The organism is Paenibacillus sp. JJ-223 (assembly GCF_927798175.1).
Classification (GTDB): Bacteria; Bacillota; Bacilli; order Paenibacillales; family Paenibacillaceae; genus Paenibacillus; species Paenibacillus hubeiensis.
Genome location: NZ_CAKMMP010000007.1, coordinates 173014 through 288356, shown reverse-complemented (window position 1 = coordinate 288356; position 115343 = coordinate 173014). Strand labels below are relative to the sequence as shown.

General features: G+C 49.3%; 128 protein-coding genes (2 of these 128 only partly in view). 110 read left to right on the top strand and 18 right to left on the bottom strand.

Features of this window, described 5'->3' with window-relative positions; all coding sequences use genetic code 11:
* Positions 1-179, bottom strand: the 5' portion of a protein-coding gene (locus L6H98_RS15150; protein ID WP_236416302.1) for a serine hydrolase domain-containing protein. 1279 nt of this gene lie to the left of the window's left edge; the window shows 179 of its 1458 coding nt (coding positions 1-179); its start codon is at positions 177-179; its stop codon lies off the left edge, out of view.
* A 371-nt stretch (positions 180-550) separates the two neighbouring features.
* Between L6H98_RS15150 and L6H98_RS15145 the strand changes: the two genes are divergently transcribed.
* Together L6H98_RS15145 and L6H98_RS15140 are read left to right on the top strand one after the other, a co-directional pair.
* Positions 551-961: a GNAT family N-acetyltransferase gene (locus L6H98_RS15145; protein ID WP_236416299.1), complete on the top strand. Its 411-nt coding sequence runs from the start codon at positions 551-553 to the stop codon at positions 959-961.
* A gap of 45 nt (positions 962-1006) precedes the next feature.
* Positions 1007-1480: an HIT family protein gene (locus L6H98_RS15140; protein WP_236416297.1), complete on the top strand. Its 474-nt coding sequence runs from the start codon at positions 1007-1009 to the stop codon at positions 1478-1480.
* Here L6H98_RS15140 and L6H98_RS15135 read toward each other — a convergent pair.
* A complete protein-coding gene (locus tag L6H98_RS15135) occupies positions 1477-2376 on the bottom strand; it encodes a helix-turn-helix transcriptional regulator (protein ID WP_236416294.1) in 900 nt (299 codons plus the stop codon). The two genes, L6H98_RS15140 and L6H98_RS15135, sit on opposite strands and share 4 nt — an antisense overlap.
* A gap of 220 nt (positions 2377-2596) precedes the next feature.
* Between L6H98_RS15135 and L6H98_RS15130 the strand changes: the two genes are divergently transcribed.
* Together L6H98_RS15130 and L6H98_RS15125 are read left to right on the top strand one after the other, a co-directional pair.
* Complete coding sequence (locus L6H98_RS15130) at positions 2597-4306, top strand: family 43 glycosylhydrolase (RefSeq protein ID WP_236416292.1); 1710 nt, start codon at positions 2597-2599, stop codon at positions 4304-4306.
* 22 nt (positions 4307-4328) lie between these two features.
* On the top strand, positions 4329-5567 hold the full coding sequence (locus L6H98_RS15125; protein WP_236416289.1) for an MFS transporter: 1239 nt from the start codon (positions 4329-4331) through the stop codon (positions 5565-5567).
* An 808-nt stretch (positions 5568-6375) separates the two neighbouring features.
* Here the strand turns inward: L6H98_RS15125 and L6H98_RS15115 are convergent.
* Positions 6376-8145: a methyl-accepting chemotaxis protein gene (locus tag L6H98_RS15115; RefSeq protein WP_236416285.1), complete on the bottom strand. Its 1770-nt coding sequence runs from the start codon at positions 8143-8145 to the stop codon at positions 6376-6378.
* 668 nt (positions 8146-8813) lie between these two features.
* On the opposite strand from L6H98_RS15115, the gene L6H98_RS15110 reads away from it, so the two are divergent.
* The 5 genes from L6H98_RS15110 (at position 8814) to L6H98_RS15090 (ending at position 12333) form a co-directional block, all read left to right on the top strand.
* A complete protein-coding gene (locus L6H98_RS15110) occupies positions 8814-9161 on the top strand; it encodes a LytTR family DNA-binding domain-containing protein (protein ID WP_236416282.1) in 348 nt (115 codons plus the stop codon).
* Between the two features lie 13 nt (positions 9162-9174).
* Positions 9175-9603, top strand: a complete 429-nt coding sequence (locus L6H98_RS15105) for a DUF3021 family protein (protein ID WP_236416281.1) — start codon at positions 9175-9177, stop codon at positions 9601-9603.
* Between the two features lie 241 nt (positions 9604-9844).
* Positions 9845-11089 (top strand): dienelactone hydrolase family protein, encoded by a 1245-nt coding sequence (locus tag L6H98_RS15100; protein WP_236416280.1) that lies wholly within the window; start codon positions 9845-9847, stop codon positions 11087-11089.
* A 40-nt stretch (positions 11090-11129) separates the two neighbouring features.
* Positions 11130-11483 (top strand): hypothetical protein, encoded by a 354-nt coding sequence (locus tag L6H98_RS15095; protein WP_236416279.1) that lies wholly within the window; start codon positions 11130-11132, stop codon positions 11481-11483.
* Positions 11484-11499: 16 nt separating this feature from the next.
* A complete protein-coding gene (locus tag L6H98_RS15090) occupies positions 11500-12333 on the top strand; it encodes a DUF2785 domain-containing protein (RefSeq protein WP_236416277.1) in 834 nt (277 codons plus the stop codon).
* 151 nt (positions 12334-12484) lie between these two features.
* Here the strand turns inward: L6H98_RS15090 and L6H98_RS15085 are convergent, their stop codons facing one another.
* The gene (locus L6H98_RS15085; protein ID WP_236416275.1) at positions 12485-14245 is read right to left on the bottom strand and encodes a methyl-accepting chemotaxis protein; all 1761 of its coding nucleotides are present in this window, start codon (positions 14243-14245) and stop codon (positions 12485-12487) included.
* A 533-nt stretch (positions 14246-14778) separates the two neighbouring features.
* Between L6H98_RS15085 and L6H98_RS15080 the strand changes: the two genes are divergently transcribed.
* The gene (locus tag L6H98_RS15080; protein ID WP_236416272.1) at positions 14779-16902 is read left to right on the top strand and encodes a 5'-nucleotidase C-terminal domain-containing protein; all 2124 of its coding nucleotides are present in this window, start codon (positions 14779-14781) and stop codon (positions 16900-16902) included.
* Between the two features lie 335 nt (positions 16903-17237).
* Here L6H98_RS15080 and L6H98_RS15075 read toward each other — a convergent pair whose 3' ends face one another.
* Both L6H98_RS15075 and L6H98_RS15070 read right to left on the bottom strand, forming a co-directional pair.
* On the bottom strand, positions 17238-17474 hold the full coding sequence (locus tag L6H98_RS15075) for a hypothetical protein (protein ID WP_236416270.1): 237 nt from the start codon (positions 17472-17474) through the stop codon (positions 17238-17240).
* Between the two features lie 105 nt (positions 17475-17579).
* Positions 17580-17984 carry a VOC family protein gene (locus L6H98_RS15070; protein WP_236416350.1) on the bottom strand — a complete coding sequence of 135 codons (405 nt, stop codon included), beginning with the start codon at positions 17982-17984 and terminating at the stop codon, positions 17580-17582.
* 321 nt (positions 17985-18305) lie between these two features.
* Here L6H98_RS15070 and rarD point away from each other — a divergent pair, with 321 nt between their 5' ends.
* A complete protein-coding gene (gene rarD, locus L6H98_RS15065; protein ID WP_236416267.1) occupies positions 18306-19184 on the top strand; it encodes an EamA family transporter RarD in 879 nt (292 codons plus the stop codon).
* Between the two features lie 91 nt (positions 19185-19275).
* Here rarD and L6H98_RS15060 read toward each other — a convergent pair whose 3' ends face one another.
* A complete protein-coding gene (locus tag L6H98_RS15060) occupies positions 19276-19860 on the bottom strand; it encodes an NAD(P)H oxidoreductase (protein ID WP_236416264.1) in 585 nt (194 codons plus the stop codon).
* Between the two features lie 247 nt (positions 19861-20107).
* Here L6H98_RS15060 and L6H98_RS15055 point away from each other — a divergent pair, with 247 nt between their 5' ends.
* From L6H98_RS15055 to L6H98_RS15030, 6 genes are all read left to right on the top strand, one after another.
* Entirely contained in the window at positions 20108-20494 is a 387-nt protein-coding gene (locus L6H98_RS15055) for a helix-turn-helix domain-containing protein (RefSeq protein WP_236416262.1), read from the top strand.
* 57 nt (positions 20495-20551) lie between these two features.
* A complete protein-coding gene (locus L6H98_RS15050) occupies positions 20552-20824 on the top strand; it encodes a hypothetical protein (protein WP_236416259.1) in 273 nt (90 codons plus the stop codon).
* A gap of 54 nt (positions 20825-20878) precedes the next feature.
* The gene (locus L6H98_RS15045) at positions 20879-21220 is read left to right on the top strand and encodes a hypothetical protein (RefSeq protein ID WP_236416257.1); all 342 of its coding nucleotides are present in this window, start codon (positions 20879-20881) and stop codon (positions 21218-21220) included.
* Positions 21221-21246: 26 nt separating this feature from the next.
* On the top strand, positions 21247-22146 hold the full coding sequence (locus tag L6H98_RS15040; protein WP_236416254.1) for an alpha/beta fold hydrolase: 900 nt from the start codon (positions 21247-21249) through the stop codon (positions 22144-22146).
* Positions 22147-22218: 72 nt separating this feature from the next.
* Positions 22219-22743, top strand: a complete 525-nt coding sequence (locus L6H98_RS15035) for a GrpB family protein (protein WP_236416251.1) — start codon at positions 22219-22221, stop codon at positions 22741-22743.
* Positions 22744-23133: 390 nt separating this feature from the next.
* Positions 23134-24033 carry an effector binding domain-containing protein gene (locus L6H98_RS15030; protein WP_236416249.1) on the top strand — a complete coding sequence of 300 codons (900 nt, stop codon included), beginning with the start codon at positions 23134-23136 and terminating at the stop codon, positions 24031-24033.
* A 604-nt stretch (positions 24034-24637) separates the two neighbouring features.
* Here L6H98_RS15030 and L6H98_RS15025 read toward each other — a convergent pair.
* A complete protein-coding gene (locus tag L6H98_RS15025; protein ID WP_236416247.1) occupies positions 24638-25189 on the bottom strand; it encodes a VanZ family protein in 552 nt (183 codons plus the stop codon).
* Between the two features lie 228 nt (positions 25190-25417).
* Here L6H98_RS15025 and L6H98_RS15020 point away from each other — a divergent pair, with 228 nt between their 5' ends.
* Both L6H98_RS15020 and L6H98_RS15015 read left to right on the top strand, forming a co-directional pair.
* The gene (locus tag L6H98_RS15020) at positions 25418-26533 is read left to right on the top strand and encodes a HAMP domain-containing sensor histidine kinase (protein ID WP_236416245.1); all 1116 of its coding nucleotides are present in this window, start codon (positions 25418-25420) and stop codon (positions 26531-26533) included.
* Positions 26523-27215, top strand: coding sequence for a response regulator transcription factor (locus L6H98_RS15015; protein WP_236416244.1), 693 nt, complete (start codon positions 26523-26525; stop codon positions 27213-27215). The genes L6H98_RS15020 and L6H98_RS15015 overlap by 11 nt, the downstream gene beginning before the upstream one ends.
* A gap of 526 nt (positions 27216-27741) precedes the next feature.
* On the opposite strand, the gene L6H98_RS15010 is transcribed toward L6H98_RS15015, so the two are convergent.
* Genes L6H98_RS15010 through L6H98_RS15000 form a run of 3 tightly spaced genes read right to left on the bottom strand, consistent with a single transcriptional unit; the run spans position 27742 to position 29055 of the window.
* Entirely contained in the window at positions 27742-28080 is a 339-nt protein-coding gene (locus L6H98_RS15010) for a multidrug efflux SMR transporter (RefSeq protein WP_236416241.1), read from the bottom strand.
* Positions 28077-28646: a TetR/AcrR family transcriptional regulator gene (locus L6H98_RS15005; RefSeq protein ID WP_236416239.1), complete on the bottom strand. Its 570-nt coding sequence runs from the start codon at positions 28644-28646 to the stop codon at positions 28077-28079. The genes L6H98_RS15010 and L6H98_RS15005 overlap by 4 nt, the downstream gene beginning before the upstream one ends.
* 19 nt (positions 28647-28665) lie before the next feature.
* Positions 28666-29055 (bottom strand): DUF5360 family protein, encoded by a 390-nt coding sequence (locus L6H98_RS15000; RefSeq protein ID WP_236416236.1) that lies wholly within the window; start codon positions 29053-29055, stop codon positions 28666-28668.
* A gap of 293 nt (positions 29056-29348) precedes the next feature.
* On the opposite strand from L6H98_RS15000, the gene L6H98_RS14995 reads away from it, so the two are divergent.
* The 14 genes from L6H98_RS14995 (at position 29349) to L6H98_RS14930 (ending at position 39464) form a co-directional block, all read left to right on the top strand.
* Positions 29349-29828 carry a hypothetical protein gene (locus L6H98_RS14995; RefSeq protein ID WP_236416233.1) on the top strand — a complete coding sequence of 160 codons (480 nt, stop codon included), beginning with the start codon at positions 29349-29351 and terminating at the stop codon, positions 29826-29828.
* Positions 29829-29953: 125 nt separating this feature from the next.
* The gene (locus tag L6H98_RS14990; protein ID WP_236416231.1) at positions 29954-30250 is read left to right on the top strand and encodes a hypothetical protein; all 297 of its coding nucleotides are present in this window, start codon (positions 29954-29956) and stop codon (positions 30248-30250) included.
* Between the two features lie 257 nt (positions 30251-30507).
* Positions 30508-31149, top strand: coding sequence for a FusB/FusC family EF-G-binding protein (locus L6H98_RS14985; protein ID WP_236416228.1), 642 nt, complete (start codon positions 30508-30510; stop codon positions 31147-31149).
* A 173-nt stretch (positions 31150-31322) separates the two neighbouring features.
* The gene (locus L6H98_RS14980; RefSeq protein WP_236416226.1) at positions 31323-32291 is read left to right on the top strand and encodes a phosphotransferase; all 969 of its coding nucleotides are present in this window, start codon (positions 31323-31325) and stop codon (positions 32289-32291) included.
* Positions 32292-32331: 40 nt separating this feature from the next.
* Positions 32332-32805 (top strand): hypothetical protein, encoded by a 474-nt coding sequence (locus L6H98_RS14975; protein ID WP_236416224.1) that lies wholly within the window; start codon positions 32332-32334, stop codon positions 32803-32805.
* Between the two features lie 128 nt (positions 32806-32933).
* Positions 32934-33326, top strand: coding sequence for a helix-turn-helix domain-containing protein (locus L6H98_RS14970; protein ID WP_236416221.1), 393 nt, complete (start codon positions 32934-32936; stop codon positions 33324-33326).
* A gap of 52 nt (positions 33327-33378) precedes the next feature.
* Complete coding sequence (locus L6H98_RS14965; protein ID WP_236416219.1) at positions 33379-34188, top strand: aminoglycoside phosphotransferase family protein; 810 nt, start codon at positions 33379-33381, stop codon at positions 34186-34188.
* Positions 34189-34210: 22 nt separating this feature from the next.
* Positions 34211-34693, top strand: coding sequence for a GNAT family N-acetyltransferase (locus L6H98_RS14960; RefSeq protein ID WP_236416216.1), 483 nt, complete (start codon positions 34211-34213; stop codon positions 34691-34693).
* A gap of 77 nt (positions 34694-34770) precedes the next feature.
* Positions 34771-35511 (top strand): ATP-grasp domain-containing protein, encoded by a 741-nt coding sequence (locus L6H98_RS14955; RefSeq protein ID WP_236416213.1) that lies wholly within the window; start codon positions 34771-34773, stop codon positions 35509-35511.
* 245 nt (positions 35512-35756) lie between these two features.
* On the top strand, positions 35757-36140 hold the full coding sequence (locus tag L6H98_RS14950) for a GntR family transcriptional regulator (protein ID WP_236416347.1): 384 nt from the start codon (positions 35757-35759) through the stop codon (positions 36138-36140).
* Positions 36137-37003 (top strand): ABC transporter ATP-binding protein, encoded by an 867-nt coding sequence (locus tag L6H98_RS14945; RefSeq protein WP_236416212.1) that lies wholly within the window; start codon positions 36137-36139, stop codon positions 37001-37003. Before L6H98_RS14950 ends, L6H98_RS14945 begins: the two co-directional genes overlap by 4 nt.
* Positions 36996-37628: an ABC-2 transporter permease gene (locus L6H98_RS14940; RefSeq protein WP_236416211.1), complete on the top strand. Its 633-nt coding sequence runs from the start codon at positions 36996-36998 to the stop codon at positions 37626-37628. Before L6H98_RS14945 ends, L6H98_RS14940 begins: the two co-directional genes overlap by 8 nt.
* A 154-nt stretch (positions 37629-37782) precedes the next feature.
* A complete protein-coding gene (locus tag L6H98_RS14935) occupies positions 37783-38940 on the top strand; it encodes a hypothetical protein (RefSeq protein ID WP_236416209.1) in 1158 nt (385 codons plus the stop codon).
* A gap of 50 nt (positions 38941-38990) precedes the next feature.
* Entirely contained in the window at positions 38991-39464 is a 474-nt protein-coding gene (locus L6H98_RS14930; RefSeq protein WP_236416208.1) for an NUDIX domain-containing protein, read from the top strand.
* A gap of 115 nt (positions 39465-39579) precedes the next feature.
* Here L6H98_RS14930 and L6H98_RS14925 read toward each other — a convergent pair whose 3' ends face one another.
* The gene (locus L6H98_RS14925; protein ID WP_236416207.1) at positions 39580-40557 is read right to left on the bottom strand and encodes a cation diffusion facilitator family transporter; all 978 of its coding nucleotides are present in this window, start codon (positions 40555-40557) and stop codon (positions 39580-39582) included.
* Positions 40558-40755: 198 nt separating this feature from the next.
* Between L6H98_RS14925 and L6H98_RS14920 the strand changes: the two genes are divergently transcribed.
* From L6H98_RS14920 to L6H98_RS14880, 9 genes are all read left to right on the top strand, one after another.
* Positions 40756-41331, top strand: coding sequence for a phosphoglycerate mutase family protein (locus L6H98_RS14920; RefSeq protein ID WP_236416205.1), 576 nt, complete (start codon positions 40756-40758; stop codon positions 41329-41331).
* A 65-nt stretch (positions 41332-41396) separates the two neighbouring features.
* Positions 41397-41846, top strand: a complete 450-nt coding sequence (locus L6H98_RS14915; protein ID WP_236416204.1) for a hypothetical protein — start codon at positions 41397-41399, stop codon at positions 41844-41846.
* Between the two features lie 106 nt (positions 41847-41952).
* Positions 41953-42630 carry a response regulator transcription factor gene (locus tag L6H98_RS14910; RefSeq protein ID WP_236416345.1) on the top strand — a complete coding sequence of 226 codons (678 nt, stop codon included), beginning with the start codon at positions 41953-41955 and terminating at the stop codon, positions 42628-42630.
* Positions 42627-44021 (top strand): HAMP domain-containing sensor histidine kinase, encoded by a 1395-nt coding sequence (locus L6H98_RS14905; RefSeq protein WP_236416203.1) that lies wholly within the window; start codon positions 42627-42629, stop codon positions 44019-44021. Before L6H98_RS14910 ends, L6H98_RS14905 begins: the two co-directional genes overlap by 4 nt.
* Positions 44022-44165: 144 nt before the next feature.
* Positions 44166-45290, top strand: a complete 1125-nt coding sequence (locus L6H98_RS14900) for an ABC transporter permease (protein ID WP_236416202.1) — start codon at positions 44166-44168, stop codon at positions 45288-45290.
* On the top strand, positions 45287-45964 hold the full coding sequence (locus L6H98_RS14895) for an ABC transporter ATP-binding protein (protein WP_236416201.1): 678 nt from the start codon (positions 45287-45289) through the stop codon (positions 45962-45964). Before L6H98_RS14900 ends, L6H98_RS14895 begins: the two co-directional genes overlap by 4 nt.
* 275 nt (positions 45965-46239) lie before the next feature.
* Entirely contained in the window at positions 46240-46926 is a 687-nt protein-coding gene (locus tag L6H98_RS14890) for an SUMF1/EgtB/PvdO family nonheme iron enzyme (protein WP_236416200.1), read from the top strand.
* A 39-nt stretch (positions 46927-46965) separates the two neighbouring features.
* Positions 46966-47577 carry a histidine phosphatase family protein gene (locus tag L6H98_RS14885; RefSeq protein WP_236416199.1) on the top strand — a complete coding sequence of 204 codons (612 nt, stop codon included), beginning with the start codon at positions 46966-46968 and terminating at the stop codon, positions 47575-47577.
* A 53-nt stretch (positions 47578-47630) separates the two neighbouring features.
* On the top strand, positions 47631-47933 hold the full coding sequence (locus tag L6H98_RS14880) for an RNA polymerase alpha subunit C-terminal domain-containing protein (protein WP_236416198.1): 303 nt from the start codon (positions 47631-47633) through the stop codon (positions 47931-47933).
* On the opposite strand, the gene L6H98_RS14875 is transcribed toward L6H98_RS14880, so the two are convergent.
* Positions 47930-48868 (bottom strand): hypothetical protein, encoded by a 939-nt coding sequence (locus L6H98_RS14875; RefSeq protein ID WP_236416196.1) that lies wholly within the window; start codon positions 48866-48868, stop codon positions 47930-47932. The genes L6H98_RS14880 and L6H98_RS14875 overlap by 4 nt on opposite strands.
* A gap of 235 nt (positions 48869-49103) precedes the next feature.
* Between L6H98_RS14875 and L6H98_RS14870 the strand changes: the two genes are divergently transcribed.
* The 33 genes from L6H98_RS14870 to L6H98_RS14710 all read left to right on the top strand — a co-directional run bounded on the left by L6H98_RS14870 (position 49104) and on the right by L6H98_RS14710 (position 74134).
* Positions 49104-49685 (top strand): GNAT family protein, encoded by a 582-nt coding sequence (locus tag L6H98_RS14870; protein WP_236416193.1) that lies wholly within the window; start codon positions 49104-49106, stop codon positions 49683-49685.
* A gap of 129 nt (positions 49686-49814) precedes the next feature.
* Positions 49815-50291, top strand: a complete 477-nt coding sequence (locus L6H98_RS14865; RefSeq protein WP_236416192.1) for a YfbM family protein — start codon at positions 49815-49817, stop codon at positions 50289-50291.
* A 178-nt stretch (positions 50292-50469) separates the two neighbouring features.
* Positions 50470-51429 (top strand): radical SAM protein, encoded by a 960-nt coding sequence (locus L6H98_RS14860; protein ID WP_236416189.1) that lies wholly within the window; start codon positions 50470-50472, stop codon positions 51427-51429.
* A 182-nt stretch (positions 51430-51611) separates the two neighbouring features.
* Positions 51612-52598 (top strand): phosphodiester glycosidase family protein, encoded by a 987-nt coding sequence (locus tag L6H98_RS14855; protein WP_236416186.1) that lies wholly within the window; start codon positions 51612-51614, stop codon positions 52596-52598.
* A gap of 2 nt (positions 52599-52600) precedes the next feature.
* Complete coding sequence (locus L6H98_RS14850) at positions 52601-53620, top strand: bifunctional glycosyltransferase family 2/GtrA family protein (protein ID WP_236416184.1); 1020 nt, start codon at positions 52601-52603, stop codon at positions 53618-53620.
* Positions 53621-53780: 160 nt separating this feature from the next.
* Positions 53781-54521 (top strand): metallophosphoesterase family protein, encoded by a 741-nt coding sequence (locus tag L6H98_RS14845; RefSeq protein ID WP_236416182.1) that lies wholly within the window; start codon positions 53781-53783, stop codon positions 54519-54521.
* 47 nt (positions 54522-54568) lie between these two features.
* The gene (locus L6H98_RS14840) at positions 54569-55276 is read left to right on the top strand and encodes an AAA family ATPase (RefSeq protein ID WP_236416179.1); all 708 of its coding nucleotides are present in this window, start codon (positions 54569-54571) and stop codon (positions 55274-55276) included.
* Positions 55277-55288: 12 nt separating this feature from the next.
* Complete coding sequence (locus L6H98_RS14835) at positions 55289-56299, top strand: hypothetical protein (RefSeq protein WP_236416177.1); 1011 nt, start codon at positions 55289-55291, stop codon at positions 56297-56299.
* A gap of 14 nt (positions 56300-56313) precedes the next feature.
* Entirely contained in the window at positions 56314-57360 is a 1047-nt protein-coding gene (locus tag L6H98_RS14830) for a hypothetical protein (protein WP_236416175.1), read from the top strand.
* 21 nt (positions 57361-57381) lie between these two features.
* Positions 57382-57873: an isochorismatase family cysteine hydrolase gene (locus tag L6H98_RS14825; protein ID WP_236416172.1), complete on the top strand. Its 492-nt coding sequence runs from the start codon at positions 57382-57384 to the stop codon at positions 57871-57873.
* 11 nt (positions 57874-57884) lie between these two features.
* On the top strand, positions 57885-58412 hold the full coding sequence (locus L6H98_RS14820; protein ID WP_236416170.1) for a hypothetical protein: 528 nt from the start codon (positions 57885-57887) through the stop codon (positions 58410-58412).
* Positions 58413-58497: 85 nt separating this feature from the next.
* Positions 58498-59142, top strand: a complete 645-nt coding sequence (locus L6H98_RS14815; protein ID WP_236416168.1) for a zinc dependent phospholipase C family protein — start codon at positions 58498-58500, stop codon at positions 59140-59142.
* Positions 59143-59209: 67 nt separating this feature from the next.
* Positions 59210-59590, top strand: coding sequence for a hypothetical protein (locus L6H98_RS14810; protein WP_236416165.1), 381 nt, complete (start codon positions 59210-59212; stop codon positions 59588-59590).
* Between the two features lie 59 nt (positions 59591-59649).
* A complete protein-coding gene (locus tag L6H98_RS14805; protein WP_236416163.1) occupies positions 59650-59934 on the top strand; it encodes a hypothetical protein in 285 nt (94 codons plus the stop codon).
* Between the two features lie 51 nt (positions 59935-59985).
* Positions 59986-60387, top strand: a complete 402-nt coding sequence (locus L6H98_RS14800; RefSeq protein WP_236416162.1) for a hypothetical protein — start codon at positions 59986-59988, stop codon at positions 60385-60387.
* Positions 60388-60441: 54 nt separating this feature from the next.
* Positions 60442-60924: a hypothetical protein gene (locus tag L6H98_RS14795; protein WP_236416161.1), complete on the top strand. Its 483-nt coding sequence runs from the start codon at positions 60442-60444 to the stop codon at positions 60922-60924.
* Positions 60925-61280: 356 nt separating this feature from the next.
* Positions 61281-61946: an HAD family hydrolase gene (locus L6H98_RS14790; protein WP_236416160.1), complete on the top strand. Its 666-nt coding sequence runs from the start codon at positions 61281-61283 to the stop codon at positions 61944-61946.
* A gap of 177 nt (positions 61947-62123) precedes the next feature.
* Entirely contained in the window at positions 62124-62630 is a 507-nt protein-coding gene (locus L6H98_RS14785; protein WP_236416159.1) for a YcxB family protein, read from the top strand.
* Between the two features lie 22 nt (positions 62631-62652).
* Positions 62653-63540: a PhzF family phenazine biosynthesis isomerase gene (locus L6H98_RS14780; protein WP_236416158.1), complete on the top strand. Its 888-nt coding sequence runs from the start codon at positions 62653-62655 to the stop codon at positions 63538-63540.
* A 64-nt stretch (positions 63541-63604) separates the two neighbouring features.
* Positions 63605-64060: a GNAT family N-acetyltransferase gene (locus L6H98_RS14775; RefSeq protein ID WP_236416156.1), complete on the top strand. Its 456-nt coding sequence runs from the start codon at positions 63605-63607 to the stop codon at positions 64058-64060.
* Positions 64044-64892, top strand: coding sequence for an inositol monophosphatase family protein (locus tag L6H98_RS14770; protein ID WP_236416155.1), 849 nt, complete (start codon positions 64044-64046; stop codon positions 64890-64892). Before L6H98_RS14775 ends, L6H98_RS14770 begins: the two co-directional genes overlap by 17 nt.
* The gene (locus L6H98_RS14765) at positions 64876-65724 is read left to right on the top strand and encodes a GNAT family N-acetyltransferase (protein ID WP_236416154.1); all 849 of its coding nucleotides are present in this window, start codon (positions 64876-64878) and stop codon (positions 65722-65724) included. The genes L6H98_RS14770 and L6H98_RS14765 overlap by 17 nt, the downstream gene beginning before the upstream one ends.
* Before the next feature lie 22 nt (positions 65725-65746).
* Complete coding sequence (locus L6H98_RS14760) at positions 65747-66355, top strand: HD domain-containing protein (protein WP_236416152.1); 609 nt, start codon at positions 65747-65749, stop codon at positions 66353-66355.
* Between the two features lie 10 nt (positions 66356-66365).
* Entirely contained in the window at positions 66366-66842 is a 477-nt protein-coding gene (locus L6H98_RS14755) for an NUDIX hydrolase (protein ID WP_236416150.1), read from the top strand.
* Positions 66843-66970: 128 nt separating this feature from the next.
* Positions 66971-67759, top strand: a complete 789-nt coding sequence (locus L6H98_RS14750; RefSeq protein ID WP_236416148.1) for a hypothetical protein — start codon at positions 66971-66973, stop codon at positions 67757-67759.
* Positions 67760-67805: 46 nt separating this feature from the next.
* Entirely contained in the window at positions 67806-68501 is a 696-nt protein-coding gene (locus L6H98_RS14745; RefSeq protein WP_236416146.1) for a zinc dependent phospholipase C family protein, read from the top strand.
* A gap of 28 nt (positions 68502-68529) precedes the next feature.
* Entirely contained in the window at positions 68530-69090 is a 561-nt protein-coding gene (locus L6H98_RS14740) for a GNAT family N-acetyltransferase (protein WP_236416143.1), read from the top strand.
* Positions 69091-69135: 45 nt separating this feature from the next.
* Positions 69136-69663 (top strand): PH domain-containing protein, encoded by a 528-nt coding sequence (locus L6H98_RS14735; RefSeq protein ID WP_356723060.1) that lies wholly within the window; start codon positions 69136-69138, stop codon positions 69661-69663.
* Positions 69663-71216, top strand: coding sequence for a PH domain-containing protein (locus tag L6H98_RS14730; protein WP_236416140.1), 1554 nt, complete (start codon positions 69663-69665; stop codon positions 71214-71216). Before L6H98_RS14735 ends, L6H98_RS14730 begins: the two co-directional genes overlap by 1 nt.
* 136 nt (positions 71217-71352) lie before the next feature.
* Complete coding sequence (locus tag L6H98_RS14725) at positions 71353-71724, top strand: DUF3139 domain-containing protein (RefSeq protein ID WP_236416138.1); 372 nt, start codon at positions 71353-71355, stop codon at positions 71722-71724.
* A 184-nt stretch (positions 71725-71908) separates the two neighbouring features.
* Entirely contained in the window at positions 71909-72571 is a 663-nt protein-coding gene (locus tag L6H98_RS14720; protein WP_236416136.1) for an HAD family hydrolase, read from the top strand.
* 37 nt (positions 72572-72608) lie between these two features.
* Positions 72609-73583 (top strand): S66 peptidase family protein, encoded by a 975-nt coding sequence (locus L6H98_RS14715; RefSeq protein WP_236416135.1) that lies wholly within the window; start codon positions 72609-72611, stop codon positions 73581-73583.
* A 41-nt stretch (positions 73584-73624) separates the two neighbouring features.
* Positions 73625-74134 (top strand): NUDIX domain-containing protein, encoded by a 510-nt coding sequence (locus tag L6H98_RS14710; protein ID WP_236416134.1) that lies wholly within the window; start codon positions 73625-73627, stop codon positions 74132-74134.
* A gap of 277 nt (positions 74135-74411) precedes the next feature.
* Here L6H98_RS14710 and L6H98_RS14705 read toward each other — a convergent pair whose 3' ends face one another.
* Positions 74412-75572 (bottom strand): glycosyltransferase family 1 protein, encoded by a 1161-nt coding sequence (locus tag L6H98_RS14705; RefSeq protein ID WP_236416132.1) that lies wholly within the window; start codon positions 75570-75572, stop codon positions 74412-74414.
* Between the two features lie 262 nt (positions 75573-75834).
* On the opposite strand from L6H98_RS14705, the gene L6H98_RS14700 reads away from it, so the two are divergent.
* From L6H98_RS14700 to L6H98_RS14685, 4 genes are all read left to right on the top strand, one after another.
* Positions 75835-76407, top strand: a complete 573-nt coding sequence (locus tag L6H98_RS14700; protein WP_236416130.1) for a Clp protease N-terminal domain-containing protein — start codon at positions 75835-75837, stop codon at positions 76405-76407.
* Between the two features lie 12 nt (positions 76408-76419).
* Positions 76420-76980, top strand: a complete 561-nt coding sequence (locus tag L6H98_RS14695) for a hypothetical protein (protein WP_236416129.1) — start codon at positions 76420-76422, stop codon at positions 76978-76980.
* A gap of 215 nt (positions 76981-77195) precedes the next feature.
* Positions 77196-77489, top strand: a complete 294-nt coding sequence (locus L6H98_RS14690) for a hypothetical protein (RefSeq protein WP_236416125.1) — start codon at positions 77196-77198, stop codon at positions 77487-77489.
* Between the two features lie 18 nt (positions 77490-77507).
* Entirely contained in the window at positions 77508-77819 is a 312-nt protein-coding gene (locus tag L6H98_RS14685) for a hypothetical protein (protein ID WP_236416124.1), read from the top strand.
* Between the two features lie 145 nt (positions 77820-77964).
* Here the strand turns inward: L6H98_RS14685 and L6H98_RS14680 are convergent, their stop codons facing one another.
* A complete protein-coding gene (locus tag L6H98_RS14680; protein ID WP_236416123.1) occupies positions 77965-78738 on the bottom strand; it encodes a sporulation protein in 774 nt (257 codons plus the stop codon).
* Positions 78739-78920: 182 nt separating this feature from the next.
* Between L6H98_RS14680 and L6H98_RS14675 the strand changes: the two genes are divergently transcribed.
* From L6H98_RS14675 to L6H98_RS14665, 3 genes are read left to right on the top strand one after another with little or no spacing between them, the layout of a single operon-like run.
* A complete protein-coding gene (locus L6H98_RS14675; protein ID WP_236416122.1) occupies positions 78921-79598 on the top strand; it encodes a class I SAM-dependent methyltransferase in 678 nt (225 codons plus the stop codon).
* Between the two features lie 30 nt (positions 79599-79628).
* Positions 79629-80102, top strand: a complete 474-nt coding sequence (locus L6H98_RS14670) for a hypothetical protein (protein WP_236416120.1) — start codon at positions 79629-79631, stop codon at positions 80100-80102.
* On the top strand, positions 80080-80631 hold the full coding sequence (locus tag L6H98_RS14665; RefSeq protein ID WP_236416119.1) for a GNAT family N-acetyltransferase: 552 nt from the start codon (positions 80080-80082) through the stop codon (positions 80629-80631). The genes L6H98_RS14670 and L6H98_RS14665 overlap by 23 nt, the downstream gene beginning before the upstream one ends.
* Here L6H98_RS14665 and L6H98_RS14660 read toward each other — a convergent pair.
* Positions 80613-81266 carry a hypothetical protein gene (locus tag L6H98_RS14660; RefSeq protein WP_236416118.1) on the bottom strand — a complete coding sequence of 218 codons (654 nt, stop codon included), beginning with the start codon at positions 81264-81266 and terminating at the stop codon, positions 80613-80615. The genes L6H98_RS14665 and L6H98_RS14660 overlap by 19 nt on opposite strands.
* 240 nt (positions 81267-81506) lie before the next feature.
* On the opposite strand from L6H98_RS14660, the gene L6H98_RS14655 reads away from it, so the two are divergent.
* The 12 genes from L6H98_RS14655 to L6H98_RS14600 all read left to right on the top strand — a co-directional run bounded on the left by L6H98_RS14655 (position 81507) and on the right by L6H98_RS14600 (position 91154).
* Positions 81507-82037 carry a YfiT family bacillithiol transferase gene (locus tag L6H98_RS14655; protein ID WP_236416116.1) on the top strand — a complete coding sequence of 177 codons (531 nt, stop codon included), beginning with the start codon at positions 81507-81509 and terminating at the stop codon, positions 82035-82037.
* Between the two features lie 4 nt (positions 82038-82041).
* Positions 82042-82551, top strand: coding sequence for a GNAT family N-acetyltransferase (locus L6H98_RS14650; protein ID WP_236416115.1), 510 nt, complete (start codon positions 82042-82044; stop codon positions 82549-82551).
* A 32-nt stretch (positions 82552-82583) separates the two neighbouring features.
* A complete protein-coding gene (locus L6H98_RS14645) occupies positions 82584-82841 on the top strand; it encodes a hypothetical protein (protein ID WP_236416114.1) in 258 nt (85 codons plus the stop codon).
* Positions 82842-82924: 83 nt separating this feature from the next.
* Positions 82925-83326, top strand: coding sequence for a hypothetical protein (locus L6H98_RS14640; RefSeq protein ID WP_236416113.1), 402 nt, complete (start codon positions 82925-82927; stop codon positions 83324-83326).
* A 22-nt stretch (positions 83327-83348) separates the two neighbouring features.
* Entirely contained in the window at positions 83349-84122 is a 774-nt protein-coding gene (locus tag L6H98_RS14635; RefSeq protein ID WP_356723047.1) for a class I SAM-dependent methyltransferase, read from the top strand.
* A 73-nt stretch (positions 84123-84195) separates the two neighbouring features.
* Complete coding sequence (locus L6H98_RS14630; RefSeq protein ID WP_236416111.1) at positions 84196-84885, top strand: response regulator transcription factor; 690 nt, start codon at positions 84196-84198, stop codon at positions 84883-84885.
* On the top strand, positions 84882-85886 hold the full coding sequence (locus tag L6H98_RS14625) for a sensor histidine kinase (protein ID WP_236416109.1): 1005 nt from the start codon (positions 84882-84884) through the stop codon (positions 85884-85886). Before L6H98_RS14630 ends, L6H98_RS14625 begins: the two co-directional genes overlap by 4 nt.
* A 100-nt stretch (positions 85887-85986) precedes the next feature.
* A complete protein-coding gene (locus tag L6H98_RS14620; protein ID WP_236416107.1) occupies positions 85987-86742 on the top strand; it encodes an ABC transporter ATP-binding protein in 756 nt (251 codons plus the stop codon).
* The gene (locus L6H98_RS14615) at positions 86739-88664 is read left to right on the top strand and encodes an ABC transporter permease (RefSeq protein ID WP_236416105.1); all 1926 of its coding nucleotides are present in this window, start codon (positions 86739-86741) and stop codon (positions 88662-88664) included. Before L6H98_RS14620 ends, L6H98_RS14615 begins: the two co-directional genes overlap by 4 nt.
* A gap of 493 nt (positions 88665-89157) precedes the next feature.
* Entirely contained in the window at positions 89158-90090 is a 933-nt protein-coding gene (locus tag L6H98_RS14610) for a hypothetical protein (protein WP_236416103.1), read from the top strand.
* Between the two features lie 86 nt (positions 90091-90176).
* The gene (locus L6H98_RS14605) at positions 90177-90677 is read left to right on the top strand and encodes a GNAT family N-acetyltransferase (RefSeq protein ID WP_236416100.1); all 501 of its coding nucleotides are present in this window, start codon (positions 90177-90179) and stop codon (positions 90675-90677) included.
* A gap of 42 nt (positions 90678-90719) precedes the next feature.
* Positions 90720-91154 carry a GNAT family N-acetyltransferase gene (locus L6H98_RS14600; protein WP_236416098.1) on the top strand — a complete coding sequence of 145 codons (435 nt, stop codon included), beginning with the start codon at positions 90720-90722 and terminating at the stop codon, positions 91152-91154.
* Positions 91155-91239: 85 nt separating this feature from the next.
* Here L6H98_RS14600 and L6H98_RS14595 read toward each other — a convergent pair whose 3' ends face one another.
* A complete protein-coding gene (locus L6H98_RS14595; protein ID WP_236416096.1) occupies positions 91240-91416 on the bottom strand; it encodes a hypothetical protein in 177 nt (58 codons plus the stop codon).
* 451 nt (positions 91417-91867) lie between these two features.
* On the opposite strand from L6H98_RS14595, the gene L6H98_RS14590 reads away from it, so the two are divergent.
* Positions 91868-93094, top strand: a complete 1227-nt coding sequence (locus L6H98_RS14590) for an RtcB family protein (RefSeq protein ID WP_236416337.1) — start codon at positions 91868-91870, stop codon at positions 93092-93094.
* 24 nt (positions 93095-93118) lie between these two features.
* A complete protein-coding gene (locus tag L6H98_RS14585) occupies positions 93119-94318 on the top strand; it encodes a DUF4272 domain-containing protein (protein ID WP_236416095.1) in 1200 nt (399 codons plus the stop codon).
* 191 nt (positions 94319-94509) lie between these two features.
* Here the strand turns inward: L6H98_RS14585 and L6H98_RS14580 are convergent, their stop codons facing one another.
* Positions 94510-95547, bottom strand: a complete 1038-nt coding sequence (locus L6H98_RS14580) for a LacI family DNA-binding transcriptional regulator (protein ID WP_236416094.1) — start codon at positions 95545-95547, stop codon at positions 94510-94512.
* Positions 95548-96096: 549 nt separating this feature from the next.
* Between L6H98_RS14580 and L6H98_RS14575 the strand changes: the two genes are divergently transcribed.
* The 14 genes from L6H98_RS14575 to L6H98_RS14510 all read left to right on the top strand — a co-directional run.
* Positions 96097-97479, top strand: a complete 1383-nt coding sequence (locus tag L6H98_RS14575; protein ID WP_236416092.1) for an extracellular solute-binding protein — start codon at positions 96097-96099, stop codon at positions 97477-97479.
* 116 nt (positions 97480-97595) lie between these two features.
* Positions 97596-100526, top strand: coding sequence for an extracellular solute-binding protein (locus tag L6H98_RS14570; RefSeq protein ID WP_236416090.1), 2931 nt, complete (start codon positions 97596-97598; stop codon positions 100524-100526).
* An 81-nt stretch (positions 100527-100607) separates the two neighbouring features.
* Positions 100608-101513 (top strand): sugar ABC transporter permease, encoded by a 906-nt coding sequence (locus L6H98_RS14565; RefSeq protein ID WP_236416334.1) that lies wholly within the window; start codon positions 100608-100610, stop codon positions 101511-101513.
* A gap of 1 nt (position 101514) precedes the next feature.
* Positions 101515-102378, top strand: coding sequence for a carbohydrate ABC transporter permease (locus L6H98_RS14560; protein WP_236416089.1), 864 nt, complete (start codon positions 101515-101517; stop codon positions 102376-102378).
* A 10-nt stretch (positions 102379-102388) separates the two neighbouring features.
* On the top strand, positions 102389-103888 hold the full coding sequence (locus L6H98_RS14555; protein WP_236416088.1) for a gluconolactonase: 1500 nt from the start codon (positions 102389-102391) through the stop codon (positions 103886-103888).
* A complete protein-coding gene (locus L6H98_RS14550; RefSeq protein WP_236416085.1) occupies positions 103869-104489 on the top strand; it encodes a Yip1 family protein in 621 nt (206 codons plus the stop codon). The genes L6H98_RS14555 and L6H98_RS14550 overlap by 20 nt, the downstream gene beginning before the upstream one ends.
* Positions 104490-104503: 14 nt before the next feature.
* A complete protein-coding gene (locus tag L6H98_RS14545) occupies positions 104504-107101 on the top strand; it encodes a DUF5696 domain-containing protein (RefSeq protein WP_236416084.1) in 2598 nt (865 codons plus the stop codon).
* Positions 107098-107997, top strand: coding sequence for a sugar ABC transporter permease (locus L6H98_RS14540; protein WP_236416082.1), 900 nt, complete (start codon positions 107098-107100; stop codon positions 107995-107997). The genes L6H98_RS14545 and L6H98_RS14540 overlap by 4 nt, the downstream gene beginning before the upstream one ends.
* Positions 107998-108025: 28 nt before the next feature.
* Positions 108026-109036, top strand: coding sequence for a carbohydrate ABC transporter permease (locus L6H98_RS14535; RefSeq protein WP_236416080.1), 1011 nt, complete (start codon positions 108026-108028; stop codon positions 109034-109036).
* A gap of 297 nt (positions 109037-109333) precedes the next feature.
* On the top strand, positions 109334-109876 hold the full coding sequence (locus tag L6H98_RS14530; protein WP_236416078.1) for a hypothetical protein: 543 nt from the start codon (positions 109334-109336) through the stop codon (positions 109874-109876).
* A gap of 191 nt (positions 109877-110067) precedes the next feature.
* A complete protein-coding gene (locus tag L6H98_RS14525; RefSeq protein WP_236416077.1) occupies positions 110068-111702 on the top strand; it encodes an extracellular solute-binding protein in 1635 nt (544 codons plus the stop codon).
* A 30-nt stretch (positions 111703-111732) separates the two neighbouring features.
* The gene (locus tag L6H98_RS14520; protein WP_236416076.1) at positions 111733-112707 is read left to right on the top strand and encodes an ABC transporter permease subunit; all 975 of its coding nucleotides are present in this window, start codon (positions 111733-111735) and stop codon (positions 112705-112707) included.
* A 148-nt stretch (positions 112708-112855) separates the two neighbouring features.
* On the top strand, positions 112856-113725 hold the full coding sequence (locus L6H98_RS14515) for a carbohydrate ABC transporter permease (RefSeq protein ID WP_236416330.1): 870 nt from the start codon (positions 112856-112858) through the stop codon (positions 113723-113725).
* 60 nt (positions 113726-113785) lie between these two features.
* Positions 113786-115343 carry the 5' portion of a helix-turn-helix domain-containing protein gene (locus L6H98_RS14510; protein WP_236416075.1) on the top strand. The gene runs 863 nt beyond the window's last position, so only the first 1558 of its 2421 coding nucleotides appear in the window; the start codon lies at positions 113786-113788; the stop codon falls past the right edge of the window.

Here is a 115343-nt window from a genome sequence, read left to right as displayed (position 1 = left end):
GTATCGGCATAACCATAGTTGAGAAGATAAGCGACACGACCTTCGTGAACCATGCCGACGGCCAATCCGGGTACATCATATTTATCCTGCCATACCGGAACCTGTTCATCTAATAGGTGCTTGAATTCCTCTATTTTTCGTGGCGCCTGAGAGAGGGGGGCTGCTTCAACCGTCTTCATATACTCCCCAACTGAAACCAAGATCACGACAAGACATACCAAACATCGAAATAGATTTTGTACCTTTCTTTTGCACACCCGTTTCACTCCTGCCATGTTAATGAACTCGCATATTTACAATAGCACTGATTCATTGCTTCGATCGATCGATTTACCTTACATTTGCCGTTTTCACCTTACATATTTGTCATATGAGAGAAACCGCGGGCACCCATTGAAAGGGTATTTGTCTATATTCAGGAACTTAACGGATTGTTCCAAAAGAGACTTCAGAATGTAAAGAAAAGTTACGATATGAATGGCTAACGGGAAGGAAAGTTTATGGGATATAATGGTATGAAATCTTAATTGTGATATTAGGGGGAGTTACAATGAACATCGCTTTTGCAGATGATTCGGATTACGAATACATCAAAGGCAGGGACCGTCATATTTCAGAGAACCTCATATCCGCCAAAATAAAGGGGAAAGAAATCTATATCATAAGAAACCTGGATGGAAGTAACATCGGATGGATGAGGTATGGTTATTTTTGGGACAACATCCCGTTTATGAACATCATTTGGATCGATGAACCATTTCGGGGCAAGGGTGTAGGGAATAAAGTTGTTCTCTTCTGGGAGGAGCAAATGAAACAAAAGGGCTTCAACATGGTCATGACATCTACTCAGGCTGATGAAGGCGCACAACATTTCTATAGAAAGCTGGGCTATCAAGATGCTGGATGCCTATTACTTGATACACAACCATTGGAAATTATCCTGACCAAGCCATTAAACTAGCGGAAACGACGGCAATACAAACATAAAAGGAGTTGAATGAGAACGATGACAGCATCATTTTCACATCAGCCTGAAGGGTACGAATGTCCATTTTGTTGTATTTGGGGGATCGAGCGACCTGATCAGGGAACAAAACAAAGGGATATCATCTATCAAAATGAAAAGGTAACGGCGTTTATAGCAAGCAAATGGTGGCCCAACAATAAAGGACATGTTCTGGTTATTCCTAATCAACATTTCGAGAATATCTATGAACTCCCTGCGGATTACGCTGTTGAAATTCACCGTGCGGCACAGCTTACAGCATTTGCAATGAAAAATACATATGGATGCGACGGGATTTCTACGCGGCAACATAATGAGCCTGCCGGCAATCAAGACGTGTGGCACTATCATCTCCATGTGTACCCTAGGTATGCGGACGATCAACTTTACCTGTCAAAGGGTTCACCGTCCGACCCGGATGAACGCGCTTTCTATGCGGACAAGCTGCGTTCCTGGATAAAGAAAAATGATTAAATACTTGTCTTTTTACGAAATGCGGACGGGTTTATGCCAGTCCATCTCTTAAATTGTCTGCTGAAGTGAGAAAGATTTTTATACCCTAAACGATTGGCGATTTCATTCAAAGATAACTCTGGTTGCTGCAATAAGATTTTAGCTTCTTGTAATTTTAGCTCGGATAAATATTTTCGAGGTGACATTTGGTAAATCTTTTGAAAGACTTCTAAACCATAATTGGGGCTGATCCCAAGAGATGCAATAATCGGCTGTATGTGAACGGTAAAGTCTACTTTACCGTTTGTTTCTATGCATTTTTTTTTGAAGGTCCACTTTATGGCTTCTGCAATTTCCTTGGCGTATTTTGCAGTGGTCATGGATTGATTCGTTCTTACATTCGAGTTTGTTGGTTGCAGATCTACAAGTATTTCTAATAATTCAAAGAGGATAACCTGTGCTCTTAATTTTGCAGTTGAAAATGAAATCTCTTGATCTTCTAAAATGTCAATCCATTTTTGAAGACAGCTCCTTAACCTGCTGTAATACGGATTATCGGGCGTATAGACCCAATCGCAGTTTTTCATGATCTTCATTCGCAAAGAAGGTTCATCAATATCGAAATGAGCACAAAAATAAGTCATTGAACCAGGAGAGATGCAATGATTGGTATGTTCAAAACCAGGAGGAATAAGAAGAATTTCGTTCTTTTGGATGACATAACGGTCTTTTTCAAGACATGTCTCCTGAGTGCCATCTAATACAATTAATATCTCAAAAGCATGATGGAATTCTTTCGTCATGGACCAGTGTGAAGGAACGGTCTGCTTATGGGCACCGAAAAAACGTATGTTCCAATCAATACGCGGAAGCAGCTGTGTTGTATCTCCAATAAATCGTTGTATATCGTTTTCCATTTTGAGATCCCACCTTGATTTGGGTAAATTAAACCTTCATTGTGCAATCGAATTTCAAGTTTAATCGTTATTATAATATAAGTGAGCAGCAGGAAACGCTTTCGAGAATGACCATGATTTATGTTCTATTATCGATATTTAGCAGACGCATGTTTATTATAGTCAAAAAAGAAAACGGTATCAACATGTTGCTTGGTAATGAAAAAAAAGGGTAAGCTGCATGCCGGGAAATAGAAAGCGCTTAAAAATGCGATTGAAAGGGAAAGAAGAAATGACAATGATTAATAATCCGATAATACCTGGAATGGCACCAGACCCATCGATTATTCGAGTTGATGATGAATATTATATCGCAACGTCTACGTTTCATTGGAATCCAGGGATCCAGATCTTTAAATCATCAGATTTAGCCAACTGGGAACTTATTAACTTTGCGTTAAAAAAAGGGGAGGTCGATTTAAGGGGTACACATACACCCGCTGGAATCTGGGCACCGCATTTATCCTATGATGCTTTCACAAAGAAATACTGGTTAGCCTACTCCCATATGATCAATATGGCTGGTCGTGAATTTAATGCGGATTCATACGCGATGTGGGCAGAAGATATACACGGGCCATGGTCAGCGCCGATTTATCTAACATCCATCGGTTTTGATCCAGCCATTTTCCATGATGACGACGGAAAACACTACATTTCCATCCTTGAATGGGAAACGAGAGAGGGCTATCAAGCGCCCGGGCATATTGTCATCGCCGAGTATGACTTGGAAAAAGGTGAGGTCATTGGTGCTTGGCACAGAGTAACACAAGGGTTTACCAGTCGTGGGTGCGCAGAAGCACCGCAAATTTATAAACATAAAGACTATTATTATCTTATTATTGCTGCCGGTGGAACAGGCTACGCACATGGTGTGGAGATTGGGCGCTCCACATCTATCTTTGGCCCCTATGAACCGCATCCATCGAAAGAACCGATCATCACGTCTTCACCGCGGCATCTTTTTTCACTTGGCGATCCGGATGCGGGACATTTTGAAATGTACAATCCACATTCATTGATGCAAAAAGCAGGTCATGGTTCATTAGTTCAAACCCATACGGGCGAGTGGTATATTGCACATCTGATGTCACGCCCTCTGGAAGGAACTCTCTTAAATCCGTTAGGTCGGGAAACATCGATTCAAAAAATGAAATGGTCACAGGATGGGTGGCTCGAAATGGAGGATGGATCAAACCTGGCCAAAATGGAAGTAAAGGGGATGGAGGGGGTCCAGTTATCGCCTGTAGGATCACATGACATCCATGATCATTTTGATGATAGAAACTATGATATCCGCTTTATGACTCCCTATCGAAAGCAGGAAGCAAGTTGGGTAAATACAATCGAACGTTCCGGATATCTGCGCATTTACGGAGAAAACTCTCTTTTTTCACAAATGAATCCTGCAATCATGGCAACTCGCGCGACATCATTCCATTATGAGTTTCAAACCAGAATTGAATTTCTCCCTGACCATTACTCCGAAACTGCCGGTATGGGACTCTACTATGATTCAAATAATTGGATCTATGCACACTTAACGTATTCAGAATCATCAAATGGAACGGTTTTGAGCTTATTGCAGGCTAATCTAGGTAAACGTAAAGAATTGGTTCAACAGACGATCCCGGTTCCTGACAATGTAGTTGATTTAAAGGTTATCTATAAGTCGGGTATGGTGGATATATTTTATCGGTTGGAAATAAACCAGGAGTGGCAATTATTAAAAAACGATATCAATGCTATGTATTTATCGGATGAAGGCGTAAACGGTGAACCAGGTGAAATCGGTGGATTCACAGGACTGTTTAACTTCATAGGTTCGGTTGACGCACATCAACATGACTCATACGCAGACTTTGACTTCTACTCCGTAAAGAATTTTTAGACGTCCAGAGAGGAAATTATACATGAAAACGATACCGCTTAAACGATTAGTACCCGGATTAATCATTGGACCTGCTTCCTGGCTGGGACCATATATTGCAACAGCAAGTTTATTTTTGCCTGCGATGATACAACATTTGGATGCTGAAAATAAAATTAATATCGTAGCCTTGTTCTCCGCATTAGGGATGGTCGTGGCAGCCGTTTCTAATATGATCGCCGGATATGTCTCTGACCGTACCCAATCGCGTTTTGGCAAGCGGACGCCTTGGCTTGTCTCTGGAGCTTTTGTATTTATGTTGGCAATGATCTTCGCCTCAATGGCTACTTCCATACCTGTTTTGTTGATCAGTTGGATGCTTGGGCAGGTTGCATTGAATTTTATTGTGGCTCCAATGGTCGCTTGGTTAGATTTAGCACCCGATCATGGCAAAGGGACGGCTTCGTCCGCTTATGGCGGGCTAGGTATGGCGCTTGGAAACAATGGTTTTACAATTCTAGCCGTCGTTTTCTTGGGGCAATATCGTTTAGGGTTTGTCATCTTTGGCATCATTACATTCATTGGTACACTGATCGCGGCATGTATTGTACGTGAACCATCCAATTTGGATGAGAAGATGGATCAATCATCATCATCAACGAAGAACGCGTTTTCATTCAAAGAATTGGTTACAGTGTTCCCTAAATGGTCTATCGGTCGTGACTACTATTTGGCTCTCATTGGAAAACTCTCTCAAGGCATTGGGAACTTTGCAATAACAGGGTATCTGCTGTTTATCATGACGGACTTCTTGCATAAAGATACAACAGCAACACAACAATCGATACAGTTAATTAATATCATCATGTTAATATTTGGAATTGCCATGGGGTTTATTGCTGGCCCGATCTCCGATAAGTTTAATATCTTAAAATTACCTGTTGGTTTATCTACCATTTCATTAGGAATTGGAGCACTGAGTCTGTTCTTCCTGCAAAATGATGTGGGGATCATAATTTATGGATTTTTGGCTGGTCTGGGAATGGGGATATGGAACTCCTTGGATAATTTATTGAATTTAAGAGTTATTCCTGATAAGGAACGAGTGGGATTGTTTTTAGGGATATACAACTTGGGAAATACGGTAACACAAGCAATAGCCCCCGTAATTGCAGCATTTATGATTTCACAAATAGGGTTTTCATCCATTTTTGTAATGTCATTTATTCTTGCAATCATCGGTGGTATATCCATCCTCTCTATAAAATCTGTAACTAGATAGCACCGTAAAGTCTTACATCCATTTGGATATGTTGAGTAAACACAATCAATATAAAACCATGATACGAAGGGAGCCCGTATTGCTGCGGAGCTCCCTTATTGTGAGTTCATGCGTCCAATACCACTAATATGGAGCTTCTTTTGTCTTTTCCATTAAAGGGCATCCTCTGTAAGTTGCAGTAAAGTCGCACGTCGATCATCGGGATCTGCTATCCGCTGAATGAGCCCATCACGCTCAGGGTGCTTCTTTTTAGGGGCCAATCCATTCATCTCGTATTCTTATTGGATATGATGAGCAAACTACCCTTAAAAATGCTGGGGATGAGAAATGAAGAGATGTATCGGATTATTGCTAACGGTCATCATTTTCTGGATAACAATACAGCCTGTTTGTGCAGAGCCAAACGATGAACCATTGAAACGGCTTGTGCTGACTTTGTTAGCTCCAAAAATACAGGAACAGATTAACCAATACTATACTAATAAATTTACTGTATCACCTACGTTTACGCCTTTTTTGGATGGAACTGATGTAGACGTTGAATATTTTTCTTCACATATTGAGGTTCAGGTTAAAACACCCATTAAACCCCTCCATATGAACTAGTTTTCTCACTCAAATACGGAGGTATTGAGGTGCGCGCTCGAAGCTCATGCAGGTCCGCCATTTATGATAATCATCGCTGGCTTGTTGCTCTTATTAGTAGGTGGGATCGTTCTAATAAAGCGAAGAGGAGTATGGCTGTTTATCGGAATGGATCTATAGCAAGAACCCCGTCATCTGATTCAACAGGTAACGGGGTTTTTCATTATTCTGAACGATCTGATCTGCGCACTTCGATCTGAAACTGATTGGAATACGATTTGAGGCTGCCTGCAAGGCTGGCAAGCTGTCCGGAGATGTTCGACAGTTCGTTGGCCGAACGTTGCTGCTCTTCAGCACTTGCCGCGACTTCTTCAGTCATGGCCGATGTTTCCTCGGTTGCGGAAGCAATATAACTCAAGTGCTGTTCCACCTCCTGACGAATGGAGTGCATATCCGCCGTCCGGCTTTCCAAACGTTTAGCCAGCTCCTGGACTTCGTTCGATAAGCGGCTAACCTGCCTAAACGTCTGGAGGCACTCAGCGATCTGTTCTTCCTGTTCCTTGGCCGCAGCCATATTCGTATCAAAATGACTACTCATACGTTGTATCTCTTGAACGAATGAACTCAGAATTTCATCAATCTCCTGAATCGAACGTTCGGATTGCTGAGCGAGGTGTCCCATTTCACCAGCAACGACAGCAAAGCCTTTCCCCGCTTCGCCAGCCCGGGCTGCCTCGATGGAAGCATTCAGCGATAGAATTTGAGTTTGTTTTAAAATGCCGTGAATTTGTCCGCTAATGGTAGAGGCGAGTTCCGACTGAGTCGTCAGGGACTTAGAGATTTCCTGCTGATGCTCGACACGCTTGGCATTCTCCCGGCCCTTCTCAAGCAGAGCCTCATGTTCTCGCGTAACTTGTGCTTGTACGGCAGATAGCTGTTCTGAAGTATCGGTGAACTGCTGCACATATGAACCTACTTCATCCATGATTTTGCCCAGATTCTCGGAGTGCTGGACGGAGTGTTCCGTCTCTTCAGCTTGTTTCATGGAGCCTGTGGCTATTTCCTCGATCGCTCTGGAAAGTTCTTCGGTCTGACGCAGGTTTGTCTGAGCCGTTTCGGCGATATGGTTTGAGGACTGCTGGAGAGTGTTGGATCCTTGCTGTATTCCCATCAAAATATTCGTCAATTGGGCAACCATGACATTAATCAAATGACTGATATCACCGAGCTGGTCGTTTGTCATAGGTGTGGATACGACTTTGAGATTCCCATCGGCGACCTGTTCGAGGCTTAACTTAATATCGCGTACTTGTCTGAGAATGCCTCTTACCACAAATAACATCATGACCAAAGATAGAATCAGCACAACCGCAAAAATCGGGATGATGGTCCGATACGCATCATTTACGGATGCCTTGGACATTTGATTCACGGCTGCAGCGGAAATATCGATGCCCAGGTAGCCGATTACAGTACCTTGCGAATCCTTGATTGGCGTAAAGGAGGACAATAGCTGCCCCCAGGTCGGATCTTCAACGATGCCTGTTGTGACGACTTCACCGTTTAACAAGCGCTCCTGAATCTGGGGATTGAATTCCATGGCAGTCCCGTAAGGGCTATATTCCGAATCGTCCCAATCCGCTCCATCCACGGTGTAGATCCATCCGTCCGAAGTTTTGTTATACATATAAACATATAGGGCTCCGGATTGAAGCCTGACTTTAACGAGTTCGTCTCTAAGACTTTTGTATTCGTTGCTCTCCTCCGAAGCAGTAGCATATAATGTTTTGATAATTTCCGATTCCTGGCCTAATTGAGAGGCCGTGTTCATTGCCAGCTGCTGGTTGTTATGCTGCATGGTCATTAATGATGCATTTTCACTGGAATCCATCGTGGCCCATATGATTAGACCACCCATGGCCAATAGCGGAACCAGAATGATCAAATACAGTTTAAACCTCAAATCCGTCTTTTTATTGCGAGCCTGTCTCATGATCTGTTCCCCCTTAGAAGTAGTTAAAACCTAAAACAACATCGTCGTTTTTTAATATAGCTCCATACTATTTATCGTAAAATAGGAGGGGGAAGTGAAGAATAAACCTGGAATTATACTTGAATATACATAAGAAAATCGGAGTCCCAGAGGACTACGAAGTGAATTGAATGTGGGATATAATGGTACGAGGCTGTCAATATGCTGGATCGGCGGTATAGTTTGAATATCCATCGCTGCGTAATACGGGTGAAGGGAAACAGGGGGAATAATCAAAAGTGGATTTCTCTTAACAACCTTTTGTTACTGATGATGCTTACGCGTTGTCTTTCTATGATTCGTTATAAACGCTATGTAGGTTGAACTAGATATTTACACGAAAACGAGAGGGGGCAGAAAGAATCTGGAGAAGCGAAGCGGTCGGGTTTATGACCGGATTTTCCCTTTGAAAAGGGAATCAAAAAATCTGGGGATAATAGCGATCGGAAGATGGTTCTGACCACGTAGTGACTCTGTGTAAAAATCATTGGTTCAACTTATATAACAAGTTTTGATTTGAATTTCCGAGGGTGATTGTTATCAACATTTCCATCGAAGTAATAGACCATACAGAAGAAGAGGAGATCCGCATCAGGTGTCACCAGGTAGACGAAGAAATACATGAGCTCGTGAATAAACTAAAAACCGAAACGCTCATTATACTTGGTTATCATGAGGATCAGATCAGCCGCATCAAAGTTAGTGATATTTATTATTTTGAAGCTGTTGACGGAAAAGTGTTTGCATACTGTAAGAACAACGTTCATGAAGTCAAACAAAAGCTATATGAACTGGAGGAACTTTGCAAAGAGAAACATTGTTTTCGCGCATCCAAATCCACCATTCTAAATATAGCTAAAATTTCCAGTATTCATCCGTCCATCAGCGGACGATTTCAAGCCTTATTGGATAACGGGGAGAAGGTTGTCATATCACGACAGTATGTACCCATGCTTAAACACATACTTGGATTATAAAAGGGGGACCTATATGAAATATTCCGAGCTCATTAAAGGAATGATCAGAGATTTCTTAATTATATTCGCCTCCATCATTATAATCATCACTATTTTGCGGCAAATCTTTGCTCCTGATGCAAATTTCGAATTAAAGACGATTTTTATAATTATGGTTTTCTCTTTTTTGGGTGCTTTGACTGGAATCATTTTATATACGCCGCATGCCATTAGCGAGAATAGAATGCGCCTCCGTGTCATTTTCCATTTCTTTTTTCTGGAAGCCCTTTTAATTTCTCTTGCTGTCCTATTGAATCTCGTATACACCACTTCCGGTATACTATTACTGGCGTTGCAAATTGCTGCAGTATACGTAATCGTTCGCCTACTGACGTATAAGAATGACAAAAAGGAAGCTCAAAAGATCAATGAAAGACTAAAAACATTTAAAAACGAGGTTTAGAAGATCTACACAAACCGCTCCCCAATAAAGTCGTATTCGCAGCGCGTAAGTACACAGCTTTACGTTGTTTTTTTACAACTTATTGGCTCTCAGCGACAGCTTATCGTTTATGCGTATACACCTGCTCTGCCATTTCTTATGATGAACTCATAAAAAGCTGGAGGAGGAGCAGAGGAGTCTTATGGAGATGTTAATCCTTGTTGTTACGTTGGTCTTCGAACTGGCCATTGCCGTTTATTCCATGGTAACGAAGCAAAGCCATCACAAGATAAAGAGTTGGACGAGAATCGCAATGTTTATCGGATTCATCATGCTGAGCTTGGGGAACGTTGTCGTATGGGAGTACACTTGGGGACTGTTTGCAGGTTTGCTTTTTCTATTAGCGTTCAAGGAAATGGTTGCACTCCTGCGCAAACAAACACACTCTCCGCGTTACAAAACGTTCTCTACAGTATGGAAATTTCTTTTGTTAGCACTGACCGTCGTCGTTACCCTTGTTCCTGTTTTACTTTTTCCACAGCATAGGCTGCCGCAAGTGACAGGTCCGTATGCAGTGGCGACCGCCACTTACAGCTATGTGGACAAGAATCGTATCGAAGAATTTTCGGATCAGGGAGAGCATCGAGCTGTTAACGTGGAATTTTGGTATCCTGAACAGGCAGACGGAACGTATCCTTTGCTTGTATTCTCCCATGGAGCATTCGGTATTAAAACCAGCAACACGTCTACCTTTACAGAGCTTGCGAGCCACGGTTACGTCGTCGTTTCGATCGACCATCCCTATCATTCATTTTATACGGTTTCCGAGGATGGGAAGGTCGTGACCATTAATCCCGAGTACATGCAAGAATTCAACAATGCAAATAAAGGGGTTTATTCGCTTGGGGAGTATTTCGAGCTAAATCAAAAATGGATGAAATTACGAACGGATGATATGGATTTTGTCATAGATACGATCCTGGAACAAGCCGTGCAAAAAAAGGACTCTCTATATGAACGCATCGACACACAGAAAATAGGCGTGTTCGGTCATTCTATGGGGGGAGCGGCAAGCGTAGCACTGAGCAGGGAGCGCGATGATATTGACGCCGTAGTAAATATAGATGGTCCGTTCTATAGCGAGCTTGTATACGATAAAGTTACGAACGGATTAACTGCAAAATCCGAAGCTTTCACCATCCCGCTTCTTAACGTTTATTCGGATGATGTGTGGATACAGCTCGACAGCAGTCCTCCGTATATTTCGAATCGCATTTCGAATCCATATTTTAAAGATGCATACAACGTTCATTTTAAAGGCGCAAAACATTTGAGTTTAACCGATCTACCTTTATTCTCGCCTATATTGGCAAACCTGTTGCATGAAGGCAGAAAAGCAAATATCGATAAATATTACGCGATTGAAACTCAAAATGAACTTATCCTTCGTTTTTTTGACGACGCTCTCAAGGATCAAGGTCAGTTTGCTCCAAAAGCGACGTATTGAGCATCTGTTCCGCATGCAGGAAGAGCAAGAGGTGTACCTAATGAAGCTAACAAAGCTTAACTTAATATTCTCAGTCGCATTCTTAATTATAGTTCTGTCGATTCTAACTTTTTATTTGGTCACCTACATGAAATTGTTCATTGATGGGGCTCAGATTGATTCTGACCCCCAAGCTGCAATTGAAGAATATTTAAACTACGAAACTCATGAATATAAGATCATCAATGTCACTTTAAAAGAAGAAAAGTTTAGAACGCGTACATATACCATGGAGTGCGAATGTGACTTTAAAAATGAAGAGTACAAAGGCGCTCAAAAGTATAATGTTCAATTGATCGATGATCTGGCTTGGATGGTTACTGATATAGAGATGATTAAAAATGAATCGGAATAGAGTAGGAGCGTGTAACATGAATTTAAAAGAAAAGTTGATATCAATCAAAGAAAATGGTTACCAGGCGCCACCCGAACCATTCCAGTTGGTACAAGAAATGATGGATAACATCGGTTTCTTGGATGCCCAGCTGCGGGATGAGTTAATTTACACAACCTTATCCCATTGGATTGCTGGCAACACTCTAACGGCAAACGAACTGGAACAACTTGTACCTGTCGTTTTGGACGAAAAGCATTTGTTATATCAGCTGGGTGAAACCAATACAGACTCCGTCTTCACTCGATCGTTCTCGATGCTGGTTATACCACTTCTGCTCATTAGGCACAGGCAAACCCCTTTTCTTTCAAAAGAGCAGATCCATCAGATCAAAGAGAAGGTGTTTTACACTATACATAAAGAGCGAGATTATCGCGGTTATGATGAAGAGAAGGGCTGGGCCCACGCCATAGCTCATGCAGCAGATGCTTTGGACGATTTGGCTCAATGTTCCGAATTGGATCAAAACGACCTCATAACCATTCTTAATTTGGTTTACGAAAAGATGACCATAACAGAGCGAGTTTACTCCGATGGAGAAGACGAGAGACTGGTAACGCCCGTAGTTAGTGTTCTCAATCGAAAAATACTTCGTCCAACTTATGTGGAGCAATGGATTCAACGTTTTGGTGATGTGGAGAAAGAACCAGAATTTCTGCCTGCCTTTAAGCAAAAGAACAATATAAAGAACTTTTTAAAGAGTTTATACTTCCGAATAAAGTTTCACAACGTAGATACCGATCTCTGTCCAACGATTGAGCATACTTTATACAAAGTAGATAAAGTATATTATTCCAATGTAGAGAATTAGGATTTCCAATGGGGCTGCAAGTTGATGTTCAACACCCTTATCGGACAGATCCTGTGCATATTAGACTAAAAAGACCTTCTTATGGAGAGTTATCCTCTCCCGTTAAGAAGGTCTTGGCTTAAAAAAGAGTCCATATCGTAAAAGTTGAAACTTAATATTTAAACTTGACCGTAAGGTTTTCCAGCTTCTGCGACATATCCGACAAGGTTGCAGCCAGGGTCGTGATTTGCTCCATGGAAGCCAGCTGCTCCTCGGATGAAGCTGCAATATTCTGCGAGTTATCTGCGGCTCGAAGCGCCAAATCCGATACTTGCTCTTGGCCTGCTGTGATTTCCTGGACACTTGCGGTGATTTGTTGCGTAACGCTGGCGAGTTCTTCTGTTTGCTGCGCAATCAGGTTGGTAGAGCCTACGATTTTGTTAAACTGCTCCTCTGTTTCATTAGCAATCTGTATACCTGAGTCGACCTCCAGTTTGACTTGTTCCAATGTTTTAAGCGATTGTTCAATATCTGTCCGCATCTCCTGAATCAATGTGGAAATCTGGCCGGATGACTGGTTAGACTGCTCGGCAAGCTTCCTTACTTCAGCAGCAACTACGGAGAAACCGCGTCCTTCTTCGCCTGCACGGGCAGCTTCAATTGAAGCGTTCAATGCAAGGAGGTTAGTCTGTTTTGCGATATTTGTAATCGCATATACCATCGCATCAATTTGCTGGCTGCGTTCATCCAGCATTCTCATCATGGCATCCGTTTGGTTCACGGAACGGTTAATCAGGTTCATTTGCTTCGCCGTATGCTCGACAGCCGTACCACCGATGTTAGCCAATTCCATCGCGTCCACAGAAGAGTCCGCAATCGTTGAAGAGCTTTCCGCTATTCGCTGAATACCCACTGAAATTTCCTGGAGCGCATTGGTTGTCCTCTGAAGCATGGTTTGTTGATCCTGTGCACCGGCTGCTGATTCCTGAATCGACATGGTGATGTTTTCGGTGGCCTGGCTTGTGTGCTCTGCTCCAAGAGTCAATTCTTTGGAGGATGAAGCTACCTGCTTGGTGGAGAGATCGACTTGACGAATAAGATGTCTCATGTTTTGGATCATATGGTTAAAGTCCTTCGAAAGCTCTCCGATCTCATCGCTGGACTTATTTTTAACTTCTTCTACGGTCAGGTCGCCGTCCGCAACCGCTTTAAGCCGCTTCGCGACCTGCAGGATAGGGTTCGTTAAACGGCCCGAGATCATGCTGACGATCACTGTTCCGAGAACAACCGCAACGGCCGCAACAATGAGAACAAGATAAAGGACTTTTGTAGCACCGCTGTTGAACTCGCTTAGATATGCACCCGAACCGATGATCCACCCCCAATGTGGATCCATTTGAACATAGGACACTTTCGTTTCCACTTCACCTGTACCGGGGAGAGCCCATTTATAGGAGACGAATCCGCCGCCGCTTGTACCTACTTTAACGAGCTCTTTTCCCAAATAGACACCATCTTCTGTGACGACATCCGTCAAATCCTGGCCTTCGTTGGAAGGGTTCATTACTGAACGGGCATCTTTGGTAACCGCCCACGGATATCCCGTTTCTCCTACCGTATATTCGCTTTTGATCGTGCGCTTATTATCGGCATTTTTCTCGCCGAGCAGTTCGACGCGAAGTTTTTCCTGTGCTTGCTCCAATGTTAAATCTCCGCTTTCAACTTGCTCATTAAGAAGGTTAATCATGCCAATAACCATACTCACATTATTTTCGAGCGCTGCTTTACCGGATTCATTCATTTCATTTTTCGAAACGGTATAAGAGCTAAACCCGATGACGATTGTCGGCACAATAAGGATGGCCAGGCACAAAGAGACTAGTTTTGCTCTTAAAGATTTTATTTTTAGTAAAGATGCTAACTTTGTTTTCACTGCATTTCCCCCTTGGATATAGCCATTTACAGATTGAATTCTACCTTGTCTACATTGAACCAATGATTTTTACACGAAGTCGCTTTCGCAGTCAGAACCAGCTTCCGATCGCTGTTATCGTGTAAATGTCTAGTTCAACCTATATAATAGATAAAATTTTAAATGAATCTGTACATTATATATCGTAAAAATATCCCGAAAAATGAAGCATTTTCGTCATTCCATTACGAAGTTCGTTAGCCGATCCACGTGACTGCTTTGTTTAATGAACTTTCAGTTTTTATCGTTAACGTGTACATGTTTTTTTCAGTTTATATAGAAGGAGAATTAACAAGTCTATGGAAATAAGAAAGGGAGGGCTTTCTACCAGTACCTCAAGCGCCAACTTTGACGTGGGCCAGATATATAGGTAGGCTTCTTCTCTATTCATTTGTCAACTTTTTTACATAGATTTCATACAACCTACGATTTATATGAATTTAACCATGCTAATCTGTTTCAGGATCAGAAATTGGAGAGGGGTTTTTTAACTTATGTTATGGAAAAAAATGTTGGGTAAAAGCACAATCCGTGTGGCTGCCACTGCACTATTGCTTTCTCAATTATTGGGCGCGGTCGGTCCAGTCTCTGCTGCAAGCAATGACGTCGAAGTACACTTGATCGGAATCAATGACCTGCACGGTCAGTTGGATACGACATCGTTGGTTAATGATAAAAAAGTAGGAACAGCTCCTATTCTGGCTACATATCTAAAAGAAGCTCAAGCCAAATATGAACATTCCCTGCTCTTCCATAATGGAGACTCTGTGGGCGCATCCGCTCCTGTCTCGTCTCTGGATCGGGATGAGCCTACGATGGAATGGATGAATATGATGGGCTTTGATGTAGGTTCTTTGGGCAATCATGAATTCGACCAGGGCATCGCTGCATTAAAAGCACAAATCTTCGGCGGCCTTGATCCCAAAGAAGGCAAGGTCACTCATGCTGGCGCCAAATTTGATTATGTAAACGCAAACGTCATTGAAACCTCCACGGGCAAACCATTGATTAAGCCCTATGTGATTAAAGAAGTGGGCGGAGTCAAAATCGGATTCATCGGGTTGGTGACGAAGGCTACACCGGCTAAAGTATCTCCATCCGGCACAGCAGGCGTGCGTTTCTTAAGTGCAGAAGAAGAAGTGGAAGCCGTTAATAAATATGCAAAAGAATTGCAAGATCAAGGCGTAGAAACGATCATCGTCCTGGCGCATGATCCAGCATCAACCAAAGAAGGCGTAACCACTGGCGAAGCGGCCGATTTAGCCAAGGCTTTACCCGCAGATTCCCCTGTTGACGTGATCGTTGCAGGCGACAATCATGCTTTGGCGAACGGTGAAGTGAATGGAAAATTGATCGTGCAAGCTTATTCATATGGTACGGCATTTGAAGACATCAAGTTGATGATTGACCCTGCGACCGGGGATGTCACCGAAAAATCAGCTACAGTGACAACGACGTTCCAAGAGGGTGTAAAGGAAGACCCTGAATCTTTGGCAATCATTAAAAAATCATTGGACAAGCATCCTGAGCTTACGAAGCCGGTAGGCACAACGGATGGTTCGGTCACTCGCACCGATGCCTATAATAACGAAGCACCTCTGGGCAACCTTATTGCAGATGCCATGCGTCAAGCAGACTTTGGTGATAACGCAAGCGATGCTGACTTTGCATTCATGAATCCAGGCGGTATTCGTGCCGATCTGCCAGAAGGCGATGTAACCTTTGCGGATCTTGCCAAAATCCAACCTTTCGGCAATACTCTGGTGAAATTAGAGCTGACGGGTGAACAAATTCAAACCTTGCTGGAGCAGCAATGGGGTACGAATGCGGACGGCACACCAAACACCAAAACATTACAAATTTCCGGCCTGAAATATACGGCAGATTTCAATAAGCCAGTAGCAGAACGGGTGACTAGTCTAAGCCTTGAAGATGGCACACCTATTGATCCTGCAAAAACATATACGGCTGTCGTTAACAACTTTATGGCAGCAGGCGGAGATAACTATAAAGTGCTGGTGGATGCCAAATCATCCTTGGCAGGTCCGATCGATCTGGATGTATTTTACCAGTACATCGTAGATACGTATAAAGGTGGCGCGATTCAAGCTAAAACGGAAGGACGGATCACGAACGTCGCTGCATCTACGGACCAACCGGAAACTCCTGTAACAACAGAAGTCATTTCCCGCGCTGAATTCGTAAGTGCGCTGGTAGACATGTTGAAACTGAACGAAGTAACTGCAGCGCCTGCATTCAAGGATGTGGCTGCCGATGCTGCATATGCTGATGCGATCGCTGAAGCCGCTCATGCCGGATTCATTCAAGGGTACGGCGGTAACTTCAGCCCGGATCGTGATATCACTCGTGAAGAAGCGGCTACGATTCTTGCTAAACTGCTGAACAATCAAGATTCTGATAAAAATGCGGCTGCGATCATCGCAGGTTTCGAAGATGGGAAGACCGTTTCCAAATATGCGGTTGAATCCATGGCAGCATTGATTGACCAAGGTATTCTTGGCGCCGCAGAGAAAAACCTGCTTCAACCTAAACAAACGTTGTCTGCTGACGATGCAAAAGCTTTAATTCAAAAAGCGGTTGCGGCAAAAGCTTCATAATGTAGAATATTCAAACCTAATAGTAAGACAGGAAAACACATCCTTTTGGGTAAAGGGTTTATCCATATAAACCGCAATAATCGATCACACTAGCCACTGCGAGTGCAGTACCATCTTCCGATCGCTGTTATCCCCAGATTTTTTGAATCCCCTTTTCTAAGGGGAAAATCCGGTGATAAACGCGACCGCTTCGCTTCTTCGGATTGGTTCTGCCTCTCCGTTAACGTGTGGATGTTTTTTGCGGTTAATCTAGGAGAATGCGATGTCCTCATTTAGGATGTGTTTTCCCATGCTTACATTTATTCCAATTATTACATAGAATACGCGACGGTCGATCAGGTCCAGGCCCACAGGAACCGGTCGCGGTCCCAGGCAATTCTGCCGCCGTGGAGCTTGCGGAAAGCCTTTTTCACCTCTTTGGATAACGATGCATTTCCATTCTCATTGATGAATACGAATTGTTCGCCGAAATGGGTCTTCGCATATTCGACCGCATCGCTCTGGGTCAGCGTCCCCGTGAACCTGATTTCCTTGACCATCCATTCCGCGACTTCCTGTGCGGTTGCTTCCATGAAATCATGCTCCTTCCTGCTCGTTGATTGCTCCATTATATCATGACCCGCAGCGAGCACTTGAAGAGAATCAGGCGGCACAATCGCCCATTGCCTCAACAACCGTCAACGCCTGCCGTCGAACCGTTGGATGGCTTCCTCGGTCACCGGCGCGAAGAGGTTAACAAGGTTGCCGTCGGGATCGCGAAACAGCATGGCACGGTTCCCCCACGGCATCGTGGTCGGTTCCTTTACCCACTCGCTCACAAGCGGCTTCAAACGCTCGTATTCGGCATCGACATCATGGACGCGGAACTCGATGATGACCGTGTGATTGTCGGCCGCCACTGCGGAACCCGCACCGAACAGCTGCACCGTCTGGGAGTGGCCGATGGCCAAGGTGCACGATGGCATCACGAATTCGGCAAAGACGGGCGCGGGGCGTTCCGCCGAAACACCCAAGATTTTCTCATAGAACTCGACGAGACGATCTACGTCGTCGGTAATGATGCGTACAGAAGCAAAATTCATGATATACCATCCTTCCCATAATAGGTAATACAATACCTTGAACATATTATTTTGGGCCAAAGATACTTCGCATTGATTTCCTATGCCCTTACGATCCAATGATACAAAAGCGCTGCTGACAACAGTATGTCAGTAGCGTTTTATATAAACTGTAGGGAAAGAGTGATGGGCTTTAGCTGACGGAAAACGATGGCTCCAAACACAGAAGCAGCCTGACAACAGCGCGGCGTTCCGAGAGAGGAATGATTCATCCCTTTACTTAAACGAGGATCGAGGCGTATAATCCGTAAAGACATCGGAGTGAGAAGAGGGAAGTAGATTATGAATAACGGATTGGTCAATGCGATTATCGCGTATATCATGTGGGGGGTTCTCCCGCTTTATTGGAAGTTGTTTAACGATGTGCCGGCAGGCGAAATTCTGTCCCATCGGGTTGTCTGGTCGTTCGTCTTCATGGGTATTCTCGTCGCCGTCCAGCGCCGCTGGGGTGACATGAAACGGATTGCGGCCAGCCGTTCGCTCCTGCTGTCGCTCGCCGCCAGCGGGCTGCTGATCGCTGCGAATTGGCTCATCTTCATCTGGGCGGTCAACAACGACCACGTCGTTGAGACAAGCCTTGGCTATTATTTGAACCCGCTGCTGAACGTGCTGCTGGCAGTTGTCTTCCTTCGTGAGAAGCCAAACCGCGGCCAATGGCTCGCGATTGCCATCGCTAGCGCCGCGGTGCTCATCATCGCCGTCGACTACGGGCGGTTCCCGTGGATCTCGATCTCCCTGGCCGCAACGTTTGGCTTGTACGGCCTCGCGAAGAAAAAGATCGGACAAGACGCTTCGGTAGGCTTGCTGTCAGAGACGGCTGTAGTCCTGCCTGTCGCGCTCGGCTACTGGATCTATTTGGCTGCCGTAGGAAAAACGACGGCATGGACGCTGCCTGCGTCCACGTTCGTCGAGCTGCTTCTTTCCGGCGTGGTCACCGCGCTGCCGCTGCTCTTCTTTGCGCGGGCGGCCGCCCGGATGGCGCTGTCCACCCTCGGCTTCGTACAATACATCGGGCCGACGATCATGCTGTTACTGAGCGTATTCGTGTTCAAAGAATCGGTCTCGCCGGTTCTTCTCATCGGCTTTGCGCTCATCTGGACAGCGCTTGTCGTATATGCTGCCGCATCCGTTCGCGGTGCGAAACTCGCAAAGGTCAACTGACTACAAAAGCATGGCCCTGTACCGTCAAAACAGCCATTTCCGTCCACTGGGGAGGAGATGGCTGTTTTCCGTTTGGACTTATAAGCGGTCTTCAGAGCGTGCTGTCCTTGGCGTAATTCACTCCTAAATGATGAGCCCGATCAAGCAGCATTTCATAATGTTCTGGCTTGGAATCCAAAGTCTCATATAAAAATTCAACCTTGGAATAAGGTACGCCGCAATAATCTGCGATGCCTACATTAAGCAGATGCGTGATCGATTCATCGTAGTTGCGCTTCTGCATCTGTTGTTTCGAAACGCCCGCAAGCCCAATCCACAGCATATGCTGATGATGAAGCTTGTTCGAACCGTAGGCAAACCCGTTGTTCAATACACGATCAACATACCCTTTCAACATGGCCGGCAGATGCCACCACCAGATTGGAAAAATAAAGGCCACGGCATCATGCCTCTTCAACCGTTGCATTTCCGTTTCGATCTCAGGGGAGAAGAGCTGATGCTCCAGAGACCAATCAGGTTCATCGACACCTTGAAGAACTGGGTCAAAGCCAATCTCGTGCAAATCCAATATTTCATAATCGTGGCCAGCCTCGGCAAGACCTTGCACGAAACGATCGGCAACCTGAAAGGTCAAGGAATCTTTTCTCGGGTGCGAAACGATAACCAATACGTTCATATTTGTATTTCACTACCTTTCTCCAGCGCTGACTTGTAGCCATGCTCCATGGCTGATGCTATTATAAACGAGGAATGAAATATTCTGGAAGAACGCACTTTCAAGTTCTATAGGAAGAATGAAGTGCCATAGGAACATGAAAGTACCTATATAAATGCCATAGAAATGGGCGCGGGTCCTGGACTGAAGATAAGAATGGAGGTAATGGTTGTAGCCGGAATACAGCCTGATCACGGAGGGATAACAGATGACTGAGCATCGCAAAACGAACGCTCCCAAGAAATATAAAGTAGGCGTAGAGGCGGCCTTGGAGGTGATGGGCGGAAAATGGAAGCCGTTGATCATCTATCACTTGATGACAGGACGGAAACGCACGTCGGAGCTCAGGCGGTTGATCCCTGACATTACGCAGAAGATGCTGACGACTCAACTAAGAGGCCTGGAAAAGGATGAGATTGTGAAACGGAAGGTCTATTCGGAGGTTCCCCCTAAAGTGGAATATGAGTTAACGGACTACGGCTGGGGACTAAAGCCCGCCCTCGATTTTTTATGTTATTGGGGAGAGGATCATCTGGACAAAGTGTATGGCGACAAATCCAAGGTTTTGGAGGACTTTTCGGGCTGTAACGAGTAAACGGGATGATTCCAGATCACTCCTGAGCTAAATCAGCTGATTGACAGGGGGATGAGTATGAAATGGCAAGAGGTTCAACAGATTTTTCCGAATCAATTTGTGAAGTTTGAAGTTCTTCACTCTGAAGAGACGGAGGATCAAGAAGTTATAGATGAGGTTGCTGTAATCGGACCTGTACGCGACGAAGAGGCAACCCGAGAATTATTAAATAGCCGGGATAAAACCTTGGTCTATCATACTTCCAAGGAACAAGTTATCGTTAAGGTGCGGAAGAACGTGGGTCTAAAGAGAGATTTGCATTCAAATATCATAATATTAACGGATTATTAGGACTAGACATACTGGTAGATGTAGAATGAATACCAAAGAAGTTATCAAACAAAAGTGGGGGTGATTCATCTGACCATTGCTGCAATTATCATAGAGCCAAAAGATCAGGATCATTTTTATGTCCCGGTGTCAACGGAAGCCTTTTTCCAAAGATGCTGGGTGCCTGGAATCATCGCATTGGAATTGGATTTGATTTCTCGATTTGCTGATCCTGGCATAGATATCAATATTCATGATCTTCCCAAATTAACGGGTGAATTCCATGTGTTAAGGGAATGGGCTCGGAGAAACTTGGATGAAAATGATTCTGCTCAATTAATAAATCGAATCAATTTCCTTCTAGAGAAGATCGGAGAAGCATTTAGTGATGAGAAAATCATCATCTATATTGGATAACTGTAGTATGAAGATTGGAGGACAGTATGAGTTCATCCTTATTTTCAATCAGAGGCACTCGATTATTTGTTGAACAGTACAATGAACCATGTGAAGAAGTGCTCCTTTATTTGCATGGGGGACCCGGAGCAAGCTGTGTGGATTTTTGTTATTTTCAAGCCGAAGCTTTATCTGACTCGTTAAGAGTGATTGCGATCGACCAAAGAGGCGTATTACGCTCTGACCCCATCCAAGCGAATGAACATTTTGGATTAAACGATATTATTGAAGATCTCGAGGAACTACGAAAACAAATGGGAATACGCAGGTGGAGTGTATTAGGGCATTCATTCGGTGGATACTTGGCGGTTAAATATGCATTAAGTTATCCAGAATCGATCCATAAAGTGATTTTTGAAACGCCTTGCTTTGATGTGAAAAGGGCAACCAGATCCATCATTTCGAAAGCCAAAGAACATTTTATTCATGTTCAGAATCAACCTGGTATTGAAGCGTCGAATGAGTATCTCCATGGAAATTACAAGCCAAATGAATTATGGAATGCTTTAGGGGATGTTTTTCAATTATTAGGCGAGGATAAGAATCTTTTATATTTTCGGCAATTAACTACCCATCAATATGATGAAATCATGCAAAGCCAGGCATCCTCAAATGATATGTGGAGTAAGAATCAAGTACATAGTCAAAAGCTGCAAGAAGAAGGATTGTTTTTTGAAAATCTGCTGCCCAAGCTATCCGGCTTAACACAACCCACCCTATTATTAGCAGGGGCCTATGATCCTGTTTGTTGTGGTGAGCAGCAACGGGTTTATTTGGAGAAAGTGCAGGACGGTAGGCTCGTCATGTTTGATCGAAGTGCTCATTTTCCGAGGCTTGAGGAGCCAGAGAAATACACGATAGAGGTATTGAACTTTATTTTTTCTTAGAGAAAAGGACCTCAGTGATTGTTTCTGCAGGTGAATATCCAAATACATATAAAATCCAAAGAGGTGATTCAGATGCTCGGCTTGCCCAAAGGTCAGGTGTTTCTTGTTCCATGGACTGAACAATGGGAAGTTGAATTCACTGAGGAAGCGATGAAGATTCGTAATGAACTGAAGGGCGATATTCAATCGATTCATCACATCGGAAGCACTGCCATCAAAGGACTACGTGCCAAGCCGATCATTGACATTGCCATTGAAGTAGAGTCTTTTGAAAAAGGAGAGCGCTGCATCCCTGGGCTGGAGAGGGTGGGTTACTCCTATAAAGGCACCAATATATTACCGGATCGGCACTATTTCAGTAAAGGCGAACCTAGAACTCACCAAATTCATATGTACCCGTCCGGGAGTGAATATCTACATAAGCAGTTGTTGTTCAGGGACTATTTAATATCCAATGTCGAAGCAAGAACAGCGTATCAACAGCTTAAAGAGGCATTGGCAAAGGCGAATTCGACCGATAAGTTGGCGTACGCAGATGCGAAAACGGAGTTTATCCGTCGCGTTGTATCGGAAGCTGAATCCACTGATACTATATAAACCGCAAAAAACATACACACGTTAACGGAGAGGCAGAACCAATCTGGAGAAGCAAAGCGGGCGCGTTTATCACCGGATTTTCCCCTTAGACAAGGAGATTCAAAAAAAATCTGGGGATAACAGCGATCGGAAGATGGTACTGCACTCGCAGTGGCCTTGTGTGGTTGATTAATGCGGTTTCTATAGTTTCCTCTGAATCCATTGATAAGACTTAACCCTTAGGTGTGGCGATTTTGGTCATAGTAAGGTGTGTTTCGCTTTCTTCAACGTAACTGGAAGCATAAGTTTGTGTCACAGATCGAGACTGGCGGACAGGAAACTTATTTATGCACAAAAAGTTGCGATACGAAGCCATGGCATCACTATACTTCTATGAAGAGGAGGGGTTAGATGGATTGGCTTATGAGAATGAATCGGGCATTGGACCATATCGAAATGAATTTAACCGGAGAAATCGAATTAAGCGAAGTGGCTCGTTGTGCTTGCTGTTCGTCACATCAGTTCCAGAAGATGTTCTCGTTTATTACTAACGTATCGCTTGCGGAATATATAAGGCGAAGACGGCTTACCCTGGCGGCCATTGAATTGCAGAATAGCGATATAAAAGTTGTTGATGTTGCGATAAAGTATGGTTATGAATCACCGGTTTCATTTGCAAGGGCTTTTCAAGCGCTGCATGGTGTTAATCCGGCAATGGCCCGTCAAGAAGGGACTGCTCTCAAAGCCTATCCTCGACTATCCTTCTTCATTTCCATTAAAGGAGAAGAGGCCATGAACTATCGGATCGAGACGAAAGAATCCTTTCAAGTATTCGGGATCGAAAAAATGTTTCCATTAAACGGCGTAGACACCCCGGCAGAATTTTGGAAGCAAAGCCATGCGAACGGCGAGGTTGAAAGGCTTGCTGCCAATGCAGGCGACCTCCCCGCCTTTTTAAATCAGAACTATCATAAGGTACATGCCGTTTGCAGCTACAAAAAAACCGATGAGGATACTTTTCCGTACATGTTGTGCGCATTTAAAGGTAATTCAAGTAAAACGGATGGGTACACAAGTATAACCATACCAGCTCAAACGTGGGCGATATTTTCTTCGGATCCGTTCACATGGGACCAATTTGATGAAACGATTGAGACATTGTATAAACGATTTTTCTCCGAATGGCTGCCTACTGCTGGATACGAACAGGTCGATGGAATGGAATTTGAAATTACAGGAGGTAAAGATGGGCTTCATTTCGTTGAGCTATGGTTTGCAGTAAGGAAAATATCCGAGCATAGACCATTTTAATATTCTACAAGAGGTAGAAAAAGATATGTATTACGTTGAAATCCTGACAACGATGTTGTCAGGATTATTAGTTTAGAATAGCAGCAGATACCCACACATCACTGACCGAGAGGAGGAATGCCTATGAGAGGCGCAGCCGACCTTGCGGCGGGCATCGGGGACTGCCTGCTGTTAATCGTCCTCTTTGTTCCGCTTACAATATACGTGTACTTAAAGAGGCAACTTCAGTAGGAGTGTAAACGATGTCATTGCATAAAACATGCGAACTACCTCGACTTCCGTTTCTAGAGGTGAGTGAGGAAAATTCATGAATGAGATCAGGCAGACTAAAGGGACCAGGGAGAAAGCGGGCTGCGCGGCTTGTTCCCTGGTTCATGCCTGCATGGGACCGAAAGCAGCCGAAATGGAATCGGCTGCTTTTGTTCAATTAACGAAGCAGGTTAGTCTAACAGTTCCCAATAATACTTATTTGAATGTTTCTTAAGTTATTGGCAGTTATCTGGATAAGGTGAGCAAACTGAGCCTCAGATTAATACAAGGCATGAACTGTTTAAGGAGATCCCTCGGTTCGATGCCTTGTCTTTTTTGTTTTTATCTATATTCTCTAAGATAGTCGTTGATTGTTAGGGGAAATCCAACGTAAAAGGTTCTTGATCGGTCCTATTTTGATAACTTGTTGGATTATGAGGTAACCTACAACACACCCTATCGTGTTAGCTATAAGGTCATTGATGTCAATACTTCTTGAACTGCCTAGAATTAATTTAAGGATCAGCTGCATAAACTCAATGCCGAATGATACGGTCAGTCCTATTCGTATTGCTTGTTTTAAGGAAAAGATGCCGCGAGGCGCAAGCCATACGAAAACACCCAATGGCATAAATAGAATGATATTTAATATAAAACTTGTCATATCAATTGTTAAAATGGGGATAAAATTAATTGAACTGTACCAAGGAGCTTGATTACGGTGAATGCCGAAGGTTAGCTCTATAGGTAAAAATACAAAATAAATGACACCTAACGCATAGCAAAAAAATAAAACTTCAAGTAATGTTATCTTATTTTTTTTATGAGTGACCACTCTAAAAATGATATATAGCAGTGCTAATGGGATTAACACGGCTATTGGTGGAATAGTGTATAACAAATCCATAAAACTCTCTCCTTTGTTGTATCAGCTGATTTGTAACCAGTTTACAAGGAGAACATTTAGAAAGCTTAAATTGAAAATAAAGAATTCTAAAGTTTTTATTTTTAGGGTGAGCTGAAGCAGTGGAAAATGCCGGGCATGTCGTATATAAGTTATATGGTATGTTTATAAAATGGTTATTTGCGTACAATAATATATTCATAAATTGAAGTACGGGGTGGAGTGGATTGGATGGAAACGAAATACAAGAGAATGCGTTTGGAACTGGCGAGATTTGTTAGTCTCAACGCAGTATTTGCGTTAATAATTTGTTTTTTACTTATGGCTGTTATCTTGATTGTAAGAGCTATTTCAGAGGGATTATATAACTTCATAATGAGTTTAATTTATGAACTTAACGGATTGCTGCCCAAGGTGTTTTCTATTATGTTCCTTGTTTTTTTCTTTACCTTCATATTCAATCTATTCATAGTGTCTCGGCGGTCTTTTCGTTACTATGCGGAGTTATCCCAAACCCTTCAATCCATGGTAGAAGGAAATCGAAACTTAAAATTGCCTGTTAGCGAACAGGATTCGGTTTTTGGAGGTCTGGCACAGAACATCAATAAACTCGTTGAGCAGCTAGAGCTTTCCCTTCAGCAGGAGAGAGCAGCAGAAGAATCTAAGAATGAGCTTATTACTTCGGTATCCCATGATCTACGTACGCCTCTAACATCAATTCTTGGTTATCTCTATATTATTGAACAAGATCGTTACCAAGATGAAGTGGAGATGCGATACTATACGTCTATAATCTATGAGAAAAGCAAAAATTTAGATCGTCTTGTTAATGAACTTTTTGAGTATGTTCGTACTAAAAGTCCAAAACTTTCGCTTCATAAAGAACAGGTAAATTTGACCAGAATGCTTCAACAGCTTGCTGCACAGTTTATTCCTGAGTTTAAAGCAAGGCGTATGGAGTATCGTTTATTCTTACCAGATAGTGAAGTTTGGCTACATGCAGATGCTGAGAAATTAGTACGAGTTTACGAAAATCTTATAAATAACGCTCTACAATACGGTGCGGATGGAAAATGGATTGACATACAGCTTCAGGAGGATACACGTGGGATCCGTATCGAAGTAAGAAATTATGGGAAACCAATTCCTCCGTATGCAATTCCTTATGTTTTCGAGCGGTTTTATCGAGCGGATCAAGCACGTACCGAGGCAGGTTCAGGGCTTGGTCTAGCTATTGCAAAAAATATTGTTGAACTTCATCAAGGGGAAATTTGGGTGGAAAGTGATGTGAGCGGGACAGCTTTCTTTACGTTGTTTTTGAAAAAGGAGAATAAGGATGAATGCTAATATATTGGTGGTAGACGATGATCTTGAAATTGTAAGACTTGTGGCGCTTGCACTTCGACAAGAGGGTTATACTGTATTGACTGCATCTAATGGACGGGAAGCTTTGCAATTCATTGAGGAACAGGAAATAAATCTGATGATTGTAGATGTGATGATGCCCGAGATGGACGGACTCACCTTCTCTAAGGAAGTAAGGAAGAGGAGTGAGGATATTCCGATTCTCATGCTCAGCGCCAAGTCAGAGGATATGGATAGAATAGAAGGTTTATTGATCGGTGCGGATGATTACATGACCAAGCCGTTTCATCTACTGGAGTTAGTAATTAGAGTAAAAGGATTATTGAGACGGGCTTACCCAGCAAATAAAAGTACGTATGAAGATCCTTCCGTTTTGAAGTACGGACCACTCACCATTGATCATAGACGTTACGAAGTAAGGTACAATGAAGAAAAAATCGTTCTCACCGCAAAAGAGTTTGATATTCTATATTTACTTGCAAGTCATCCGGGTCAGGTATTTGCTGCCGAAGACATTTTTCAAAAGGTATGGAAGGAAAAGTCTTATGAGGGCAATAATACGGTGATGGTGCACATCAGTAATCTAAGAGAAAAAGTAGACAAGATATTAGGCTATAAGCTCATTCAAACTGTATGGGGTGTGGGGTATAAGATTGAAGCTTAACTTAGATGAAATCCGTGTACTGAAATGATTAATCAACCTGAATTAAGGTGATGTTAAGAATGGATTTAACAGGTGTTTAACCGGTTGCTTTAATATAAGAATCAGTGAATTTACTTATAGGGGACTACTACACGTTATACAGTTTTTTACATCCGTTACTTGGGAGAGTATAACGAATTTTGGCTGGTTTTAGCTGCGTCTGTACTTGTTGCGATAAGAACAGGATTGAATCAACTGAAAAGGGGATAGATTTAAAATGCTCACTGATAAAAATAGCAAAGACGAAATTGATGATAAAATTAATAATGCTGAAAAAGTAATAACAATCGGCGAAATCTTTTATTGGATTGCAAGGTCAGTAGGCATCATACTAAAATAAAATGGGTATTGTGCTGATGTTTTGAAATAACGATGACTCGGCAGCCGGCCCCAAAAGATCGGCTGCTTTAGTTTAACCAACGGGTGGGCTTTAAAGCGCTCCGTTTTGGAAGATGTCTTCAAATCGCGGCGACGATGCTCTCTTTTGTTAAGCTTCCTGTTCCATAGGAGAAGAGCCAAGATTGATCAATACAACGCCTGCAATAACGAGCGCAATACCAAGAACCGTTATTAAACCCACCTTTTCCTTCCATATCAGAATCCCGATGATCACCGTAGCCAGCGTTCCTACCCCCGACCATATCGCGTAAGCGATGCCTAGGGAAATGTGTTGCAAACTCAAGGAAAGCATATAGAAAGCCAGCCCAAAACAGATGACCACCGCAATACTTGGATATAATTTCGTAAATCCGTTCGATAATTTCAGCATCGATGTACCCAGCAGTTCGCCAACAATAGCCACAAGCAAAAAAAGGTACGGCTTCATTCCGATCCATTCCCCTCATTTAAAATCCCCTGCATCAAGAACTCGACCATTTGCGCCAATACCTTATCCAGGGACAATCCGATTTTGTTCGCGACATGTATGTCCATAAGCTGGTTTAAAGCCCCGATGTAAGTCTGAATGAATAGCTCGACATGAAATGGCCGGAGGCTTCCTGCCGCGACTCCTTCCCGGATCAAGATCCGAATGTTATCCCATTCATGGTTTAAGTATGTATCCACCTCATGCCACAATTGCGGATAGCGTTGTTTTAATTCATGAAGAACACGAACGTCTTTAATTACGAATCCTTGAGGCAAAATGACTAATGCCCTTCTCAGTTTCTCTACGTCAGTCAATGAAGCATCGTTCATCACTTCCTGCTCGGCTTCCCGCATATCCGCAATGGATTGATCGATCAGATAGCTAATCATTTGCTCTTTTGACTCATAGAATTGGTATATTGTCTTCGTGCTCATCCCCAGACTGGCAGCGATATCCCGAAGCGAAAACTTCAGCCCCCGCTTCATGATTTCTTCCCTGACAGCTTCCATAATTCTCTGTTTCATAAAAGGCTCACATCCCATCCTAGCTTATTTTCCGAATTAATCGAGGCAGGAAGAACAGCGGGTAAATCATCAAGAACAAATTCGGTATCCACCATGACACATCAAAATCATGCCGCAGTCCCCAGAACGCGATGGCTTGCAAGCCAGAACAAAACGTGAGCGTTAACGATATGATCCCCAAGGAAATTCCAAATTGCCGCCGCTTCTGATAAACATAAATGCTCGTTAACCCGGTAAAAGAGATCAACAAGTCCAGCGGAATAAACGATAAATTCCATGCCACCATCATTTCATTATCGTAATCCTTGTAGAGAAACTCCTTCGGCAGCAGCTGAAGAAATACGATAAGCCAGTACACGACGAATCCCAGATCGGTGACCAGCATGGCTGTCTTCAATGTTTTTCCCAATGATTTGAGCTCCTTTCTTTATACATTAGCGAGGAAAACAAAAATATCATTACGTTTTCCTTGTTTTCCATTATACAAATCATTCTCCATGTATTCAACCTTAAATAAAAACGAGCAGTTATTATCCCCTATGATCAAGTAACGAACTTTAAATTACACGAATGAGATATTCAACTCTATATTTGAAGTTCATATGAGTAGACTTCCCTATGAAGTTAATGAGAATATATTAAAGAGTATGCTTTCACGGAAAGCAATCATGAATTTAAATTTGTATTGGAGGCGGCAAACATATGGCGTGGAATATCGGGTTGCTCTGCATTCAAGCAGAATTGAATGATGTTGATCAGATTTTGGATATTTTTCACAAATCGGAAGAAGGATTATATTTTGAAGATGTCACTTCCGTTAACATGGGAGATGCTCTTGGAGTCGGAATACACGATTCTTGGGTCATCATTGTGGATACCCAAGGGCGATTTATCTACGATGAGAAATTCCCGCTTCAGTTATCTGAACGATACAAAGTTAAAACATTTTGGATTGCCGAAGGGCTTGTATATAGGGATTATGATGATAACGGCGGGAAGAATACAGAAGTTAGGGGCATAGATGAAGGGTTGAAATACTTGCATTCCAAGGGGATTAAGCCGATAGATGAATGGGGAGAAACGATCATATTTCAGATCTTGGAGAATGAGATCTTTGATATCAAAATGGAGCAGCATGGTACAACTCTACACCGATTAAGATATTTGAAATATGAATGTTGAGACAGAGCGGACAACACTTTGTATGTAGTTCCGTTTATTCGATGCAGCGGCCTACCAAGCTCACAGAATCAAGTGGATGCTGTATTAGATATGAGTATAGTGCAAGTTCTAAGGAGGTCGCGCCGATGAATGCTGGAATGCTTTTTAGAGTTGGTTTGGTGTTTGATACACCGGAGTATGGAACCATTGTTGCCGGTGCTAATCCGGACTTGGATGACATCATGCCTGCACAGATCAAAGAGATGATCGGGGAACGGATTATGATCATAAAACCAGACATGGAAGAGCAAATTTTCGAAGTGGTTTCTTTTCAAATCAGTTATTCCATTATTGGAAAAAAGAATATCGGCATCTGTTTAGGCAAAGGAATCCCATCGGAATCGATACCTGAAGGTTCGATCGTTTATTGCCATTCTTCCTAGGTTGAACCATTGCCCGAATAACCCAAATCCTGCTATAATTCCAGTATATCTACTGTATTGGGGGTTATACCGTGGCAATATTGGCAGTGCCGGATTGCTCGTTCACTAGAAAGGCCTTACGCAAAGCCTGAATAGGGGCGGACTTTGTGTAGGGCGCGACGAGAAGAGAATCGATCGCCCTGAATTGACCATAATGTTTCATCCCGCAGGCTTTGCACCTTATTTGCTTTTCCAATAAAAATAAGGGGCTGAAAGCCATGCAAACACCATTTATCCAAAACCATCAATTGAATGTCATTCAAAAACAAGCTGATTTCCTGTTGAAAACACTGCGCACAGTCGCGGATCGAAAAGTGCTGCAAACCGTCCGTCATACGGTCGTCACGAACGCGATTGCGGCTTTCGACGAGTTGACTGACGAACAAAGGCAGCTGTTGGAGCAATTGTCCTCTTACGAGGCAGCGCATGAACTGCAGGAATATCTGGACCGGCTGGAAACACACCTGATTCCATTTCCGCAAGTGACGGCGAAGCAAATCCAGAAGCTGTTTCCGAAGGCGAAGAAGCTCAAGCTGCCGAACCTGGAAACGGTGGATTACGCGCATACGACGTATTTGAGATGGACCGACATCGCGACCAACCGCTTGTTCATCGTATATCCGCATGAAGGCAAGTTCCTCGGCATCGAGGGGCGGATCACGGCCGCGAACAAGAAAGGGTACTGCATGTTCTGCAATCGCCATCAGGAGCTGGGATTCTTCAATGTGAAGACGAAGGGGAATTCGCCGGACAACTTTTCTTCCATCGGCCAGTACGTGTGTTTGGACGATACAGCTTGCAACCATAGCATTACCGACACCGCCATGCTGGAGAAGTTTCTTCTCTCGACGGGAAAATAACGCAAGGAACGAACAGGGTCGCTCTTCGGAGCGGCCTCTTTGCGTATGACTCGATTTCCATCTATGCTAGAATAAGGGATATTCTATATTAGCCGCAAAAAACATCCACACGTTAACGGAGAGGCAAAACAGGCAGCATGGCGGGAATGAATACAAAAAGGAGCGTGATGGTGATGACCCATGAGCAGCTGATGCATCTGCTACATGCTTATGAGATGGATCGGCCCGAGCCGACGTTCTTGCGGCATAACGAGAACCGAACTTATCGGGTGCAGGACAGCGACGGCAAACGGTATCTGCTTCGTATCCATGAACCCTTTGTCCAGGAGATGAAGGGACTGCAGCATACTGAAGCAGGGATTTTGGCAGAACTGGACATGTTGGAGCAGTGGGGACAATGGAGTCGGGATGAAGTACAGGTGCCTGTACGGAATAAGAGCGGAGAACTTGTCACGACCTTTGAAGCAGATGGACAAAAAATGAATGCATCGCTCCTTACGTGGATGGAAGGCCGGGATCTGAGCCAAGAAGACGTGCAGGGTGCCGATATTGCGAAGAAACTGGGCAAGCATATGGCGGAGCTGCATGCTTTTTTCAGGCAGTACAATCCATCCGGCATGGAAGCACGGCCGAGCCAGGGGAAGGCTTACAACAAACGAATGGCGCAGGTCATTCATTCGAGCGTGTCCCAAGGCTTATTTACGCCTGCCGATGCGGCTACCATTGACGAAACGTTGCAGTTGGTGAACGAGCGATTATCCGATGAAGGCGGGGATGACGGGCCAGACCTCATTCATGGCGATGTTTGCCAGGGGAATGCGATCCTTACGGTGCATGGTGACGTACGGTTCATCGACTTCGGTTTTTACGGAAAGGGCTACGCACAGACGGACACGGCGATGGGTGCAATGATGCTGCCTGCGAATCGGCGGGATGCGTTCCTTGAGGCGTATTATGGACGAGCTTGCTCAGAGAACGAGTTGCTGCTGCTGGAAGGTTTAACGCTCGCTGCGATCATCGGGTTCTATGTCTTTCAGATTGGGAACGAGAAGCATCACGATGGGATGCGTGAGCGAATGCCGATCTTGTGTGCGGAGCGATGCCGGCCTTTTTTGCGAGGAGAACGGATCTTTTATCAATAATCAAAATAAGCCTACCGAATCAATGTGAGGGAGAGAACAAATGGGAACGTTAACGCTTAAACGTTTTAACGGCATTGAACAATTCCGATTGGTGAATTCCAATGCTTTTGCCGTCAGAAACGATGATGGTACGATTATGTTATGGTTTGAAACGGAGACAGACCCTGCGGCCATAATGTCCGTTGAGGATACGGCGGAGCTTTCCATGAATCCGGATGCGGAAATCACGTTGATCCTTGAGCATCTTGCCCTCAAAGAATTCAAGGCCTTGTCATACGAACTTATAAACGGATACAATCCGGAAACGAGAAGTCTGGATGCGAGGCTCTATTATTTCGAGCATGAGGCAGTTAATGAAAACACCGTGGAACTGGAGTATAGAGACAAGGGCGTTTTTTATCTCAAGTGGGCAGGGAGAACGACAGACATCAGCTATTACGATGGAAGTAAACCAGATACGATTCTTGAAGTAGAAGGGGAGTTTATTTTAAAGGATTATGAGAAATGGAATTGATTGGAGCATATCACCATCAAGGAGGGAATTTGAGTTTGGTCTTAAGACTGCGTTCGAATAAGATGGTTGAGTACGGACTCGTATGTGAAAGCAAGGAAGAAAAGAGGCGTAACGAGGAGGATCAATAGATGAAAACCAATAACTATTCCGCCATATCCAGCGGGATTATCGGGTTGTCCATCATTATAGGAAGCTGGATTTTCGTAAGCAATCAACCAGAGTCGATCATCGTGGACACAAGCGTCCCAACCGTCGCGTCGTCGTCTAATCCTAATGAATACGGGCCAATTTTAAGTATCGCTGAGGCGGCCGATTATCTGAATCTCTCGGAAAACGATGTTCAAAATATTATCGCTTCCGAACAGAAGAAACTAAATGATAATGGAACTTTTCCAGGAACGATGTTCCCCTATTTCAAAATCGGCGAGGTGATATATGTGAGCAAAGAAGGATTGGCTGTGTGGCTTGCAGATACGATCGAGCAAAAGAGACAGTATCTTAACGGCACCGTGCTGCAATAAAGGGTAAAGGATATGGCGATATGAAAAATACATAGATGAAGGAGACCTTTGCATGCCGGAGCGTGAAGAAATTCTTTCTGGAGGAAACGTGAATCACGTCGTCCGAATTGGAGGAACAGTGCGCCGCAGCGTCCAATCCGATTCGTATGTACATGAACTGCTGCAGCATCTTGAAAAGGTGGGTTATCCGAATACGCCCAGGTTTAGGGGGATGGATGAGAAGGGGCGAGAAATTCTGACGTATCTGGAGGGCGTAGTTCCGGGAAACGATTATCCCGAAATAGACAGAACGATGTGGTCGGATGAAGTATTGGTTTCGCTTGCAACCCTTCTTAGAAGCTACCATGATGCAACCGTCGGCTTCAAGTCTTCGGTGGACTCCCTACAGGCTTACCCTGATCCTTCCTTGCATGAGGTGGTTTGCCATAACGATGCGGCCTTGTATAACGTCGTTTTTGACGGAGAACATCCCGTTGGTCTGATTGACTTCGATATGGCAGGTCCGGGGCCTCGCATTTGGGACATCGTGTATATGTTGTATACATCTGTTCCTTTATCGGGTATTTCACCAGGAAGTGAGGATCGCGTTGTCGTGGAGTATGACCCAAAGGTTCATGCTGCCGAACGGGGAAGACGCATCGGACTTTTTTTAGATGCTTATGGTATTTTAGTGCCCGGCAGTCTTAAAGCATGGGTAATCTCCCGAATTCAGCACATGTGTACAACGTTGTCCGAGCGCGCAGCTGCTGGAGAGGCCGCATTCGTCAAAATGGTGGAAGAAGGCCATCTTGATCATTACCAGAAAGAGGTAGAGTTTCTGAAACAGCATTTTGATGAATGGTGGCAGGAAGAGCGGATATGACCTTGGAAGGAGAGGGCAGACAATGTACATTCACAGAAATCTTGAAAATATCGATTTGGAAACGATCTGTACTTTTCCGCAGAACGAGGAAGAACTTTACTATATCAGTCCCCGATTTACATACCCGCTAACGCCCGATCAAATTCTGAGTTTATTGCAGGATCGCCACGAGCCGACGGTTGTTCTGAATAAACATACGAATGAAGTCGTGGCCTATGCAAACATATACGGAAACGACCCTGCCGAAAGGACGTGTTGGCTTGGCAATGTGATCGTCTCACCCGGGTATCGGGGCACAGGGGCGGCGCCATTTTTGATTGGCGTCATGCTGGACAAAGCGAAAAACAGCCTGGGCAGCCAAACGCTCCGTTTGGCCTGCCATAGCACCAATTCACGAGGCTTGGCTTTTTACGCCAAGCAGGGTTTCAAACCATTTGATCTCCGTATAACAAAGACGGAAGAGAAGTCGATGATCACTATACACATGGTTAAGGCATTGATTTAGCGCCCCCGGAGTGGGCGGGAAGATTGCCTCTGATTGTGGGACTTTTACGAAAAGTAAAAAAGCGAGGAGAACGGTCGATGAGAGCGTACATACAGACGAATGCAAAGGGCGACTTCTATAACGTCAATGCCTTTATTGCCAATGAAGGATTCACCGCACTGGGCTGGGAAACGGTCAAGTACCATGATATTGCCGGAATTCAGGAGAGGCATCCGGAACATGTCGTCGTAGGCGGCATCGGCAATGTAAGAAAACGACTGGAACAATTGGGGGTGGCCGGCAACCGGGAGGAAATCGACTATCCAGCCTGTTTGGCCGGCTATTTGGGCCGGAAGGTGTGGGTTACGACGATGCGGGAGCTGTTCAAGGATCAGGAGCACTGGAATGTATTCGTCAAACCGAAGGATGTCACCAAAAAGTTTGCCGGAACCGTCGTGAAGGAATACAAAGATTTTATCGGACTCATGGATGATCTGGAAGATGCCGCAGTCTGGTGTTCCGAAGTGGTGGACTTTGTGACGGAATGGCGTTGTTTTATTCGATACGGAGAGATACTGGATATCCGTCGATATAAAGGGGCGTGGGATTCCAAGCTGGACGTCAACGTCATACGAAACGCAGTCAAGGATTTTAAGGATGCCCCAGCGGCTTATGGCATGGACTTTGGCATCGACAAGGAAGGCCATATGAAGCTGGTGGAGATCAACGATGGTCATTCGCTGGGGACATACGGCATCGGGGCTTTGGATTATGCCAAATTCCTATCGGCCAGATGGGCGGAACTTACAGGTACGACGGACGAACTGCGAAGCCTTTAACGAAGGGACTGCCTGGCAGGCTTGAACAACAGAATACAGGTTGAATTCAAAGTTCGTGATGCCGATGCTGCATGTTGTGAGCGATGAATGCCTGGATGGCAGCCGGAGTTGCGGCTGTCTTTTTGTTTCTTTTAACCATAAACAACAATCCGAAAATGAAAAAAGGCATTGACCAAAAGAGTGTATAGTGTATATATTATACATATACAGTATATACACGGATACACCGCAAGGAGGTTACAGGCATAAAAGTCATCATATCGAACGCGTCGACCGATCCCATCTACGTTCAGATCATCAGCCAGATTCGGCAGAGCATCCTGAGCGGCGAATTGGCCCCGGGGGACAGCCTGCCTTCCATTCGGCAGTTGGCCAAGGATTTGCAGGTCAGCGTCATTACGACAAAGCGGGCCTACGAGGAATTGGAAAAGGAGCAGCTGATCGACTCGGTTCTCGGCAAGGGATCCTTTGTGTCGGGAGCCAATACGGATTTTATCCGGGAACAGCGCATGAAACGGCTGGAAGCCAAAATGCTGGACGTCATCCGCGAGAGCAAGGAATTAAGCATGAGCAGACAGGAAGTCATTGAGCACTTCCAATTATTGTTTGAGGAGGAACGCACAGAATGAATGCCATTGAAGCACGCCATCTCACCAAAAGGTACCCTCAGTTTACCGTGGACAATGTGTCCCTGAACGTGAAGAAAGGATATATCACCGGCTTGATCGGCCCGAACGGCGTCGGCAAAAGCACGGTGATCAAAATGATTCTCGGCCTGGTTCGCCCAGACCAAGGAAACGTGAAAATATTCGGCAGGGACATGTCCAAGCATGAAGTAGAGATCAAGCAGCGTATCGGGATTGTATCCGATGAATGCTTTTATTACGAGCATCTGAATATCCGTGACCTGAAAAAAATGATCGCCCCCTTCTACGACCGCTGGAATGAAGGGAAATTTAACGATTTGCTGGAGCAGTTCGAGCTGTCTCCCCGGAAGAAGGTCGAGGAGCTGTCCAAAGGTATGAAAATCAAGCTGGCGCTGGCCCTTGCGCTATCCCACGATGCCGAGCTTCTGATCATGGACGAACCGACCTCCGGGCTGGACCCCGTGTTCCGCCGGGAGATGCTGGACCTGCTTGCGGATATGATGCAAGACGAGAACAAGTCGATCATGTTCTCAACGCATATCACGACGGATCTCGACCGCATCGCGGATTACATTGCCTTCATTCATCGCGGCAAGCTGGTGTTCAATGAAGCCAAAGAGGAAGTGCTGGAGCGGTACGCCATCGTCAAAGGAGGCCCGGAGCTGCTGGATGCGGACATTCGCAGCGAATTCGTCGGCATTCGCGAGACGGCGGTCGGTTTTGAAGGATTGGTGGGTAACCGGAGTCATGCTAAACAATTGTTCGGGCACGATGCCTTGCTGGAGAAAGCTTCGCTGGAGGACATCATGTATTTCACGGCAAAAGGAGGACGCATTCATGCTTAACCTGCTTCGCAAAGATTTTATCGCGCTCAAGAGCTCGCAATGGACGGTGCTTCTATATTTGGTTATTTTCAGCGTGGCATTCATTCCGAGCATGGAGTTATCCTTCTATTATGTCGGCATCTATACCGCGTTTGGTTCCGTCATGCTGGCGACGATGATCGATATCAAAAACCACAACCACAATTTTCTCGTCACCCTGCCGATTAGCCGCAAGCAGATCGTGCGGGCGAAATATATGATGGCGATCCTGTACTCGCTATTCGGCATACTGGCCTCCTTTGTCATCCATGCCGCCGTGGCGCGGTTTGCGCCGGAGTACAGCTTGAACAAGCCCGACTATACGGTGCTGGGTGTTCTGGTTCCGCTGGGCATACTGCTGGTGCTGATTTCGATCTACATGCCTTTGTTTTATTCTTTGAGCAAAAAGGGGGCAGGCGTCATTAACGTGGTGTTTTTGGTTGCCATGATTTTGCTGGCTCAGCCGGCAGCATACCTCTTTAATTTGGCGAATGAACGCAATCTGGTCGGTTTTCCGTTACTGCTTGTCATTGCGATTAGCATTCTGGCATTGTTCATCGCTTCCTTTTATGTGACGGTGAATGTGTTCAAAAGAAAAGATTTGTAGCACGACAGTGATTGTGCCCAGGAGCGTATGCCGGTAAAATATAGATAAAATGGTATACAGCATGTGCCCTTCTGCGATGTTGAATTCATATTTGTGCAGGGAAATAGGAAGCCAAGTGTTTGCGCACTTGGTTTTCATGTTTTGGGGGGATCGAATGGGACTCGACTATAACTATAGGCTTATCATTCGCAAGGATCAGAAGGAGCGTCTATTCCGTTATGTCCAAGCACATGGGGAGCTGACAGGCACGAACAGCTTTTGCCTTCATTTTGACGTGGACTCCGCGATATTGAAGTATTTGGAGGGAGGGTATTCATTTAGGCCGCATTATGATCAGGATGAAATTGGACGCTCGCTCCTTCCAGGGAATAAGGCAAGAATTGGCGCTATAGAGTATTCGGAAGATCAGCTGGATCACGATCCGGAACGATTGCGTATTCGTTTTGCCGCCGTGACTTCGGATATGAGTCTCATGCTTCAAGAATCGAATGCGGTCAGAAGCTGGTTTGTCGCGTTAAGCAAACATGTGGATGCGATCATTACATACATGGATATGGAAGCCGAGGGGCAGCGGATTATTTACGGAAACGGCAAAGAAGCGTTGCTGGAGTTCAAAGAAGATGGTTTTTCTCAAGGGACCAGGATGGATTTTGTCCGCAGGATGAACGGGTTTGTCAGGCATTGGCCCAGAGAGCTGCAGCGGTACGGGACGCATTATCGTCAGCAGGAGAAGTACTCTCTTATCATCAGGAAAGAGCAGAGAGCAGCCCTGCGTCAATATGTTGAAAATCACGGGCGCATCATGGAAGAGGACGAACTTGTAATCCTTGTAGATCTGGATGCACCCATTATGAAGTATCTGGAAGACGGGTATGGAGAGAACGAGTATGGCGTGTCATACGGTTCGGTCCCTCAATCTCGAAAGGCATTGGCTTATAAGCACATTGGCGAAAATTTAAAAGTGTCGCTAGGCGGGATCCTAGTCGTGGAAGAGGAAATGGAAGGCGAGGAAGACGAAATGATCGTGCATTTCATTCCGCAAAAATGGAAATTGGACGGCGTCTTCTCTCGGTCGCTTTCCGTTAGGGATTGGTTTCGGGCTCTAAGTGTTGCCGTTCAGGCCAAGCTGGCTTTTCAGAGCGTATGGTTAGGTGAATACGGACACCGCATCATCCAGGATCAAGGTCAACCGACTCACGTGGAATTCACGGGACATTATGAGCTTGAGGTCGATCATTTTGTATGGCTCTATCGGACATTTGCGGATTATTTCGAGCATTTTGCAGATGAGCCCAGTGCTCAGGAGGAATGAACGGAAGGCAGGCGGCAGACGGGTAGAGCGAGTATAGGAGGTGTCCTCTTATGGGCATGTCGGATTATTATAAAAACTTGAGAGAAAAGGTCAGCAACCAGCTGATTTTTATGCCAGGCGTGGCCGGAGTGATCCGTAATGAACATGGTGAAATGTTGTTTGGCAGGAAGCATCATGAAGAGAAGTGGGGCTTGATCGCGGGAGCGATCGAGCTGGGAGAAACGCCGGCGGAAGCCATGATTCGGGAAGCATTCGAAGAAACAGGTTTAACGATTCATCCGGAACGGATCATTGGCGTATATGGCGGAGAAACCTACCGATTTACGTATGCGAACGGGCATCAGGTTGAATATATCACGATTGTGTTTGAGTGTACGATTCGCGAGGGTGAGCTGCAGCGGGAAAACGAAGAGATGAAGCAGCTTCAATTTTTTCCGGAAGACCGCATTCCGCCTATAGCCATAAATTATCCTAGTTCTATTTTTAGCTCCAGCCATCGAGAGAGGGCGGATTTCGATTTATAGCGAACGGTAAGATCGCAACGTTGCCACCTAGCCACCAAAATAAAAATGAGGGCCGCTCCTTCGATCAGGAGACGACCCTCGTCTTATTTTCCGCGATGCCAGGCTTGTCGTTCACTCAGTGATGATGATGCGCATGCGCATCCGGCGCATCGGCTTTGACGGTGCATAACACGGAGGTGTCATGCAGATGTTTCTCGGACTCCACTTGCAGGGTGACGTGTTTGATTTCTTTATGCTCCAGCATATGTTCGATCTTCTGCACAAGCACCTCGGCTTCGTAAATGCTCAGCGTTCCGTCTACCACCACATGGGCGGTCAGTGCATTCAGGTTGCTCGTGATGGACCAAACGTGTACGTCATGCACGCCTTTTACGCCGTCGACTTGTTGGATCGTCTCTACCAGATCGCCCACGTCCACGTTGGCAGGCGTTCCTTCCATCAGCACATTCAGCGCCGATTTGGTGACGTAAAATCCGCTGCGCAGCACCAGTGCAGCTACAATGACGCTGGCGAGCGGATCGGCCCAGCCCCAGCCGAAGAACATCATAAGCAGGGCGGCAGCGATGGCGCCGATGGAGCCCAGCATGTCGCTGATGACGTGCAGGTAGGCACCGCGCATGTTCAGGTTATGGTCCGTATCGCTTCCACGCATCATGATCCACGCAACAAGAATGTTGACGAGCAGGCCGATGACGCTGATGATCAACATGCCGAGCGTGGCGACTTCGGGCGGATGGAGGAAGCGCTCGATGGCTTCATAGAAAATGTACAAGGAAATGGCGATAAGCGTAATCCCGTTCAGAGCGGCGGCCAGTATTTCAAAGCGGCGATAGCCGAACGTTTTGCCCATATTGACGGCTTTTGCGCCAAACGTGAATGCGAGCAGCGCCACGCCAAGCGCAATGGCATCGGACAGCATGTGACCCGCATCGGAGATCAGGGCCAGGCTGTTGGTCATAAAACCGCCGATGGCCTCGACGATCATATAACCCGTAATGATGATGAAAGAGAATAAAAGCACTTTTTTGTTGGCGTTCGCTCCATGGTGGTGATGCCCATGGTCATGCTGATGATCGTGTTGCTGTGCGGACATTGAAATCCTCTCCTTTGTAATGCATTGTTTCGGTTATGATTGTGATTGAGTGTAAATCAATGAAAACCATTTTGTATGAACATATGAGCGTTCGTTCATATGTTTTGTTATCCTTATTATAGGAGGGTTCCATACCAGTGTCAACCAAATGGGAGAACAATTATGCCGAGTATGTGGATTTTCTGGAGGCTTCCGCCGATGGACATTAGCTTTGTTAGACATGGACATGCGGAACATCTGCTGGATTACCCGCATCGGTTGAATACGACGCATCCTGGCCTTACGCCACAGGGGAAACGACAGGTGGAGCACTTGCATGCCAGATGTTTTATCCACCCTAATGATGCAATCCTTATAAGTCCGACAAAAAGAACGATTGAAACGGCATTCATTTTGGCGGGAAGCAATCATCCGGGGATGATCGTTACGCCGCTCGTCGGGCCGAGAATGCTTCCACAGCATCCGGAGTATTCGTTTTTAGCATGCGACCGCATCTATTCCCGAGAAGAAGTGAGTCTGGCTGTTCCGCAGGCCTACATTTGGGATGGGGAAATGGACTGTTGGGAAGGGGGCGAGGGCATCAACCGGATGGAGCAAAAACGTTTCGAGGCGCAAGCCTCCCGGCTGCTGGAATGGGTTCGAGAAAAGGCTGACCGGGCGTGGATCATCTCGCATGATGGCACGATTACGCATTATCGTTTGCTGTTAGGAGAACAGGGCTTGTCCAGACAGGACTTTCTTGGTGAAGCAGGGATGCATACGATAAGTATTTAGATTCATCGTTTTAAGGCCAAAGCAGCGCATCGTTTATGAATCGGTTTTCGGGAGGCTTGGTTAGCATGGAGACGGAGTATCAAGGCAGAGGCATGATTACGGATCAAAGTGAGCTGGAAGGCAGTTGTTATATTGAAATTTTACCGGGCACTTACCAAGGGAAATGCTGGAATGAAGGCTCGGTTTTCTTTACGGAAGAGACGTTTGCCTATATAGAGACGTCCATAGAACGAGAAGTACCGGCATATGACCATTATGGTTTTAATGTCATTTCCAAGCAGGAATGGGCACGCATATTAAAAAGGCTGGATGTGCTCGCTGCATTGTTGCGGGAACGTCCTTCTATGGAGGCGATTAAACAGCACGTCGATTTTTTCTATGGCGATGGCGAGGAGGAATTCCGTCAATCCTATGATGAGCATATCGCATGGCTGGCTGATTTGGTGCATGGATTTCGGACATGGCTGCGCGAACAGTTGGAGATGCATGAATACATCTCGGTGCTGGGCATTTAGCTGGCATTGCGCCGGTCATTTATGCTACCATCTGTGCAGGCTTGTTGCCGCAACGCTGAACGCTGCGGCATCGGATGAAACGGGACAAAAGGAGACGAACAACGATATGAAACAACTGCTTGTGGCGGACGATGATGCAAACATCAGGGCGTTGCTGCGGCATGTCATGACGAGAGAAGGATATAAGGTGCACGAAGCGAAGGATGGGCTCGAAGCGGTCAACCTGCTGCAAAAGGAAACCATCGATCTGGCGATCCTCGATATTATGATGCCTGGCATGGACGGACTGGAATTATGCGATTTCATCCGTCAGAACTACGATCTCCCGATCATGCTGCTTACGGCAAAGGACCAATTGGCGGACAAGCGGGAGGGATATCTGAAAGGGACGGACGAATACGTGACCAAGCCGTTCGAGCCGGAAGAGCTGGTATATCGGGTCCAGGCGCTGTTTCGGCGCTACAATCGCACCTTCAGCGATCTCATTCGCATGAATCGCATCGTTATTGACCGGAAAAACGTAGAGGTGTCGGACGGGCAATCGCTTCTTTTTTTGCCGATGAAGGAGTTTGAGCTGCTCTCGCAATTGGCGCAGTTTCCGGGCCGTTTGTTCTCCCGCGAAGAGCTGATCCGGTTGGTTTGGGGCGAGGACTATGAAGGGGATGACCGTACGGTGGACGTGCACATCAAACGGCTCAGGCAGCGATTTGCCGACTATGCGGATGATTTCGTCATTCAGACGGTACGCGGCATCGGGTACAAGATCGAGGTGAAGTCGCCGTGAGAACGCTGTACTTTCGCGTGTTTCTCATCACGATGGCGGTGATTTTCGCCGGGGCCATGCTTGGTTTTCTTCTATCCAACATATATTACCACGCCAAGCTGAAGCCTTTTAATGACGAGAAGCTGGTGGGCATCGCGGAGCAGATGAAACGGTTTGTCGAGCGGGTTCCCGAGGATATGGATGCGTATTTGCACAATGCGGCTGCACTCGGATACGAGATTTATCTAACGAACGGAGAAGGCGACGAACGGTACTATGGGCGCGAGTTCCGCGAGAAGGATCTGGACGTGCGCGCCATCGAACAGGTGCTGGGCGGACAGACGTACCATGGCGTGGCGGAATTTCCGGGCCAGCCGTTCATTTCCGGTTTCTTTGACAATACGCTCAGCAATACGGTCGGCGTGCCGCTGCACATCGGGCAGGGCAGCTACGCCATGTTCATGCGTCCCGACGTCATACTGCAGTTCGGCGAGCTGCGGATTTTTTTCGCTCTGATCGGGCTGCTCGCGGTAGCGATCTGCGTCCTGCTGTTCCTGTTCAGCACCCGGTATCTGGTTCAGCCGATCGAACGAATGTCGGAAGCGACGAAACGAATCGCGCAGGGAAACTACAATTTGAAGCTGCCTACCGCGCGCAGGGATGAGATCGGGCAGCTGGCCCGGCATTTCATGACGATGAGCGGGGAACTCGAACGGGTGGACCAGGCGCGGCAGCAGTTCGTATCCAACGTTTCGCACGAGATCCAGTCGCCGCTGACCTCCATTCAGGGGTTTGCCCAACTGCTGGCGAAGCGGGAGCTGCCTGTGGACGAACGGGAGCATTATGCCTCGGTCATTGAAGAGGAGAGCCGGCACCTGTCCCGGCTTAGCAAACAATTGCTGCTGCTGTCCTCGCTGGAGCAAAGCAGTGAAGCGATAGGCAAGGAACGAATCTCGCTGCGCGGCCATATTCGACAGGCCGTGCAAGTGCTGCAGTGGCAGTTGGAGGAAAAGGAGCTGTCACTCCGCATGTCCGTACCGGAAACGATCCAATTATACGGTGATGACGTGCTGCTGATGCAAGTGTGGATGAATCTGCTTGGCAATGCGGTGAACCATCTGCCATCCGGCAGAAGCATTCACATCCAGGCTGAACAGCGCGATGATGTTGTCGTCGTGCACATTCATGATACGGGCGATGGCATTCCTGCCGAGCACCTGCCGTTTCTGTTCGATCGGTTCTATAGGGTGGACCGGGCGCGGGAACGCTCATCCGGAAGCACGGGCCTCGGGCTGGCGATCGTGCAGAAGATCGTGCGGCTGCATGACGGTACGGTGGAGGTGTCCAGCTCGCCGGAAGGAACGGTGTTTACGGTCACGCTCCCGGGCCAGAAACAATATGGATCAGACTGACTCATTTTTGTCATGTTGGCCTGCTTTTGCGTTCTAGCATGAACCGGATACGACGTTCACCCCCGAGCGGATTGTAATGTGTTATTCATGCGCCGTTCATTTTCGCCTCCTATACTTGAGTCATCAAGAAGGAGGGAAAACAACGTGTATTTGGCTATTCGTGAAATAAGGTTTGCAAAAGGACGTTATGCGCTGATCGGGGCGATCATGGTGCTGATTTCGTTTCTGGTGCTGTTCGTTACGGGACTAGCTCAAGGGCTCGCCTACGACAATGCGGCATCGATCAAAAATATGGCAGCAACCCACTTTGTGTTGGAGCAGGATTCGAATCATCGCTTTACACGCTCCCAGGTGAATCAGGAGCAGGTCGATCAAGCGGGCTCCTTGGCGGGACAAGGCAATGCCGAATCGCTGGGCGTGAAAATGACGACGGTCAGCCCGTCAGGGGAAACGACGAAGGTTGACGTGGCGCTATTTACGGTTCACCCGAAGGGCTGGCTGGCTCCGACAGTAACGGAGGGGACTCCCATGGCTGAATTGCAGCGGGGGCAGGTCATTGTGGACCGGAAGCTGGAAGAGTCCGGCGTGAAGATCGGCACGGTGCTGGTCGATCAGGCCTCGGACAAGGAGTGGACGGTGAGCGGGTTCGTAAACGACGAATCGTTCAGCCATGCGCCGGTGGTTTATTTGACCGACGAAGATTGGCGGGAACTTCGGGGGCCGGCGCGGAATGCTGAAGGAGCGGCATCTGCGCAATCTCCCGTATACAACGCGATTGCCGTCAAGGGTGCAGACATGGATGCCGAACGTCTGGCGGCTGCCGTACCCGGCACCGAAGTAATCACGAAATCCGAAGCGATTTCGGCCATCCCCGGTTACAAAGAGGAGCAAGGTTCTCTCCTGATGATGATTGCATTTTTGTACGTGATTTCGGCCTTTGTGCTCGCCGTTTTCTTCTACGTCATCACGATCCAAAAAACGAGCCAATTCGGCATTCTGAAAGCCATCGGGACCCGGAACGGGTATCTTGCCGGAAGCGTTACGCTCCAGATATTGCTGCTTTCCGTCGGCAGTTTGGCGATCAGCGTGTTGTTGGTCCGATTGTTCGAGTCGGTTTTGCCAGCTTCGATGCCATTCCAACTCGGCGCTTCCACGCTAACCCTGACTTGCGTGCTGTTCTTGGCCATGTCGCTGGCGGGATCGCTGTTTTCGGTATGGAAGGTCACCAGAATTGACGCATTGGATGCGATTGGGAGGACGGCAGCATGAGTAATCGACTGGAAATGCATGACATAACGCATGCGTTCGAGGATGGAGGCAGCAAACGCACGATCCTGGACAAGCTGGAGCTGAAGGTAAAAGAAGGGGAATTGGTAGCGGTCATGGGTCCGTCGGGCTCCGGAAAGAGTACGTTCCTGTCCATCGCCGGTGCGCTGCTTGAACCGACGAAAGGACAAGTGCTGCTGGACGGCAAGCCGATCCAAGGCAAAGGCAAGCAGGGGATCGCCGACCTGCGGCTGCAGAAGATCGGATTTATGTTCCAAAGCGCGAATTTGATTCCGTACCTGAAGGTTGATGAGCAGTTGATGCTGATCGCAAAGCTGGCAGGAATGGATCAAGGGCAGGCGGCGAAACGAATCGACGAACTGCTCGAGAAGGTGGGGTTGTCCCACCGCCGCAGAGCGTATGCCGAAAAGTTGTCGGGCGGCGAACGCCAACGGGTTGCAATCGCTCGTGCTCTAATGAATGATCCGGCTGTGCTGCTCGCGGATGAACCGACCGCCAGCCTGGACGCCGAGCGTGGGCTCGACGTTGTGCGCATGCTGGCTGCTCAAGTGAAGGAGCAGCGCAAGAGCGCGGTCATGGTAACCCATGATGAACGCGTGCTGCCATTCGTGGACCGGGTGCTGTTCTTGAAGAACGGCAAGCTGGCTGCAGAGTAAAGGCGTTAGTTTGAACATGGTTTGAATGAATTTCAACGGTCTCATTGTAGTCATTATCATTAAAGAGTCGCTTCTCCCTTCCGAATTGGAAAGGGAAGCGGCTTTTTGTCATGCGGTGCAGCACCAGTCCAGAACCAATGCAGGATGAAACAAGTGGAGTCCATAATAAGAATAATAAGCAATGGTGAAAAATGGATGGTATAATCTTCAAAATGCGATATGAAGGGGAGAAAGGCATACCGCCAGTTATTCTTTCATTTTCAAGGGGGAATCCGATGCCAGGTTCAAATGATCGAATGCACATTCCACCTATGGTGGAGATTTCAGAGGGCGTTGTTGAATTAAGGGATGATCGAAAAAAGACGCAATGGACCGAGACGATTCTGCCCTTTGAATTAGCAGTTTATCCGGTCACGCAGGAGCTTTATGCTTCCCTTACGCGTACCGGGGAAAACGCCGCTTCATCTTCCGAGGGGCGCATTCCTGTGGTGAATGTGTCCTGGTTCGACGCCATACGTTTCTGTAATGCCATGTCGCAGCAAGCCGGACTGCCCGAATCCTATTGCATTCATGAGGATGGTCAGACGGTCAGATGGAAAAAGGAAGCGGACGGCTATCGGCTCCCCACGGAAGCTGAATGGCAATATGCGTGTAAAGCCGGAACAGCCGGTTACCGATACGGGGAATTGGATGACATCGGTTGGTATGCGCAAAATTCCAACGGCAAGCCCCAGCCCGTAGGACAGAAAGAACCCAATGCATGGGGACTTTACGACATGCTCGGCAACGTTTGGGAATGGTGCTGGGATCTTTACGATGAGGAGGTTTATGGTTCGTATCGCATTTTTCGCGGAGGAAGCTGGGCGGAAGAGGCAAGAGGCTGCGGTGCGACGTGCCGACGGCGCAGTCACCCGACATTCGGGATCGAGGATTTGGGATTTCGCCTGGCGAGGTCGAGATAACGACATGATTGCAATCATACATGATAGGAGCGTGTCATTATGAAAATCATTTTGGTCAGGCATGGGAGCGATGAGGAAGGATACCGGGGCGGATGGAGCAGCCGGGGCTTGACGAATGAAGGTATTCGGCAATCGGAGCGGCTTGCTGAACATGTACAGCGCCAGGCGAGTCAATATTGTATTCGAACGCTGCTGAGCAGCGACCTCACGCGTGCTGCCCAGACGGTCAGGGTGCTAGAACAAGGGGTGGGGTTAAAAGCCGAATTGTTGCCGGCATGGCGTGAAATGAATAACGGCTTGCTGGCAGGAATACCGCATTCGGAAGCAGAAGCCAAGTATCCCGGCGTCTATTTCAATACGCTGGAGATGGACACCCCTTTTCCCGGCGGCGAAACCCCGGCGCATTTTTACGAGAGAATTACGCGAGCATTCGATGAACTGTGCGCCAAGCTTGCAGCGCAGCAGATTCAATCCAACGTTATGCTCGTCACCCATGGTGGCGTCATTAACGCGTTATACTATCATTTATCCGGAGAACGGTGGACGAATCGGGTTCCTTTTTTTCCGGTAGAGCATACAAGTATGCATGTCATTGAACAAAGGCAGGATCAGTGGGTCGTGAGCGAGAAAAATAGTACAAGCCATTTGTGAGTATATGTTATCCCTAAACGAATAAAACGAAAGAGAAAGGGTGTTCGCGCAATATGACTCAGGAAAAAGGCGAAGCCAGAACCTGTGCCGGGGGCCACGTGTATTACAAAACAAGCGATTGCCCGACCTGTCCGGTCTGCGAGCAGGAACGGAAACCCCGGGACGGATTCCTGGCTCAGTTGTCTGCGCCAGCCCGACGGGCATTGGCAGGGGAGGGAATCACGGATTTAGACAAACTGTCCGCCCATACCGAAAAAGAAATCCTGAAGCTGCACGGCATCGGCCCCTCTTCCATGCCCAAGCTCAGACAATCGCTTGCTGAGGCCGGATTGTCCTTCAAGGAGAACACGCCTTAGTCCAGCACTGCAGCCAATTGCCCAACATCGGTCAAGTACAGCTTGCTTCCTTCGCTTAAGAGCAATTGATGCTGGCGAAAGCTTTGCCGCGCGGCCTGCAATGGTTGGGAATCTTCATTTACAAATGAAATGCGCTGCCCTTTGGTCAGACGGCCGGGCTTATCCTGTTTTTTCAAAACGAAGAAACCATGCTTGCCATACCCCGCGTCGAACAGGAAGTGGTAACCATCCGTGCAGAACCCGGAAGAGCCCGACAGGCCAGGATTGATGAACGTGGTCTGCGGGCGATGGGTGCCGCCTCTAATCAGGCCAAGCTTGAAATCCGCGTAATAGTAGAACCAAACTTCCTGTTCGTTCACGACGTTCAAGGCATAACAATCTGCGATGTCGGCTGCTTGATTTTCGAAGCGTTTGTTGCCTTGATCGTCCCAGGCAATAAGTCCTTGTGCCCCAACGGGTTCACCCCAGCCATAATTGCCGAATACCCCCTCGTCGAAGTACCCGGTCCAGATCGTGCCATCCTCCGTCACCTGAACATCTTGGATGCCGTCTCCCAGCAAAAATTCACGAACCGTAATTCCTTCGGCATCGATGACTTTGGCGTTGAGATCATGCTTGCCGTCCCCATAACGCGTGCAGCGTGCGCCAACCAGGAGCAAATGCTCACCCAGAGGCTGCAAGTAATGATAGTTGAACGTTTGTCCCCAGAGCAGCACTTCCTGAATGCAGGAATCCCCGATGATCAACGCTTTGTACGTGCGGAATTGCCGCAGCTTGGCTGGAACGAACATGCCATCTTCTCTTTCGGGGATGCGGTCGATCAGCAGCACGTAAATCCGGCCATCTCCGCCGAGTTGGGTCGATACCACTTCGTATCCCTCCGTGTACGCAGCGATGTCGTGCAGGGGATGCAGTTTTATTTTTGGGTTAGCCATAGGCCATTCTCCTCTCTTATTTCTTCCGAATCAATACCGTTCCCACAAAATGCATACATTCATTATGGCGCCGGAATTGTGCACAGAACATGGCAAAAGTATAGCGATATCAAGAAGGGGATTATGGCTGCTCATTTTTTAGTTGCCTAAAAATAACAAATCCTATAGATTAGTCTAATATCCCGAATGGAATATTTTTCATGAGATTTGTAATTCAAAATCAGGGGGCGGTTTCATGAAAACGATGGAGCAATGCTTTGATCCATTTCCGAGGCTGGAAACGGAACGTACCTGGCTTCGGCCGATTACGCATGAAGATTTGGAAGATATGTACGCATATTGCTCGATTCCCGTCGTTTCGCAGTTCACAACATGGGATGCGCATCAGAGCAGGGAAGATACTCGGGGATTTATCGATTTTATCCAAAATCAGTACGAGACGCGAAAAATGGGGCCATGGGGGATCGAGGACAAAGGATCAGGAAATCTGATTGGCAGCTGCAACTATGTCAATTGCAATCAAAGTCAGCTTACCGCCGAGCTTGGATATGTATTGTCTCCTGCATACTGGAATAAAGGCATCATGAGCGAGGTTATTCGCCGGGTGATCCGTTTTGGCTTCGAGGAGATGGGGCTTGAGCGTATTGAGGCGAAATGCATGGTGGAAAATATAGGATCAGCCAGAGTCATGGAGAAGTCAGGCATGACCTATGAAGGTACGCTCCGGAGCTATATGCAGGTGAAAGAACAGAGATTGGACTTGAAGCTCTATGCCATCATTCGTGTGGATTTTGAGTCAGGATGTAGTGACAGTTAGGGTACGGTTATGAAGGATGCATCAGGAAAAATGCCTGATACTCCAGCTCAAGCATTGACGTCTTTTTCCACGGAGATTTCGGGATTCAGGATACATCTGGGTGGATTTTATGGATAAGGAGGCCAAACCATGGGAATGATCGGACAATATGTGGCAATGCCGAACGAGTTTATCGTGAAATTAGCAGAAGGCAGTTTGCTTTTGAATGACGTGGATCTGCAGAAATACGAGGAATTGGATATTGATAAGTCTTGGGAAGGCATTCATTTTTGGTTAACCGAAGAGTTGAATGACGGCGAACCGCCGCAAGGCTATGTCGTCCCCCTGCGGGACGAGCAGTATCTCGATTTTGGGAGTTTCGGCGCGTTCTATCTATTTGTCGAGCAAGTGAAGGAAGCAGCGGTTTATCTGGAAGGGGTGACCGAAGATGAGCTGAAGGAACGTTATGACTTTCAAACGATGGTGGAAGAGCAGATCTACCCTCTTGTGGAGGGAGACGAACAACAGGAATTTTACGACTATCTGAAGGTCAACTTGGACGAAATCGGGCGTTTTTATGCCAAGAGCGTGGCAGAGGGGAAAGGTATCGTGTTTTATATTTTCTGATGGCAATAGAACCATGTCCCGTTTCCGGGAGATGGTTTTTCTTCGTTTGAACAATGGCGTTGAAAAGCTGAGGACGAGTATGCCATATGGGAAATGTCATATTCAGGCCGTACGTGAGTCCTGTATACTTTTTGGGTTATCGGCAATGCCGAATCAGGATGTACGGGAGGTCTATGGCATGACTGCAAAAAACAAGTACAAAGCGCTGGAGCTTGAAACGCCCGGCGTATACGATTTGGAAGGACTGGAGGTCGGGGTCACCTCCAACTGCAATTACAAATGCGATTATTGCTGCGCCTATAACCGGGACGACGGGCAATGCATCAGCGGGGAGGAGGTTATACGCATCATCCGTGAACTTCCTGCTTTGAAGCGTGTGCGCTTGTCCGGGGGAGAGGTGACGCTGAAGTACCAGGATTGTTTGGACATCGTATCTTACTGCGGGGCGCATGGCATTGATACGCAGCTGAACACCAACGCCAGCCTGCTGACGGAGGAACGGATTGTTGCGCTGCGCGATGCGGGGCTGTCCAACATCCATATTTCGTTCAATTATACCAATGCGGAAGAATACGCGGCTTATTACCGAGTGCATCCGCGGATGTACGAGCGATTGGAACAGAACATCCGCATGTGTGCGGAAGCCGGACTGGAAACGGTATTAGAGACCTTACTCTTCGAAGGCACTCAATCCAACATGGCCGCGATCAGCGAGAAGGTGTATGAGCTAGGCGTACGCATCCATGAAATACAGAACAGTATCGTCATGCCGCACAGCAATTGGGACAGGATTGCGACGCAGGAAGCGCTAGTTCAATCGGTGAATGAATTGATTGCGAACAAACGGGAGGATACGACGCTGTATTTCACGTGCATGGATCGCTTTGCCGAGCGGCTCGGGTTACATGAACAGCCGGGTGTATACTTCTCCAACTGCGTGGACGGCACGAAGCAGCTGCATTTGCACGGCAACGGAGACATCCTGATCTGCGAATTATGCCACCCGGTCGTCATCGGCAACATTTATAACGGTACATCGCTGAAAGACATTTATGTACAGCAACCGGAAGCGCTCACGGAGTTTTTGACCCAACGCCCTTGTCCGGCCTACGATGCACTCTTTTCAAATGAAGCATAACGATTGGAACGATGATTTCCTTCCAAGGTATATCAAAAGTAATGAAGGCAGCCTTATCCCTGAATAAAGGGAGGGCGGCCTTCTTTTTTTTGCCCTTCGGCAGAGCCGACATGTTTCAGATTCATTTAAGCAACCGGCTCTATCATGTGCTTAAGAAAGAACTTGATGAGGTGAACGTCCAAATGATGAAACCATATAATCCCCCACGGGAGCAGCGCTCCGGCACGAAAAGCAAACGAAAACGCATCTGGCTGACGGCTTCGATGGTTGTGGTCCTGGGCCTCGGAACCGTCGTGTACAGCCTTGCGGACCGTTATTTGATCCGTCACGTCGAAGTCGTCGTTGCGGCTGACAATACCGCACAGGCCAGCTCATCGACCAACGTCACGACGACTGCCGCAGAAGCCAATGCCAATTACGATGACTGGAACTATTCCAGCGACAGCCTGAACATCAGCATTGATAAAGTGCAGACTGGCTCCGGTTCGGACCAGATTACCTACTATGTTGCCGACGTTGTGATGAAGGATGCCAGCAGCCTGCAAGCCGCTTTGGCAGACAATAGCTTCGGAACGAACATTACCGAAGATACGTCGGACATTGCTGCAGCGAACAATGCGATCTTTGCCATCAACGGCGACTATTACGGTTTTCGTGACGATGGCGTCATTATTCGCAATGGCACGCTCTACCGGGATGAACCGGTCCGGGACGCGATGGCTTTGCTGAGCGACGGTACGATGAAGACGTACAGCGAAACGGAGGTCTCCTCCTCGGAACTGCTGGCTGAAGGAGTGACCAATACGTTGTCCTTTGGGCCGATCCTGGTAAAGGACGGCGAGATTACGAGTGATTTCAGCCATGTCGAGATCGACAAAAACTTTGGCAACCGATCCATTCAGGATGCGAATCCACGCACCGCCATCGGCATGATTGCACCGAACCATTATGTGTTCGTCGTTGTTGACGGTCGGCAGCAAGACAGCCGGGGCATGACGCTCGCCGAGCTGGCGCAGACGATGAAGGATCTGGGGGCGACCGAGGCTTACAATCTGGACGGCGGCGGCTCGTCGACGATGTATTTCATGGGCAGAGTCGTAAACAATCCGCTGGGCAAAAACAGTGAACGCGGCGTAAGCGACATCCTGTACCTGAAGGAGAGTGAATGATCATGACGATTTTAATACCCGCATATGAGCCGGATGTCCGTCTGCTCAACCTGATCATGCAGCTCCAGACGTTCCGACTTGGTCCCATCGTCATTGTGGATGACGGCAGCGGCCCGAAATACCGGGGAATCTTCGAAACGGCGGAAGCTTATGGCTGTACCGTCCTGACGCATCCCGTCAATCTGGGCAAGGGGCGGGCGCTCAAAACGGGTTTCCGGCACATTCGCGAATTCGGGCCGCAAGGATACGTGGTCTGCGCGGACAGCGACGGACAGCATTTGCCGCATGACATCAAACGCGTCGTGGACGCGCTGCAGCAGCAAACCGGGCCGGGCATGGTGCTCGGCAGCCGGAAGTTTGCGGGCAAGGTCCCGCTTCGCAGCCGTTTCGGCAACAGCGTGACGAGAGGTGTATTCAAATTAACGACCGGAACGAAGGTGTATGATACGCAAACGGGTTTGCGCGGTTTTCCGTATTCCATGCTGGACTGGCTCTGCGAGGTTCCGGGCGACCGTTTCGAGTACGAGATGAACATGCTGCTGAACGCCAACAAGGAAGGGTACCCCGTCACGGAAGTGTTCATTGATACGGTGTATCTGGATCACAACAAATCGTCCCACTTTCGTCCGCTCGTCGACTCGTACCGCATCTACTTGCCGATTCTCATGTTCAGCACCTCGTCCGTCATATCGGCTTTGATTGATTTTGCGCTGCTGTTCCTCATCCAATACATGACCAGCAATCTGTTCCTGTCGGTGGTGACCGCGAGGTTGTGCAGCTCGATCTTCAATTATACGATGAACCGCAAATATGTCTTCTCAGGCGGCAAAACGTCGAAGATCAGCAAATCGATGCCAAAATATTTCGCGCTCGTCGTTCTGGTTTTGTTCATGAACTACGGCCTGCTGTATTTCTATAACCAACAGTTGATCATTCCACTGATCATTGCCAAGGTGCTGACGGAAGTGACCATTTTCCTGTTCAGCTATTGGGCGCAGCGCAGATTCGTATACCGTTCTTGAAAGGGGCAAGCGTGAAGCTTGCTCCTTTTTTGACTTGAAACGTGACCCGAGGAATGCTGGCAAGCGATCCCCATGAGAAGTTACGGCGACGAAATAAGTCCCGAAACTCCGTTGGCGTGGTGTATGATGGAATAACATACAGCTCCATAGGAGGGAAAACATGAAAACGATTGCTGTCATATCCGATATTCATGGCAACCATCTTGCGCTGGAGGCGGTGCTGCAGGACATTGCCAAGCGAGATGCGGATCTGGTCGTTAACTTGGGAGACAGCCTGTTTGGCCCCATCGATCCGCTGGCGACCGCAAAACTATTGATGGGGCATGAACATATGATTCACATTATGGGGAATTGCGACGAACTGCTGCTAAAGGCAGAGCATGAATCGCTTACCCATGCTTTCGTCAGACCGCTGCTGGATGAAACCATGCTGTCATGGATCGGTACGTTCCAAGCAACCTGGTCTTACGAAGAGTTATTGTTCTGTCATGGGACACCTTGGCTGAATCATGCGTATTTGCTGGAAAAGGTGACTCCCGATGGGGTTCATTATAAGGATGCTGACCGATTGGAAAAGGAGCTTGATCCGATCCCAGAGAAGGTCGTGTTTTGCGGGCATAGCCATGTGTTCAAATCGCTGCACTTACCAGGAGGGAAAATGGTGGTGAATGCCGGCAGCGTCGGACTGCCCGCCTATGAGGACGAAGAGCCTTATCCACATGTCATGGAATCCGGAACTCCCTATGCAGAGTATGTTCTGGCGCATCGTCAGGAAGCAGGGAACTGGGTTGTGGAGCATGTCCTGGTCGAATACGATTGGGAACAAGCCAGCCGGATTGCCTTGCAGAACGGACGAGAAGACTATGCGTTTGCATTGCGAACGGGGAAAGCCAAACCTTAAGGTAAGGTTGCTTTATAGACTGACCCATCAAAAAAAGGAGTGAGCCCATGTTTTTGCGGAGCGTGGAATTGATGAAAGAGCACGTGGACAAGCCGCGTCAATATCCGTTCACCATCCCGGCGATCAAACATTTGACCCGGCTGAAATTCAGACGCAACGTCACGTTTTTCGTTGGGGAGAACGGCTCGGGCAAGTCGACGCTGCTGGAGGGCATTGCCCACCAATGCGGCTTCAACACGGCCGGAGGCGGGAAGAACAACGTCTATGACGTGCATGCCTCCGAATCGGCGCTGGGCGATTATTTACGTTTGGCCTGGCTGCCCAAAATGTCTAACGGCTTTTTCATGCGTTCGGAATCGTTCTATCAGTTTGCCGAGCATATTGACGATGTAGGAGCAATTAAGCGATACGGCGGTCGTTCTTTGCTGGAACAGTCACATGGCGAATCTTTTTTGAGCTTGTTCGTGAATCGCTTCGATTCGAAAGGCATCTATCTGTTGGACGAGCCTGAGGCAGCGTTGTCGCCTGCCCGGCAGTTGTCTCTTTTGCGAATATTGCATGACATGTCACCCACGTCCCAATTCATCATCGCCACGCACTCCCCGATTTTGCTCGGATATCCGGATGCGGAGATTTGGAGGTTTGACGAGAGCGGCATTTGTACGGTGGACTATGAGGAGACAGAGCATTATCAAATCACGCGCAGCTTTTTGGAAAACCGGAGGCGGATGCTGGATGAATTATTCAGAGATTAAAAGAGGGGGATTATGATGAAAACCGTTCATTGGGCTGATCTATGCATGACTTACACGATTGATCGGCCTAAGACGAAGGAAGAACTGAAAAGAATGCTGCTGGCCCTTAAACGTTTGGCAGAAGAGGGATTGAATTTTGCGGTTTACGGGGAAGAGGTTCGAAAACAGTTCATCATTGCGGTACAAGGGGAGCAACAATTCAATCAAATCATGGATCGACTTAAGCGTGAGTTTGGGTTGGAAGTGATGGTTGCGGAGCAGGAACCCAAGGTATTGTATAAAACGACGCTTGGAAAAACGGTAGAATCTGAAGGAAGGTACGTCAGACAAAACGGAGGCATACATAAATTCGGCGTTTGCTCGCTCAGGTGTGAGCCTCTTCCGAGAGGCGGAGGATACGAGTTTGTCAATTTAATTGAAGATGATGAAGTGATTCCCGAGGAGTACATTCCAGCGGTTGAAGAAGGTGTGAAGAGCACGATGTATAGGGGACTTACCGGCGGTTTGCCTATCGTCGATGTCTTAGTCCGTTTGTATGACGGGGCATACCATGAAAAGGATTCAAACGTATTTTCATATAAGATTGCTGCATCTATAGGTTTTAGGAATGGGTACAGTCAGGCCGATCCTATTCTTCTTGAGCCGTATATGAACGTTGAAATGAAGGTAACCCACAACAATGCCAACCTGCTGTCACTTGCTGCACAACTCCTTGGTCCTAACAGTAATGTGAGCGAACATGCGGATGGCAGCATTTCGTTGCAAGCCGAAGTTCCTTTAAGGGAGTGGCTTCAGTATCGTGAGCAGATCCAAGAAAACCTGAAAAGTGCCGGGCAATGTACCGTAGAGTTGGCGTATTATGATCCGGTCCCAGAGGATTTGAAGGAAACGATAATTGCGACATCCCGTTTGGCAGATGCCTATTACCGGGATCTTTTTCAATGGGAAAAGTGGGGCAAGGAGTCTGAGGATCGTTATCTGAGTGACTATGTGGATTCATTCTGGGAAGATTCGAGAGGCTAAAACAGGAGGGAGGAGTGAAGAAAGTGCAGATCAGCAACACTGAAAATTACATGTACATAACGGTATCGAGACCGGATACCAAAGGAGAATTTGAAGGTATGTTCCGTGCCTTAAAGAACATGGCTGACGAGGGCTTGAGTTTTGATATGTACACGGATGAGGATCATAAACAGATCATTATTTCAGGTCCGGGCGAATGGTATCTTAGAGAAATGGCAGAACAATTGAAAGATCGGTTTGGATTGGGGTTGTCGGTAGGAGATCCGCAAATATTGTACAAAACGACGATTCGTGAAGCAGTCACGGCCGAAGGACGCTTTATCAGGCAGAGCTCCGGCAGGGATACTTATGGCCATTGCTGGATCGCCATCGAACCGCTGCCCAGAGGCGAGGGTTACATGTTTATCAATGAGGTTGAGGATGAGAACGTTATCCCGGCAATATATATTCCGGCGATTGACGAAGGTATTCAGAGCATCATGCACCGTGGAATTCTAGGACGCTTTCCCATTGTGGACATCCGCGTACGCCTGCTCAACGGTTCCTACAACAGCACGGATGCGAGCATGATGGCTTACAAAATCGCCGGATTTCTTGGGTTCCGGGAAGCCTACAATCAGGCGTCGCCCGTTGTACTCGAACCATGGATGAAGGTCAGGTTTCCCGTTGAAGAGAAGCACATTTTACAAGTGAACGATGTACTGGAACGCATCAATGCACGCAATATAGAATATGTGGAAATGACGGGAGGAGGCGCTGTTGTTGCAGATGTAGCGCTGCGACTCCTTATGCCGGGGCAACTATACCAGATCGTGAGCGGCATGGAAGCTTCCACCCGATCTTATTTCAATAATAAAATACGAAATGACAGCGATTTCATGGTACAATTTTCATATTATGATGAAGTTCCTCCTGAACTCGAAAACGATATCATTGATCGGTCCGACTTGAAAGATGCCTATCATTACAGTCATGAATATCACTTTTCTGAACAATGGGATACAGAAGAAACAGAGCGGCATCTGAAGCAATTGATTGAATCGTTTTGGGGAGAGGGTTGAACCACGATAGGAGTCGATATATTGAGTATAGCTTTGGTTATAGTAGACATGCAGGAAACGGTCGTAAGGAACAAGCTGGATCAACAAACGATTGACCACGCTTGCGAGTACATCAATCACGTGGCGGACCAGCTTCGGTCCAACAGTCACTTTGTCGTTCATGTGCAGGACGTGGAGGGTATGGACGAAGCCGGCCGGGAGCAGCTTCATTTCATTCCCGAAGTCGATCTGCATGACGTTGATTTTATCATCACCAAGGAGAGCTCGAATGCGTTCTGGCAGACCGAACTGGAGCAGGTGCTCGAAAGCAAAGGCGTGAAACTGGTCATTATCGCCGGATTTGCTGCAGAGGAATGTGTTCTGTTTACATACAACGGTGCGCTCGAACGGGGCTTCAAGGCAGTAATGCTTCAAAACGGGATTCTCAGCACACATACGGATGCGGTAGCTTCTGTGTATCGGGATCGAAACGTGATTTCGTATCCGGTTGTCGATTATCTGGCGCGAGTCTAGGGCACAAAGAAATGAATCAAATATCGGTGCCTGAACGATTGGAAAACCAATTGGAGTCCCTGCGCATGTCCAATACGTCGATGCAGGTTTTCATGGAATTGCTTGCACTAAGCGGATCGTCGCTAGCTTCAACCGACCGGGACAAACAATTTGTCATTTGGCTTGCCCAGAGGGACCAGAACGTTTTGGGCAGGGGGACGGTAGGTTTCGATCTTGAGGAGATGCCGTGGCTGCCCGAAGACGTTGAAGAGAGCAAGATCTTTTTGTTATCCGTCATTGATGGGGTCATCGCTCGAACACGATGGTCCTTGTTGGATTACGAACCGAATGAAGAATGGGTGCTTAGCCGTTTTGAACATTTTCGCCGGATGATCGAAGCCTTTGAGGAAGAAGATGTGGATGCCCGGCATTACCTGGAGTGGAGTGCGTTGGATGATGACGAGGACGAAGGAACCATCCCCGATGGATATCCCATGTGCGCGGCTCATGGCGTATATTTGTCCTGCTTGGGCTGCATCATCTGCAATGCCGACGAGTAAATCCCGGCTGTCCTCGCAGTGTCTGCATCCCCTCCCTTATGGATGTGCCCTCTTTCCAAAATAAAAAAGAATGGAGTAATGCCAGATGCCATGGCCCATGGTTCATTTTGCGATTGCTGCTGCGATCGAGCCCAATCCGTCTCCCGAGTTTTTGCTCGGGAGCCTTGCTCCTGACGCCATACATACCAGAAGTAATGATCGGTCCGAAAAAGCCAAAACCCACCTGATGATTGAAGCAGGCAGGTTTGCGACCGATGAGGAACTGGGAGATTTCCTTGAGCTTAACAGACAACGGGCGATCTCTGATCCGGCTTTTATGGATTACTTACGCGGATACATCGCCCATGTGTACACGGACCGTGTATGGACGTTTGATATCTACCCTCCTTATGAAACGCATCCCGATGGCAGAAGAGTATATAACCAGGATGTGGCGAAGCTGGAGTTCATGCTGCTGCGCAACCGCCCTGATGCCCGTCAATGGTTGGATCGGCTCAGCGAAGGCAAAGCTTATGCATTGGCAGGTTTGGGGGAAGAGGAAATTTATCCATACCGGGAAGCTAAGCTGGATTTCCTGAATGATGCCTCGCAAGAGCCTGATACAGATTTGACTGTAATCTCGATGGCGGAAATGGATACGTTTATTCAGGATACGGCCGATTCGCTTAGAGCATTGTTTGAACAATGGGGGTGCAGTTCATTTATCGCTCAAGTCGGGGAGCCGGAATGAAGGGGAATAAGCTGGATTCGTGTTGAGACTCGATGAAGTTCGTCAGCGAAACAGAGGTGAGTTTTTTATGTATGCGGTCATCGCAAATGTCATTACGGATAACCGGCTTCGAGTAGGGGCCAAGGTATACATTTTATTTCATCACGGCATGGCAGAAAGCGCATTGGTATATGGCATGTCCAAGTATGGGAAAAGGATCGAAAAGTACATCTCATACAAAAAGCTGGAGAGATTCCGGGTCTGTTGGGTTCCTGAACATATTCGGCCTCGGATGCACGAAAACTGGATGCATGAGGAACGATGGGAAGCGGATCGGCATGCTGACTGGCTCAATCAGAGATGGGGCAGGGTACGGGTATTCGACCCGCTAGGCAATCTGGTCAAGGACGGCTTATCTGCTGAAGAGGCGTATCGCTCCTTGATGCATGGAAGGCAGATCAAACGATGAAATTTGTTTATGAAAAATTTTCATGCGACGTAGATATTTTCCGTCAAGGAGACGATATCATGGTCCGATTTTATAATGGTCAAAACGAACCTGCCGCCGATGAAATCGTGAATCTGGTCTTTGTTGATCCGGGATACGGCTATTTATCATTGAAATGCAAAGGAGAACATGAGGGACTATTGAGCGGTTTTTTGGATGAATCGTGGTTTGTTTCCGAGGATATGGTGGATGCGGCCATCGCGTTCATCGAAAGCCTTTCTCCTCACTCGCATGGTATCTATCTTCCATATCACGTGGCACGGTTCAAACGTACTGATTATGTGGAGTACAACGGAGAGTATTGAAATGAAGAGTTCGGTTAAATAAAATACTGAAAAAAGCGGGAAGGGACTTCGATGAACGAAGAGGATGTACTTGAGCTGTACGGATTGGACCCTGATCCTGCGTACCGGGAACCGATCCGTCAGTTGTTGAAGCGCGAGATTGAACATATGGCGGCTGAGGATCACGAGCTGCTGCGAACGTTGTGCGTTATGCTGTTTTGTATCGGGCAAGTGAAGGACACGCAAATGATATGGCAAGCCAAGCGAAAAAATCAGGATGCCGCCAGTTACATCGATGTTCAATTGTTATGTGGAGCCGGATATCAGGCAACGGTGGACTATCTTGAGCGACATGACGATCCTCAGGCGAAAAAGGAACTCCAGTATCTTAAAGAATGCGAGCCTTTTGATTTCATCGACTTTTCCAAGGAAGAGTGGGTGCAAGGGTATAAGCAATATTACGGCGTCACGTAATTTTGATAGCATATTTCGCAGGGAGAGAGACACAAATGGGGAATTTTAAGAGCGATGGATAAGTTAACTGCCGAGTTTCAGATGGCAACCAAGGAGGCATTCCACCATATTTCCAAACATAAGCGTGTGCGAAAGCCTGTCGTGGAGTGGTCGCTTCGGCTGTACATTAACGGTATGAAGCTGAGTGAGGACGAAGTTTTTGTCCAAGCGGAATTTTTCCGCTCGTTGTTGAAGCCTGGGAAGTATCCCATGTTTACCTGCACTTGCGGTATCTTTGGCTGTGGAGGATATTACGTCGACGTGCTGCATGAGGAAACAGGGATCAGGTGGATTACAGAAGAGGCTCCTTTTGAAGACAAAACACTTCCTCACTCCCACAGGTTTTCCTTTTCCAGAGATGACATGATCCGCTTCGCAGAAGATTTGCTACATGGTTATGAGCAATTGGATCGGTTGATGGCGTCCGTCAACCTGAAGTTCATGGATGACTTGGAGACATATCGCCAAACCGTTCATTTTCTAAAAAAAGGTGATTGAGATGACGCAGCAAGATGGAGTCGATTCACGGACTGTGCCTGAAACCGGAAGGGGATGGAACCAGGTAGTATATGTGCGCTGGCGAGTATTCGGATGTGGATAACTTCTTTTTGATCAATTTTTACTTTGGGGTGAATACCCGATTTTATCATAACGCTGCGTCATTCAGGTGGAATTTTCTCGCCTGTGGCGCGGCTTTTTTATTGAACGAAACAGAGGCGCGGGGCGTTTTCTTTATATCCGCTCAGGCGGTTCGCAAAATGGTAGAGATCGGTTATGATAGTTTTGTGGCATTTTTCCAACATATCCATATTCATCATAAGCGCGTGCTAATTTCATTCCTGAGGAGGAAACGAATGGACGCCATTTTCTTGGACTTTTACGGCACGGTCGTGCATGAAGATGATCATATTCTTCGATCGATCTACGAGCAGGTGCGGGCGGCGGCAGGTGTGGACTGTACAACGCACGACATCGGGAGCTATTGGTGGCAGGCCTTTTCGCGAATGTTCCACGATAGCCATGGCAGCCGTTTCGTATCGCAAAGGGAACTGAATGTACGGTCTTTGGCGGAAACGCTCCGGCATTTTCAAGCAGACCTGCAACCACGGGAATTGAATCGCGAACAATTGGCGCATTGGCGTCGTCCCGGCATTTTTGCCGACTCGATTCCCTTCCTGGAGGCTGTACCGCTACCGGTATATATTTTGTCCAATATCGATACGGACGACATTATGGCATCGATGGCACATCACGGATTGAACGCAGCAGGAGTCATCACGAGTGAAGACGTTCGTGCCTACAAACCAAGACCGGAGATGTTTCAAGAAGCACTTGCCCGGTACGGACTGCAGCCTGAGCGGGTTATACATGTCGGCGATTCTTTGGTCAGCGACGTGTATGGTGCGCAGAGCGTCGGTATTCGGGCCGTTTGGTTGAACCGGAACAGCAGACCTTTAAAAGGAGATTGTATCCCAGATAACGAATGCAGCGATCTGATGCAGGTCCTGGATTTGCTATGAAGAGCCGATGAATGGCAGAACGATGATATCGCTTCTTTTGCGGAATCGGCGGCGAGATGGGGGGCAGCGTCCAGCGAAGGATTGCCATTTTATGAAAAGCCGGACAACGCATGGAAGCGATGTGCCCAGATTTTGTACATGGGCAAAATTTATGAATGACAGGGAGTGCAAGTCGGCGTGGAACAACAAGACAATACGATTCGGATTCATATTACGGAAGAGGATTACTGGCATCTGAACAAAACAGCGATCCTCAAAATGTACGGCATCGGCATGCTCATCGCGGTGGTGGCGCTACCGATCCTTATGACGGTCATCTTTATGCAAATGGGGCGCTCCTTGACGTATAGTATTATTGCTTCATTGTTGTTAAGTGCATTTGTCGATATCTATACATATCTTCGCACGAAGGGCAAAATCAAAAAGCTGGCTCGTCAGAGCAAAGGCATTCTGGGTGACCAGCAGCTGGAAATCACGGCGTCGGAAATTCGTTGGAGCAATGATATGACTTCAGGGACGACGCAGTGGCAGGGATTGGAAAGCTTTCAGGAAACGAAGGCATATTATTTTATATTCATCAATAAAGCAAGCGCGCACATTATTCCGAAACGTTCTTTTCAAACAGAAGTCGAGGCAGCTGACTTTGCACGGCAAGTAAGGACCTATATGCAGGCTGCCAAATAAAAATGGAGTGGGGGACTAATCCATGAGCGAAATTACCGTGTACCACTATGATGCTTTTGCATCCACACCGGGCAAGGGCAATCCGGCAGGCGTTGTATTCGGCGCAGATCACTTGAGCGAATCGGAAATGCAGCTTATAGCGCACAACGTCGGTTTCAACGAGACGGTGTTTGTGCTGGGCTCGGATACGGCCGATCTTCGGTTGCGTTATTATACGCCAGGACATGAGATCAATCTGTGCGGCCATGCCACGATGGCTTCGCTGTTTGGTTTGAAAACGAGAGGGATGTTAAACGGCAAAACGTCGGTAGTCATCGAGACCAATGTGGGCAACCTGCCGATTCGTTTTGAGCAGGACGGGGAGACGCTGCGCATGGAAATGAAACAGGATCAGCCTCGCTTTTTGCCGTTTAACGGCGACATGGACAGGCTGGCGGCTTCCATGGGTCTCAGGGCAAGCGATATTGATCCGACGGCTCCAATCGTATATGGAAGCACCGGTACGTGGACGCTGCTGATTCCGATCCGCAGCCTGGAAGCATTCGATCGCATGAGGCCGGATAGTCAGCTTTTTCCCGACATTTTGCTTGAAAATCCCAAATCCTCCCTGCACCCGTTTTGTATGGAAGCCCATGATTTGTCGGCATTCATGCACGCCCGGCATTTCTCCTCTCCGTATTCGGGGACGGTGGAGGACCCTGTAACCGGAACGGCATCCGGAGTGATGGGAGCTTATTATCTGACCTATGTTCAACCCGGACAATCCCATGCCGAGTTTACAGTCGAACAGGGACAGGAGATCGGGCGGGATGGAAGAGTTGGAGTCAAAGCGCAAAAAACTGCGCAGGGCATGGAGATTTATATTCATGGAACGGCTGTTTTTGTGCGTGAGCTAGTCATTCAGTATTGATTTTCAGGTCACCTAAACGAGGTGGGATCCTAGGCCCGAACGTAATGCGGAAGGAGAATTGACCATGTTAAAGATCGTGGATATCCGGCAGAGGCCGGAGCTGTTGCAGTCCGCTGTACAGTACTTCTGGAAACAGTGGGGAACGGAAACGAACCTTGACTTTTATCGGGACTGCATCGAACGGTCCATGGTAACCGACAGCGTGGTGCCGCGTTTCTATGTGATGCTGGATGGAGAGCGGATCGTGGGCGGATATGCTTTGTTGCACAGCGATTTGAACAGCAGGCAGGATTTATTTCCTTGGTTTGCATGCCTGCACGTCGATTCGGAATATCGCGGCCAAAATCTGGGCGGACAGCTGCTAAAGCACGGAGTGCAAGAGACGCATAAAATAGGGCTTGGCAAGCTGTATTTGTGCACCGACTTGATCGGGTATTACGAGAAGCAGGGTTGGAGCTATAACGGAAAAGGTTACCTGTTCAATGGGGATGAAGTACGAATCTATGAATATTCCATCTGAGCGAATAGGAGTGAGTGAGATCGAACAGACCATCCAAGCCGCCCGCTTATTGGCGGAAAACATCATCCGGAAAGCAGGCCAGGTGGCGCTGGATCAATTTGATCGCATTACCTGTCTGGTGGAGAAAGACGAGTTTGGCGACATCGTTACCGCTGTGGATCACGAAGCGGAGCGGCTCATCTGGGATGCGATCAGCAGCGCCTTTCCTACCCATGCCATCCACAGCGAGGAACGCGGTCACAATGGCATAACCAGCGACTGGCTCTGGATGGTCGATCCGCTGGACGGAACGAACAACTTTGCGATCGGATTGCCGGTATTTTCGGTTTCCATCACGCTGATGTATCAGGCTGAACCCCTGCTTGGCGTCATATATGAACCAATGGTTGATCGTTTATTCGTTGCGGTTCGCGGACAAGGGGCGTTCTGTAACGATAATCAGCTGTTAGTCAAAAAGAAACAGGAGATCCGCAAAGGCACTATTGGCTGGATTCAAGGACATGCAGTTCAACATGAACAGCGGGCCGTGAAGCTCCGCTCTTATCTGGATGTTTCTTTTAAACGAATGATGCGTTTGTGGGCTCCAACCTTGCAATGGTGCATGTTAGCCAAAGGAAATATCGATGGCATCGTGCTCTACAACTCTGAAGGAGACGATCTGTATTCAGGCGTATTGATGGCTCAGGAGGCAGGCGCAACCGTCATGGATTTTCAGGGAAATGCGTTCAAAGGAAGGAACACCGAGCCTTATCTGATCGCCTGTCATCCCGAGCATCGCGATTATTTTCTGAATACAGTCAGGGAGGGTCTGGAAAATGATCACGGAACTTAATCCGCATGAGTTCGGGAAGGTGAGGCATCTCATTGATTCAAGCGGGGGCGCCGAAGTTAGAGCAGTTGCTGATTGCATAAATCCAGGACGTATATATGTGAATGAAGAGCTAAACGGAGCCTTGTTCTGGATTGAAGGTCAAGGTGGATTTCAACTCATTGGTGATTTTTGGCGCGGGACGCTGCTCGTTGAGTTGGAAACATTCATGCGCGAAACGATGGAACCGGAGATGCGAAGACTCGGTAAGGACTGCATCGAGATTGCCATGACGAACGAGCGTGGGGAGAAGGCCTTTCGTCAAGCCATGGTTCATCGAGAGACTTTTTCCGATGTCCAGTATGTTTTCGGTTTTCTTGGGAAGCGTGAGCAGAGGGCTGTGGCGCTTGCTCATCCTTTGCCAAACGTTTCTAATGGTCCGGATGAAACGGTAAGCGTCGTCAGAATAAGTCGTGAACTTTTGGAAGATGAGGGCTATGGGAACCGCGAATTTCTGGCGGGGAAAATCCTTCAGTTTTGGCATTCTGGCGAAGCCTTTTTCCAACATGGGTTGGGATACGCTGTAGTGCAGCATCACCAAATCGCCAGTGTGTGCTTCTCGGCGTTCGTGGCTGGGCGCATCCATGCCATCGATATTGAAACCATGGAGCTATATCGTTATAAAAGGTATGCTTCAATGGCTGCAAAAGTCTATATCAATGAATGTATAAGAAGAGAAATAGAACCTTACTGGGATTGTTCCCCTGATAATGAAGGATCGATCCGTCTTGCGAAGGGGCTTGGAATGTCTTTGAAATTCGGCTACCGGATTTGTTGGTACTCGATATCTACATAGAGAAACCATGGAGGATAGCGATATGAACGAAGCCTTGCTGGCGGAGATGCAGTTTTTGATCGAAATCGACAAGTTAAAAACGATTGAACGGAAAACGAAGATCATGCACGGGGACAGGCTGGAAAACGATGCGGAGCATTCCTGGCACTTGGCCATGATGGCACTAATTTTGCATCGGCATGCAAACCATGATATCGATCTGTTGAAAGTGTTCAAAATGCTACTCGTCCACGATCTGGTTGAAATTGATGCCGGGGATACGTTTGCTTATGATCTGAAAGGGTATGAAGACAAGCACGAACGTGAATTGCAGGCAGCACGCCGACTGTTTGGCATGTTGCCATCGGAACAAGCGAATGAGTTGATGGGGTTATGGCTGGAATTTGAGGCCAAAGAGACACAGGAAGCGCAATTCGCGGCATCCTTGGACCGGTTGCAGCCGCTCATACATAATTACCGAAACGAAGGCGATACATGGCAGAAATATGGCATTACAAGCGAACAGGTTACGAATCGAAACCGGGAGATTGCGAATGGCTCCGAAGCGCTATGGGGCTATGCTCAGGAGCTTATTCGCAGTGCAGTAGAACGGGGAATTCTGAGGTCGGAGTACGAACAACAGAACCACTGAGGAGGAGACTATGGGATACATTATGGAGCTTCGGGAAAAGGTTGGGTCTCGTCCACTGATTATGGCCGGTGCGAGCGTGCTCGTTTTCAATGAACTTGGCCATTTGTTGTTGCAAAAGCGTGCAGACAGCCTGGATTGGGGCACGATCGGAGGTTCATTGGAACCAGGCGAATCTCTGGAAGAAGCGGCGCACAGGGAGCTTTGGGAAGAAAGCGGTTTAAAGGCGAACACTCTGCAGCTGATTACCGTTATATCGGGAGCGGATGCGTATTACCAATATCCCAACGGCGATGAAGTCTACAACGTTACGGCAGTCTTTAAAGCGATTGGCATCGAAGGCACCCCTGTCCTGATGGACGATGAGGGATTGGAGCTCCGCTATTTTGATTTGAACGAACCTATTCCGAATCTTAACCCCTATGCAGCACATGTACTAAGCGAATCGGGATTCCTTCAGAACGTTCAAAAGGAGGGAGCAAAGGTATGACGCAGGATTTCTATTGCGAAGAAGTTCTTAAGAAATCTCGCACAATATTATCATTTTTCTCTCAGTGAATTGCTCATTCGTCGCCGGTATAATTGGGCTATACTTCCAATAAAGTGAGGATGAGCACGATGGATGCTTTTCTGGAACAGATCAATGAGTTGAATGAGCTGCAGAAGGAACTGGTGCAGATTCATCCGTTGTTTACAAATCACTATCCGATCGTTGTAGCCAATGAAATGTTGTTATACATGTATGATTATTCGCCTGAGAAACAGCAGTACGAGTGGGTCAAAACGGTACCGGATGACCTGAATATTCCCGAAGGATGTTTGGCGGCAATGCCGGTTCATCATTTGAATGAACGTACGTGCGCGATCGTCACCGATGAGGCTTTTCAGAGCTTTGAGATGAAAATATATCTGTTCCACGAGTTCGTGCATTGCTACGTTCACGAGCATTATGAACACATCGGAGACCGGGTTGAAATCAAACGCACCATGGAGAAAAGAAGGCGAGTAACGTGGGAGCTTGATTACGAGTTCCCATATGACGATGAAACCATCGTGCAGCGAATCGGGATCCTGCAGGATGCCCTGAAAGATCAAAAGTTGGATCGCATTCGTCAGGCCAGACAAGCCTTGTTCCAGGCATTAAGCGAGGAAGCGGGCGAATACTGGTGCTGGCTGGAGTGGAACGAAGGTTATGCCAGATATATCGAGAACCGGATTCGCAGCCGTTTCGGCCTGGCCCTTAACCATTTGGGAGAAGATGCGCCGTATAATCGTCTTCTTTTCTATGAATGCGGCTCTGAATACATTCGCTTGCTGATCGAAGGCCATTCAGAACTCCATACCGACCTTGAGCAGCTATTCGACATCCTTCAATCCGAACGATTGGAGCAGCTTCAAACGCATTAACATGTGAATGAAGGATCGTGCCTTAACGAAAAAGGGGGATAAGAATATGCCTTTGCCGATGGTTCATCTGAATATCGCTTCATTACTGGCCAACAAGTGGCATGTCGGTGAGCACCAAGGAGCGTTCTATCTGGGGAATATCGCGCCCGATTCGATCCATATGCGGGATGGAGCGACGCGCGAAGACAAACGGCATACGCATTTTGAGCCCAAGGCCGAGGGCGATTACATGGCAAGGCTGCAGGAGCGTTATTCAACGCTTGTCGAGCAAACCAATGACGAAGGGCGAAAGTGGTTTGTGCGTGGTTATTTCATGCATGTGCTGACAGACTACATATGGTTTCGGAGCGTACATCCGCAATTCGTGAAAGAAGTCACCGGCCTGGAGCGGGATGAGGGGATGAAGCAGGCACGGGACCAGTTGAACCGCTTATATTATCAGGAAACGGATCAGGTTGACTTCGACCTGTATCAGCAAGCGGAGTGGAGTTCCGAAGTGTGGCAGTGGCTTGGCCGGACCCGTGGCTACGACATGCAGGATCTCCTGATAGCCGACGAGATGGAGCGCTGGCGGGATCGCACATTATCCTTTTTGAAGGAAGGATCGCAGCAACCCGGCATTGTTCCGCAGTACATTACGGCCGAAATCGTTGAACGATTTGTGTCCGAAACGGCGAAGCGGCTTCAAGCCGTGCTTCAGGCGTGGGATGCCCGAATCCCTCTCTTAGAACAGACATCCTAGAATGATTGAACAGAAAGAGTGAGACGACATGACAGAACAGATTGTGATCCAAAAACTGGTGCCTTCCGACGTTGAGGGAGCGCATCAAGTATTCGAAGCCTCCATCACAAGAGCGTTTGCGCAGGAAGGGCTGGGTTCGCTGCAGGACGATATCCGCCATGAGATCGAACAGAAAAAGGAGCTTCTCCAGGCTGCATTGCAGCAATGGAATGTGCCGGAGGCAAACGTGTTTTTCCTGCTGGCCAAGCATGAGGGGCGCGTGGTCGGCACGATATCGTATGGGCCTTGCGGCGAGGAAATCCGGATCTGCACGGATCAGCGAATTACGGAGATGGGCGAGCTCGGCAGTTTATACATTTTACCGGAGTTTCAGGGGCGGGGGATCGCTTCGAAATTAATTCGGGCGCTGGCGAGCGAGTTGGACCGCCAAGGAATCCGCCAATTTTGTCTGGATAGCGGATATGGGATTGCCCAGCAGAAATGGCGGCGCAAATTCGGTGAACCGTATGCCGTCGCCGAGGACTTCTGGGGAGAGGGAGTCCATCACATGGTGTGGCTGTGCAATGTGCAGGATTATGCGGTAAAATAAAAATTCCGGAAGATGACGATCTGTATGATGCAGGGGTCATCTTTTTTGTTAACGAACCATATGAAAGGAGTGTTGTATGCCATGCAGTGGAACCTGCCGGAGCAGCGGTTATCTCCGGATGCGGTCAACATATGGAGAACGAGCGCGTACATAAGCAATGGAATTGGATTCATCATTCTCGCCGCATTGCTGGCATTGGATCACGTTTTTGACTGGTGGACATGGATAGGTTGGGTGTTGTGGATCATTGCAGGGCTCTCAGTACTGTATGCTGTTTGGGAAATATGGATTCATCCTTCATTATTGTACCGCTATTGGCGTTACGACGTGAGCGAGGAGTTCCTGCAGTTGAAGCACGGGGCCTGGAAAAGGGTACACCAAATTATCCCGATGGCCAAAATCCAGTCGGTCACGACGGAGCAGGGACCCTTGCTGCGCAGATACGGACTGTATTCCGTCTCGGTCGGCACCATGGGTGCGTCCCACCGCATTCCGGCTTTGTCGGAGGACGGAGCGGTGGCGCTTAGGCAGCAGATCGCTTCCTATGCAAAGATCAACGAGGTGGACGAGTGATGGAGAAGAAACGACATCATCCGCTCAGCATCGTATGGGGAATGTGGAAGCTTGCGAGAAACAGCGCTGCGTTTGTGATCTATTTGTTTGTTGTCCGTTACGATACCGAGGCGAAATGGGTTACGTACGGGCGATGGATTTTCTATGCCGCCATGGTCATCGGCGTTGTTTCGGTGATCTGGAAATGGTATGCCGAGCGTTATGAAACGGACCGGGCGGCATTTCACGCCTATGAAGGCGTGTTTAACCGAAAGAAACGTACGATCCCTTATACGAAAATCCAGAATGTGCATCGGCATACGTCCTTGTTCCATCGTTTGTTTGGGGTGACGTCCATCCGTTTCGAGACAGGCACCAAGGGAGATGAAGCTGCGTTTCATGTTCCGGTGCTGACGTTGGCTGAAGCTGGGCGATTGGAACAATGTGTGGTGGGGACAACGTCCAACGTTACTACCGCTGATACAACATTTATGAACTCTCCGACTGCAGGTGAGGATGGGCAAAGCAATCTGGCGGTAAATCACGTGGAGGAAAACGAGACCGCACATTTTTTGAAGCAAACGGAGCAAGCCAAACGAGCTATTCACTTTGAATCCACGCGCCGAGATACGGTGAGAGCTTCTTTTACGTCACTCAGCTTCCTGGTGCTGATCCCCATTCTGGGTTCGTTGTATTCAGGCATTCAGGATTTTTTCCCGGATGAAACCGTGACGCGAAGCTTTCTGCTGACTTGGCTGGATCAATGGTGGACGGCTGCCATTCTTATCGTGGTGCTGATCATCATAGCCATGCTGGCGGGCATGGTGCATACCTTTATAAAGTATGGGAATTACCGGATTACATCCGATGATTCACGGATTTATATCACCAAAGGCATGCTGGAGCAATCGGCATTCTCGATTCAGAAGCAGCGCGTACAGGCGGTGAAGATCACGCGAAGTCCGATGAAACGGTTGCTTGGCTTGGCCGAAGTGGAGTTGGTCACGGCGGGCGGCGTTGGTGAAGATGAGCAGGAGGTAAACTCGCTATATCCATTTTTGCCGGTGAAACAGGCTTATGCCATCATATCAGAGATTTTGCCATCGTATGAAGTCAGTGAAGACATGCAGAGGCTTCCAACCAAATCGCTATGGTTACGTTTGCTTGCGCCCAGCTGGATATGGCCGATTGCTACAGGGGCACTCTGGTATTTCAAACCGGTGTGGTTGGGTCAGGAAGGTGCGTGGTGGATGGTGTCGGCCCTGCTGCTGGTGTTGATCGTGACAGGGCGGGTCGTGGAATTTTTCCATACCCGTTATGTATTGAACCGGAACTTCATCCAATTGCGAACAGGGACCTTCACTTCGACGTTGTTCATCTCCAAGCGGGAAAAAGTGATCGAAGCGCGCATTACGCAAAACGGGCTGCAGCGCTGGTTCGGGGTGGCATCCATTCAGACGGTGAATCGTGCCAAACCGGTGGTTCATCAGGCCGTGAAGGACGTCCCGTCCAATATGGCGGAGGCATTCCGACTTTGGTACGTGGAGCGGACACGAGACGTGCAGACTCGTTAAGCTTTATAACAAACAGGTGCAGAAGCAACGCCGGTTGGCGCTGTTTATGCACCTTTTTTGTATACATATATTCGGATGATCCGTTAATCTTTTGCATCTAATGTTACAGTAAAATAGAAAAAAATGGGGGAGTCTCGTGAACAAGAAGAAAAGATACATCTTCATCACGGTTGTGGTGTTGCTGGTCATGCTGATTGTTTCACCCTTCCTTTATGTGCAGGCGAACAAATTCATTTATGCACATCGGGTCACCGAATATCTCATTGAAAAGAAGGGATATGCTAAAGACGAAATAGCGTCTGTACAAGGCGTGTGGAGCGTCAAGCTGCCTCCGTTTCTCGTCATTGTGAAATTCAAAGATGAACCGGACGTGGAGTATATTTATTTTGCTCATGCAGGCGTGCTGCAGTCCAGTCATCGCATTTCCGATGAAGCGATCCAGAGGGGAAAAACCAAATCCGATCTGAAACATTTTGCGCCCACTATGGATATGGAACAACAAAAATAAATCAAGTATATTCCAATTATAGAATTCAGTGTAGAATGAGCAGAAGCGAAAGAACGTTCCTGGTAGAGAGTGTTGTTCCATTGTGGGAGCACTTTACGTGCATATCACTCCAATGTTGTTATAAGGCGGTTTGCTGGTTTTAGTTGTACTGTCTCATCAATCTAATAAACTGGGGGAGTGCATTATGCAAGACATTCGGGCAGTTATTTTTGATCTGGACAATACGATATTGAACCGGACGCGTACGTTTGAAGGATTTACGCGAAGCTTTATTGAGAGCTACTTCAGTCATCTGGAGACGGCGGAACCTATTTTTGCGCGAATCATTGAGCTGGACGAGGATGGGTACAAGGACAAGGGCCAGTTGTTCGACGAGCTTCTTCAGGAACTGCCTTGGATCAACCTGCCGGTACATCAGGAATTGATGGACTTCTATGCCGAGCATTACGTGGGAAATGCGGTGCTGATGGAGCAGGCCCAGGAGGTAGTACGGGAGATTAGGCAAAAGTACAAGACGGCGCTGATCACGAATGGCCGAACAGATATTCAATATGGCAAAATCGATCGACTCGGCATCCGCGATGATTTCGACCTGATCATCGTTTCGGAGGAGGCTGGCGTGAAGAAGCCCGATCCGCGAATATTTGAAATGGCCTTGGAACGTCTGGCATTGAACCCCGAGCAGTGCATTTATATCGGAGACCATCCTGCCAATGATGTGCAAGGGGCTGCCGATGCCGGTTTGCATCCAATATGGATGAAAGTCAATCAACCCTGGCGGGATGACCTTACCGTCAAACCTGTGCACGTTATTGAACATTTGAGCGAATTGCAGAAATTTCTATGAACATACGGCGATGCCATACATAGGGGGCAAGATAACGATGATTGCACCAAAATTACGACCTGGGGATGAGGTCAGGATTATTTCTCCCGCCCGCAGCTTGTCCATCGTTGACCCAGATCAGCAAGAACTGGCCGTTCGCAGATTAGAGGAATGGGGGCTGAAGGTATCCTTTTCGGCTAATGCCAATGAAACGGACGAGATGCAATCTTCCTCCGTCGAATCCCGCATTGCCGATCTGCATGAAGCTTTTGCCGACCCGAATGTCAAAGGCATATTGACAACCATTGGCGGTTTCAATAGCAACCAGCTGCTGCGTCATATCGATTATGATCTGATTGGCGTCAATCCCAAGCGGTTATGCGGCTTCTCGGACATCACGGCGATGGGCAGCGCCATTTATGCGAAAACAGGGCTGGTGACATATTCCGGACCGAATTTTTCCAGCTTCGGCATGCTCTTGGGCTGTGAGTATACGATGGATTATTTTGTGAAAATCATGTTGGAATCAGCCCCTGTAACGGTGCTCCCTTCCGAAACGTGGAGTGATGATGCTTGGTACCGGGACCAGCATAACCGTGAGTTTATTCCGAACGCAGGTCCAATCATTATTCATGAAGGATCGGCTGAAGGGACCATTATAGGCGGTAATCTGTGTACGCTGAACCTTCTGCAAGGCACGGAGTATATGCCTTCGTTGGAAGGGGCGGTCGTGTTTGTGGAAGACGACTCGATGTCCATTCCAGAAATGTTTGATAGGGACTTGATGTCGCTCATTCACCAGCCCGGTTTTGAGCAGGTGCAGGCACTGGTCATTGGCCGCTTTCAGAAGGAATCACAGATGACGCCAGCACTGCTCGAAAAGATCATTCGTGACAAACGTGAACTTCAGCATATGCCGGTCATTGCCAACGTCGATTTTGGACATACAACGCCTATGTTTACCTTTCCAATTGGGGGCCGGGCTGCCATCGATGCACGGAACCCTTCGTTCCGCTTGGTCATATCGGAGTGAATGAAACGGGAAATGAACTGGGAGAGGGGATGAACAGGCATATGGAAATACGGCAAATGGCGACGGCTTTTTTGACCAACGGAAATGACATGCTGATGATGAAAAAGGCGGGCAGCAAGCTGTTCAACTTTGAATTTTGGGGTGGTATCGGCGGGCATCTGGAACCGCATGAACTGAACGCCCCGATGCTTGCAAGCTATCGAGAAATCGAAGAGGAGACGGGTTTTGCCCCAGAGGATATTGTTGGATTCCGCTTGCGTTACATTTTGTTCGGATTGAACGGTGGCGAGATCCGGCAGCAGTTTGTATATTTCGGTGAAACAACGCACAGGCAATTCGTAAATTCGGAGGAAGGAGAACTTTTCTGGATTCCCCAAACGAATTTGCATGAATTGCACACATCCATATTGATTGATGCCACGTTAAAGCATGCGCTGCTCCGGCCTGATGAACAAAGCATATGGATTGGAACTGCCATTCAAGAAGAAGGGCTAATTGGGGAATCGCCAGTGAGCTTTCAAATCCTTGAGGAAACGAACGCGTTTGCATGAGAAATGGCCAAAGACAACAAACGGGATGAAGTTGTGACAAACGAAGCTCAGATGAAGAAGGGCATCCGTTCCTGCTGTACTCGATGCCGTTATTTAGTTCCTTGGAGATGAATCGGAATCCGCCGGATGATGTGGTGGGTTATAGGGCGTTGAACCCCTGGTTTTCTCCCGAGATGATCCTTCTTGAGTCGACCAGACTGCCTGTGAACGTACAATTTTTACGGCAGTCTGGTACTTATGCGAGCACTTTGCCCAAGGGATTTTCAAAATTAAAAAACTATCCAGCCGTAATGATGCGCTGATTGGCAGATCTGCCCCGGCGCTCCACGGCTTCTTCGTAATCTTCAATCAACTTGTCAAAAATCTGCTCCCAAGAACGCTGCTCCGCCAAACGTCTGCCTTCAAGACCCATGCTCCGCAGCGCTTCTTCGTTTGCTCCCCAATATGAAATCTCCCGAACCAATGCCTGCCCGTCGCCAGGTTCGAACAGGATGCCATTTCGGTGTTGTGTTACGAGGTTTTTGACTCCACCTGCGTTGGCAACCATGGCAGGCAGGCCGGAAGCCATGGCTTCCAGCACGACATTGCCGAATGTTTCGGTAGGGGAAGGAAATACGAACAGATCTGCCGATGCATACATCGTGGCCAAAGCTTCTCCATGCAAATAACCCGTGAACGTGACGTTGGACGGTGCGCCTTGACGAAGTTTGGGAAGCTGCGGACCGTCTCCGACGATGACCCAGTGCACGCGGGGTTGCATTTGTTCCGGCAAATGCTGGATAGCGTAGGCGAGCGTGTCGATATCTTTTTCGGGAGCGATGCGACCGACGTAGAGAAGGATCAGCGGGGCGGAGATATTGTATCGTTGGCGAATGGATGGAGTTCGTTTATCAGGGGTATACAGCTCGCAATCAACTCCGCGCGACCACAGCTTCAAGCGCTGAATGCCTTGCTGACGCAGCTCCTCGAAGGTTTCCTGGGAAGGCACCAAGGTGGCGTCGCTTGCCCGGTGAAACCACTGAATATATTTCCAATAGAGCGGAATCATGCTTTTGAGCTTGTAATATTCGAGGTATCGGTCAAAGTGGGTGTGGTAGGAGATGACGTGCGGCAGATGATGTTTGAGGGCGTATTTCAGGCCGGGAAGCCCCATATTGAACGGGGTGGCGATATGCAGTAAGTCGGGACGAAAGGCTTGCAGTTCCCGATGAATGACCGTTCGGCTAGGAAGTGCAATCCTGCACTCGGGATACAGGAAAAAGGGAATATTCGCAACGCTGTGCACCGCCGTAGCATGATTTCCGTCAATGACCGACTGAGGGGTAAACAACAGATGTTCAATGTTCCTCCGGTTGAGGTGTTTGCTCAGGCGGTGCAGCGTGCCGGCAACTCCGTTCGTGTCCGGAACATACGTGTCGGTAAACAAGGCCAGGCGCATCCAGATGATCCCTCCCGTGACTCTTGATGCCAAGAGCATAACAGCAGAACGTTTTCCGCGGGTTAACGGGAAGTAAAATTCCTATTTCGCGTGCAAACCATGAGGGATTCGTTTGCGTTAAGTACATAAGACGTGTCTCTATGGATGAGCGATAATCTGCAAGCCCCAAAAAAGGTTTGTCTGTCTGCTAACCCGATCGACATGGCTTCCGCCGTATATATTCTGCTATGATGGAGTACATAGAGACAGGAGGCTTGGATGATTGATGGAACGATTGAAAGAAGAATTGCGCGAGTTGCTGCCGCTGGAGCAATTGGAAGAGATGTCGGGGGAAGAGATCGTGGGCTCTGTGGCGATGGATATGTATCGCTCCGAATTCGCGACCGTCAGAGCGGGAGGCCCCGAGCTTCCGCAGCTGTTGCGGGACATGATGCTCATCATCGACCTGGATACGGAACTGACGATGGAGGGCATTTCCGGTTACTTGGAGAATACGGCCGGACTGCAGCTGGCGGAGACGATTGCGGCCATGCAGCGTACCGGACAGGAAGAAGATGCGGCGATTCTGGACCAGATTCGGGGAATGTTGTCTGCGGCCGGGGTGACTCCTGAACAGCTGAGAGCAAATGTTAATGAAATGCAGGAGCATGACGTGGCGAGTTTTCAGCAAACGCATGGTCAGGTCATCGGCGATTTAATGCAGCAAGTGCAAGAGGAAGCGGAAAAGCTGAGTCTGCTGGTGGACAACGAAGGAGCATTTGAGCGCCTGTTCGATTACGCAGAGGCGAACAAGGCGCAATTGAAACAGGAGTTGGAACAGATCTTGTCTGAATAACAGGAGGATGTGATGGACCTGGCTTCGAACAATCCTTTTGTCATCGCGATTGCGGCAATTTCGGGCGGCGGCAAAACAACCGTTGTAAGCGGCTTGGCAGAACGCTTGTCTTGCCCGGCTTTGTATTATGACGACTACGATTTGGAGGGTCCGAACGATTTCATCGCATGGACGCGTCGTGGCGGGGATTGCAACGAGTGGAACGTCGAACCGATGGTGACGGATTTGAGGCAATGGTTGGATAGTCCGTCTTCGACACCCGCTTATATTTTGCTGGACTACCCGCATGCATATTTGAATGATCGGATGAAAGACTTCATCGACCTGGCTATATTCATTGATACCCCGTTGGATGTAGGGCTGTGCAGAAGGGTTGCCCGTGATTTCTCCGATGCTGCGGCAGACGACATCCGCGAAGAGCTTGCACGATATGCGGGAGGTGCCCGCGAAGCATACCTGATCATGCTGGAGACGGTTAAACCCGCTTCGGACGTTGTGCTTGATGGAACGCTGGAGCCGCAGGTGTTGGTGGAACAGATCCTGAATATGCTTCCGCCAGCAAGGGCTATTTAAGTTGGACTAAACACTGACCTGACAACGGAGAAGGCAGAACCAATCTGGAGAAGCGAAGCGTCCGGCTAAAAGCTTTCTGAAGGAAAGCGGCATCGAAGGGAAGGCGTATCCCCGGATTTCAGGGAATGCCAAGAAGTCTACTGCAACCAAGAATTCGCTTGCTTGAAAAACGTCATGCCATATCGGATCTGAAGACGAATATCGGAGGAGAAGCGATGAGATTCAACCAAAGGTTGTTGCTTGAAACGATCATTGTCTGCTGTCTATTGCCTGTTCTACTCGTGATCGGGAGTATGATTTATGGAATGCTCATGACGAGAGCTTATGTTCCCGATGTAACTGCATCGTACATGGCGGGTTCGTCGCTCCCAAGCCAGGTTTCATTCGGGAGCATTGCCGTACTCGGCGGTGTGATGGAATACGTAACGGCAGCAGCCGGATTGCTGTTGTTTGGCGTTGCGTATTATGGGGTACGTTCGTTCATTCAGCGTCGTATGCAGCGATCCTGAGCAAAGGAGATGTCCGCAATGTTGATCAAAAAAGCGGTATTCTGGCTGTCGCTGCTTAGCTTGACGCTGTGTGCCATCAACAGATTCGGATATGATGAACATAACATCTTGTTGATCGGATTGAATCCGATCTTAAACGCCGCTGCGTATACCGAACCGCTGCGCCATTGGATTTTTGATTATGAAAATGTGTCACGACCGTATGACAGCGCAGCGATCAACGTGTTGTATCCGGCGTATCTGCTGCATTGGCTGTCGTTTATGCTGACGGGTTATCTCATCGATTTAGGCATTCGCCTTCTGAAAAGGAGGATACGACCTGCGGCGTGATACGAGATGGCTTTTATACGCAAAAAGCGTGCCCGAATCCGTGGTGAGCGGAACCGGGTACGCTTTTTTACATCTTCTATTCCAATGTCATGGACGGTGATCGTTTATATTGGGTGTTACGGGTTTGCAGCGAATGTTCCATAGGTCATATGTGTTTGGAAATGATTTCTTCCAACCCTTGCGCAACAGAAGCAGGTCCGCGCTGCAAATGTCTGGCTTCCAGCGTAAAGCGGACATAAGTTTCGTCCGTACCCATCGCTTCCGAGAAAATGCCTGAGAGGCCGCGAGCGCGTCTGTCGATCTGCATCAGCAGTTCGAGCGTATTGCCCATTGGATAGAACAGTACCTCGATCTCATCCAGATAGCCCCGGAATTTGCTGGTCGGCACAAACTCGAATTCCTGCACAAACGGCAAATTGCCGCCAAGCCTAGGCGCATAGTCATTGGTCACCTCGCGCAGCCTGAATCCGAGCATGTCGATGGCATCCAGCACGACACCCATTTCCTGGGTAGGCACGACCCGAATCAGATCGCGGTCCGAAGGGTCCAGCGCACTGGAGATGTCGAGTCCGGTTTCGACCCATACTTCCGCGCTTTGAAGCGTAAGCGGCAGGTTGTCTGGCAGGTCGAACGAAAAATATTTTTCCAGACGTTGGCCAGGCTGAAGCGTAAAACGGTCGGTCAACAAATATTTGGCGACCACCGCAGTCTCTTTGTGTTTCCGATCGTCGCGCTCCCGAATATAGTGAGTGTTAATCGTGAGGTAGATGCGGTCTACATTTTGTTCGACATCTCCTCCTTGTATGTATACGGTTCCCGAGAGAACGCCGCCCGGAATCACTTCCGGCGTATCCAATTCCGTATTGACTTTGGCGGCACCTACACCTACGCTGGCTAACATTTTTTTAAAAAAGGACATGCTCTCAGCCTCCACATGATATTTGGTATTTGCTAAGGAATAATTGCGACTTCGTGCTTAATACGCCTGTTAGAGGATCGCCGTTTCAAAAAAGTTGCCATGGTCGCCTGAGCAGATATTTACAGGGAAAATCAGGGACATGTAGAATGTTGTGTAATGCACCTTTTGAGGGAGGGATCGCCATGGGCATGGAATGGTACGACATGATTGCCAAACGGAACGGAGGTTACCGGGGAAGAGCGAAGTTCAAGATCGAGGGCATTTCGGCGGAACAAATCTATGAAGAACAATTGATTCGAATGCTTCCGGCCTATGATTCCGTACTGGACGCCGGTTGCGGGCACGGGGAGTTTACATTGCAAATGGCGGCTTATGCGGCCCGGATCACAGGCTTTGACAACTCGAAGGGATTGCTGGCCATCGCGCAAAGGGCACTGGCGTCCAGCGGCGTCACAAACGTGGATTTTGTCTACGCCACAACCAAAACCGAACTGCCTTTTGAAGATGGACAATTCGATCTGATCTATGACCGCAGGGGGCCGACCTCCATCCTCGAACATAAGCGGGTTCTGCGCAAGGGCGGCGTGGTCTTTGGCATTCATACGGATGTGAGCAAAGTGAAGGAACGATTGCTTGCGAACCAGTATGATGCCATGGAAATCCGGGAGTTCAATGACGCTTGGGTTGTATTTCCGGATGAAACGCAGTTTGCGTTGTTTCTATCGGATGCCCCGGGCAATCCGGACTACACCGTGCCTGAGATGAGGGAGCAGCTTGAACTGCGGGTGAGGGAAAATACGGTGGATGGCCGCATCGCGGTCAGGGAACGCAAATATATTTGGAGAGCAGAGAATCATTGATGCATGCGTGCGCAAAGGAGTGAAAACGGAATGTCCCACAGCAGGGAAATGACGGCGGAAGAAGCGTCCCGGGAGGGCGTGAAAACGTATTATGAGCAGATGGCGAACGGGGAGAAAAAGTACAAAATGCTGGGCGATGACGGCAGTTATTATTGCAGAACGGCCGCTTCTTCGGAAGGAGCCTGGCAAAACAGCCATGTCCATCACCAGGTCACGGAACATTATTTTGTGCAATCCGGTTGGATTGCTTATGCTGCATGTGCTGAAAAGGATCAAGCTGCCAGTGTCAGCATCCTCAAGGCCGGAGTCCATGTCATTGTGCCGCCAGGCGTACAACATAATGTATATATGGCTCCGCACAGCGTGATCCATACGATCAAATTCGGTGCCAATACGGCGGGAGACTGGCACGCTTCGCCTGAGCTGGATCAATTCACGCGCAATCTGACGGAGAGCGAACTCCTTGGGAGGTTGCAGAACGATGAATGTATTTCGGAAGAATGACATCACCGTGCGCCAATTGAACCGTGATGATGAGAGGCACCTCGTTCGCTGGTTGTCTGACCCGGCGGTTCTGCAGTATTACGAAGGCAGGGATCGGCCGCATGATGCACAAATGGTAAGGGAGCATTTTTACGACGAACAGGATGAAATCATCCGCTGTATGGTCGAATACCGGGAACGCCCCATAGGATACATTCAGTACTATGTGCTTGAGGAAGACGAACGACACGAGTACGGGTATGATGATGTGGACGAAATCATTTATGGAACGGATCAATTCATTGGCGAACCGGACTATTGGAATAAAGGCATCGGCAGTTTGCTCGTGCAATCCATGGTGGCATTTTTGGTAGGGCAAAAGAAAGCGCAGCGCGTCGTGATGGACCCTCAAGCGTGGAACGCGCGGGCAATCCATTGCTACGAGAAATGTGGATTCCTTAAGGTCAAGCTTCTGAAGGCCCATGAATGGCACGAGGGTGAAATGAGGGATTGCTGGCTGATGGAGTACCGTCATTCATCTCCAACATAGTATGCAAAAATTTGATCCACAGGCTTAAAGTACAAATATCCGTCTTCCCAGGGCTGAAAGTGCAGATCCATGCGGGAATCCTCCCAGTTCTCCGGTGTCCCTTTGGTGGCAAGCCGCCCGGGAACGATCGGTTCTTCAATCACCTTCGGAAACTCCTGGTAGCCGAACAGCAGGTTTTCGTGCATCGCAATAATTTCATACTTGTCGGCATGGAATGCACGCTCCTCCTGAAGCTGATAGTGATAATAAATGTAACTCGCCATCATCTCCCGCTTCAGAAATGCAATTCTTCCCGCGCGGCGCTCTACCGGTGCTTTGCGCAGCCAATGCTCCTTGCTTGCGGGTTCGTTGAAGTGAAACACATTCACCATGGGGATCCATGTTCTGGGCTTCGATTCTCCGGGCCAGTCGACAAGGTGGTGGGCCAGCCGCTGAACCGATTCGAGCGGGTCCGTTTCCGCTTCCATGCATTCAAAATACAAAAAGACATTGTTCTGCCAAGCGAATGCCGCTGCCGTCATGAAGACGCCTTCCCTGACTAGTTGGCGCACGGAATCTTGCTGCTCCAAAGCCAGTCTGCCGCTTGCTTCTTGACCTGGCTTCCATGTTCCGCGGAACATCCTGCGGATGATCATGATGTATCCCTCCACCCGTTCTATTTTACACGTTAAAAATTCGCCGAATTTCCTGAAGCCGTCGTTGCAGTCCATGCTGTTCAACTCATTTTTCCAGTTTCCCCTACAGTTTAGTTGGAAAGGATGGGTTGGTCAACCGCTTACATGGTTCGGTATTGCACAACGCTGGGTCATTGTGCGAACATGATATCATCATCCATTGGTTTAAATCGTCTGGTAAAAAAAAAAGGAGGAATGGCTATGACACAGGATTTGAGATATCCGGTTGGCACGTTTGTACATACGGGAGAAATTACTCCCGGGCAGCGGCGGTTGTGGATTCAGGACATCGCAGAGCTGCCTCAAAAGGCGCGTGAAGCCGTGAGCGGCTTGAGTGAAGAACAGTTGAACCTGCCTTATCGTGAAGGCGGTTGGACGATTAGGCAAGTCGTGCACCACATGGCGGACAGCCACATGAACAGCTTGATCCGTTTCAAACTGGCACTCACGGAAGAGACCCCGACGATCCGTCCATATTATGAGGACCGCTGGGCCGAATTGGATGACTCCAGCGAACTGGATATTGAAGTTTCACTGCGGCTGCTTGAATCGTTGCATCAGCGCTGGGTGTATTTACTTCAATCGTTGACGGACGAGGATTATGCCAGAACGTTCTACCATCCGGGCTCGCAGGAGACCACACGTTTGGACTACAATCTCGGCGTTTACGCCTGGCATGGCCGTCACCATGTGGCGCATATCACTTCTTTGCGAAAAAGATTGGAGATATAATCGGGTGGATATTCAGATCAGGTTGCTGAATGATCAACGAGATCCGGCCATCATTTCGCAGGCTTTTCGCGATCAGGGATGGGAGAGGTCGCCTGAGCAATATGTCCGCTATTATATTGAACAGGAGAACGGGGATCGCGTGACGTTGGTTGCCGAACTGGACGGCGTTTTCGCCGGATATGTCAACGTGTTGTGGCATTCCGATTATCCCGCTTTCCAAGCATCGGGGATTCCGGAGATTAACGATTTGAACGTGCTGATGCGATATCAGCGCCAAGGCATCGGCACCAGGCTGATGGACGAGGCGGAGGCGGTGATTCGTGAGCGGACGGATACGGCGGGCATCGGCGTGGGCATTTTTTCGGACTATGGAAAAGCGCAAATTCTCTACGCCCATCGGGGTTACATCCCGGACGGGAAAGGGATTTACAAGCACGACCATTATTTGAAGTACGGGGATGAGATTGTCATTGATGATGACGTCATTTTATATCTTACGAAAAAGCTCAAGTAGAACTCTCCGGGAAGGCGAACCGATGCCTGCATATGCCTGATCGTGCGGCAGAATTTCTGCGCTGGAAGAGGGATGAGCTTGAACGCTTTGACGAGTATTGCGAACGTTTCGATCGGGAGATGAGTGCCGGCTGGTCCCGGCTCGTTTCGCAGGTCGGGCATCATCGCACTGGCGGAAAGAACGGACGAATCGTGATCACATTCAAAGGCGTTTCGAAGCATAGGTTTTCCTATGATTCAGAACGCTTTTTTATTCTAAAATGCATTGGTTTGTTCATGGTTGAAGCATGAAAAATAGAACTATACTGGTTGAAAATGTTATAATGGAGTGTAACGATTTACTAGGGAAAACGGGCGAGGGGGAGGTGGTTGGCGTGTGGGAAACGTATGAATCGAGACGCGGACATGTGCAGGATTTCGATGTTCGTTACCGCTTCTATTCGACAGAAGAAGGCGGACGCAAGAGCCTGCCCTTTCAAGGATACCGGTGCGATTTTCTATATGAAAATGAAGATCCCAAAGTAGACTCGCTATACATGATCCATCCCGAATTCGAGGATGAGCACGGAGCGCTCATGCTGGACATAGACCGCCCGGTGAACCGGGAAGGGACGGCCCGAATGTGGATTCTGATCCCGGAGATGAGGGGAAGGGTGCATCGTGACCGGATTAAAACGGGAACCAAGGGTTTTTTTATGGAAGGTTCGCGGCGCGTGGGTGAAGTGGAAGTGACTCGGGTAGTGGGGTTAATGACCAATCCTATAAAGGATACATAACGACAGCAAGATGGGTGATGGCTTGATCGGAAACGTTGAACCGATCGACATCTTTAATCTGAGGGGAGCCATGGTTATGGAGAAAACGATTAAAAGCGTGCAGGACGTCTTTGAAATGCTGGATGCGGAGTTTCGTTCGCCGGAGCAATTTTGGGAACCGTTTTATGCGGATCGCAGCCGCCCCATCCCTTTCTTTTCGAACAAACCGGACGAAAATCTGGTGGAGTACGTGACATCCAATCTCTTGTCTGGTGACAAGGCGTTAGAACTGGGATGCGGCCCAGGGCGAAATGCGTTGTATCTGGCCAAACAGGGGTACCGCGTGGATGCTTACGATTTGTCCGAGACGGCCATTGCTTGGGCCAAGGAACGGGCTGCAGAAATGCAGCTGGAAGTGCATTTCGAATGCAAATCCGCGTTCGAGTTGAACCCTGCAGCGCAATATAACGTCGTCTATGATTCAGGCTGCCTGCATCATCTGCTTCCGCATCAACGGATACCGTATATCGATATGATCCACCGGGCATTGGTGCCGGAAGGCATGTTTGCGATGACTTGCTTTGCGCCGGGATATGGTGGACAAGGCGGGCCTGAGAGCGTGATGAACGACTGGCAGGTCTACGAGGAAAAATCGATGCGAGGCGGCCTGGCCTATACGGAAGAGAAGCTGCGGTACATTCTGGGAGACAGGTTCGAGTGTGTCCGTTTTCGTGCAATGCAGGCAATGGAGCCGGATGATTGGCGATTCGGAGTACCGTTTCTATGGACCACGCTTTGGAAAAAGCGGGAGATGTAAGTTGCATGTTTACAATGATACAATCGTACAAGAAGTTTCTATTGTTTTTTGAAAAGGAATGATCATCAATCCTATGTTTAAAATCATGTTCATCGAAGATGACGAATCGTTGTTCACCGAAATCAGGGACAGACTCGGACAGTGGTCTTACGACGTGCACGGCGTGAATGATTTCGACAAAGTGCTGCAACAATTCATCGCCATTCAACCGCAGCTGGTCATCATCGATATTCAGCTGCCCCGGTTCGACGGGTTCCACTGGTGCCGGATGATCCGCTCCCATTCCAAGGTGCCGATTATTTTCCTGTCCTCGCGCGATCATCCGACCGATATGGTGATGTCGATGCAGATGGGGGCTGACGATTACGTGCAGAAGCCGTTCCACTTCGACGTGTTGATCGCCAAAATTCAGGCCACGCTGCGCAGAGTGTACAACTACAATGCCGAGCAGGCCGAACTTCGCGCCTGGCGGGGAGCTACGGTCGAGTATGTGAAGAACGAGCTTGCCTGCAACGGGCATACCGTGCAATTGACCAAAAATGAAATGTTTATTCTCAAACAGCTGGTCGAGCGCAAAAACCGGATCGTCACGCGGGAGGAACTGATCCGCAGCCTGTGGGACCACGAACATTTCGTCAGCGACAACACGCTCACCGTCAACGTCAACCGTTTGCGCAAAAAGCTGGAGCCGCTCGGCCTCGATGCCTATATCGAAACAAAGGTTGGCCAGGGTTACATGGCGACGGAAGAAGGAGAAGCATGATTTGGCGTTATCTGCGCGAACGAGTAAGCTGGCTGCTGCTGCTGCTCGCATTGCAAGCGGTGATCTTGTTCGTAGCCTATGTGGATTCAAGCATTCCGCTGCAGTCCTTGCTTTACGTCGTTGTACTGAATGTCGTGATCTGCATCGTATTCGTGTGGGCAAGATATCCGGCGGAGACCCGGTTCTACCGTCGGATGGAAACATGGGATCACACCTATGATCTATCTGAACTGGGCTCCCCCGGCAGCCCGCATGAGCAGATCGTGCACGATGCCGTCGTTGCCCAGACGGAGAGATACCGGAAAGAATCGACGGCCAACATGCTGCTGCTGGAACAGGAAAAGGATGAGATGGTGGCCTGGATCCATGAGGTGAAGACACCGCTTACCGCCCTGCAGCTTATGATTGAGCGGATGCCCGACGACAGGCTGAAAGGCCAAATGACCTACGAATGGGTACGCATCCATCAGCTGTTGGATCGGCAGCTCCATCAGAAGCGCATTCCGTTTATGCATAATGATCTGTTTATCGAACCGACGGAGCTGGAACCGATCATCCATGCCGAGATTCGCGCCATACGGTCATGGTGCATCTCCAAAGGCATCGGTTTCGAAGTGGAGTTGGCCGAATCCCACGTACTCACCGACGGGAAATGGCTGGGATTCATCCTGCGGCAGTTGCTCAGCAATGCGGTGAAGTACAGCCCGTCTTCCGACGTCGTCATTGCCAGCAGGGCTGTTCAAGGGCATGTTGTGCTGACTATTCAGGATCGGGGGCGAGGGATCGACGCCCGCGATTTGCCGCGTATTTTCGATAAGGGGTACACGTCGGCGCAAGGGCGCATGGAAGGCGCGGCAACGGGAATGGGGCTGTACCTGAGCCGACAGGTCGCCGAGGCGCTTCGCATTCGACTGGACGTGTCATCCGTGGTTGGGGAAGGCACCCTGGTCACGTTGACCTTTGCGCGGGAGAACGAAATGGCGCACCTTTCAGGCATGTGACAGCATTGTCACATGCTTTTTCATATTGTTCGGCGAAACGCAGGATGGTGTGCGGATTTCACTTTATGATGGAAGCATACCTAAGAGGAGTGGATGGGACATGTCGATACTGGAAGCAAAGAGAATTCATAAGGTTTACGGCAACAAATGGAATAAGCAGGAGGTGCTGCGCGGTATCGATCTCGGCGTAGGCAAGGGCGAATTCGTCGGCATCATGGGACCTTCCGGCTCGGGGAAGACCACGCTCTTGAACGTGCTTTCTTCTATCGATCGTGTCAGCCAGGGCACCATCGAGATCGAAGGCCAGGAGTTTACAGGCATGAAGGAGAAACAGCTGGCCGAATTCCGCAAACGCCATTTGGGATTCATTTTTCAGGATTACAATCTGCTGGATACGTTGACGGTCAAGGAAAACGTGCTGCTGCCGCTCTCGATTACCGATCTGCCTAAACAGGAAGCCCATCGGAGGTTCGAGCAGATCGCCCGAGAGCTGGGTATCTATGAATTGAAGGACAAGTACCCGTCCGAGATTTCGGGAGGGCAGAAGCAGCGGACATCGGCCGCGCGGGCGTTCGTTCATCAGCCAAGCATCATTTTCGCGGACGAACCGACGGGGGCGCTCGACTCCAAGTCCGCTTCCGACCTGCTCGGCAAGTTGAGCGACATGAATCGGACGCGCCAGGCGACCATTATCATGGTGACGCATGATCCGCTGGCGGCGAGCTATTGCAGCAGAGTCATTTTTATCCGCGACGGGCAGATCTATACGCAGCTGCATAAGGGAGATGAGTCGCGGCAAGCGTTCTTTAACGGCATTATCCAAACGCAAGGCGTGCTGGGCGGTGTGCAGCCGTGAGTCTCAATCAGATCATTTTCCGGAATTTGCGCAAAAATTTAAAAAATTATTACCTGTACGTTTTTGCGCTGATTTTCAGCGTGGCGCTGTATTTTTCGTTTGCTACGTTGCAGTACGATCCCTCCATGGACGAAGTGGAACAATCGACAAAAGGAGCTGCCGCCATCGGCGCATCGTCGGTGCTGTTGGTCGTGATCGTCGGCATTTTCCTGCTGTATGCCAACACGATTTTTATCAAGCGGCGCAGCAAGGAGATCGGGCTGTTTCAACTGATTGGCTTGACGAAAGGCCGAATTTTCCGCATTTTGACGGCGGAGAACGCGATCCTGTATTTCGGGGCCATGGTGATCGGGGTACTGATCGGATTCATCGGCTCCAAGCTGGTGCTTATGATTCTGTTCAAAATATTGGAGATCGAGGCGATCACGAAGCTCTATTTTTCGCCGTTGGCCTTGGCGCAGACGGTTGCCGTGTTTGCCGGCCTGTATGTGCTCATCATGCTGATGAATTACGCGTTCATCCGTGCGCAGAGCATTCTCTCCTTGTTCAAGGTTACGTCGACTGCGGAGCAGCGGATCGGCCGCATGTCCTTCGGTCAAATTGTGATGGGGCTGTTGGGGATTGGATTGATTGCTTACGGTTACGTGCTGTCCGCACGCATGTTCAGCGGGGAAGTGCTCGATATGCAGCAGTTGATGTACACGATGCTGCTGATTCTGTTTTCGGTCATTCTGGGAACATATCTGTTCTATAAAGGATCGGTAAGCTTTGTATTCAATCTGATTCGCAAAAGCAAACAGGGGTACCTTTCCATTAATGAGGTGTTGTCCCTGTCCTCCATCATGTTTCGCATGAAATCCAATGCGCTGCTGCTTACGATCATCACGACGGTGTCCGCACTCGCCATCGGCATGCTGTCACTGAGTTATATTGCGTATTACTCGGCTGAAGCACAGGCCAGGGAAAGCATACCGGAGGATTTTTCCTTTGCGCAGGCGGAGGTCATGGAATCGTTCGTATCGTCGTTAAAAGAGAAAGGCATCGAGGTTGAGGTGCAGCATAGGCAGCCCGTATATATCGAAATTGATGCCAGTCAGGTCATGCATGATTCCTCCGACGGAGAAATGTTGTCCAGTTCCGTAATTAGCGATGCCATGGTCGGCGATCTGGACGTGAAGCCTGGCGAGGTTGTATTCATGGGGTATGGCAACGTGGTGAGACAACTGATATCCATCGAGGAACAGGGACCGATCGTGCTGCACGGACTGCACCAGGCCCTGGATCAGCAATTGGTTGGCACGTCCAAGCAAGGCGTACTTCCAACCTATTACACCAAAGGTACGCCTGTTGCTGTCGTCGACGAGACCGTTTATGCCAAGCTGGTGCAGGATCTTGACCCGAAATTGCAGAAAGGGGAGCCGACCGATTATTATGGCGTGCGCATTATCGACCGGGGGAAAACGGAAGAGGCATATGGCGTTTTTCAATCACAGAACCTGGAGGTGCCGAACTTCTCGCAAATCGAAATGCGGAACAATCAGCGAACCACCATGGGGTTGATCATGTTTATTGTCGGTTTCCTCGGTTTGACGTTCCTGATCACGTCAGGCTGCATCCTGTATTTCAAGCAGATGAACGAAGGCGAGGAAGAGAAGGACAGCTACACCATTTTGCGCAAAATCGGGTTCACCCAGGGCAATCTGCTTGGCGGCATTCGCTTCAAGCAAATGTTCAACTTTGGCATCCCGCTTGCGGTGGGGTTAAGTCATAGCTATTTTGCGGTCAAGTCCGGCTGGTTTTTCTTCGGCACCGAGTTGGTTACGCCAATGGTCATTGTCATGATTGTCTATGCGCTGCTGTATTCGGTCTTCGGGCTGTTATCGGTGTGGTACTATAAACGAGTCATTAGGGAATCGCTGTAATTGGTGGAGGAAGTTAGACGGAGTTAGTCGGGATGTTCTACCGGAGTCCTCAAGCAGCAATACCGTCATTTCCAAAATCTATAGATAGTCGTATTTTACGATGTTGAATATATAAAAAAACTAGTAGGGAGAATTCACCTACTAGTTTTTGTGTGTGATGGATTGCTATGAAGTGCGGACTCTCTAAAAATCGGGGATAGCAGCGATCGGAAGAGGGGACCGCGTTCGCAGTGGCCTTGTGTGATTGATTAGTGCGGTTTATATCGTTTTAAGTTGGGAAATGAACAGGCTGAGAAAGCCAAAAATTCTTTTTATATCATGAATAAATTGCTATTATGAAAATAGGAATTTTGTCTAGGGTGTGATACATAACGGTATATTTGAATATGTTGAACAAAGTTGCATTGCTTAGCGTATGGACTGACAACTGCAATTAACTTCAGACTGGTACGATTCTATGAAAGAAAAGCAAAAAATCCATGGAGGTTCTACGATGCAAGTAATAAACGGCAAATATATTTTGAGTGAAGATGAATTTCATCAGTTTGAAACGTTTATGCAATATGGGAATTTGAGAGATGCAAAATATGTTTTTGTCGGTATGGAGGAGGGATTATGGCGTTTTAATTATGACGAAAATTTAGAAGGAAGATTAGATTTCCTCTCTCAACATCATGAATTTGTTCATTACGTAGACGAGAAGCATGGATATGAAGGGGGTTGGTATGTTACAGATACACATTCCGCTCCCGCACTTCTTACAGCTATAAATGGTAGTTTGAAAAAAAGAGGCAGGCCGGAAAGCTGGGAACTGGATAGAAAAATCGACCAAACGATGCGTATGCAAATTCGCTTAGCAGCTCTGCTTGAGGCAAACCTTGATTTTTCAGTACTAAAATATTTCACAAAAAATGATGACTATAGCACGTATCCCTTACATAAAAGGGACGGGGAAACAGCAATGTTTGACTGGTATCCGCTTCCGAAGAAAAGCAAAACGGATTTCCCTTATGTCGTTTCAGGAAAATTCGAAAACAGCAGAGAGTATTATAATTACTATGATAACCATGCAACCAATAGAAAACAGTTGATAAGAAATCTCTATGATCATTATCCGATGAATATAAGCATTATTTATGTTGGGAAAGACCGGGGACAATTCAAACTTCTTAAGCACTATGAGGACTTAGGTTTTGAATTTCATGAGTATAGCACTGGGACGATCCCTTCAGGCTTAGATTTACAGCCCGGCAACAAACCAAAAATGTTTATGATCGGTCGAAGAACCAGAGTGGATGGCCACTTGCAATTAGCTGTGATGACACCATTTTTGGGGATGGGGCAGTGCAGTTTCGATGACATAAATGTTATAGCGGCATGGTTGCATTTGGAGCAAAAAAAGGGTGCAAAAAAGGGCGGTATTTAAAAAATAGTCTGGCATAAATTATGTCTTTACGAATTTCAAACTGCTGGCAAGAAGAAGATAAATCGAAAGCAAGGTGGGGAAGAACCATGTTGACCATTCAACAAGCTGAACTTCAACACAAATCAACGCTGCGCAATCTGTTGGAGCTCTACAAGTATGATTTCAGCGAATACGACCCGGAGGACGTCAATGAAAACGGATTGTATGAATATATGTATCTGGATCATTATTGGACAGAACCGGGGCGACATCCGTTCTTGTTCAGGGTAGATGACAAGCTGGCCGGATTTGCGCTCATTCGCGAACTGCAGCAAGCAGGGGAAGAGAGCGTATACGAAATGGCCGAGTTTTTCGTGATGCGGAAGTATCGAAAGCAGGGCGTGGGCGCGCAAGCAGCCGTTCAACTATTCAATCGTTTCAAGGGTACGTGGAAAGTCGCCGAAATGGAAGAAAACGTGCCTGCCCAGCATTTTTGGCGCAAAGTTATTGCCGGTTATACCTGTGGAACGTATGATGAAATTCGGGAAGAGGGCTGGGAAGGGCCGATTCAGCAATTTTCCAATCTACAGATTTCGAAGAGCGGCTGACACCGCAACAGTAAACGACATAATCGAAGGGGAGCATGCCGGATGGTTACCATACGAAAAATTGAACAGCAGGATTTGCCTGCGCTCAGTCAGTTATATGATGAATTGATAGGTATGCCTGCCAATGTAGATCAGATGGAGCGTATGTTTCGTTTCATCGCGGAGAATGAGCAGTATTATTTGCTCGGCGCATTCCATGAAGGCAAGCTGGCCGGATCGGTGATGGGCATCGAATGCATGGACCTTGTGGGGGAATGCAGGCCGTTTATGGTCATCGAGAATGTGATCGTGTCGCAGCATGTGCGCAAGCAGGGGGTTGGACAGAAGCTGATGGCCGAGATTGAGCGGATCGCGAAGGAGCGGAATTGCGGTTATATGATCCTGGTGTCCGGCGACCAGCGGAAGGAAGCGCATCGGTTTTACGAGAAGCTGGGCTTCGGTGACGAGAAGGTGCAGGGGTACCGGAAGCATCTCTGATTTCGCTTTGGTGCAGATAGATAGACAGCCGTCATCGAAATTTCTTAAAGGATGGCGGCTGTTATCTGAACTGTATCATAAGGCCTTACATAACTACAAAAATAAAAAATGCAATGATTAGAAATATAATTCCAATGATAAAGACAGTTTTCTTCAATTCGGAACGCAACTGCTTTTTTTTAACCCCGATCAGCATTGCAGTCAAAACGATGATAACGTATGCCCCTAGGAGCCATAGAACACCACTCATAGCAGTAGTCAATCGGTTACCTCCTCAAATGAAACGAAATATGTTGTTAAAGTAGTCATCATTGCTTACCAGCATAACGTCTTCTTTTTTGTCTTTTAAAATAAAATCCTGCAATGCTTCCACTCCGAAGACTCCGAAAAAACTCCCTATGAGCCTTACATTGGAAAGATTGAGTTTTAAAGCCAAAGCAGCTATTTCACTGCAACTTGCTGTATTCTCGTTCAAAAACAGATAACAAGTCTAATTTATTCTACTTAAAGTTTCTAATCGTTGATTAAAATCACAATATGATGGAAAAATGTGAGTTTTTTAAAATAAGAAGAATTTAAGTATAACCCAACTCTATACCTGAAGGAATTAATAGTTTCCAGGTACCGTGATTTTTTGGTAAAATAAACGAAGTTATGATAACGGAACGTATGTACGTATTTATGTAATGTGCAGATGAACGAAGGAGGCTTAGATTACGATGCGTATCATCGATAACATCAAAGTATGGGGGGAACCGCTGGAGAACGCAGTCAGCCAGGCCGTGACCTGTTCCCTGCATGGTGACGTGCTGGGCGTGGCCCTGATGGCCGACCATCATAAAGGATACTCGCAGCCCATTGGCGGCGTGGTGGCATACCGCGGCATGATTAGCCCTTCCGGCGTCGGATACGACATTGCCTGCGGCAACAAAGCGATTCGCACCAACCTGTTGTGGAGCGATATCCGTGACCGGATTTCCGGCATCATGGACCAGGTCCAGGCGGAGATTTCGTTCGGGGTGGGTCGAAACAACCCGACGCCTGTCGATCATGAGCTGTTCGACGATGCAAGCTGGAAGCTGTTCGACAGCATTGAGCCGGGGCTGCAGCAGAAGCTGAAAGTCCTGGCGCGCAACCAGCTCGGAACGGTAGGGAGCGGCAATCATTTTGTCGATCTGTTCGTGGAAGAAGCGACGGGCAAGGTATGGGTGGCCAACCATTTCGGCAGCCGCGGCTTCGGGCACAAGGTGGCGAGCGGTTTCCTCAATCTTGCGGCAGGACGGGAATTCGGCGGCAAGGCACCAGGGGAATCCATGGATCAGCCGCCTACGCTCCTCGATCTGAACAGTGAGTTGGGGCATATGTATTGGGATGCGATGACGCTGGCGGGCCGATATGCGTATGCCGGGCGTGATTACGTCATCGATCAGACGGTACGCATTCTTGGGGCTAACGTGGAATATGCCGTGCATAACCATCACAATTTTGCGTGGAAAGAGCGGCACATGGGTGAAGAGGTTGTCGTTGTCCGTAAAGGAGCGACGCCGCTTGCCCCCGGGCAGCTTGGTTTTGTCGGCGGCAGCATGGGCGATATTTCGGTCATCGTGGAAGGCATGGACAGCGAGGAGAACGAGGCTTCGTTCCGCAGCACGGTGCATGGAGCCGGCCGCATAATGAGCCGCACGCAGGCTGCGGGCAAAATGAACTACAAGCTGCGCAAACGCATGGGTGGCGAGATCAGCGAACAGCAAATGCATGAGGCCATTCGGGCGTATGGCGTCGAACTGCGCGGTGCTGGCACGGACGAGAGTCCGTTTGTGTACAAAAAGCTGCAGGACGTATTGAACGCCCATGCCAATACGCTAAAAATCAATCATGTCCTGCGCCCGGTTGGCGTGGCGATGGCAGGCAGCAACGAATTCGACCCTTACAAGGATTAACCGATAGATCCAACGCGTCACAACATGAGAAAGATGGTGAACGGTTTGAAAAATTGCGCATTGTACAGCTCCCGTTTTGATCTGGACGAGCTACATGGATTGATCGCGTCCCTTTATCCGGAAGATACGATCGAACAAAAGCCGGACAAAACTCACATTCGGGTGACCCGCAAGAAATGGTTCAGCAAAAAAAGCAAAGGATTCAACATCATGACCAGCCAGACACATCCCGAGGAATTCGGTCCGATGATTCAGGGCATGATGAATTTCTTTGGGCAGATCGAGGCCGAGAGGCCCTTGGTCCAGGAAAAAGTGCTGATCAAATGCTCCACGCTGAACATGGTGATCGGCATCGAAACGGATGAAGACATCGACGAAACGTTCTATGGGGAACTGCTGCAGCTTGCATCCGCGCTGGATGCGGTCATTTTCTGGGGAGGAGGTTCGCTGCTGAATGCCCAGGGGCAATTATTGCTTGACATGGCTGGCCGTTCCGAAGTCGAGGATTACACGGTGACGGCACATACCAGCTATTTGCATGCCGATTTGCAAGAGACCGAGTCCGGAAAGAAAAGGAAGGCGAGATCGGAACGGATATTGGCCGAGCAGGGCATTCCCTATAACGCGAATCTGCCTGTACGAGCGGGGGAAGAGCATACGACGATTCGCAGCAAAGAGGAAGTCGCCGCCCGGGCGGTGGCGCTCTGCATTGCAGCGCTGAAGGGCGAGTGCCTCGGGGCCGGCGAGAGTGCCGAAGACACGGCAGCGCTGGTGCAGGAAGTGATCGACAAGTACGGGGCGGAACGTTTCTTTTCTCCGGCAGAACGGGATTTCGTGCACCAGTTTGGTGCCGAACATCAGGACGTTATTGCGTATTCCTGGGGATACGAAGCGTATGCGGTGATGCTGTGGGCGCTGGGGTACATCGACCAGTTGGGTGCGCCGACAGAAATCTGCAATGTCAGCCAGGCGGTAGGCCATTTGCAGCGGAAGGAGGATTTTGCCGCATTTGTTGCCGATGCCACGATGCGCGGCAAAAGCGAAATCATGGACGAGGCGGATCTTATTTATCGTTATAACTGGGTATGCGTGGATAGCCGCATCAAGGGGCAGGAGCCTCCCGCTGGCTTGATTGGCGGGGTGGCCTATGAACGTCACCGGGCGCTAAACTGGTTGATTTGTTACATGGATCAAGATTGGGACGATGTCCGCACGGATACGTAGGTCCGTCTATATAAACCGCAATAATAAATCCCACTAATGCCCTGCGAGCGCAGTACCATCTTCCGATCGCTGTTTATCCCTTTTTCCTAATCAACGAGGATAACCATCAAATACATGAATCAGCAGAAATCCCCTGTACTGGCAAACGTGCCAAGGTACAGGGGATTTCTGCATATGAAACATAGACCGCGCTATCCGTTGGGCTTGCCATACTGTTCGCGAATGATAACGTCGGCCAGGATCAGTTTTTTCTCCACGCTGCTCTCCGGGTTGAGGATGCGCCATAACATCTGGTCTACGGCACGAGCGCCAAGCAGTTCCTTATTGACGTTAACCGTGGCCAGCAGCGGAATGTTGTCGTATACGTTGTCAAAACCGGTGACCACGCACTGTTCGGGGACGTTGATTCCCAAGCTTTGCAAAGCTTCGATGGTATACAGCGCATAAAAGTCGTTGGCGCAGACGAATACCTCGGGCAGCTTCCCCTCCTCGATAATCGACGAGAGCACTTGCCGAAAATCGATGTCGGGAGCGATCAGCTCCGGCCATTGGTTCATTTCGATGTTGTCGCCCATGAGCACTGCCCCGTATGCAACCCAGCGCTCGTAAAAACTTTGCGCATCCCCGATATCACCCACGAACTGGAAGGATTTAAATCCTTTTCGAATAAGGTAGAGCATGATTTCACGCATGGAAGCGAAGTTGTCGGTGAAAATGCTGTCGGATTGAAATACCGGGTCAAGGTGATCCACCATCACGACGGGGATTCCGAGCCGCTTGATCTCCAGCAGTATAGGCGTCGAGATCGTGCCGACTGTAATGATGCCGCGGATGGCATCCGGGTTCAGCAGGGTGAACAATTGGTCGGCGGAAGGCTCGGTGAGCGTCAGAATATTGATGTTCTTTTGGTTCAAACGGGATGAAATCCCGTTAAACACCGGCCCCCAATAGATGGATTCCTGGTTTTGATAGCGTACGTTGGGAAACAGGATCAGAATCGTTCCGCTCCAGCGCACGTTTTGGGGATCTTGCAGATCATTGCCGTTATGTTGATCGCCGGACAAGGTGCTGTTGTCCTTAAAATACCCAAGTTTGCCTGCAGCTTTAAGGATCATGTCCCGCGTTTGCTCGCTGACGCCCGATTTGCCGGAAAGCGCGCGTGAGACTGCAAATTTCGACAGTCCTGTAAAGTGCGCAATTTCCTGAATTGTTACCTTCGTCTTCATCATACCATCCTTACACTCGTAGTTCTGCCGTTTATCCGTAATGAGACATCAAGCTGACTCTAGTATACATGATTCATTTTCATGAATCTAATGATGGATTGCCATAACCGGACCAAAATGAATACGGGCAAATCGAGAGAAATCTACTAATCAAGCACAACCAGTCTACTGGAATGAAGTATCGTTTCGGTTCGCTGTTATCCCTTAATTTTTTTGCAGTTTATATACATATTTTTTTGTTTTGTTATTTCTGTTAAATAACATGATGTGTAGGAGTAAAACGATCTCTGTAGATGAGGAATGAATTCGGAAACAGGATAATATCGTTATAACAGGGGTTTTTAAGCTTACACAAGCATGATACCAGAAAAAACAGAAAAAGTTAACAACAAAAATGTTGACGCTTACATTTCCATATGTTAAATTTTGTTTGTCATAACCAAACAATAAAATAACGAATATTGAAGATTTTATAATTTCGTTAGGTTTGGTTGTTTATTTTCTTTTGGAGGGGAAAGTGGGTTACACACATTCGGGGAGGTTGTGGGAAGCATGAGAAAAACGTGGAATTTTTTATCGCTTCTGTTATTGAGCATGGTTTTGGTTATTTCCGGTTGCAGCGGCGGAGGGGGAACTTCGCCAGCAGCCGAAAATGAGCAAAACGCTGAATCAGGCACCGACACGGGAACCGCCCAAAACAACACGGAGAGCAATACAGAACCGCCTGCGGCAGACGTGCCGGACTTGAACGGCAGGGTCATTAAGGTTGCTGCCTGGTGGGACCTGAAGCCGGCGGGGGAAACGGCATCCGACAAGGCGCGCCTTGACAAGATAGCCGAGGTGGAGAAGAAGTACAACGTCAAGATTGAGTTCGTGAACGTGCCTTTCGAAGAATACATGAACAAGTTCACGACGACCGCCCTTGCCGGCGAGCCGTTTGCGGACATCGTGCAGATGGAGTATAAATCGGCGCTTCCGGCCATTCTCAAGGGCCAATTGCTGCCCCTGTCCGAATTTACCACCGACGATAACAATATCAACAAGGAAGCGAACCTGATGACCAAATACCCGGCCATCGCCGGCGACTACTATGCATTCGATACACCGACCAGCATCGGTCTGGGGATGCACTATAACCGCGATTTGTTCAAGAAACTGTCGCTCCCCGATCCACAGGAGCTTTACAACAAAGGGGAGTGGAATTGGGACAAATTCCTGGAACTGGCGAAGCAGGCAACCAAGGATACGGATAACGACGGAAAGATTGATGTGTACGGATACTCGGGTTGGGCGATTGACGCGCTTCGCCACTTTACCGCAGCCAATGGCGGAACGATCGTAGACGACGAAAATGCCAAAGAAGGATTGTCCGATCCGAAAACGATTGAGGCCGCCGAGTTCGTCAAACGACTCTATAACGTGGAAAACGTCGTGAAAGTGAAGACCGGCGACAAAACCAATTGGGAAGAGTCCAACACCTTCAAGGACGGGGACGTCGCCCTGTTCACCGCTGCGGAATGGCAGCTTGGCGATATTACGTTTGCCGCCGGCGTCGTCCCGATTCCGAACGGCCCTCAGGGCAGCAAGGAAGTGACCTACGCCAACAATGCAGCTTCAGCCAAGTTCATTCCCAAAGGGGTCGAAGACCCGCAAATCGTGTATCAAATCTGGGAAGAAACGTTTGACATCCCGCAGATCGAAGAATATCCGGGCCAGGATTACCTGGAAAGCCGTTATACCGACGAGAGGGATATCGCCATGATTCGCGAGCATATCGCGGGCACGGGGCGCATCCTGCTGGATGATGCCTATGCAGGGTATCCGATCGGCGATTATGTAAACGATATCATCAAAAACAATGCGTCCGTGACCGCCACCGCCGAAAAATACAAGGCACAGGCTCAGGCCGCTGTCGACAAGCTCGGCAAACCATAATTCCAGCACAATCGGAAAGGGGTGTCGCGTGCCCGCAATGATGCACGGATGCCCCTTTTTCCGAGGTGCCGACGGAGGCAATGCTGGCATCAGCCTTGATGAGGAGGACTCGCAGGATGGCTGGAATGCAACGACGAAAAAAAAGAACTCTCACAGCTGCGATCGGGGTGGCTGCAGCGTTGTGCGTCATGCTTGTTCTGATTAACGGCATGGACGCGAAGAGCGAGGAAGTGCCTTCGGGACCCCTGCCCGAGATACAGGTGGATGCCGTTTTGCAGCAAACCAGGCAAAAGAACGGTTACGAGCAATATTTGTCGCGGGTGGGCACGGATGCCAAGCCCGAGGTGGACATCACTATCGAGGCCGGAAGTTATGCGCGGGCCGAGGGAGACGATGTGCGCCGGCTCGAAAACTACGAAGGCATGAAGGGTGTATCGTTGTACACGGGGGAAACGGGTCTCGTGGAGTGGGAGATCGACGTTCCCGAGAGCGGGCTTTACAACCTTTCCGCCGTATATTACCCGGTTGAAGGCAAGAGCTCTGCCATAGAGCGTGCGCTCTACATCGATGGCGAGCTTCCTTTTGCGGAAGCGGCTTATTTGCAGTTCGACCGTGTATGGGGCAATGAGAAGCAGGACGTCCAGCAGGACAATCAGGGCAACGATCTGCGCCCGAAGCAAGTGGAGAAGCCGCGTTGGATGGAGGAGACGTTTCGGGATTCGGACGGTTATGAACAGGAAGCCTTTCGGTTTTATTTGGCCAAAGGCAAACATGTGCTGACGCTGAAATCTTCGCGCGAACCGATGGTGATCCGTTCACTGCGGCTGTTCAATGACAAGCAGGCCGTGCCGTACGCGGAAACGGAGGCGGCCCGGCAAACGGATTTGTCCGGACAGCCGAAGGGGATCGTCCTGCGGATCGAAGGGGAAGCGGCCATCGCCAAATCCTCGCCCACGCTGTACCCGACCAGCGAAAGATCGAGTTCGGCCGTATCGCCGTACAGCGCTTCCCGGATTCGCGTCAACACCATTGGAGGCTACAACTGGCGCCTGCCGGGCCAATGGATCGAATGGGAAGTCGACGTGCCGGAGACCGGACTTTACCATATCGGCTTTACCGCCCAGCAAAACTTTGTGAAAGGCATCTATTCGACCCGCAAGCTGACGATCGACGGCGAGGTGCCCTTCGCCGAAATGAACAAGGCGCCGTTCCGTTATGAGAGCGGTTACCGCGTGGACGTTCTGGGCGGCAGCGAACCATATCGGTTCCGGTTGGAGAAAGGCAAACATGTCATCCGGTTGGAGAACAGCCTCGGCGACTTCGCCCCGCTGATCCGCCATGTGGAGGACAGTTTGTACAATCTGAACTCCATGTATCGCCGCATTTTGATGATTACGGGCACCAAGCCCGACGAATTCCGCGATTATCGGGTCGAGCAGCAAATCCCGAACCTGCTGGAGGTGCTTGAAGGCGAGAGCAAGCGGCTCAAGCAAGTGGCAGCCCAGCTGCGGCTGCTGTCCGGGCAATCCGGCGATCAGGAAGCGCTTCTAAAGACGATGTCCCAGCAGCTGGACGAGATGGTGGAGGAACCGGATACCATTCCAAGACGGCTCGCGGCCTACAAAACGAATGCGGGCGGGCTTGGCACCTGGGTGCAGCAGGCGAGAGAACAACCGTTGGAGATCGATGCGTTGTATGTTACGTCGGTCGATGAGCGGATTCCCGAAACCGGCATGGGGCCGATGGCCAAACTCGGCCACGAAGCCAAAACGTTCTATAATTCGTTTTTCATCGACTACAACCAGATCGGCAACGTGGCATCCTCGGAGGAACAGCGCGCGATTACGGTATGGATCGGCAGCGGACGCGACCAGGCGAATACGATGAAAGCGATGATCGACGAGACGTTTACGCCGGAGACCGGCATCAGCGTCAATCTCAAACTGGTCAACATGGGCACATTGCTGCCTGCTACGTTGTCGGGAGACGGACCGGACGTGGCGATGCAGATCGGCAACGACTTGCCCGTCAATTTCGCGATGCGCCATTCTGCCGTGGATCTGACGCAGTTCGGCGATTATGCCGAGGTGAAGCAGGAGTTCCGCGACAGCGCCATCGTGCCTTACGAATACGATTCGGGCGTCTATGCCCTGCCGGAAACGCAAACCTTCAACATGCTCTTTTACCGCAAGGACGTGCTTGAGGAGCTGGGGCTCGACGTGCCGCAGACTTGGGAAGACGTGGAGAGCACGCTTGCGATCTTGAGCAAAAACCATATGGAGTTCGGCATGCCGGTCGTGGCTCAGGCCAACATGCAGGGGGTTAACATCCCGCCGAACTCCCAGTACGCCACGATGCTGCTGCAAAACGGCGGGGCGTTCTACCGCAATGACGGCAGAGAGTCCGATCTCGACTCGCGAATCGGCATCGAAACGTTCAAGCGCTGGACCGAGTTCTATACGGATTACAAGCTGGAACGGGAGTACGATTTCGCCAACCGTTTCCGCACCGGGCAGATGCCGATTGGTTTGAGCGACTATACCACGTACAACCAGTTGTCCGTGTTTGCGCCGGAAATTCGCGGCTTATGGGGATTTGTGCCGGTTCCCGGCACCGTCCAGGCGGACGGTTCGCTGAATCGGGACGTTCCGAGCACAGGCAGCGCCGTCATGATGCTGCAGAACGCGCAGGATAAGGACGCCGCATGGGCGTTCATGAAATGGTGGACCAGCACGCCGATCCAGGCCGAGTTCGGCCGGGAAATGGAAGGGCTTATGGGCGCAGCCGCGCGTTATCCGACGGCCAACATCAAAGCGCTGGATTCCTTGCCGTGGCCGGCCGAGGACTATGCCAACCTCAAGAAGCAATTCGAGAGCGTGCAGGGCATTCCGGAAGTGCCGGGCGGGTATTTTACGGGACGCCACCTGTTCAATGCGTTCTACAAAACGGTCGTCGGCAACGTCGAGGCCAGGGAATCCATCATGGACTACACCCAATACATTCAGGACGAGATTCGGATCAAACGCAAAGAATTCGGTCTTCCGTAAGCAGAGGGAGGGTTAACCGTGTCGCAAATATCTCTCCGGGATGGGCAGGACGCCTCTCCCGGCCAATCGCCAAGAAGGGGCATGAAGGCCTGGTGGGGCTGGAAGCTGAAGGAAGTGAAGGCAAGCAAACATTCCTATGTGCTTCTGGCTCCGTACATGCTCCTGTTCACCCTGTTTACCGTCATCCCCGTCGCGGTCTCCATCATTCTCAGCTTCACGTACTTCAACATGCTGGAGTTTCCGCGGTTCATCGGTTGGCAGAACTATACGCGGCTGTTCCTGGAGGACGACGTCTTCCTGATCGCGATCAAAAACACGCTGCTTTTTGCCATCATCACCGGTCCGGTCAGTTATATCGCGTGTTTCGTGTTTGCCTGGATCATCAATGAACTGACGCCGAAATGGCGGGCATTCATGACGCTTATTTTCTATGCGCCGTCGATTTCGGGCAACGTGTATTTCATCTGGCTGATGATCTTCTCGGGTGACCGCTACGGCATCGCGAACGGCCTGCTGATCAAGTGGGGCATTCTGCTGGAGCCGATCCAATGGCTGAAAACGGAAGCGTACATTATGCCGATCCTGATTCTGGTCCAGCTGTGGCTCAGTCTGGGCACCGGGTTCCTCGCGTTCATCGCGGGACTGCAAACCGTCGACAAGTCGCTGTACGAGGCGGGTGCGGTGGACGGCATCAAAAACCGCTGGCAGGAGCTGTGGTACATCACGCTCCCTTCGATGCGGCCGCAGCTCATGTTCGGGGCGGTCATCCAGCTCACGACGTCGTTTGCGGTTGCGGACGTGTCGATCGCGCTGGCCGGATTCCCGAGCGTGAATTACGCGGCGGAGACGGTCGTCACCCATCTGATCGATTTCGGAACGACCCGGTTCGAGATGGGATACGCCTCGGCCATTGCCACCGTGCTGTTCATGATCATGGTCGGCACGAACCTGTTGGTGCAGAGAATGCTGAGAAGGGTGGGGGAATAACATGGCCGCGATCGCTACCGGCAAAAAACGGATCAACCGCTCGCGCGCGGGCAACTTTTCCCTGTTCGCCCTATTGCTCGTTTTCGGTGCGTTTATGGTGCTGCCGCTCATCTATGCCATCAACAATGCGTTCAAACCGCTTGATGAGATTTTCACTTTTCCGCCGACCCTGTTCGTGAAAAATCCGACGTTCAGCAATTTCACCGATCTGATGAACCTGCTGAGCGATTCATGGGTGCCGTTCTCCAGGTACGTATTCAACACCGTGTTCATTACGGGCATCGGCATCGTGGGCCACGTCCTGCTTGCCTCGGCGGCGGCTTACCCGCTGGCGAAGCACAAATTCCCGGGCAAGGCGTTCATGTTCCAGGTCGTCGTCCTGTCGCTGATGTTCACGCCTGCGGTCACGGCCATTCCGAACTACATGATCATGTCTTGGATCGGATGGATCGATACGTACTGGGCCGTGATCGTGCCTGCGTTCGCCTACTCGCTTGGGCTGTACTTGATGAAGCAGTTCATGGAGCAGATTCCGGATGCGCTGCTGGAAGCGGCCAAGATCGACGGCGCCAGCGAGTATCGCATTTTCTGGTCCATCGTCATGCCTAACGTGAAACCGGCCTGGCTGACGCTGATCATCCTGCTGTTCCAGATGCTGTGGGGCAGCGACGGCAATGGCTATATCTATAGCGAACAGTTGAAGACGCTTCACTACGCGGCAGGCCAGATCGTGCTTGGCGGCATCTCGCGTGCCGGGGCTGCTGCCGCGGTGGCGCTCATCCTCATGAGCGTGCCGATCACGCTGTTTATTTTCTCGCAGAGCCGCATCATCGAAACGATGGCGAGCTCCGGCATGAAGGAATAGGGGGATCGATATGGCACGCAGCGTAAATAAACGGCTTTCAAGCCATCGTTTCTGGCAATCCGCGGTCATGCCCTTTTTGGCCGCAATAATCGTTGTGCTTGCGGATCCGGCATCCGCGGCAGCCTCTTCGGCACCGTACGAGAGCTACAATTATAACTATTGGGAAGAAGCAGTACCTTCGCCGGATGCTTATTTGCCCTTGCGGACCATTTCGGGCAGCGACCTCGGCATCGGCGAATTCAAGGACCCTGGCGACGTGAACGTCTCTTCTGCCGGGAAAACCTACATTTTGGACAGCGGCAACAGCCGGATCGTGGTGCTGGACAACGAGCTGAAGCTGCTCCGGGTCATCGACGGCTTCATGCAAAATGGCAGTAAGGAGAGCTTCAACGTTCCGGGCGGTTTGTTCGTGGATCAGCAGGAGCGCATCTATGTTGCGGATACGGGCAACGGGCGCGTGGTCGTGCTGGATGAAGAAGGCGGCCTGCTGAACATGATCGCAAAACCGGAGTCCGACATTTTGGCAACCAACTTCCAATTCCAGCCCCAAAAGCTGACGGTTGACCATGTGGGACGGGTCTACGTCGTGGCTCAGGGCGTGTACGAAGGCATTATGCAATTTGATGAACACGGCGCATTCATCGGGTACGTGGGCACGAACAAGGTGGAACGCGATTACCGCGAGTACATCTGGCGCATGTTTTCGACCAAGGCGCAGCGCGCGCAGATGGTGCTGTTCGTGCCGACCGAATTTTCGAATGTGGACATCGATCCGAAAGGGTTCGTTTATGCAACGAACATCGATCCTGGCTCAAACGAGCCGATCAAACGTCTGAATCCGTCCGGCGAGGACGTGCTCAAACGCTTTGGCTATTTCGACGTCAAGGGTGACGTCGCCTACCGCAACAGCGTCGGGCCTTCCAAGCTCATCGATGTCAAAGTGCTGGGGAATGGCATGTACAGCGTGCTCGACGCGACGCAGAACCGGGTGTTCACCTACGACGACGAAGGCCATTTGCTTTATGTGTACGGAGGAAAAGGAAATCAGGTCGGCACGCTCAAGACCCCCGTAGCCATCGAACAATCGGGTCCGTATTCGCTGGTGCTCGATCGGGGCAAGGCGAATCTGGCCGTGTACGAACCGACCCGCTTCGGTTCCAAAGTGAATGAAGCGGTCGTCTTGCATTACCAAGGCGAAGATACGAAAGCGGTAAACATCTGGAAGGAAGTGCTGCAGCTGAATGCCAACTACGACATCGCGTATATCGGCATCGGCAAATCGCTTCTCATGGAAAAGAAAAACAAGGAAGCCCTTGGCTATTTCGAGCTGGGCATGGACCGCAAGAGCTACTCGGTAGCGTACAAGCGATATCGGCGGGAGATGATGAAGGAGCATTTCGGAACGTTTCTGACCGCGGTCATCGCGTTGGTCGCGGCCGTGGTTGCCGCTCGGCTGGCGCTCAAATGGAGACGGGGAAGGGGGGCGGACCGTGAAACAGGACTATATTAAGTTTCCGATGCATCTCATTTTTCACCCCATCGATGCGTTCTGGGACATGAAGTCGGATAACCGGGGCAGGCTGGTCTTTGCTTTCGGGGCGCTTGCGCTGACGATCGTGGTCATGATTTTGCAGAAGCAGTATGCCGGTTTTCTCGTCAATTATACCGATCCTCGTACCATCAACAGCCTGCGCGAGATTTTGACGATTGCCGTACCTGTTTTCCTGTGGTGCATCGCCAATTGGTCGATCACAACGTTGATGGAGGGGGAAGGCAAGTTCAGGGAAATTTTTCTGGTTACGGGTTACTCGCTGATTCCGATTGTCCTCATCAATGTTCCGTTGATTGTCCTCAGCAACTTCATGGTGGCAGAGGAGACGGTGTTCTATTATTTGTTTACCAACATCGCTTTTCTATGGTTTGCGATGCTGCTGTTTATCGGCATGATGACCGTTCACCAATACACTGTACTCAAAACGCTCGTGACGATGCTGCTGACGGTCATCGTGATGGGCATCATCGTATTTCTGGGCGCGCTTGTGTTCAGCATGCTGCAGCAGCTGTACGAGTTCGGCTACAACATTTACCGAGAGTTGATTTTTCGCACCTAAAGGAGGCGGCATCCGTGATCAAGAGGCAGCGATTATATACGGTGCTGGCCGGCGGAGCGGCTGTCATCGTGCTTGCAGCCGGGCTGCTGTACATGAACAACAAGGGCATTCCGGCGATTGATGCGACGGCATACGTCGAGGCATCGCCGGTGGCAGGGGAGGAAGCGGAGGTACCCGCAGAGAACCTGCGATACATCGATGATACGTCCGTGGGCGTTCCCGGCATGCGGCTGGTGGCGGAGGAAGGCGGACTGGGCCTCTATTACAACGAGGAAACGACTGAAATTGCCGTGCGCGACGGGCAAAGCGGCCATGTCTGGTACAGCAATCCGGCGAACAGGGAACAGGATGGATTGGCGTCCGGCTACGAGAAAGAAATGCTGTCCTCCCAATTGGCCGTTTCTTTTCGCGATGCCATCGGCACGATGGAAACCTTCCCGAATTTCAGCGCCAGCATCGGCAACAAGCAGTTTGCGGCGGCCAATCTGGAGCAGGGAATACGCGTCACATACACGCTCGGCGATACTTCGCTCGGCATCGATGCCTTGCCCCGGTTAATCGGCAAGCAGCGTCTGGAAGAAAAGGTATTGTCGAAGCTGGAGGCGTCGGCGGCGAAATACGTTTCCGCCCGCTATTACCCGACCAAGGACAATCCCGATGTGCTGGAACGCCTGGACGGACAGGTATCGAAGCCGCTCGTGCTGAGCAAGATGCTTGATGCGTTCGGGAAGGCCGGGTATACCGAGGAGGATCTGGCTTACGACAACCAGGAAAATGGCATCGAGGGCGGCGGCGCATCCGATAAACCAAGCTTCATCATTCCCGTGGAGTACCGGTTGGACCAAGGCTCGCTGGTCGTGACCGTTCCGCTTGGCCAGGTGAAGGAGAACGGGCCATACCGCATTCGCAATATCGATTTGCTGGCCTACTTCGGCGCGGCCGGAGCGGACGAGAAAGGTTACATGTTCGTTCCCGACGGCTCGGGCAGCCTCATCCACCTGAACAACGGCAAGGTAAAAGAAGAGCAATACGTGCAGCGGGTCTACGGGGCGGACCCGAATGACAACTCTTACGCACGTCCTCAAGTGAGCGAGTCCGCGCATATGCCGGTATTTGGCCTGAAGAGCGGGGAGCATGCCTGGTTTGCGGTCATCGAAAAAGGGGATGCCATCGCCGGCATCGCCGCGGATATCGGCGGCCGTCAAAACAGCTACAATCACGTCTACGGCACATTCTTCCTCCGCGGGGAGGATGAGCTGGAAATGTATACGTCCCAGAATATGCAGGAAATCCAGCTGCTGAGCGAGGAGCCGTATAAGGGAGACATTCAGGTCAGATACACGTTCCTGAACGGGCCTGAGGCGAATTATTCCGGCATGGCGCGCCTGTACCAGCAGCAGCTCGTGGAACGGGGGCAGTTGAAGCCGATCGGGGAAGAGGGCGGATTGCCGTTCTATGTCAACGTGCTCGGCGCGGTGGATAAACGCGCTTCGTTCCTTGGCGTCCCATATCGCTCTCTCATGGCCATGACCACTTACGGGCAGGCTTCCGAAATGGCGGCCAAGCTGCGGGAAGGCGGCGTGAACGAGGTGCAGATGCGATTTCAAGGATGGTTCGGCGGGGGAATCAGTCACCGTACGCCAACCGCCGTCAAACTGGACGGCGAGGTAGGCAGCCGTTCCGAGCTGCGAAGCCTGTCGGCCGAATTGAAGGATTCGGGGGGCGGTCTGTACCCTGACGTGGCTTTTCAGCAGATTTACCATAACGATCCGGGTTTTGCCCCGGCCTCGGATGCGGCCCGGTTCGTGACCAAAGAAACGGCAGAGCTGTATCCGTACAATCCGGCCCTGAACCGGATGGACTTGACCAGGGACAGCTATTATTTGTTGTCGGCCGCGAAATTGCCGCATGTGGTGGACACCTTTGCAGGCAAAACCTCCGGTCTGGAGCTCGGCGCGTTGTCGCTGCGCGATCTGGGGCAGGTGTTAAGCGCCGATTATCGCGACAGCCGCGTCATTCACCGCGAGACGGCCAAAAACATCGTCAAGCAGCAGCTGGAGCGGCTGCATCAGGCTTATCCGGCGCTGATGCTGACGTCCGCGAACGCATACGCCTGGCCGTATGCGGAACATATCGTCGATGTGCCGTCCGGCTCCAGCCGGTTTAACATCGCGGACGAAGAGGTTCCTTTTTACCAAATGGTCATTCACGGATATGTGGATTATGCCGCATCGCCCATGAACACGACGGGGGACCAACGTTTGCGGAAGCAGCTGCTGCACAGCCTGGAGCTGGGGGCGGCGCCTTATTTCGAGTGGACCTATGAGCCTGCTTCGCGATTGAAAACGACGAATTACGATTCCGCCTATGCAACCGAGTATACGTACTGGCTTGACGAAGCGATCGAACTGTACCGGGAGGCCGACAGTGTGCTCGGGAAAGTGCGGAACCGCCCGATGGTGGCGCATGAACGTCTTCAGGACGGGGTCGTCCGCGTGGAATACGGCAATGGAACCGAGCTGCTGATCAATTACACGACGAGTCCGGTGACGATCGGCGGCATCAAGATTGAGGCAGAGGATTATGTGCTGAGGGAAGGGGTGGAAGGATGAAAACCGTTCGCATGTCGCTCAAAACGCGAAGGGCGTTTCTCGGGTTAGCCTTTGTGTCCCCGTGGCTGATCGGCTTCATTTTCCTGTTCGCCACGCCCCTGCTGCAATCCATCCGCTTCAGCCTCAGCCGTTTGTCGGTTGCCCCGGGCGGATACGAACTGGAATTCCTCGGGCTTGAAAATTTCAAAAACGCGCTGCTGGTCGACGCCAGCTTCAACCGCGTTCTGCTTGATTCGGTAGGGGCCATGCTGCTGAACGTGCCGATGATCCTGTTTTTCAGCCTGTTCACCGCCACGCTGCTGAACCAGAAGTTCAAAGGCAGGACGGCGGCGCGGGCGATCTTTTTCCTGCCCGTCATTCTGGCCTCCAGCGCGGTTGCAGCCGCGGAATCCGCCGGTCTCATCAACCTGATGGGCGATGCAAATGCGGTCGAGGCGTCCGCTGGCGGCGGCACGGCCTTCAACGTCGTTTCCATCGTGCGTATGCTGGCCGACGTCGGCTTGCCTGCCGCGTACGTGGACTACATCGTGGAAGCCATCATGCGCATCTACGACATCATCAGCAGCTCCGGGGTACAGATTCTGATTTTCCTGGCGGCGCTGCAATCCGTGCCTGGCTCGATGTACGAGGTGGCCAAGATGGAAGGCGCGACCGGCTACGAATCGTTTTGGAAAATCACGTTTCCGATGGTAAGCCCGCTGATTCTGACGAACGTCATTTATACGATCATCGATTCGTTCGCAGGCAGTCCGGTGACGGAAATGATTTACCAGACGGCCTTCAAAACGCAAAATTTCGGACTCAGCTCCGCCATGTCCTGGCTTTATACGCTGGTGATCGGCCTGGTGCTGGTCGTTGTCGGCTGGGTGCTGTCCCGCCGCGTTCATTACAATTGACGGTTAATGCAGAAGGAGGCATCAGACTATGGCCGTGCCTGGCACAGATCGCATGGTGGTTGTCCCGAAGCCGAACTATCGCATGCAGAGGGTCCGCAACCAAACGTCGGATCTGCTCTATTCCATCTTCAGGTATGCGCTGGTCATCGGGATATCTTTTATCATCCTGTACCCGTTGTTTCTTAAAATTTCGGTGGCGTTCAAGGATAAGCAGGATATCTATAATCCTACCATCTACATGATTCCGCAGCATTTCACGCTGGAAAATATCAAACTGGCCGCCCAGGTGATGAACTACTGGCCTTTACTGGCGAACACGCTTCTGTTCGTCGCGATTACGACGCTGTTGACGGCCATATCCTGCGCGCTGGCGGGATACGGGTTCGCCCGATTTTCGTTTCCGGGCAGCAGCGTGCTGTTCGTGCTCGTCATCCTGACCATCCTCGTGCCGACGAGCACGCTGATGGTGCCGATGTATTTGCATTTCCGCAGCTTTGACATTTTGGGCATCATCGGCCTGTTTACCGGGAAAGAAGGCGTTAACCTGCTGAATACGTACTGGCCGTCGGTGATTACGGCAGCCACCGCAGGCGGATTGAAAGCAGGGCTGTTCATTTATATTTTCCGCCAGTTCTTCAAAGGCATGCCGAAAGAGATCGAGGAGGCGGCGCTGATCGACGGTGCGGGCGGGTTCCGGACGTTTGCGCGCATCATGCTGCCGAACGCGGTGTCGCCGCTGATCACGGTGATCCTGTTTTCGTTCGTGTGGCAGTACAACGATACGTTCTACTCGTCCCTGTTCATGAGCGAAAGTCCGCTCATCTCGCTGAAGGTGGCGTCGCTGCCTGCGCAGGCGAACCAATGGATTCCACAGCTGATGGGATTCGGTTCGAGCTCGGGCATGAAGGCAGATCCGAACTACGTGGCGATGATCGTGGATACGGGCATATTGCTGGCCATTGCGCCGCTGATCATCCTCTATTTGTTCGTGCAGCGTTATTTCGTGGAAAGCATTGAACGTTCCGGCATCGTCGGCTGATTCGGTCAGCCTTCGAAAATGAATTTATGAATGTCGGCGATAAGCTGTTTTTTTGAATAGAATGTGGCTTGTGGTCGAAAAGGCGTTCCTGTCAGTTTTTGAGCTGATACGGGATGCTTTTTTGCGTGCCGAAGCTTCATGGAGCGGAATTCACGGACCCAATTTCCTCCGACATGAACCGGAAGGGGACGAACCATTTATGCTGACGTATTCCATAAAATGGTTCCCAAGAAGGTTCGACTCATGTACACTAGCACTATCATTGACAAAATCGATGCCAACGGAGGCTCAACTTCCATGAATCATCCAAGTGCCTATCATTATTATGACAAGCGGTTCGGTCCGTTCCGCAATCTGTCGAGCCTGAGCGAACGCGAGGCGGAAACGGTCACTGCCGGGCTGCGCGAGGAAGGGCGCAATTTCGCGAGTCGGCGATCCGCGGATTACATGGTTGTTCGGCGCAAGCTTGAGCGGAGAGCGCGAGAGCTGTTTATCGCCAAGGGTGGTCGGCCGATGAACCCGTATCCCCATTATCTGACGCTGGGAGCATGCGATTGGCTGGAATCCTGGTACGCGGAGCCGGATCGGATCAAGATTGGCTGGGAGCAATTGCGGGCCGATGCGGTAAGTTTTACATATGGCGATCTTTTTCCGACCATGCGCTACGAAGACGGCAAGCCTTACCGGAAGAAAATATATACCAAAGCTGAAATCTTGGACGTGGTTCATACCTACGGCTGGCCTCAGGATTGGAACCGAAATGGTGACCAGGGTCCGGAACGATACATCGAGGTCCAGATCTGGGACGAAGATCTGATCAGAGAGCACGGAAGGGCTTGAATCCCTGTGCCATGGCGGTCTTCCCTGCTTGCAAAAAAGTGCAATTGCAGGAAATTCGGGCATTCGTTATAGTGTGTGAAAGCTTTGATCGATACGGGAAAGGCTTGCCGAGCCCGAAAATCAAAGCCCATTTTTCAAGCCTTAATCCGATTAATTAGATAGGTTTAAAAGGCTAAGGGAGGACGAAACCGATGCTGCACATGGAGAAAAAAAGGAATGAACAACCACCGGCGAAGACGCCGGCGGTCAAACGCAATAACCGCAATAATCGCAACCTGGCTTGGATCATCTCGGTGGTGTTGGTGATGACGGTCGTGCTGAGCGCATGCGGCACCGGAACCAAGGAAGAGGCGCAAACCCAAGGCGGTACAGTCCCTTCGAACGATCCGCTCGAACTCAGCATCATGACGATTACGCCGAGTGCCGTGCCGGCCGCGGACGACAATGTGATCAAACGGGAAATCGAGAAGGCCACCAACTCCAAAATGACCATTCAATGGGTATCCAACAACATCTACACCGACAAATTGAATCTGACGCTCGCTTCCGGGGATATTCCCGATTTGATCATGATCAACGATCCTTTTGGCAGCACGTTTACGAAAATGGTCAAGCAGGGCGCCTTCTGGGATATCACGCCTTACATTCAGGATTATCCAAACCTGAGCAAACGCATTCCGGACATTGCCTGGGAAACGACCAAAGCGGCAGACGGCAGCAATTACGGCATACCGCGGCCAAGGCCGGTGACGGGGGATTCGTTTTTCATCATCCGCAAGGACTGGCTCGATAAACTGAATCTCAAGGTACCGGAAACGACGGATGAGCTGTTTGAAGTGATGCAGGCGTTTGTGGAGCAGGACCCGGACGGCAACGGGAAAAAGGATACCACGGCGCTGGCTGCCTACGTCAGTCCGGACGATCTGGGTTGGGGCGGCAATCTGGGGCCGGTGCTCGGTGCTATCGAGAGCTCGTTCCTTGGCATTAACGGCAATTGGAAGTGGGACGAGGCTCAAGGAAAGCTGGTATATAGGGAGCTTCTTCCCGAAGTCAGGAAGTCCCTGCAGTATCTGACCAAGGCGTATGCAAACGGCATGATGCCGGAAGACCTGTTATCGCTCAAGCTGACGCAAGCAAGAGAGCTGTTCAAGCGCAACCAGGCGGGAATCATCGTGGACAAAACGGGCACCATGCGCAAAATCTACGCCGACGATCTGAAAAAGGTGGACCCCGATTTCAAATATACGGATTTCTATCCGCTTACCAACCTGAACGGGTATAACCCGAAAGGTGCGGGGTACAACGGCATTCTGGCCATTCCTTCCAGCGTGCCGGAAGAGAAGATGAAGCGCATTTTGCAGTTGGTCGATACGTGGATGAACCCCGAAGTGTTCGAAATTCAGCATTACGGCATCGAAGGCGTGCATCATACGGTCGTGGACGGCAAAAAGGTGGCGAACAGCGAAAAACTGACGGCGGACAACGCTTCGGACTTCAACCATATCGTAAATATCATCGACTTGCCGTGGGATACGACGGCGGAGACGGAAGAAGAGACGCAGGCCAACGAATTGTTCAAAAAAGTGGAAGAGGAACGTGACCAAACGAGCGTGGCCGACTTGACGGCAGGAATGCAGTCCGAGACCGGGCAGAAGATTCTGCCTGAACTGAACAAAAAAATCCAGGATTTGAAGGCGAAAATCATTCTGGGCCGCGAACCGATCGAAGCATGGGATGCATTTGTGGAATCGCTGCGCAGCGACCCGAACATGCAGGCGATGACGGACGAGATGACCGAGGCGTACAAGAAACGGAATGGCCAATAATGATGCATGCCAAGGAAGGGGGTGCGGAGCATGAGTTTGCATGAGCAGCGCATGGGCGCGTTCGGGAAGAAGCGAAACCGAATCAAGACAAGGAAAAGCGGCGCGAGTCTCTTGTCCGCGCTCAAACGCGACCGATCGTTATACCTGCTGGCTCTGCCTGGCCTGGCATTCTTCCTTGTCTTCAAATACATGCCGATGTGGGGCATCGTGATCGCTTTTTTTGACTATTCGCCCTTTCGTGGGCTTCAAGGCAGCGAATGGGTAGGCTTGCAGCACTTCTCGCATTTTTTCAGCAATCCGGATTTCCTGTTATTGTTCCGCAACACGCTGGCCATCAGCTTGCTGAACCTGCTGCTGTTCTTCCCGTTCCCGATCCTGATCTCGCTCTGTCTGAACGAGCTGCGAAGCACAGTGTACAAACGGCTGATTCAAACGGTCATCTATATGCCGCATTTCCTGTCATGGGTCATTATTGCGGGACTGACACTGCTGCTGTTCGCCAAAGGGACAGGGATCGTCAATGAATTGTTTGCCCTGTGGGGCTGGCCGCGCTTCGATCTGCTGACGAACCCGGATTCCTTCTGGATCATGGTAACCCTGCAGGCGATGTGGAAGGAAGCGGGATGGGGAACGATCGTGTTTCTTGCCGCGATGGCCGGCGTGGATACCCAATTATACGAGGCGGCGAGAATGGACGGGGCGGGAAGACTGCGCCAGATCTGGCATATTACGCTGCCCGCCATCCGAGGCGTGATCATCGTGCTGTTTATTCTGCGGCTGGGAGACATCATGGAAGTGGGATTCGAGCAAATTTTCCTGATGTATAACGGCGCGGTGTCCCAAGTGGCCGAAGTGTTCGATACGTATGTGTATCGGATGGGTATCGAGCAGGGGGATTTCAGCTACAGTACGGCGGTCGGGCTGTTCAAATCCATGGTTGGCCTTGTGCTTGTCGTGATTTCCAACCGCATCGTCAAACGTCTTGGGCATGAAGGCGTATACTGATCTGCTAAGAGCTGCAAGGACTTAAATAAACCGCAAAAACATACACACGTTAACGGAGAGGCAGAACCAATCTGAAGAAGCGAAGCGGTCACTTGAAAAGCTTTCTGAAAGAAAGCTGCATCATATGGAGAGGAGGTTGCAGGGCGTGCTGCACGTAAAAAGAAGTGAACGGATCGGCGGGTGGCTTAATGCCATCGGGCTTGGAGTGCTTGCCGCCGCCATGTTTTTCCCGCTGTACTATGTGCTCGTCGTTTCGTTGACGGACCCGGGGGAATATTTGCAGAAAAAAATCGTGCTGTTCCCGGAGCGCTGGTCCACCGAGGCTTATGAATACCTGCTGTCCACGCCGGCCTTTGCCCGGTCGCTGGGCAACAGCGCCTTTCTCGCGACCGTGGGCACGGCGCTCAGCCTTGTCGTATCCTCATCGCTCGCGTATGCGCTGTCCCAGCGCAGATTCCGCTTCCGGCGGACGATCATGCTGCTCATCGTGCTGACGATCCTGTTCAGCCCGGGCATGATCCCGAATTATTTGCTCGTACGCGAGCTGGGGCTGATCAATAACATTTGGTCGCTGATTTTGCCCGCGCTGGCCAACGGATGGACGGTGTTATTGATGAAAAACTTTTTCGACAGCCTGCCTGAGGAAATCGGCGAGGCGGCAGCCATCGACGGCTGCAGCGCCATTCGCACATGGGTGACCATTGTGCTGCCCTTATCCTTGCCGGCCCTGGCGGCCTTTGGCCTGTTCTTCGCGGTCGGCTTCTGGAACCAATTTTTCACGGCACTGCTCTATTTGAACGATTCGGCCAAATGGCCCATTCAGGTGCTTCTGCAGAACATGCTTCTCGGCGCGTCCAATATCGATCTGGTCACGCCGGGGCAGCAAGTGGAGACGCCTCCGACCGAAATGCTGAAGATGGCGGCGATCATCGTGGCCATCCTGCCCGTGCTGGCGGTGTATCCATTCCTGCAAAAACATTTTGCCAAAGGAGCATTGATCGGTTCCGTGAAGGGATAGGTTGGCACACGCATGGGGTGGGTATTAACGCCATATTTATGCAAGGGAGGAGGGATCAACATGTTCATCAAGCGTATGGCCCGAGGGCTTCCGGGAGGGCGGTATTTCAGGCGCAGCCTGCTGACGATGCTGATGATCGCGTGCATTCCGGGTATCGTTACCGGCGGGCTGCTGTATATCTGGATCAACGTGCGCATGGAAAGCATATTGCAGGAGGCGCACGCGAAACAATTGGAGCAGCGGGCCCTCTGGGTCGGAGAGCAGCTGGATACGCTTGAATTGAACTTTTCGCAATGGGCGTTCGACCCGGTGTTCGACCATCGGCTGAAAGAGCTGGATTTTATCTACAAATACAAGCAGGTACACGAGTTGTACCGTCTGCTGCTCATGATCCGCCACTCGAATCCGTTGATCGACGACGTGCAGTTGTATCTGAAAGAACCGAGAGCGGTCATGATGAATTCCGAACGGTACGATTTCCTGACAGCGCCTGCGGAGATCAGCAGTTATGAAGGATTGCTCAGGCGTGCCCAAGGCGCATACTGGACACGCTCTGCAGACGGCGCATCGCCGATGCTGGTCAATCGCCTGCCTGCCGGCGCCGGGGACACGATCGGAGCATTGATCCTGACCGTGGACGCGGGGCAGCTCGAAAGCATGTTGGGTACGTTGTCCCCCTACGCTGGCGGCACCACGTTTCTGCTGAATGCGGACGGAACGCCATTGTTTCCGCAGGATCGGGAGGTATCGGCCTTGCAAGCGGCCGTCGGCCTTGAGCGGAATCGGCTGGCAGACAGCGGAAGTCCGAACTCCTTCCTGATGGAATATGAAGGAACGACGTATTCCGTGCTTTCCGGCGATTTTCGCAGGTTGGGCCATGACTGGATTTACGTTTCGGCCTCTCCCTTGAACGAGATCGTGGCGCCGATCGTGAGTGTGCCGAGATTGATTTTGGCGGTCAGCGGAGCAGGGCTGCTGCTGGCGCTCGCGTTATCCTGGATCGGCTCGCTCCGGTTGTATCAACCTTTGCAACGTTTGCTGCGACTGTTTACGGGCATAGAGCCTGCCGGCATAGAACGTGGGCGTCAAGAAAGCATGCCGGGCAACGACATGCTGTCGGGAAAGCGCAGGTCAGCGTCACGAATGGATGAAATGAAACATATCGAACAGCACTGGCTTGGCGTGAAAAGGGAGCGCGAATCATTGCAGCAGCGGTTGGAAGAACAGCTTCCTCTGGCGCGGAACAATTTGCTCCAGCAGCTTACGCTTGGGCAGCTTCATTCCTCTTCGGACCGCGAATGGCGGGCCAGGCTGGCTGAGCTGGGATGGGCAGTGCAGGATGAACACTTTATCGTCATGCTGTGCCATATCCGCCCGGTCACCCTGCTGCAGAAAAACGGAAATCCGTTTGGCAAGGAATCTCCGGAGTGGATCGGCATCATGGCCGCCGACATGCTGACGCAGCGGGCCGGCGAATTGCCTTGTCTCTCCGAGACGATCAACTATCACGATCTGTCCATCGCGCTGCTGCTGGCCGTTCCGCCGCATGGGGAATCAGGCATCGGCATGTCCCGATTCAGGGAAGAAGTGTGCCGGATCGGGCAGCAATGGATCGATG

What these genes read in the sequence shown, in the direction of transcription:
- L6H98_RS14770 (WP_236416155.1), top strand. Translation starts at nt 64,044, where the DNA reads ATGAATATTCCATCTGAGCGAATAGGAGTGAGTGAGATCGAACAGACC.
- L6H98_RS15145 (WP_236416299.1), top strand. Translation starts at nt 551, where the DNA reads ATGAACATCGCTTTTGCAGATGATTCGGATTACGAATACATCAAAGGC.
- L6H98_RS14655 (WP_236416116.1), top strand. Translation starts at nt 81,507, where the DNA reads ATGACACAGGATTTGAGATATCCGGTTGGCACGTTTGTACATACGGGA.
- L6H98_RS15090 (WP_236416277.1), top strand. Translation starts at nt 11,500, where the DNA reads ATGAATTTAAAAGAAAAGTTGATATCAATCAAAGAAAATGGTTACCAG.
- L6H98_RS15075 (WP_236416270.1), bottom strand. Translation starts at nt 17,474, where the DNA reads ATGGAAGCAACCGCACAGGAAGTCGCGGAATGGATGGTCAAGGAAATC.
- L6H98_RS14835 (WP_236416177.1), top strand. Translation starts at nt 55,289, where the DNA reads ATGATGAAAACCGTTCATTGGGCTGATCTATGCATGACTTACACGATT.
- L6H98_RS14560 (WP_236416089.1), top strand. Translation starts at nt 101,515, where the DNA reads ATGGCCGCGATCGCTACCGGCAAAAAACGGATCAACCGCTCGCGCGCG.
- L6H98_RS14955 (WP_236416213.1), top strand. Translation starts at nt 34,771, where the DNA reads ATGAGAGCGTACATACAGACGAATGCAAAGGGCGACTTCTATAACGTC.
- L6H98_RS14865 (WP_236416192.1), top strand. Translation starts at nt 49,815, where the DNA reads ATGGGAATGATCGGACAATATGTGGCAATGCCGAACGAGTTTATCGTG.
- L6H98_RS14600 (WP_236416098.1), top strand. Translation starts at nt 90,720, where the DNA reads ATGGTTACCATACGAAAAATTGAACAGCAGGATTTGCCTGCGCTCAGT.
- L6H98_RS14920 (WP_236416205.1), top strand. Translation starts at nt 40,756, where the DNA reads ATGGACATTAGCTTTGTTAGACATGGACATGCGGAACATCTGCTGGAT.
- L6H98_RS15025 (WP_236416247.1), bottom strand. Translation starts at nt 25,189, where the DNA reads ATGGATTTGTTATACACTATTCCACCAATAGCCGTGTTAATCCCATTA.
- L6H98_RS14575 (WP_236416092.1), top strand. Translation starts at nt 96,097, where the DNA reads ATGAGAAAAACGTGGAATTTTTTATCGCTTCTGTTATTGAGCATGGTT.
- L6H98_RS14675 (WP_236416122.1), top strand. Translation starts at nt 78,921, where the DNA reads ATGGGCATGGAATGGTACGACATGATTGCCAAACGGAACGGAGGTTAC.
- L6H98_RS14760 (WP_236416152.1), top strand. Translation starts at nt 65,747, where the DNA reads ATGAACGAAGCCTTGCTGGCGGAGATGCAGTTTTTGATCGAAATCGAC.
- L6H98_RS14915 (WP_236416204.1), top strand. Translation starts at nt 41,397, where the DNA reads ATGGAGACGGAGTATCAAGGCAGAGGCATGATTACGGATCAAAGTGAG.
- L6H98_RS14845 (WP_236416182.1), top strand. Translation starts at nt 53,781, where the DNA reads ATGAAAACGATTGCTGTCATATCCGATATTCATGGCAACCATCTTGCG.
- L6H98_RS14980 (WP_236416226.1), top strand. Translation starts at nt 31,323, where the DNA reads ATGACCCATGAGCAGCTGATGCATCTGCTACATGCTTATGAGATGGAT.
- L6H98_RS15140 (WP_236416297.1), top strand. Translation starts at nt 1,007, where the DNA reads ATGACAGCATCATTTTCACATCAGCCTGAAGGGTACGAATGTCCATTT.
- L6H98_RS14895 (WP_236416201.1), top strand. Translation starts at nt 45,287, where the DNA reads ATGAGTAATCGACTGGAAATGCATGACATAACGCATGCGTTCGAGGAT.
- L6H98_RS14680 (WP_236416123.1), bottom strand. Translation starts at nt 78,738, where the DNA reads ATGTCCTTTTTTAAAAAAATGTTAGCCAGCGTAGGTGTAGGTGCCGCC.
- L6H98_RS14685 (WP_236416124.1), top strand. Translation starts at nt 77,508, where the DNA reads ATGTTGATCAAAAAAGCGGTATTCTGGCTGTCGCTGCTTAGCTTGACG.
- L6H98_RS14795 (WP_236416161.1), top strand. Translation starts at nt 60,442, where the DNA reads ATGGATAAGTTAACTGCCGAGTTTCAGATGGCAACCAAGGAGGCATTC.
- L6H98_RS14740 (WP_236416143.1), top strand. Translation starts at nt 68,530, where the DNA reads ATGACAGAACAGATTGTGATCCAAAAACTGGTGCCTTCCGACGTTGAG.
- L6H98_RS14520 (WP_236416076.1), top strand. Translation starts at nt 111,733, where the DNA reads ATGAGTTTGCATGAGCAGCGCATGGGCGCGTTCGGGAAGAAGCGAAAC.
- L6H98_RS15015 (WP_236416244.1), top strand. Translation starts at nt 26,523, where the DNA reads ATGAATGCTAATATATTGGTGGTAGACGATGATCTTGAAATTGTAAGA.
- L6H98_RS14985 (WP_236416228.1), top strand. Translation starts at nt 30,508, where the DNA reads ATGCAAACACCATTTATCCAAAACCATCAATTGAATGTCATTCAAAAA.
- L6H98_RS14610 (WP_236416103.1), top strand. Translation starts at nt 89,158, where the DNA reads ATGCAAGTAATAAACGGCAAATATATTTTGAGTGAAGATGAATTTCAT.
- L6H98_RS14780 (WP_236416158.1), top strand. Translation starts at nt 62,653, where the DNA reads ATGAGCGAAATTACCGTGTACCACTATGATGCTTTTGCATCCACACCG.
- L6H98_RS15005 (WP_236416239.1), bottom strand. Translation starts at nt 28,646, where the DNA reads ATGAAACAGAGAATTATGGAAGCTGTCAGGGAAGAAATCATGAAGCGG.
- L6H98_RS15070 (WP_236416350.1), bottom strand. Translation starts at nt 17,984, where the DNA reads ATGAATTTTGCTTCTGTACGCATCATTACCGACGACGTAGATCGTCTC.
- L6H98_RS15060 (WP_236416264.1), bottom strand. Translation starts at nt 19,860, where the DNA reads ATGAACGTATTGGTTATCGTTTCGCACCCGAGAAAAGATTCCTTGACC.
- L6H98_RS14805 (WP_236416163.1), top strand. Translation starts at nt 59,650, where the DNA reads ATGGTCCGATTTTATAATGGTCAAAACGAACCTGCCGCCGATGAAATC.
- L6H98_RS14535 (WP_236416080.1), top strand. Translation starts at nt 108,026, where the DNA reads ATGGCCGTGCCTGGCACAGATCGCATGGTGGTTGTCCCGAAGCCGAAC.
- L6H98_RS14690 (WP_236416125.1), top strand. Translation starts at nt 77,196, where the DNA reads ATGAGATTCAACCAAAGGTTGTTGCTTGAAACGATCATTGTCTGCTGT.
- L6H98_RS14885 (WP_236416199.1), top strand. Translation starts at nt 46,966, where the DNA reads ATGAAAATCATTTTGGTCAGGCATGGGAGCGATGAGGAAGGATACCGG.
- L6H98_RS14720 (WP_236416136.1), top strand. Translation starts at nt 71,909, where the DNA reads ATGCAAGACATTCGGGCAGTTATTTTTGATCTGGACAATACGATATTG.
- L6H98_RS14820 (WP_236416170.1), top strand. Translation starts at nt 57,885, where the DNA reads ATGAATCAAATATCGGTGCCTGAACGATTGGAAAACCAATTGGAGTCC.
- L6H98_RS15130 (WP_236416292.1), top strand. Translation starts at nt 2,597, where the DNA reads ATGCCGGGAAATAGAAAGCGCTTAAAAATGCGATTGAAAGGGAAAGAA.
- rarD (WP_236416267.1), top strand. Translation starts at nt 18,306, where the DNA reads ATGAATAACGGATTGGTCAATGCGATTATCGCGTATATCATGTGGGGG.
- L6H98_RS14665 (WP_236416119.1), top strand. Translation starts at nt 80,080, where the DNA reads ATGAATGTATTTCGGAAGAATGACATCACCGTGCGCCAATTGAACCGT.
- L6H98_RS14995 (WP_236416233.1), top strand. Translation starts at nt 29,349, where the DNA reads ATGGCGTGGAATATCGGGTTGCTCTGCATTCAAGCAGAATTGAATGAT.
- L6H98_RS14555 (WP_236416088.1), top strand. Translation starts at nt 102,389, where the DNA reads ATGGCACGCAGCGTAAATAAACGGCTTTCAAGCCATCGTTTCTGGCAA.
- L6H98_RS14645 (WP_236416114.1), top strand. Translation starts at nt 82,584, where the DNA reads ATGCCTGATCGTGCGGCAGAATTTCTGCGCTGGAAGAGGGATGAGCTT.
- L6H98_RS14775 (WP_236416156.1), top strand. Translation starts at nt 63,605, where the DNA reads ATGTTAAAGATCGTGGATATCCGGCAGAGGCCGGAGCTGTTGCAGTCC.
- L6H98_RS14800 (WP_236416162.1), top strand. Translation starts at nt 59,986, where the DNA reads ATGAACGAAGAGGATGTACTTGAGCTGTACGGATTGGACCCTGATCCT.
- L6H98_RS14765 (WP_236416154.1), top strand. Translation starts at nt 64,876, where the DNA reads ATGATCACGGAACTTAATCCGCATGAGTTCGGGAAGGTGAGGCATCTC.
- L6H98_RS14875 (WP_236416196.1), bottom strand. Translation starts at nt 48,868, where the DNA reads ATGGCTAACCCAAAAATAAAACTGCATCCCCTGCACGACATCGCTGCG.
- L6H98_RS14565 (WP_236416334.1), top strand. Translation starts at nt 100,608, where the DNA reads ATGAAGGCCTGGTGGGGCTGGAAGCTGAAGGAAGTGAAGGCAAGCAAA.
- L6H98_RS14630 (WP_236416111.1), top strand. Translation starts at nt 84,196, where the DNA reads ATGTTTAAAATCATGTTCATCGAAGATGACGAATCGTTGTTCACCGAA.
- L6H98_RS14750 (WP_236416148.1), top strand. Translation starts at nt 66,971, where the DNA reads ATGGATGCTTTTCTGGAACAGATCAATGAGTTGAATGAGCTGCAGAAG.
- L6H98_RS14925 (WP_236416207.1), bottom strand. Translation starts at nt 40,557, where the DNA reads ATGTCCGCACAGCAACACGATCATCAGCATGACCATGGGCATCACCAC.
- L6H98_RS14870 (WP_236416193.1), top strand. Translation starts at nt 49,104, where the DNA reads ATGAAAACGATGGAGCAATGCTTTGATCCATTTCCGAGGCTGGAAACG.
- L6H98_RS14975 (WP_236416224.1), top strand. Translation starts at nt 32,332, where the DNA reads ATGGGAACGTTAACGCTTAAACGTTTTAACGGCATTGAACAATTCCGA.
- L6H98_RS14970 (WP_236416221.1), top strand. Translation starts at nt 32,934, where the DNA reads ATGAAAACCAATAACTATTCCGCCATATCCAGCGGGATTATCGGGTTG.
- L6H98_RS14815 (WP_236416168.1), top strand. Translation starts at nt 58,498, where the DNA reads ATGCCATGGCCCATGGTTCATTTTGCGATTGCTGCTGCGATCGAGCCC.
- L6H98_RS14910 (WP_236416345.1), top strand. Translation starts at nt 41,953, where the DNA reads ATGAAACAACTGCTTGTGGCGGACGATGATGCAAACATCAGGGCGTTG.
- L6H98_RS15055 (WP_236416262.1), top strand. Translation starts at nt 20,108, where the DNA reads ATGACTGAGCATCGCAAAACGAACGCTCCCAAGAAATATAAAGTAGGC.
- L6H98_RS15105 (WP_236416281.1), top strand. Translation starts at nt 9,175, where the DNA reads ATGAAATATTCCGAGCTCATTAAAGGAATGATCAGAGATTTCTTAATT.
- L6H98_RS14570 (WP_236416090.1), top strand. Translation starts at nt 97,596, where the DNA reads ATGGCTGGAATGCAACGACGAAAAAAAAGAACTCTCACAGCTGCGATC.
- L6H98_RS14860 (WP_236416189.1), top strand. Translation starts at nt 50,470, where the DNA reads ATGACTGCAAAAAACAAGTACAAAGCGCTGGAGCTTGAAACGCCCGGC.
- L6H98_RS14625 (WP_236416109.1), top strand. Translation starts at nt 84,882, where the DNA reads ATGATTTGGCGTTATCTGCGCGAACGAGTAAGCTGGCTGCTGCTGCTG.
- L6H98_RS15050 (WP_236416259.1), top strand. Translation starts at nt 20,552, where the DNA reads ATGAAATGGCAAGAGGTTCAACAGATTTTTCCGAATCAATTTGTGAAG.
- L6H98_RS14810 (WP_236416165.1), top strand. Translation starts at nt 59,210, where the DNA reads ATGTATGCGGTCATCGCAAATGTCATTACGGATAACCGGCTTCGAGTA.
- L6H98_RS14670 (WP_236416120.1), top strand. Translation starts at nt 79,629, where the DNA reads ATGTCCCACAGCAGGGAAATGACGGCGGAAGAAGCGTCCCGGGAGGGC.
- L6H98_RS14705 (WP_236416132.1), bottom strand. Translation starts at nt 75,572, where the DNA reads ATGCGCCTGGCCTTGTTTACCGACACGTATGTTCCGGACACGAACGGA.
- L6H98_RS14530 (WP_236416078.1), top strand. Translation starts at nt 109,334, where the DNA reads ATGAATCATCCAAGTGCCTATCATTATTATGACAAGCGGTTCGGTCCG.
- L6H98_RS15080 (WP_236416272.1), top strand. Translation starts at nt 14,779, where the DNA reads ATGTTATGGAAAAAAATGTTGGGTAAAAGCACAATCCGTGTGGCTGCC.
- L6H98_RS14710 (WP_236416134.1), top strand. Translation starts at nt 73,625, where the DNA reads ATGGAAATACGGCAAATGGCGACGGCTTTTTTGACCAACGGAAATGAC.
- L6H98_RS14695 (WP_236416129.1), top strand. Translation starts at nt 76,420, where the DNA reads ATGGACCTGGCTTCGAACAATCCTTTTGTCATCGCGATTGCGGCAATT.
- L6H98_RS14605 (WP_236416100.1), top strand. Translation starts at nt 90,177, where the DNA reads ATGTTGACCATTCAACAAGCTGAACTTCAACACAAATCAACGCTGCGC.
- L6H98_RS14580 (WP_236416094.1), bottom strand. Translation starts at nt 95,547, where the DNA reads ATGATGAAGACGAAGGTAACAATTCAGGAAATTGCGCACTTTACAGGA.
- L6H98_RS14965 (WP_236416219.1), top strand. Translation starts at nt 33,379, where the DNA reads ATGCCGGAGCGTGAAGAAATTCTTTCTGGAGGAAACGTGAATCACGTC.
- L6H98_RS14880 (WP_236416198.1), top strand. Translation starts at nt 47,631, where the DNA reads ATGACTCAGGAAAAAGGCGAAGCCAGAACCTGTGCCGGGGGCCACGTG.
- L6H98_RS15040 (WP_236416254.1), top strand. Translation starts at nt 21,247, where the DNA reads ATGAGTTCATCCTTATTTTCAATCAGAGGCACTCGATTATTTGTTGAA.
- L6H98_RS15095 (WP_236416279.1), top strand. Translation starts at nt 11,130, where the DNA reads ATGAAGCTAACAAAGCTTAACTTAATATTCTCAGTCGCATTCTTAATT.
- L6H98_RS15115 (WP_236416285.1), bottom strand. Translation starts at nt 8,145, where the DNA reads ATGAGACAGGCTCGCAATAAAAAGACGGATTTGAGGTTTAAACTGTAT.
- L6H98_RS15135 (WP_236416294.1), bottom strand. Translation starts at nt 2,376, where the DNA reads ATGGAAAACGATATACAACGATTTATTGGAGATACAACACAGCTGCTT.
- L6H98_RS15030 (WP_236416249.1), top strand. Translation starts at nt 23,134, where the DNA reads ATGGATTGGCTTATGAGAATGAATCGGGCATTGGACCATATCGAAATG.
- L6H98_RS14930 (WP_236416208.1), top strand. Translation starts at nt 38,991, where the DNA reads ATGGGCATGTCGGATTATTATAAAAACTTGAGAGAAAAGGTCAGCAAC.
- L6H98_RS14960 (WP_236416216.1), top strand. Translation starts at nt 34,211, where the DNA reads ATGTACATTCACAGAAATCTTGAAAATATCGATTTGGAAACGATCTGT.
- L6H98_RS14790 (WP_236416160.1), top strand. Translation starts at nt 61,281, where the DNA reads ATGGACGCCATTTTCTTGGACTTTTACGGCACGGTCGTGCATGAAGAT.
- L6H98_RS15010 (WP_236416241.1), bottom strand. Translation starts at nt 28,080, where the DNA reads ATGAAGCCGTACCTTTTTTTGCTTGTGGCTATTGTTGGCGAACTGCTG.
- L6H98_RS14940 (WP_236416211.1), top strand. Translation starts at nt 36,996, where the DNA reads ATGCTTAACCTGCTTCGCAAAGATTTTATCGCGCTCAAGAGCTCGCAA.
- L6H98_RS14935 (WP_236416209.1), top strand. Translation starts at nt 37,783, where the DNA reads ATGGGACTCGACTATAACTATAGGCTTATCATTCGCAAGGATCAGAAG.
- L6H98_RS14990 (WP_236416231.1), top strand. Translation starts at nt 29,954, where the DNA reads ATGAATGCTGGAATGCTTTTTAGAGTTGGTTTGGTGTTTGATACACCG.
- L6H98_RS15035 (WP_236416251.1), top strand. Translation starts at nt 22,219, where the DNA reads ATGCTCGGCTTGCCCAAAGGTCAGGTGTTTCTTGTTCCATGGACTGAA.
- L6H98_RS15125 (WP_236416289.1), top strand. Translation starts at nt 4,329, where the DNA reads ATGAAAACGATACCGCTTAAACGATTAGTACCCGGATTAATCATTGGA.
- L6H98_RS14850 (WP_236416184.1), top strand. Translation starts at nt 52,601, where the DNA reads ATGACGATTTTAATACCCGCATATGAGCCGGATGTCCGTCTGCTCAAC.
- L6H98_RS14540 (WP_236416082.1), top strand. Translation starts at nt 107,098, where the DNA reads ATGAAAACCGTTCGCATGTCGCTCAAAACGCGAAGGGCGTTTCTCGGG.
- L6H98_RS14730 (WP_236416140.1), top strand. Translation starts at nt 69,663, where the DNA reads ATGGAGAAGAAACGACATCATCCGCTCAGCATCGTATGGGGAATGTGG.
- L6H98_RS14620 (WP_236416107.1), top strand. Translation starts at nt 85,987, where the DNA reads ATGTCGATACTGGAAGCAAAGAGAATTCATAAGGTTTACGGCAACAAA.
- L6H98_RS14855 (WP_236416186.1), top strand. Translation starts at nt 51,612, where the DNA reads ATGATGAAACCATATAATCCCCCACGGGAGCAGCGCTCCGGCACGAAA.
- L6H98_RS14745 (WP_236416146.1), top strand. Translation starts at nt 67,806, where the DNA reads ATGCCTTTGCCGATGGTTCATCTGAATATCGCTTCATTACTGGCCAAC.
- L6H98_RS14755 (WP_236416150.1), top strand. Translation starts at nt 66,366, where the DNA reads ATGGGATACATTATGGAGCTTCGGGAAAAGGTTGGGTCTCGTCCACTG.
- L6H98_RS14945 (WP_236416212.1), top strand. Translation starts at nt 36,137, where the DNA reads ATGAATGCCATTGAAGCACGCCATCTCACCAAAAGGTACCCTCAGTTT.
- L6H98_RS14585 (WP_236416095.1), top strand. Translation starts at nt 93,119, where the DNA reads ATGAGAAAGATGGTGAACGGTTTGAAAAATTGCGCATTGTACAGCTCC.
- L6H98_RS14660 (WP_236416118.1), bottom strand. Translation starts at nt 81,266, where the DNA reads ATGATCATCCGCAGGATGTTCCGCGGAACATGGAAGCCAGGTCAAGAA.
- L6H98_RS14715 (WP_236416135.1), top strand. Translation starts at nt 72,609, where the DNA reads ATGATTGCACCAAAATTACGACCTGGGGATGAGGTCAGGATTATTTCT.
- L6H98_RS15020 (WP_236416245.1), top strand. Translation starts at nt 25,418, where the DNA reads ATGGAAACGAAATACAAGAGAATGCGTTTGGAACTGGCGAGATTTGTT.
- L6H98_RS14525 (WP_236416077.1), top strand. Translation starts at nt 110,068, where the DNA reads ATGCTGCACATGGAGAAAAAAAGGAATGAACAACCACCGGCGAAGACG.
- L6H98_RS15100 (WP_236416280.1), top strand. Translation starts at nt 9,845, where the DNA reads ATGGTAACGAAGCAAAGCCATCACAAGATAAAGAGTTGGACGAGAATC.
- L6H98_RS14890 (WP_236416200.1), top strand. Translation starts at nt 46,240, where the DNA reads ATGCCAGGTTCAAATGATCGAATGCACATTCCACCTATGGTGGAGATT.
- L6H98_RS14840 (WP_236416179.1), top strand. Translation starts at nt 54,569, where the DNA reads ATGTTTTTGCGGAGCGTGGAATTGATGAAAGAGCACGTGGACAAGCCG.